The organism is Campylobacter sp. BCW_4341 (genome assembly GCF_001764255.1).
GTDB lineage: Bacteria > Campylobacterota > Campylobacteria > Campylobacterales > Campylobacteraceae > Campylobacter_D > Campylobacter_D jejuni.
In genome coordinates, this window is the sequence record NZ_MKAH01000045.1 from 1 (window position 1) to 114,498 (window position 114,498).

The 114,498-nt window shown below is 30.0% G+C and carries 127 protein-coding genes, 1 tRNA gene, 1 other RNA gene and 3 pseudogenes (1 of these 132 only partly in view); 44 read left to right on the forward strand and 88 right to left on the reverse strand.

Translation table 11 applies throughout. The features are described from left to right. Positions 1-652 (reverse strand): annotated as a pseudogene (locus AJN70_RS06560) (hypothetical protein); the annotation flags it as partial. 270 nt (positions 653-922) lie between these two features. After that, positions 923-2,299, reverse strand: coding sequence for a replicative DNA helicase (locus tag AJN70_RS06565; RefSeq protein ID WP_070284495.1), 1,377 nt, complete (start codon positions 2,297-2,299; stop codon positions 923-925). Positions 2,300-2,438: 139 nt separating this feature from the next. On the opposite strand from AJN70_RS06565, the gene AJN70_RS06570 reads away from it, so the two are divergent. After that, the gene (locus AJN70_RS06570; protein WP_002881020.1) at positions 2,439-3,368 is read left to right on the forward strand and encodes a DUF2860 family protein; all 930 of its coding nucleotides are present in this window, start codon (positions 2,439-2,441) and stop codon (positions 3,366-3,368) included. A gap of 49 nt (positions 3,369-3,417) precedes the next feature. Here the strand turns inward: AJN70_RS06570 and AJN70_RS06575 are convergent, their stop codons facing one another. Both AJN70_RS06575 and AJN70_RS06580 read right to left on the reverse strand, forming a co-directional pair. After that, positions 3,418-4,746: an MATE family efflux transporter gene (locus tag AJN70_RS06575; protein WP_070295618.1), complete on the reverse strand. Its 1,329-nt coding sequence runs from the start codon at positions 4,744-4,746 to the stop codon at positions 3,418-3,420. Between the two features lie 206 nt (positions 4,747-4,952). Continuing rightward, positions 4,953-5,888, reverse strand: coding sequence for an NAD(P)-binding domain-containing protein (locus AJN70_RS06580; RefSeq protein ID WP_070295619.1), 936 nt, complete (start codon positions 5,886-5,888; stop codon positions 4,953-4,955). A 70-nt stretch (positions 5,889-5,958) separates the two neighbouring features. Here AJN70_RS06580 and AJN70_RS06585 point away from each other — a divergent pair, with 70 nt between their 5' ends. Both AJN70_RS06585 and AJN70_RS06590 read left to right on the forward strand, forming a co-directional pair. Further along, positions 5,959-7,191, forward strand: a complete 1,233-nt coding sequence (locus tag AJN70_RS06585) for a glutamate-5-semialdehyde dehydrogenase (RefSeq protein ID WP_070295620.1) — start codon at positions 5,959-5,961, stop codon at positions 7,189-7,191. Further along, complete coding sequence (locus AJN70_RS06590) at positions 7,188-8,273, forward strand: FUSC family protein (RefSeq protein WP_060809780.1); 1,086 nt, start codon at positions 7,188-7,190, stop codon at positions 8,271-8,273. Before AJN70_RS06585 ends, AJN70_RS06590 begins: the two co-directional genes overlap by 4 nt. Here AJN70_RS06590 and AJN70_RS06595 read toward each other — a convergent pair. The 3 genes from AJN70_RS06595 to efp form a co-directional block, all read right to left on the reverse strand. Beyond that, positions 8,270-9,067 (reverse strand): amidohydrolase family protein, encoded by a 798-nt coding sequence (locus AJN70_RS06595; RefSeq protein ID WP_058000771.1) that lies wholly within the window; start codon positions 9,065-9,067, stop codon positions 8,270-8,272. The genes AJN70_RS06590 and AJN70_RS06595 overlap by 4 nt on opposite strands. A gap of 10 nt (positions 9,068-9,077) precedes the next feature. Beyond that, positions 9,078-10,370, reverse strand: a complete 1,293-nt coding sequence (locus AJN70_RS06600) for an SLC13 family permease (RefSeq protein ID WP_083262327.1) — start codon at positions 10,368-10,370, stop codon at positions 9,078-9,080. Between the two features lie 369 nt (positions 10,371-10,739). Beyond that, positions 10,740-11,309, reverse strand: a complete 570-nt coding sequence (gene efp / locus AJN70_RS06605; RefSeq protein ID WP_002855210.1) for an elongation factor P — start codon at positions 11,307-11,309, stop codon at positions 10,740-10,742. Between the two features lie 113 nt (positions 11,310-11,422). Here efp and rnpB point away from each other — a divergent pair. Further along, an RNA gene (rnpB, locus tag AJN70_RS06610) (RNase P RNA component class A) lies at positions 11,423-11,743 on the forward strand. On the opposite strand, the gene AJN70_RS06615 is transcribed toward rnpB, so the two are convergent. The 21 genes from AJN70_RS06615 to AJN70_RS06715 form a co-directional block, all read right to left on the reverse strand. After that, entirely contained in the window at positions 11,741-12,016 is a 276-nt protein-coding gene (locus AJN70_RS06615; protein WP_002776186.1) for a hypothetical protein, read from the reverse strand. The two genes, rnpB and AJN70_RS06615, sit on opposite strands and share 3 nt — an antisense overlap. Further along, positions 11,997-12,383 (reverse strand): flagellar export chaperone FliS, encoded by a 387-nt coding sequence (fliS, locus tag AJN70_RS06620; protein WP_002776169.1) that lies wholly within the window; start codon positions 12,381-12,383, stop codon positions 11,997-11,999. Before fliS ends, AJN70_RS06615 begins: the two co-directional genes overlap by 20 nt. Before the next feature lie 11 nt (positions 12,384-12,394). Continuing rightward, positions 12,395-14,323, reverse strand: a complete 1,929-nt coding sequence (gene fliD, locus AJN70_RS06625) for a flagellar filament capping protein FliD (protein WP_052861520.1) — start codon at positions 14,321-14,323, stop codon at positions 12,395-12,397. 2 nt (positions 14,324-14,325) lie between these two features. Further along, entirely contained in the window at positions 14,326-14,691 is a 366-nt protein-coding gene (locus tag AJN70_RS06630; protein ID WP_002776146.1) for a FlaG family protein, read from the reverse strand. 156 nt (positions 14,692-14,847) lie between these two features. Continuing rightward, entirely contained in the window at positions 14,848-16,650 is a 1,803-nt protein-coding gene (locus tag AJN70_RS06635; protein ID WP_070295622.1) for a menaquinone biosynthesis decarboxylase, read from the reverse strand. Beyond that, positions 16,647-17,570, reverse strand: a complete 924-nt coding sequence (gene hemC, locus AJN70_RS06640) for a hydroxymethylbilane synthase (protein WP_044261284.1) — start codon at positions 17,568-17,570, stop codon at positions 16,647-16,649. The genes AJN70_RS06635 and hemC overlap by 4 nt, the downstream gene beginning before the upstream one ends. Next, positions 17,567-17,956 carry an FxsA family membrane protein gene (fxsA, locus tag AJN70_RS06645; RefSeq protein WP_052797802.1) on the reverse strand — a complete coding sequence of 130 codons (390 nt, stop codon included), beginning with the start codon at positions 17,954-17,956 and terminating at the stop codon, positions 17,567-17,569. The genes hemC and fxsA overlap by 4 nt, the downstream gene beginning before the upstream one ends. Next, on the reverse strand, positions 17,953-19,662 hold the full coding sequence (locus AJN70_RS06650) for a proline--tRNA ligase (RefSeq protein WP_079460100.1): 1,710 nt from the start codon (positions 19,660-19,662) through the stop codon (positions 17,953-17,955). The genes fxsA and AJN70_RS06650 overlap by 4 nt, the downstream gene beginning before the upstream one ends. After that, positions 19,646-20,944, reverse strand: a complete 1,299-nt coding sequence (hemA, locus tag AJN70_RS06655) for a glutamyl-tRNA reductase (protein ID WP_053872533.1) — start codon at positions 20,942-20,944, stop codon at positions 19,646-19,648. Before hemA ends, AJN70_RS06650 begins: the two co-directional genes overlap by 17 nt. Further along, on the reverse strand, positions 20,944-21,837 hold the full coding sequence (locus AJN70_RS06660; protein ID WP_044779925.1) for a hexaprenyl-diphosphate synthase: 894 nt from the start codon (positions 21,835-21,837) through the stop codon (positions 20,944-20,946). The genes hemA and AJN70_RS06660 overlap by 1 nt, the downstream gene beginning before the upstream one ends. 13 nt (positions 21,838-21,850) lie before the next feature. Beyond that, positions 21,851-22,387 (reverse strand): hypothetical protein, encoded by a 537-nt coding sequence (locus AJN70_RS06665; RefSeq protein ID WP_002870948.1) that lies wholly within the window; start codon positions 22,385-22,387, stop codon positions 21,851-21,853. Between the two features lie 2 nt (positions 22,388-22,389). Further along, positions 22,390-22,653, reverse strand: a complete 264-nt coding sequence (locus AJN70_RS06670; RefSeq protein WP_070295623.1) for a DUF2018 family protein — start codon at positions 22,651-22,653, stop codon at positions 22,390-22,392. Positions 22,654-22,791: 138 nt separating this feature from the next. Next, positions 22,792-23,349 carry a 2-oxoacid:acceptor oxidoreductase family protein gene (locus tag AJN70_RS06675; protein ID WP_002870949.1) on the reverse strand — a complete coding sequence of 186 codons (558 nt, stop codon included), beginning with the start codon at positions 23,347-23,349 and terminating at the stop codon, positions 22,792-22,794. Beyond that, positions 23,346-24,191: a 2-oxoglutarate ferredoxin oxidoreductase subunit beta gene (locus AJN70_RS06680; protein ID WP_002854895.1), complete on the reverse strand. Its 846-nt coding sequence runs from the start codon at positions 24,189-24,191 to the stop codon at positions 23,346-23,348. Before AJN70_RS06680 ends, AJN70_RS06675 begins: the two co-directional genes overlap by 4 nt. Beyond that, the gene (locus AJN70_RS06685; protein ID WP_002921590.1) at positions 24,192-25,316 is read right to left on the reverse strand and encodes a 2-oxoglutarate synthase subunit alpha; all 1,125 of its coding nucleotides are present in this window, start codon (positions 25,314-25,316) and stop codon (positions 24,192-24,194) included. An 8-nt stretch (positions 25,317-25,324) separates the two neighbouring features. Beyond that, positions 25,325-25,636, reverse strand: a complete 312-nt coding sequence (locus AJN70_RS06690; protein ID WP_032599199.1) for a 4Fe-4S binding protein — start codon at positions 25,634-25,636, stop codon at positions 25,325-25,327. Positions 25,637-25,648: 12 nt separating this feature from the next. Beyond that, a complete protein-coding gene (gene sucD / locus AJN70_RS06695) occupies positions 25,649-26,518 on the reverse strand; it encodes a succinate--CoA ligase subunit alpha (protein ID WP_070295624.1) in 870 nt (289 codons plus the stop codon). 9 nt (positions 26,519-26,527) lie between these two features. Next, positions 26,528-27,691, reverse strand: a complete 1,164-nt coding sequence (gene sucC / locus AJN70_RS06700; RefSeq protein ID WP_002855069.1) for an ADP-forming succinate--CoA ligase subunit beta — start codon at positions 27,689-27,691, stop codon at positions 26,528-26,530. Then, a complete protein-coding gene (locus AJN70_RS06705) occupies positions 27,692-28,594 on the reverse strand; it encodes a malate dehydrogenase (RefSeq protein ID WP_053872536.1) in 903 nt (300 codons plus the stop codon). Next, positions 28,591-30,795, reverse strand: a complete 2,205-nt coding sequence (locus AJN70_RS06710) for an NADP-dependent isocitrate dehydrogenase (protein ID WP_053872537.1) — start codon at positions 30,793-30,795, stop codon at positions 28,591-28,593. Before AJN70_RS06710 ends, AJN70_RS06705 begins: the two co-directional genes overlap by 4 nt. A gap of 115 nt (positions 30,796-30,910) precedes the next feature. Then, entirely contained in the window at positions 30,911-33,481 is a 2,571-nt protein-coding gene (locus AJN70_RS06715; RefSeq protein ID WP_070295625.1) for a DUF3971 domain-containing protein, read from the reverse strand. Between AJN70_RS06715 and mltG the strand changes: the two genes are divergently transcribed. From mltG to AJN70_RS06740, 5 genes are all read left to right on the forward strand, one after another. Beyond that, complete coding sequence (gene mltG, locus AJN70_RS06720; protein ID WP_053872539.1) at positions 33,396-34,397, forward strand: endolytic transglycosylase MltG; 1,002 nt, start codon at positions 33,396-33,398, stop codon at positions 34,395-34,397. The two genes, AJN70_RS06715 and mltG, sit on opposite strands and share 86 nt — an antisense overlap. A gap of 79 nt (positions 34,398-34,476) precedes the next feature. After that, positions 34,477-34,908 (forward strand): flagellar basal body rod protein FlgB, encoded by a 432-nt coding sequence (gene flgB / locus AJN70_RS06725; RefSeq protein WP_070295626.1) that lies wholly within the window; start codon positions 34,477-34,479, stop codon positions 34,906-34,908. 9 nt (positions 34,909-34,917) lie between these two features. Continuing rightward, a complete protein-coding gene (flgC, locus tag AJN70_RS06730) occupies positions 34,918-35,412 on the forward strand; it encodes a flagellar basal body rod protein FlgC (protein WP_002855235.1) in 495 nt (164 codons plus the stop codon). Positions 35,413-35,418: 6 nt separating this feature from the next. Further along, a complete protein-coding gene (gene fliE / locus AJN70_RS06735; protein WP_002856884.1) occupies positions 35,419-35,715 on the forward strand; it encodes a flagellar hook-basal body complex protein FliE in 297 nt (98 codons plus the stop codon). Between the two features lie 6 nt (positions 35,716-35,721). Continuing rightward, complete coding sequence (locus AJN70_RS06740; protein ID WP_053872541.1) at positions 35,722-37,530, forward strand: peptidoglycan D,D-transpeptidase FtsI family protein; 1,809 nt, start codon at positions 35,722-35,724, stop codon at positions 37,528-37,530. Here AJN70_RS06740 and AJN70_RS06745 read toward each other — a convergent pair. The 11 genes and pseudogenes from AJN70_RS06745 to AJN70_RS06795 all read right to left on the reverse strand — a co-directional run bounded on the left by AJN70_RS06745 (position 37,527) and on the right by AJN70_RS06795 (position 47,124). Further along, a complete protein-coding gene (locus tag AJN70_RS06745; protein WP_053872542.1) occupies positions 37,527-39,296 on the reverse strand; it encodes a Na/Pi cotransporter family protein in 1,770 nt (589 codons plus the stop codon). The two genes, AJN70_RS06740 and AJN70_RS06745, sit on opposite strands and share 4 nt — an antisense overlap. 3 nt (positions 39,297-39,299) lie before the next feature. Further along, positions 39,300-39,734, reverse strand: a complete 435-nt coding sequence (locus AJN70_RS06750; protein WP_070295627.1) for a hypothetical protein — start codon at positions 39,732-39,734, stop codon at positions 39,300-39,302. Beyond that, positions 39,734-40,051 carry a rhodanese-like domain-containing protein gene (locus AJN70_RS06755; protein WP_002861250.1) on the reverse strand — a complete coding sequence of 106 codons (318 nt, stop codon included), beginning with the start codon at positions 40,049-40,051 and terminating at the stop codon, positions 39,734-39,736. Before AJN70_RS06755 ends, AJN70_RS06750 begins: the two co-directional genes overlap by 1 nt. Next, entirely contained in the window at positions 40,048-41,874 is a 1,827-nt protein-coding gene (gene htpG, locus AJN70_RS06760) for a molecular chaperone HtpG (RefSeq protein ID WP_070209768.1), read from the reverse strand. The genes AJN70_RS06755 and htpG overlap by 4 nt, the downstream gene beginning before the upstream one ends. Before the next feature lie 72 nt (positions 41,875-41,946). After that, positions 41,947-42,315 (reverse strand): fluoride efflux transporter CrcB, encoded by a 369-nt coding sequence (gene crcB, locus AJN70_RS06765; RefSeq protein ID WP_070209767.1) that lies wholly within the window; start codon positions 42,313-42,315, stop codon positions 41,947-41,949. After that, a complete protein-coding gene (locus AJN70_RS06770) occupies positions 42,309-43,001 on the reverse strand; it encodes a lysophospholipid acyltransferase family protein (RefSeq protein ID WP_070209766.1) in 693 nt (230 codons plus the stop codon). Before AJN70_RS06770 ends, crcB begins: the two co-directional genes overlap by 7 nt. Beyond that, positions 42,982-44,178, reverse strand: a complete 1,197-nt coding sequence (locus AJN70_RS06775) for an SH3 domain-containing protein (protein WP_044779934.1) — start codon at positions 44,176-44,178, stop codon at positions 42,982-42,984. Before AJN70_RS06775 ends, AJN70_RS06770 begins: the two co-directional genes overlap by 20 nt. Beyond that, positions 44,150-44,822 (reverse strand): annotated as a pseudogene (gene purQ / locus AJN70_RS06780) (phosphoribosylformylglycinamidine synthase I). The gene AJN70_RS06775 and the pseudogene purQ overlap by 29 nt, the downstream one beginning before the upstream one ends. Position 44,823: 1 nt before the next feature. Next, entirely contained in the window at positions 44,824-45,069 is a 246-nt protein-coding gene (purS, locus tag AJN70_RS06785; RefSeq protein ID WP_070209764.1) for a phosphoribosylformylglycinamidine synthase subunit PurS, read from the reverse strand. 8 nt (positions 45,070-45,077) lie between these two features. Continuing rightward, positions 45,078-45,788, reverse strand: coding sequence for a phosphoribosylaminoimidazolesuccinocarboxamide synthase (gene purC / locus AJN70_RS06790; RefSeq protein ID WP_002880951.1), 711 nt, complete (start codon positions 45,786-45,788; stop codon positions 45,078-45,080). 1 nt (position 45,789) lies between these two features. Next, entirely contained in the window at positions 45,790-47,124 is a 1,335-nt protein-coding gene (locus tag AJN70_RS06795) for a S41 family peptidase (protein WP_002856815.1), read from the reverse strand. A 117-nt stretch (positions 47,125-47,241) separates the two neighbouring features. Here AJN70_RS06795 and AJN70_RS06800 point away from each other — a divergent pair, with 117 nt between their 5' ends. Further along, positions 47,242-47,532, forward strand: a complete 291-nt coding sequence (locus AJN70_RS06800; RefSeq protein WP_002859054.1) for a metal-sensing transcriptional repressor — start codon at positions 47,242-47,244, stop codon at positions 47,530-47,532. A 111-nt stretch (positions 47,533-47,643) separates the two neighbouring features. Next, positions 47,644-50,217, forward strand: coding sequence for an ATP-dependent Clp protease ATP-binding subunit (locus tag AJN70_RS06805; RefSeq protein WP_002880950.1), 2,574 nt, complete (start codon positions 47,644-47,646; stop codon positions 50,215-50,217). A 28-nt stretch (positions 50,218-50,245) separates the two neighbouring features. Here the strand turns inward: AJN70_RS06805 and AJN70_RS06810 are convergent, their stop codons facing one another. From AJN70_RS06810 to alaS, 3 genes are read right to left on the reverse strand one after another with little or no spacing between them, the layout of a single operon-like run. Then, entirely contained in the window at positions 50,246-52,177 is a 1,932-nt protein-coding gene (locus AJN70_RS06810; protein ID WP_053872520.1) for a penicillin-binding protein 1A, read from the reverse strand. Beyond that, entirely contained in the window at positions 52,174-52,725 is a 552-nt protein-coding gene (maf, locus tag AJN70_RS06815) for a septum formation inhibitor Maf (protein ID WP_002881206.1), read from the reverse strand. The genes AJN70_RS06810 and maf overlap by 4 nt, the downstream gene beginning before the upstream one ends. Further along, the gene (gene alaS, locus AJN70_RS06820) at positions 52,725-55,253 is read right to left on the reverse strand and encodes an alanine--tRNA ligase (protein WP_070295628.1); all 2,529 of its coding nucleotides are present in this window, start codon (positions 55,251-55,253) and stop codon (positions 52,725-52,727) included. The genes maf and alaS overlap by 1 nt, the downstream gene beginning before the upstream one ends. A 114-nt stretch (positions 55,254-55,367) precedes the next feature. On the opposite strand from alaS, the gene AJN70_RS06825 reads away from it, so the two are divergent. From AJN70_RS06825 to hemH, 3 genes are read left to right on the forward strand one after another with little or no spacing between them, the layout of a single operon-like run. Beyond that, entirely contained in the window at positions 55,368-56,441 is a 1,074-nt protein-coding gene (locus tag AJN70_RS06825) for a DegT/DnrJ/EryC1/StrS family aminotransferase (protein ID WP_053872518.1), read from the forward strand. Between the two features lie 4 nt (positions 56,442-56,445). Continuing rightward, complete coding sequence (locus AJN70_RS06830) at positions 56,446-57,312, forward strand: Gfo/Idh/MocA family protein (RefSeq protein ID WP_070233408.1); 867 nt, start codon at positions 56,446-56,448, stop codon at positions 57,310-57,312. After that, positions 57,309-58,226, forward strand: a complete 918-nt coding sequence (hemH, locus tag AJN70_RS06835; RefSeq protein ID WP_002881223.1) for a ferrochelatase — start codon at positions 57,309-57,311, stop codon at positions 58,224-58,226. The genes AJN70_RS06830 and hemH overlap by 4 nt, the downstream gene beginning before the upstream one ends. 66 nt (positions 58,227-58,292) lie before the next feature. Here the strand turns inward: hemH and AJN70_RS06840 are convergent. The 22 genes and pseudogenes from AJN70_RS06840 to AJN70_RS06940 all read right to left on the reverse strand — a co-directional run bounded on the left by AJN70_RS06840 (position 58,293) and on the right by AJN70_RS06940 (position 74,925). After that, positions 58,293-58,884: pseudogene (locus tag AJN70_RS06840) on the reverse strand (hypothetical protein). 337 nt (positions 58,885-59,221) lie between these two features. Further along, entirely contained in the window at positions 59,222-60,220 is a 999-nt protein-coding gene (gene mnmH / locus AJN70_RS06845) for a tRNA 2-selenouridine(34) synthase MnmH (RefSeq protein ID WP_070295663.1), read from the reverse strand. Further along, a complete protein-coding gene (locus AJN70_RS06850; RefSeq protein WP_052949752.1) occupies positions 60,210-60,695 on the reverse strand; it encodes an HIT family protein in 486 nt (161 codons plus the stop codon). Before AJN70_RS06850 ends, mnmH begins: the two co-directional genes overlap by 11 nt. Before the next feature lie 9 nt (positions 60,696-60,704). Then, positions 60,705-61,481 (reverse strand): indole-3-glycerol phosphate synthase TrpC, encoded by a 777-nt coding sequence (trpC, locus tag AJN70_RS06855; RefSeq protein WP_070295629.1) that lies wholly within the window; start codon positions 61,479-61,481, stop codon positions 60,705-60,707. Continuing rightward, positions 61,478-62,755 carry a tetratricopeptide repeat protein gene (locus AJN70_RS06860; RefSeq protein ID WP_070295630.1) on the reverse strand — a complete coding sequence of 426 codons (1,278 nt, stop codon included), beginning with the start codon at positions 62,753-62,755 and terminating at the stop codon, positions 61,478-61,480. Before AJN70_RS06860 ends, trpC begins: the two co-directional genes overlap by 4 nt. Further along, positions 62,728-63,102 carry a YkgJ family cysteine cluster protein gene (locus tag AJN70_RS06865; RefSeq protein ID WP_002870978.1) on the reverse strand — a complete coding sequence of 125 codons (375 nt, stop codon included), beginning with the start codon at positions 63,100-63,102 and terminating at the stop codon, positions 62,728-62,730. The genes AJN70_RS06860 and AJN70_RS06865 overlap by 28 nt, the downstream gene beginning before the upstream one ends. Continuing rightward, the gene (locus AJN70_RS06870) at positions 63,092-63,784 is read right to left on the reverse strand and encodes a tRNA1(Val) (adenine(37)-N6)-methyltransferase (RefSeq protein WP_070295631.1); all 693 of its coding nucleotides are present in this window, start codon (positions 63,782-63,784) and stop codon (positions 63,092-63,094) included. The genes AJN70_RS06865 and AJN70_RS06870 overlap by 11 nt, the downstream gene beginning before the upstream one ends. Positions 63,785-63,787: 3 nt before the next feature. After that, positions 63,788-63,937, reverse strand: coding sequence for a hypothetical protein (locus AJN70_RS06875; protein ID WP_004306029.1), 150 nt, complete (start codon positions 63,935-63,937; stop codon positions 63,788-63,790). A gap of 117 nt (positions 63,938-64,054) precedes the next feature. Continuing rightward, complete coding sequence (locus AJN70_RS06880) at positions 64,055-65,785, reverse strand: hypothetical protein (protein WP_070295632.1); 1,731 nt, start codon at positions 65,783-65,785, stop codon at positions 64,055-64,057. Continuing rightward, complete coding sequence (locus AJN70_RS06885; RefSeq protein ID WP_002861686.1) at positions 65,785-66,276, reverse strand: hypothetical protein; 492 nt, start codon at positions 66,274-66,276, stop codon at positions 65,785-65,787. Before AJN70_RS06885 ends, AJN70_RS06880 begins: the two co-directional genes overlap by 1 nt. Further along, the gene (locus AJN70_RS09390) at positions 66,269-66,466 is read right to left on the reverse strand and encodes a hypothetical protein (RefSeq protein WP_083262328.1); all 198 of its coding nucleotides are present in this window, start codon (positions 66,464-66,466) and stop codon (positions 66,269-66,271) included. Before AJN70_RS09390 ends, AJN70_RS06885 begins: the two co-directional genes overlap by 8 nt. Next, positions 66,384-66,803: a hypothetical protein gene (locus AJN70_RS06890; protein ID WP_070295633.1), complete on the reverse strand. Its 420-nt coding sequence runs from the start codon at positions 66,801-66,803 to the stop codon at positions 66,384-66,386. Before AJN70_RS06890 ends, AJN70_RS09390 begins: the two co-directional genes overlap by 83 nt. 230 nt (positions 66,804-67,033) lie before the next feature. Beyond that, entirely contained in the window at positions 67,034-67,495 is a 462-nt protein-coding gene (locus tag AJN70_RS06895; RefSeq protein WP_070295634.1) for a DUF5675 family protein, read from the reverse strand. Positions 67,496-67,543: 48 nt separating this feature from the next. Continuing rightward, on the reverse strand, positions 67,544-68,824 hold the full coding sequence (locus AJN70_RS06900; protein WP_070292597.1) for a hypothetical protein: 1,281 nt from the start codon (positions 68,822-68,824) through the stop codon (positions 67,544-67,546). Next, a complete protein-coding gene (locus AJN70_RS06905) occupies positions 68,821-69,195 on the reverse strand; it encodes a DUF1353 domain-containing protein (protein ID WP_004306042.1) in 375 nt (124 codons plus the stop codon). Before AJN70_RS06905 ends, AJN70_RS06900 begins: the two co-directional genes overlap by 4 nt. Then, positions 69,188-69,571 (reverse strand): hypothetical protein, encoded by a 384-nt coding sequence (locus AJN70_RS06910; protein ID WP_070292598.1) that lies wholly within the window; start codon positions 69,569-69,571, stop codon positions 69,188-69,190. Before AJN70_RS06910 ends, AJN70_RS06905 begins: the two co-directional genes overlap by 8 nt. Next, positions 69,568-70,203: a DUF4376 domain-containing protein gene (locus AJN70_RS06915; protein ID WP_002789149.1), complete on the reverse strand. Its 636-nt coding sequence runs from the start codon at positions 70,201-70,203 to the stop codon at positions 69,568-69,570. Before AJN70_RS06915 ends, AJN70_RS06910 begins: the two co-directional genes overlap by 4 nt. 12 nt (positions 70,204-70,215) lie before the next feature. After that, positions 70,216-70,665 carry a hypothetical protein gene (locus AJN70_RS06920; RefSeq protein WP_002789150.1) on the reverse strand — a complete coding sequence of 150 codons (450 nt, stop codon included), beginning with the start codon at positions 70,663-70,665 and terminating at the stop codon, positions 70,216-70,218. 1 nt (position 70,666) lies between these two features. Continuing rightward, entirely contained in the window at positions 70,667-73,309 is a 2,643-nt protein-coding gene (locus AJN70_RS09880) for a hypothetical protein (protein ID WP_070277389.1), read from the reverse strand. A gap of 2 nt (positions 73,310-73,311) precedes the next feature. After that, on the reverse strand, positions 73,312-73,506 hold the full coding sequence (locus tag AJN70_RS06930) for a hypothetical protein (protein ID WP_002799287.1): 195 nt from the start codon (positions 73,504-73,506) through the stop codon (positions 73,312-73,314). Continuing rightward, positions 73,487-73,891, reverse strand: a complete 405-nt coding sequence (locus tag AJN70_RS06935) for a hypothetical protein (RefSeq protein WP_070252223.1) — start codon at positions 73,889-73,891, stop codon at positions 73,487-73,489. The genes AJN70_RS06930 and AJN70_RS06935 overlap by 20 nt, the downstream gene beginning before the upstream one ends. Beyond that, entirely contained in the window at positions 73,891-74,925 is a 1,035-nt protein-coding gene (locus tag AJN70_RS06940; protein WP_070295635.1) for a DUF5309 family protein, read from the reverse strand. Before AJN70_RS06940 ends, AJN70_RS06935 begins: the two co-directional genes overlap by 1 nt. Before the next feature lie 412 nt (positions 74,926-75,337). On the opposite strand from AJN70_RS06940, the gene AJN70_RS06945 reads away from it, so the two are divergent. Continuing rightward, a complete protein-coding gene (locus AJN70_RS06945; protein ID WP_070284442.1) occupies positions 75,338-75,547 on the forward strand; it encodes a hypothetical protein in 210 nt (69 codons plus the stop codon). Next, positions 75,537-75,887 (forward strand): hypothetical protein, encoded by a 351-nt coding sequence (locus tag AJN70_RS06950; protein WP_070284440.1) that lies wholly within the window; start codon positions 75,537-75,539, stop codon positions 75,885-75,887. The genes AJN70_RS06945 and AJN70_RS06950 overlap by 11 nt, the downstream gene beginning before the upstream one ends. A gap of 251 nt (positions 75,888-76,138) precedes the next feature. Here the strand turns inward: AJN70_RS06950 and AJN70_RS06955 are convergent, their stop codons facing one another. From AJN70_RS06955 to AJN70_RS07010, 12 genes are all read right to left on the reverse strand, one after another. Further along, on the reverse strand, positions 76,139-79,834 hold the full coding sequence (locus AJN70_RS06955) for a PBECR2 nuclease fold domain-containing protein (RefSeq protein WP_070295636.1): 3,696 nt from the start codon (positions 79,832-79,834) through the stop codon (positions 76,139-76,141). Continuing rightward, positions 79,834-80,925, reverse strand: coding sequence for a hypothetical protein (locus AJN70_RS06960; protein ID WP_002865494.1), 1,092 nt, complete (start codon positions 80,923-80,925; stop codon positions 79,834-79,836). The genes AJN70_RS06955 and AJN70_RS06960 overlap by 1 nt, the downstream gene beginning before the upstream one ends. Positions 80,926-81,184: 259 nt before the next feature. Then, positions 81,185-81,565 carry a hypothetical protein gene (locus AJN70_RS06965; RefSeq protein WP_070233398.1) on the reverse strand — a complete coding sequence of 127 codons (381 nt, stop codon included), beginning with the start codon at positions 81,563-81,565 and terminating at the stop codon, positions 81,185-81,187. Positions 81,566-81,575: 10 nt separating this feature from the next. Further along, on the reverse strand, positions 81,576-82,223 hold the full coding sequence (locus AJN70_RS06970) for a hypothetical protein (protein ID WP_070295637.1): 648 nt from the start codon (positions 82,221-82,223) through the stop codon (positions 81,576-81,578). Continuing rightward, positions 82,213-82,416: a hypothetical protein gene (locus tag AJN70_RS06975; RefSeq protein WP_000931940.1), complete on the reverse strand. Its 204-nt coding sequence runs from the start codon at positions 82,414-82,416 to the stop codon at positions 82,213-82,215. The genes AJN70_RS06970 and AJN70_RS06975 overlap by 11 nt, the downstream gene beginning before the upstream one ends. Beyond that, a complete protein-coding gene (locus tag AJN70_RS06980) occupies positions 82,409-83,947 on the reverse strand; it encodes a hypothetical protein (protein WP_070295638.1) in 1,539 nt (512 codons plus the stop codon). Before AJN70_RS06980 ends, AJN70_RS06975 begins: the two co-directional genes overlap by 8 nt. Beyond that, positions 83,928-84,200: a hypothetical protein gene (locus AJN70_RS06985; RefSeq protein ID WP_002781524.1), complete on the reverse strand. Its 273-nt coding sequence runs from the start codon at positions 84,198-84,200 to the stop codon at positions 83,928-83,930. Before AJN70_RS06985 ends, AJN70_RS06980 begins: the two co-directional genes overlap by 20 nt. Continuing rightward, a complete protein-coding gene (locus AJN70_RS06990; protein WP_070248396.1) occupies positions 84,190-85,482 on the reverse strand; it encodes a terminase in 1,293 nt (430 codons plus the stop codon). The genes AJN70_RS06985 and AJN70_RS06990 overlap by 11 nt, the downstream gene beginning before the upstream one ends. Continuing rightward, positions 85,479-85,865: a terminase small subunit gene (locus tag AJN70_RS06995; RefSeq protein WP_002826748.1), complete on the reverse strand. Its 387-nt coding sequence runs from the start codon at positions 85,863-85,865 to the stop codon at positions 85,479-85,481. Before AJN70_RS06995 ends, AJN70_RS06990 begins: the two co-directional genes overlap by 4 nt. Further along, positions 85,865-86,245, reverse strand: coding sequence for a hypothetical protein (locus tag AJN70_RS07000; protein WP_002871223.1), 381 nt, complete (start codon positions 86,243-86,245; stop codon positions 85,865-85,867). Before AJN70_RS07000 ends, AJN70_RS06995 begins: the two co-directional genes overlap by 1 nt. A 17-nt stretch (positions 86,246-86,262) precedes the next feature. Continuing rightward, positions 86,263-86,913, reverse strand: a complete 651-nt coding sequence (locus AJN70_RS07005) for a hypothetical protein (protein WP_070295639.1) — start codon at positions 86,911-86,913, stop codon at positions 86,263-86,265. A 10-nt stretch (positions 86,914-86,923) separates the two neighbouring features. After that, a complete protein-coding gene (locus AJN70_RS07010) occupies positions 86,924-87,925 on the reverse strand; it encodes a hypothetical protein (RefSeq protein WP_044778793.1) in 1,002 nt (333 codons plus the stop codon). A gap of 42 nt (positions 87,926-87,967) precedes the next feature. Between AJN70_RS07010 and AJN70_RS07015 the strand changes: the two genes are divergently transcribed. Together AJN70_RS07015 and AJN70_RS09645 are read left to right on the forward strand one after the other, a co-directional pair. Then, positions 87,968-88,333, forward strand: a complete 366-nt coding sequence (locus tag AJN70_RS07015) for a hypothetical protein (protein WP_070293542.1) — start codon at positions 87,968-87,970, stop codon at positions 88,331-88,333. A 136-nt stretch (positions 88,334-88,469) separates the two neighbouring features. Beyond that, positions 88,470-88,625, forward strand: a complete 156-nt coding sequence (locus tag AJN70_RS09645; protein WP_162842409.1) for a hypothetical protein — start codon at positions 88,470-88,472, stop codon at positions 88,623-88,625. Here the strand turns inward: AJN70_RS09645 and AJN70_RS07020 are convergent. After that, on the reverse strand, positions 88,622-88,822 hold the full coding sequence (locus tag AJN70_RS07020; protein ID WP_002819534.1) for a hypothetical protein: 201 nt from the start codon (positions 88,820-88,822) through the stop codon (positions 88,622-88,624). The two genes, AJN70_RS09645 and AJN70_RS07020, sit on opposite strands and share 4 nt — an antisense overlap. Further along, positions 88,819-89,052 (reverse strand): hypothetical protein, encoded by a 234-nt coding sequence (locus tag AJN70_RS07025; RefSeq protein ID WP_032599974.1) that lies wholly within the window; start codon positions 89,050-89,052, stop codon positions 88,819-88,821. The genes AJN70_RS07020 and AJN70_RS07025 overlap by 4 nt, the downstream gene beginning before the upstream one ends. A 110-nt stretch (positions 89,053-89,162) precedes the next feature. Here AJN70_RS07025 and AJN70_RS07030 point away from each other — a divergent pair, with 110 nt between their 5' ends. The 4 genes from AJN70_RS07030 (at position 89,163) to AJN70_RS07045 (ending at position 92,575) form a co-directional block, all read left to right on the forward strand. Further along, entirely contained in the window at positions 89,163-89,834 is a 672-nt protein-coding gene (locus tag AJN70_RS07030) for a LexA family transcriptional regulator (RefSeq protein ID WP_070284420.1), read from the forward strand. A gap of 30 nt (positions 89,835-89,864) precedes the next feature. Further along, a complete protein-coding gene (locus tag AJN70_RS07035; protein WP_070295640.1) occupies positions 89,865-90,653 on the forward strand; it encodes a HipA family kinase in 789 nt (262 codons plus the stop codon). Beyond that, a complete protein-coding gene (locus AJN70_RS07040) occupies positions 90,646-91,353 on the forward strand; it encodes a DUF3037 domain-containing protein (protein WP_186821013.1) in 708 nt (235 codons plus the stop codon). Before AJN70_RS07035 ends, AJN70_RS07040 begins: the two co-directional genes overlap by 8 nt. 166 nt (positions 91,354-91,519) lie before the next feature. Continuing rightward, positions 91,520-92,575: a ParA family protein gene (locus AJN70_RS07045; RefSeq protein ID WP_070295642.1), complete on the forward strand. Its 1,056-nt coding sequence runs from the start codon at positions 91,520-91,522 to the stop codon at positions 92,573-92,575. 79 nt (positions 92,576-92,654) lie between these two features. On the opposite strand, the gene AJN70_RS07050 is transcribed toward AJN70_RS07045, so the two are convergent. Further along, positions 92,655-93,389 carry a hypothetical protein gene (locus AJN70_RS07050; RefSeq protein WP_002881990.1) on the reverse strand — a complete coding sequence of 245 codons (735 nt, stop codon included), beginning with the start codon at positions 93,387-93,389 and terminating at the stop codon, positions 92,655-92,657. A 140-nt stretch (positions 93,390-93,529) separates the two neighbouring features. On the opposite strand from AJN70_RS07050, the gene AJN70_RS07055 reads away from it, so the two are divergent. Continuing rightward, positions 93,530-93,721, forward strand: a complete 192-nt coding sequence (locus AJN70_RS07055; protein WP_070284414.1) for a hypothetical protein — start codon at positions 93,530-93,532, stop codon at positions 93,719-93,721. Here AJN70_RS07055 and AJN70_RS09650 read toward each other — a convergent pair. Beyond that, positions 93,702-93,851, reverse strand: coding sequence for a hypothetical protein (locus AJN70_RS09650; RefSeq protein ID WP_002810114.1), 150 nt, complete (start codon positions 93,849-93,851; stop codon positions 93,702-93,704). The genes AJN70_RS07055 and AJN70_RS09650 overlap by 20 nt on opposite strands. A 50-nt stretch (positions 93,852-93,901) precedes the next feature. On the opposite strand from AJN70_RS09650, the gene AJN70_RS07060 reads away from it, so the two are divergent. The 5 genes from AJN70_RS07060 (at position 93,902) to AJN70_RS09660 (ending at position 95,729) form a co-directional block, all read left to right on the forward strand. Further along, positions 93,902-94,174, forward strand: a complete 273-nt coding sequence (locus AJN70_RS07060) for a hypothetical protein (protein ID WP_032593190.1) — start codon at positions 93,902-93,904, stop codon at positions 94,172-94,174. Between the two features lie 496 nt (positions 94,175-94,670). Continuing rightward, positions 94,671-94,841, forward strand: coding sequence for a hypothetical protein (locus AJN70_RS09655; protein WP_002871212.1), 171 nt, complete (start codon positions 94,671-94,673; stop codon positions 94,839-94,841). 224 nt (positions 94,842-95,065) lie between these two features. Then, positions 95,066-95,335, forward strand: a complete 270-nt coding sequence (locus AJN70_RS07065; protein WP_002783984.1) for a hypothetical protein — start codon at positions 95,066-95,068, stop codon at positions 95,333-95,335. Further along, on the forward strand, positions 95,326-95,580 hold the full coding sequence (locus AJN70_RS07070; RefSeq protein WP_070210045.1) for a hypothetical protein: 255 nt from the start codon (positions 95,326-95,328) through the stop codon (positions 95,578-95,580). Before AJN70_RS07065 ends, AJN70_RS07070 begins: the two co-directional genes overlap by 10 nt. Beyond that, positions 95,577-95,729, forward strand: coding sequence for a hypothetical protein (locus AJN70_RS09660; RefSeq protein ID WP_002871210.1), 153 nt, complete (start codon positions 95,577-95,579; stop codon positions 95,727-95,729). Before AJN70_RS07070 ends, AJN70_RS09660 begins: the two co-directional genes overlap by 4 nt. Here the strand turns inward: AJN70_RS09660 and AJN70_RS07075 are convergent. Next, complete coding sequence (locus AJN70_RS07075; protein WP_002810107.1) at positions 95,722-95,919, reverse strand: hypothetical protein; 198 nt, start codon at positions 95,917-95,919, stop codon at positions 95,722-95,724. The genes AJN70_RS09660 and AJN70_RS07075 overlap by 8 nt on opposite strands. Before the next feature lie 142 nt (positions 95,920-96,061). Between AJN70_RS07075 and AJN70_RS07080 the strand changes: the two genes are divergently transcribed. From AJN70_RS07080 to AJN70_RS07150, 16 genes are all read left to right on the forward strand, one after another. Further along, positions 96,062-96,244: a hypothetical protein gene (locus tag AJN70_RS07080; RefSeq protein ID WP_002795990.1), complete on the forward strand. Its 183-nt coding sequence runs from the start codon at positions 96,062-96,064 to the stop codon at positions 96,242-96,244. Then, positions 96,241-96,984, forward strand: coding sequence for a phage regulatory protein/antirepressor Ant (locus AJN70_RS07085; protein WP_070210181.1), 744 nt, complete (start codon positions 96,241-96,243; stop codon positions 96,982-96,984). Before AJN70_RS07080 ends, AJN70_RS07085 begins: the two co-directional genes overlap by 4 nt. Continuing rightward, positions 96,974-97,828, forward strand: coding sequence for a lambda-exonuclease family protein (locus tag AJN70_RS07090; RefSeq protein WP_070295643.1), 855 nt, complete (start codon positions 96,974-96,976; stop codon positions 97,826-97,828). Before AJN70_RS07085 ends, AJN70_RS07090 begins: the two co-directional genes overlap by 11 nt. 1 nt (position 97,829) lies before the next feature. After that, positions 97,830-98,564 carry a hypothetical protein gene (locus AJN70_RS07095; RefSeq protein ID WP_070295644.1) on the forward strand — a complete coding sequence of 245 codons (735 nt, stop codon included), beginning with the start codon at positions 97,830-97,832 and terminating at the stop codon, positions 98,562-98,564. Next, positions 98,564-99,259 carry a hypothetical protein gene (locus tag AJN70_RS07100; RefSeq protein WP_070295645.1) on the forward strand — a complete coding sequence of 232 codons (696 nt, stop codon included), beginning with the start codon at positions 98,564-98,566 and terminating at the stop codon, positions 99,257-99,259. The genes AJN70_RS07095 and AJN70_RS07100 overlap by 1 nt, the downstream gene beginning before the upstream one ends. Beyond that, a complete protein-coding gene (locus AJN70_RS07105) occupies positions 99,240-99,497 on the forward strand; it encodes a hypothetical protein (protein ID WP_070295646.1) in 258 nt (85 codons plus the stop codon). The genes AJN70_RS07100 and AJN70_RS07105 overlap by 20 nt, the downstream gene beginning before the upstream one ends. 1 nt (position 99,498) lies before the next feature. Further along, the gene (locus tag AJN70_RS07110; protein WP_059119414.1) at positions 99,499-100,251 is read left to right on the forward strand and encodes a DNA-methyltransferase; all 753 of its coding nucleotides are present in this window, start codon (positions 99,499-99,501) and stop codon (positions 100,249-100,251) included. Between the two features lie 35 nt (positions 100,252-100,286). Next, positions 100,287-100,580, forward strand: a complete 294-nt coding sequence (locus AJN70_RS07115) for a hypothetical protein (RefSeq protein WP_070240600.1) — start codon at positions 100,287-100,289, stop codon at positions 100,578-100,580. Between the two features lie 9 nt (positions 100,581-100,589). Next, entirely contained in the window at positions 100,590-100,823 is a 234-nt protein-coding gene (locus AJN70_RS07120; RefSeq protein WP_002782536.1) for a hypothetical protein, read from the forward strand. Beyond that, positions 100,820-101,197, forward strand: a complete 378-nt coding sequence (locus AJN70_RS07125; protein ID WP_044779916.1) for a hypothetical protein — start codon at positions 100,820-100,822, stop codon at positions 101,195-101,197. Before AJN70_RS07120 ends, AJN70_RS07125 begins: the two co-directional genes overlap by 4 nt. A gap of 97 nt (positions 101,198-101,294) precedes the next feature. Beyond that, positions 101,295-102,065 (forward strand): hypothetical protein, encoded by a 771-nt coding sequence (locus tag AJN70_RS07130; RefSeq protein ID WP_044779915.1) that lies wholly within the window; start codon positions 101,295-101,297, stop codon positions 102,063-102,065. Position 102,066: 1 nt separating this feature from the next. Next, positions 102,067-102,309 carry a helix-turn-helix domain-containing protein gene (locus tag AJN70_RS07135; RefSeq protein ID WP_044779914.1) on the forward strand — a complete coding sequence of 81 codons (243 nt, stop codon included), beginning with the start codon at positions 102,067-102,069 and terminating at the stop codon, positions 102,307-102,309. Between the two features lie 203 nt (positions 102,310-102,512). After that, a complete protein-coding gene (locus tag AJN70_RS09665; RefSeq protein ID WP_002880700.1) occupies positions 102,513-102,671 on the forward strand; it encodes a hypothetical protein in 159 nt (52 codons plus the stop codon). Positions 102,672-102,813: 142 nt separating this feature from the next. After that, a complete protein-coding gene (locus AJN70_RS07140; RefSeq protein ID WP_070233384.1) occupies positions 102,814-103,488 on the forward strand; it encodes an antirepressor in 675 nt (224 codons plus the stop codon). Position 103,489: 1 nt separating this feature from the next. Next, positions 103,490-104,032, forward strand: a complete 543-nt coding sequence (locus AJN70_RS07145) for a pentapeptide repeat-containing protein (protein WP_070295647.1) — start codon at positions 103,490-103,492, stop codon at positions 104,030-104,032. Further along, positions 104,025-104,195 carry a helix-turn-helix transcriptional regulator gene (locus AJN70_RS07150; RefSeq protein WP_002864902.1) on the forward strand — a complete coding sequence of 57 codons (171 nt, stop codon included), beginning with the start codon at positions 104,025-104,027 and terminating at the stop codon, positions 104,193-104,195. Before AJN70_RS07145 ends, AJN70_RS07150 begins: the two co-directional genes overlap by 8 nt. On the opposite strand, the gene AJN70_RS07155 is transcribed toward AJN70_RS07150, so the two are convergent. The 7 genes from AJN70_RS07155 to rpoB all read right to left on the reverse strand — a co-directional run. Next, positions 104,192-105,394, reverse strand: a complete 1,203-nt coding sequence (locus AJN70_RS07155) for a tyrosine-type recombinase/integrase (protein ID WP_070295648.1) — start codon at positions 105,392-105,394, stop codon at positions 104,192-104,194. The genes AJN70_RS07150 and AJN70_RS07155 overlap by 4 nt on opposite strands. Positions 105,395-105,576: 182 nt before the next feature. Beyond that, positions 105,577-105,653: transfer RNA gene (locus AJN70_RS07160), tRNA-Arg, on the reverse strand. Between the two features lie 28 nt (positions 105,654-105,681). Continuing rightward, the gene (gene fusA, locus AJN70_RS07165; RefSeq protein ID WP_053872511.1) at positions 105,682-107,757 is read right to left on the reverse strand and encodes an elongation factor G; all 2,076 of its coding nucleotides are present in this window, start codon (positions 107,755-107,757) and stop codon (positions 105,682-105,684) included. 12 nt (positions 107,758-107,769) lie between these two features. Continuing rightward, positions 107,770-108,240 (reverse strand): 30S ribosomal protein S7, encoded by a 471-nt coding sequence (gene rpsG, locus AJN70_RS07170; RefSeq protein ID WP_002779471.1) that lies wholly within the window; start codon positions 108,238-108,240, stop codon positions 107,770-107,772. Positions 108,241-108,309: 69 nt separating this feature from the next. Then, the gene (gene rpsL, locus AJN70_RS07175) at positions 108,310-108,696 is read right to left on the reverse strand and encodes a 30S ribosomal protein S12 (protein ID WP_002782934.1); all 387 of its coding nucleotides are present in this window, start codon (positions 108,694-108,696) and stop codon (positions 108,310-108,312) included. Between the two features lie 121 nt (positions 108,697-108,817). Next, positions 108,818-113,371: a DNA-directed RNA polymerase subunit beta' gene (gene rpoC / locus AJN70_RS07180; protein ID WP_070295649.1), complete on the reverse strand. Its 4,554-nt coding sequence runs from the start codon at positions 113,369-113,371 to the stop codon at positions 108,818-108,820. Beyond that, a protein-coding gene (gene rpoB, locus AJN70_RS07185) for a DNA-directed RNA polymerase subunit beta (RefSeq protein ID WP_072223748.1) crosses the window boundary here: on the reverse strand, positions 113,364-114,498 show its end. Its footprint extends 3,002 nt past the window's final position; 1,135 of the gene's 4,137 nt are visible here — the last part of the coding sequence; its start codon lies beyond the right edge, outside the window; its stop codon occupies positions 113,364-113,366. Before rpoB ends, rpoC begins: the two co-directional genes overlap by 8 nt.

The window sequence follows — 114,498 nt, forward strand, 5'->3', positions numbered from 1 at the left end:
TTATAACTCCAGTATTGTTAAAATTATTAATCGTGGATTTATTATTAGCACCGCCTTCGAAAAAAACTCCTTTATCGCTTGAAGCTATAGTTCCACTGTTATCAAACTGATCCACAGTGAGAATTCCTGAGTTTTTATTTCCCCAAACTCCCATATAAATTTGACCATTAACTTGACCTATATTTTCAAAGGTATTGACAGTGATGGTTCCTGTGAGGTTATCTTGGCTATTTTGTATGGCTACTTTACCATTGATGGTTCCATTATTGGTAAGATTTGCAAGAGTAAGAGTATTGCCATTGTTAGTAGAAGCATAAATAATATTACCCGTATTACCTATACTACCTAAAGTTCCACCTGATCGAATTATTATGGTATGTGGACCTGAATCGGAAATGTTGATTGTGCTAGTTTCTGAACTACTTACAGTTGTATTGATTCTAGCTTGAGGACTATACATACTGGCTGATCTAGCTTTAGTATTTTTATTTGCTTCATCATAAGTTTTTATTTCAGAATTTAATGTAGCATTAGCACAACTCGCTAAGAAAGAAATAGTAGCTAAAGATAAAACTATCTTTTTAGAATTTAAATGGGATTTTCCAATCCCCCCCCCCGTAGACACCTTACTTGAAATAATATTTTTACTCAAATATTTTTCTCCTTCCTTATTTAAAATGATTTATTTTGAAATTAATTTCATATTTTTTATTTTTTAATAATAATATAAAATATAAAAATAAAATAGTGGAATAATAAAATATTTAAACTTAAAGTATAATTAAATACTGATTATTATATAATTATAAAATTTCAATTTAAATTTTATTTTATATAAAAAAATTAATTTAATGAGAGTAAATTTGTATGAAATGTTGTAAATATTTTTGTGGTATTTTTAATTAATTTATATCAATTAAAGCTAGCCTGTAAATTCAGTAGCTTCATAGCCTATAGGTTTATCTACAAAACAAGATTTTTCTTTTAAAAATATAACCTCTATAGTTCCGACCGGTCCATTTCTATTTTTTCCAACAATAATTTCAGCATTTTCTTGCATAGGATTTGGTATAAAAAGCCTTTGATAAGCTTTGCCTTCAGCTTTAGCTTTATTCTCTCTTTCTTTTTCTTCTTGCTCCCTATAAACCTCATCGCGATATACAAATAAAATAGCATCCGCATCTTGCTCTATAGCTCCACTTTCTCGCAAATCACTCATCAAAGGACGCTTATTTGCTCTTTGCTCTAAACCACGATTAAGTTGTGAAAGTGCGATAATCGGCATATCAAGCTCCCTAGCCAAAAGCTTAAGTCCTCTTGAAATTTCACTCACTTGCAAATGCCTATCATTAAAATTTGAATTACTCATCATAAGCCCTATATAGTCAATCACACAAAGTCCTACACTTTCATCTTGAGATTTTAAACGCCTTAAAATAGCCCTTACATCAGCAATAGTTGCATAACCACTATCGTAAATATATAATTTCTTTTGACTATAATCATTACAAGCATCTCCTAAACGCTCCCATTCATCATCATTTAAATCCGCAGTTAAAATTCTTTGTAAAGGGATAGAAGTTTTTGAAGAAAGCATTCTTTGCATGATTTGAGTTGCGGGCATTTCAAGAGAAAACAAAGCCACACCTTTATTTTGTCTTAAAACTTTATCAATGAAATTTAAACAAAGGGTTGTTTTTCCCATACCTGGGCGCGCAGCGATTATTATAAGCTCACCTCCTTTAAAACCTTTTGTCATTTTATTTAAACCCTCAAAACCTGTATCAAGGCCTATGATATTTTTATTTTCTAAAGTTTTTTGCTTTTTAAATTCTTCAAAAAGTTCTGATATTACTATATTAACATCTTTAATATCTCTAAAATTTACACGATTTGTAATGCTAAAAATTTCTTTACCAATTTCATCTGCGATTTCACTTACGGCACGATTTTCATTAATACGAGCTGGTAAAAGATGTGCAAAACTCAAAAGTTGTCTTTTGATGGACTTTTCGCGAAGTTCATTTACATAAGCAGGCAAATCTATCATAGAAGGAGTGGCAAGAATTTCTGCTAAAATCTCTTCATCTATTTTTTTATGTTTTTTTAAAAAACTTATAGAAATAGGCTCTTTGTTGTTGCTACAAGCTATAATTGCTTTAAAAATATCTTCATGAGCTTTAAGACTAAAATCTTTCGGACTAATATCACCTGCTATACTAGCGTAAGCTTCTTCACTCATGATGCAACTGCTTAAAATAGCTCGCTCTAAATCCAAGTCATAATACTCTTGTTGCACTAAATTTCCTTATAAATATAAATAGTTTTAAAAATTTTATCCAAAAAAACTTAAAATTATAAACTTTAATTTTTTATAAATATTTAAAGTAATATTAGTTACAATTATAATCACAACATTTATTTTATTAGGAGAACACTTGAAAAAACATTTATTTTCATGTATTTTAGCTTCCATCTTAGCCCAGTCAGCTATGGCTGTAGATTTTCAAGAAGGTTTTAGTGGAAATTTAAGTATAGGTGTAGGTGCAAGAGATATTAAAAGCAATATTTCAACTTTAGCGGATAGCGATTACTTGGGTGGTTATGATGCTGATAATTCGGACTCTTCTTTTATTCCTTTTATCGGCGTAGAACTTTACTATGGCAACCTTATAGACAATGATAGAGTTTTTATTAAAAACTACAATGGAAGAGATATCAGCGGTATAGCTTTAGGTTACGAAAAAGCTTATTTAGAGCGTTTTAGCACTTCTTTTTCTGTAATCTCTTCTTTAAGGGAAAAAGCTTATGCAAATCCTTATCAAATAGGTAATAGAGAAGAAACTGATGTTGATAGATATGGTTTTAAAATCTCTCAACTTTACGAAAGTGATTTAGGAAAATTTACAGCTTCATATTTATTTAGCAAAAACAAATATGATAAAGACGCAGTTGAGTACAACTCTTTAAAAAGAGAGGGGTATTATCACGAGTTTGAATTAAATTACAATTATAGTTTGTTAAATTTAGGACTAAGCTATGATTATAATGATGCAGATGGAAAAGCTCAAAGTTACTCAAGATATGGTTTAAGCATGGGAGCAAATTTAGCTTTTGCCAATGACTATATCTTCACCCCAAATTTAAGTCTTAGCAAATATGAAGCAGTAGGAACAGATCCTATCTTCCACAAAAAACAAGACGGTAATATAGTTAAGCTTAATCTAAAAGTTGTTAAAAATCAATTTTTGGGCTATAACGGACTTTATGGTTTTGCAAATTATGGTATAGAAAAAAGAAATAGCGATATAGGATTTTATGATGAAACCTATCAAGTTGTTTTAACTGGAATAGGATATAAATTCTAAAAAATTATAAAAAAAGCTCCTTTGATAAAATTTAAAAAAGATCTATCCACTATAAAGATAGATCTTTAAAAATCCTTTTAAGAAAAATCCAAGCTAAAATCAAAACACAAAATTCAGCAAAAAATGGACTTAACCATACTCCATTTAAACCTATAAAATAAGATAAAAGCAAAAGAAAAAATAAAGGCATGAATAAATTTTGCATTAAGCTTAAAACCAAAGAAAAACTTGCTTTATTAAAAGCTGTCAAAAAAGAACCACTTAGGACATTAAACCATGCAAAAAGATAATTAAAAGCAAAAAGCATCAAAGCTGTATAAGCAAAAGTTTTAAATTCTTGATCATTTTCTTTTGCAAAAAGTGCTATCAAATTTTCTCCAAATATCAATATAGATACTATAGAAAATAAAGATAAAATTCCTCCCGCAAAAAATACCACTTTTATAATAGCTTTAATCCTTAAAAAATCTTTTTTAGCATAATTATAACTAAGTGCAGGTTGCATCGCATCCCCCATAGCAATAATAAGCATTATAATAAAACTATCAATATATAAAATAATGGAAAAAGCTGCCACGGCTTGAGTAGTAGAAATTTTTAACAAAACAAAATTTGCAAAAATACTATACAAAGAACCCGAAACATTGCCAAAAAACTCGCTACTTCCATTATAAAGAATATTTTTAAAAATTCTCAAATTTATATATAAACTTGAAAATTTAAGCTCTAAATTTTGAAATAAAAAAGGAATAATTCCAAAAATACCGCTTAAAACAATTCCTAAACAAGTTGCAAGAGCTACCGAAAACAAGCCCCAACCAAATACAACTATAAAAAGATAATCAAATACAATATTACTTAAAGCTATGATTATGTTCATAATCATACTATAGGTTGTTTTTCCACAAATTCTTAAATAATTATCCAAGGCAAAAGAAAGCATGGTAAAAGGCGCAAATAAAGCAAAAACAAACATACATTCTTTAGCCATAGTTTTAATCTCATCGCTAACATTTAGACAATCAATCAAAACAGGTCCTAAAAAATACTCCAAAATTCCAATAAAACAAGAGATTAGAAAAATAATCAATATACTAGAACTAAATATCTTTCTAGCTAAATTCTTCTTGCCTAAACCCAAATGCATAGAAATTTGCACTGCTGAACCTATAGCTATCATATCAGCCAAAGCAAAAGACATCATAATAAAGGGAATAATCAAGGCTAGTGCCGCTAAAGCATCACTTCCTAGATATTTTCCAACAAAAATTCCATCAACTATATAATAAAAAGAAATAAAGGCCATGCTTATGACATTTGGCACGGCACATTTTATAAAAAGCCTAAAAGGGCTTAAAGTGCTAAAAATATTTGACATACAAATCCTTTAAAAATATTAAAATAAAATATTTTTAAAGACGCTAGTAGAGTGCTTGAAGTCCTAAAATATAGAAATTTAAACGATAAGTTCTTATTGTTGTTTTTGTATTAGTTTTATTTTGCATTTTCATAGATTTAAATTAAAATAATAAGAATTATAAAATTTACTTATTAATAAGTCAAATTTAGCCCAAAGGCTAAATTTTAAAGCACGGAAAGAATTTTTACAGCGTCATTTAACCCTGTAACTATACTTGCTCCATTTTTAGTAGCAATATCTCCTGCTACAAAGATACCTTTAACATTGCTTTGTTTATTTTCATCCATTAAAGGCACGCCTTTATCATCAATATTAATCCCGCATTTTTGTAAAAAATCAAGTGGAGTAGAACCACCAATAGCATAAATGATTCTATCATAAATATCGCTTGTACCATCGGTAAAATTTACCTTAGCCTTGCCACTATCATCTTCTATCTCATTAATGTCAATTCCTAGTTTTAACTCTACTTTACCCGAATTTCCAGCTTCGTGAATATCTTTAAGATTTATATCATTTAATCTTGTAAATTCTTTTTTACGATAACAAAGGCTAACTTGATTTGAATTTGCCAAATCCACAGCGTATTCTGCTGCTGAATTTCCGCCACCTACAACAAGAATTTTTTCATTTCCCAAAACTGAATTGGCATTAAAATTAATGATTTTTGTTAAAGTCATAGGAAGTTTGTAATCAGGTTTATTAGGTTTACCCATTCTACCTATAGCAACAATAATGTTTTTACACTCATAAACACCTTTAGCTGTACTTACTAAAAAAACTCCATTTTCATTTTTAACGCTCTCAACTTCAGAACCAAATTCAACTTCTATATTGTGCTCTTTTAAAGCGTTTTGAAAAGTTTCTATAGTGCTTTCTTTGGTGCCATCTTCAAAAGGAACATGTCCGTGATTGGTTCCTTCGCATCCCTTATAAGCTTTATCTACTCTTTTGCCATCTTTATAAAATTGCATTAAAGTTTGACAAATGTTATTTGATTTTTCTAGTATCAAAACTTCTTTGTTTTTAAGCTTGGCTTCAACTGCACAGCCTATCCCTGTTGGACCTGCACCTACTACAATTAAATCTATTTTTTTCATTTATATTTACCTTTCAATTCTAAATTTTTTTGTATAATTTATCAAGTTTTTTGTAAATAAAGGATTAAAAATGCGAAATTTGCTTGAAAATATTAAGAAAAATTCTCAAAAACTACTTAACTTAACACCCAAAGATAAAGAAAAAATTATTCTAAAATTAGCTCAAATTTTAAGAGAAAATTTCAAAATTATCCTAGAAGCAAATAAAAAAGATATGGCAAATTTCACAAAAAGCGGAGCAATGAAAGATAGGCTTTTGCTAGATGAAAAACGTATTTTAGCTCTTTGCGAAGGCCTAGAAAAAATCGCTTACATCGAAGATCCTATAGGCAAAATTTCTAAAGGCTGGAAAAATTATGCGGGTTTGAGCATACAAAAGATGAGCATTCCTTTAGGACTCATTTGTGTTATTTATGAAGCAAGGCCTAGTCTTAGCGCTGAAATCGCAGCTTTAATGATAAAAAGTTCCAATACTTGTGTATTTAAAGGCGGAAGTGAAGCAAAATTTACAAATGAGGCTATATTTACTCTTGTTAATAAAGTACTTAAGGAATTTGATTTGCAAGATTGTTTTGCTATGTTTACCCAAAGAGATGAAATCTTGCAAATTCTAGCCTTTGATGATTTAATCGATGTGATCATACCTCGCGGAAGTTCAAATATGATACAAGAAATTGCAAACAATACCAAAATTCCTCTCATTAAGCAAAATAAAGGCTTGTGTCATGCTTTTGTAGATCAAAGTGCTAACTTAGATATGGCTTTAAAAATAATCCTTAATGCAAAGTGTCAAAGAGTAAGTGTTTGTAACGCTTTAGAAACGCTTTTAATCCATGAAAAAATTGCTAAAAATTTTATAAGTCTTTTAATACCTGAATTTGAAAAATTTAAGGTAAAAATTCACGCCCATGAAAATGCTTTGACTTATTTTAACAACTCAAATTTAGAAATTTTTAAAGCAAATGAAAATACCTTTGATACAGAATGGCTTGATTTTGCTTTAAGTGTAAAATTAGTAAAAGATTGCGATGAAGCTATAGAACATATCAATAAACACAGCTCCTTGCATTCTGAAACCATTATCTCAAATGATGCTTCAAATATCGCTAAATTTCAACGCCTTATAAACTCATCTTGTATTTATGCTAATGCTTCAACGCGTTTTAGCGATGGAGGAGAATTTGGCTTTGGTGGAGAAGTTGGAATTTCAACCAGCAAATTGCATGCAAGAGGTCCTATGGGGATTGAAGATATTTGCACTTATAAATATATAATCAATGGGGAAGGACAAATTCGAGAGTGAATAAAATAGAAATACTAAAGCAACACTTTAAAGAAATTGCTAAATTAAATTCAAGCGAACAAGTTTGGCAAATGCCTTTTTTTGCGGCTTTAGGCGTGGGTATAGTTTTAGGGCTTAGTGTATTTTTTGGAAAATTAAACTATGGACTCATTGCCATGATAGGAGCTTTGTCTTTTTTATATGTTCCAAACACTCCTTTATATCATAGAATGGCTGTTGTAATGTGCTGTTCTTTTGGCATAGTTTCTAGTTTTTTCTTAGGAATTTTAACTCATTTTTTGCCTGCAATTTTTGCCTTCATCCCTATAGGAATTATGGCCATGGGAAGTTCTATTTTAATTAGATACTATAACATTGGTGCACCTGGATATTTTTTCTTTGTATTTTCTTGTATTTTAGGAGCTTATTCTCCTTTTGAAGCTAAGGATTTTATCTTTTTAGTAGGTCTTGTTTTTCTTGGAGCAATGGTAGCTAATTTAATGGCTTTGTTATATTCTATCGTTGTGATTTATGGATTTAAAAATGCTTTACCTAGCGAAATTCCACCTAGAGAATACATAGGTTTTGATGCAGTTTTTGTGGATTCTTTGATCATGGGTTCTTTTGTGGCTTTTTCTATATTTATAGGAACTTTTTTAGAACTTGAAAGAAGTTATTGGATAGCCATTTCTTGCACAGCTATTATGCAAGGTGTAACTTTAAATTCTATATGGATTAAACAAATTCAACGCATCATAGGAACGGCCTTAGGAGTATGTTTTGCATGGTGGCTTTTATCTAAACAATTTCACGATATAGAGCTTATTTTACTTATGATGTCTTTGTTTTTTATAGGACAATTTTTAATCAATCGAAACTATGCTTTAGCTATGATTTTCTTTACTCCTTATGCTACTTATCTTTCAGAAGCAGCTAATTTTATGAGTGAAAATGCAGATAAATTAATACTCGCTCGTTTAATTGATGTTGTAATAGGAAGCATTTTAGGGCTTTTAGGTGGTTTTGTGATTTACAAACCTTATCTAAGAGTGCATTTTGAACGCATTGCAAAATACATCTTTAGGATAAAACAAAAAGCTTAAAAGCCAAATAAAGCACAAGCATTATCCCCTAAAATTTGCTCTTGTTCTTTTCTAGATACGACAACTTCATTAAAAGCCACTAGAGCCGATGAAAAATTAATTTTTGCTTCAAAATTTGTATGTGGCCAATCGCTTCCAAAAACAAAATTGCTAAGTGGAAAATGTTCTTTTAAAATTTCATATATTTTCTTTGCAAATTTTACAGCTTGTTCATTATTAGCATAGTCTATTTTTGCTCTATAAAAACCGCTAATTTTAAAAAATATTCTAGAGTTTTTTAAGCAAATTAAATCCTCTAAATTTGTTAAGTTTGCATTAGCTCTTGCTAAATGATCGATAACAATATTACAACCATAAGGAATTAAATTTTCAACAATATCAACAAGATTATTATCTAAATCTCTTTGAATTTCTATTTGCATTTTAAGCTTACTTAAATTTTCAAAAAATTGAGTCCAAACCATACTTTTAAAATTTGGCAATTCTTTGCCAATTAAATTTAATCTAACTCCACAAGCTTTTCTTTCTTTTAGTTTTTTAAGCTCATCAAATTTAATATTTTCATCAACCACAACTATAGCTTTTATATTTTCATCTTTTTCTATACTCTGAAGCAAAAATTCATTATCAATACCTAAAAAACTTGGCTGAACTAAAACCCCTTTATTAAAATCATAATGATCTAAATTTGCTTTATAATCTTTAAAACTAGCGTCATAATCAGGCTTATATCTTGCATTTGCAACCGTATTTAACTTTTTCAAAAATATATGTGCGTGAGTATCAATCTTCATTAAATTATCCTTATAAAATAAAACTCATTATAATAGTAGCTAAAATCGCCGCCATAAATCCTATTGGCACAGCTTTAATAAGTAAATCTTTAAATAATTTTTCCTTATATTTATCAGGACAAGATCCTAAAATTAAACTTCCTCCAGAAGAAAAAGGAGAAATAGCAGAAGCTTGGGCCCCTACGACAATACAAGAAAAAAGCAATGCCTCGCTTAATCCACTGCTTGCAGCGATGCTTGGAACTATAGGAAAAAGTGCTGGAGTAACCACACCCAAAGTACTTGAAAAAAGCGACATAAAAGCTGCAATAGCACACATTATTAACGGAATAAAAATCACATTGATCTCATTTTCTACAAGATCTGAAAATAATTTTATAGCTCCCGCTTCAACCGCTATACTAATTAACATCCCTACTCCACAAATCATTATCAAGGTTCCCCAAGGAATTAAAGCAACAACTTGTTTCTCATCGGCTAATTTTAAAAATAAAGCAATGGCAACAAAAATCATGGCTATCATAGCTATATCTATTTTTTTATTAAAATAACTAATTGTCTCATTATGCGGAAAAATAATATTTAGCACAGGAAAGATTAAAACAACAATAATCATCATAAACATGAGAATTAAAGTAGTTTTTTGTTTATAATCAAATGGATCAGGTTTTGAAATAACACTGGTTTGCATCTTATTTTTAAAAGCATTAAACACAAAAAAAGATAATACCACAATAGGTAAAATTATAGTAAAAGCAAAAATAATACTAGAATTTATAAAAGCTTCATTTGCTTCAATTCCTGAATTTTGCATCAATCCTCGAAAAATAATCCCACTTTGAGAAGTCATAAAATTTGCTCCTCCTAAAGCACCATAGTTTATGGCCATAGCTCCGGCAATTTTACTTAAACCGATTTTATCGCAAAGCAAAAAAGTAAGGGGTGCCATAAAAGCCAAAACCGTATAAAAACCCGCTCCTAAAGCAGCTATAATAGCACTAACCACAAAAATAACAAAAGGAAGTAAATAAGGATGATTAGCAAAACGATACATCAAATGTCCAGCTAATTTTTCAAGAGTTCCATTTACGGTTGCAAAATTATAAAACAATGAAACAGCAAAAATAACAAAAAATATAGAAATAGGCCAAAAAGCTATGATTTTTTTAGGAGCTAAATCCATAAAAAAGGCTCCTATAATATAAGCAAAAATCATAGCAAAAATTCCAACATTATGTCTAGTAATATAGCCTAAAATGATGGCTACTATAATACTAGAGATGATTAAAAAAACCATTATCATCCTTTAAAATATTATAGGGCTTATGATATCAAAAAATATATTTTTCAAAGCATAAAAACAAAATCTAAAATTTAAAAAATATCTATTTAGTAACAAATTTACTCATCTTATAAAATATTTTACAGAATATCTTGAATTATAACAAGCAAAAACCCTTTTTAGGCAAAAAAACAATACTATAATCCCATCTAAAAATATTTGAAAATAGAAAGAATATTCTCATAAGCTCATCTTTATAGTATGGAATTAAAACGCTACAGAAAAGTCAAGTTTAAAAATTTGAAAAATACCTTGAAGAATAAAATAAAGAAAATAAAAAATTATATAAATTTAAAAAGCTTTGGAATACTCCAAAAGCTTTTTTTTGTATTATTTGTTCGCTCTTTCTATATACTCACCACGCACAGTATCAACGCGTATAACTTCACCTTCTAACACATGAAAAGGAATTTGCACTACTGCGCCTGTTTCCAATGTAGCCGGTTTTTTATTTGATCCTTGAGTATCACCCTTAAAATTTGGAGCTGTTTCGATGATTTTGAGTTCAACAACTTGTGGAACTTCTACGCCGATAGCTTTACCATTATGGAAAAGCACATCTACCATCATACCATCAAGCATCCATTTTTTCGCCTCACCTACATCATCATCACTAATAGCTACTTGTTCATATGTTTGCGTATCCATAAATTGGCAATTTTCACCATCATCATAAAGATACTGCATAGTTTTATCTTCTAAATTTGGAGCTTCACATTTATCACCTGCATGGAAAGTTTTTTCAAGTACTTTACCATCAATAAAAGATTTGATTTTAATACGCACAAAAGCAGGACCTTTGCCTGGTTTTACATGCTGATACTCAACTATTTTAAAAGGAATTCCATCGATTTCTATTTTAAGTCCCTTTTTTAAATCACCCATTGAATAAGATGCCATAAATTTCCTTTGTTAAAAAATAAAAAACAATTTTATCAAATTTTGATTGATATCACAATAAAATTATTTTATTTGATGAAAAAATAAGTAAAATTACGTTAAAATCCAAATTTAAAGCATAGTAAATGCTCGCTTCTTTTTAGGAGAGGAAAGTCCGAGCTGCTAAAGACAAACATTCCATCTAACAGATGGCTAGGGTAACCTAAGGGATAGTGCAACAGAAAGAAAACTACCACGCAAGTGGAAAAGGTGAAACGGCGGGGTAAAAGCCCACCAGCGATTTTGGTAACAATTTCGGCTATGTAAACCCAATGTGCAGCAAGAAGGGATGGTTAGCGTCTTTGTTTTAACCCTTCGCTTGATTTTGTTTGCAAAAACAAAACTAGATAAATGAGCATTCAAGACAGAACTCGGCTTATCGCTATGCTTTTTTAAGATTTAAAATATGTCAACGCTTTTTGAAATTTTTGAATTTCAACAGCTTTTGTTTTTTTCTTTTGTTCAATCAGTATAACAGCTTCTTGCAAAAGAGCTTGAACTTGATAAAATACATCATTTGCATTTTCTTTTAAAAAATCTTCTGAAGGCGATTCTTTGGCTAAATTTTTAATAAAAGCTTTCATATCAAGTTCATCAAGTAAATTTTCAAGTTTATTAACATCTTCTTGGATTAATGCAAGTTTAAAATCACTGAGCCACTGTTTCATTGTTATGCACTTCTCTCCAAGCTTCTAGCAAACCTTTGGTTACATTTATAACTTCATTGATTCTATCTTCGTTATTTTCTAAATTTGCCAAAGATAAAAGTTGAATTTCTCTTGTATAAAGCCCGCTTAAATAATGTGCCACTTCTCCGCCTTTTTCATAGTTTAAAGTATTAATAAGCTCTATAAAAATAGCCGTGGTTCTTTTTACAAAATACACTCTTTGTTCTATATCTTCATTTCTTATGGCTACTTTAGCTCTTGCACAAAAACGCAAAATTCCCTCATAAAGCATTTCAATAAGTTTTTGCGGAGACTCTATCCCCACTTGATTTTGAGAATAAGCATTATAGGCTAAATTATTTTGCATCTTTTTTATCCTTAATTATTAGAATTGTTTGCCGCATTAATCATATTAGTTACAGTATTTAGCTGTTGATTGAGTTTATTTAAAATACTCTCATATTGCAACCATTGATTCGCCATTGTATCGTATCTTGTATCAATCATAGCCTGAGTTGAGTCTTTAGAGGTATTTAATGATTTAATATCATTTGTCAAACTCTCATCATATTTTGTAATTGAACCATCTTTTCCAGTCATCTCTTGCAACGTGGCTTTTAATTTTGAAAAAATACCTTTACCTTCTATAGGCTTAGAGGTTATATTTACATCAGACAAACCTAATTCCTTGAGAATGCTAGCATTTCCTTTGATTGAAAAATCCGAACTACCATCTCCACTAAAATTCAACCTAAACCCTGTAACATTGTTTTGATTATAGGATTCAACCTTAACTTTTAAGCCTTCAATACCTTTACTGTTTATATGATTAGCTAAATTTTGAAGCAATTCTTCCTCTGTTTTCCCTGTTAATTTAAAATTAGTACCATCAGAATTTTTAGATAAATCATATGTTTGATTATTAAAAACTATAGTAAAATCTCCTGGTTTAAATTCTAAACCATTAGTATTACCTCCATTGGAATTAAGATATTTACTTAAACTTCCTGTCTTAATTACCTCTCCTGTGTGATTAATGTCTTCGTATTTAGTAATATTTGAAAAAAAACTTTCAGTAGAGTCTGGATCTTCTTTAACTTTTTGTTCAAATTTAGAAGAATCAAAACTCAAAGTGCCTGCATCATTTAAACTTAAGCCAAAATCCTGCATAGAAAGCATAACCTTAGTGTTTACTTTATTACCATTTGCATCTTCAGTAGTTCCATCAACAACTTGAGAATCAAACAAATCAGCAAGAATGCTTGAGCGTATTGAATTTACTTCACTGATGCCTTGTAAAGTTCCTTTTGTTCCAGTTTCACTATTATAGTCAGTTGCAGCATTAAGATTGGTTACTAAATCATTATAAGCATCCACCAAATCTTGCATGGCTTTTGTCACACCTTCAAAATCTTGCTGTACATCAAAATTAATTTCACCTGTTTTATTTAAAGTTAAAGTCATTCCTACACCAAGATCGGTAACAGTATTACTTGATCTAAACATCTTAATACCATCAAGTGTGAATTCTGCATTTTGCGCAGTTTGGATATGCAAAGAAGCATCCTTAATACCATAACCTTTTTTATCCTTAGCTGGATCAATAGAACTCGTTGTATCTAATTCCCATCCAAGACTTTTGAATATTTTTTCTGCCTCTGAATCACTTTTATACTGACCCTGCGCATCTTTTTTTCCTGCATAGAAACTTATCGCACTGTCTTCGCCTGTTTCTTTACTGGTTAAAGTTAAGCGGTAAGGAGTGCCTTTCTCTCCTGTGTTTACAATCTTAGCGACAATCTCTCCTCCACTAGCTTCATTAATTTTATCAGCTAAATCTCTATAGGTTGTGTTTTTATCTACCGTAACAGTATATTCTTTGCCATTTGAAAAAAAAGTAAGATCGGCAGTTCCATTTAATTGTGCATTAACAAAACCACCATCATTTGCCAATCCTTGACTTTGATATACATCTTTTTGTGCAAGTTGAGTAACATTGATATTCATGCTTTGTAAAGCAACACCCGAATTAACTGTAAGACTTGCTGGAGGATTATCGCTAATACTTCCTACAACTTTTCTTTTCGCAAAAACCGTAGCATCGGCTAATGATGAAACAGCCGTCTGAAAACTTAGTAATTTAGTTTTGATTTCTGTTAAATCTTTTTGTTTGGTTGTATTTTCTTCAATTTTTTTAGTATAAGGATCAATACGAGCTTTTTGCTCTGCTTCTTTTAATTTATCTATAGTATCTTGAGTTAAAACCCCAGAACCAAATCCTAAACTAGATAGACTACCAAATGCCATTTTTAACTCTCCTTATCAAATATCATTCCTATCACATCCCTAAAATACTCAGCTAATCTCATAGCTTCTTCACTAGGAATTTGACGGATTTCCCTTCCAGTGCTTTTTTCAGTCACGCTAATATACATAGAACCGATTTTATCACTATAACCAAAACGAACATTGGTATCTAGAGAATCCATTTGCTCATTTAACTTTTTTGTAATATCAGCCAACTTTTCACTCACACCTCGTTGCTGTCCATCATCGCCTTCTTGGCCTTGACTTCTATCGGTTTGAATGTTTAAACTAGCCTGTGTCTCACTTGTTCTTTGGCTAATGTTTGCCAAAGCTGTATCCATTTGCCCATTTGCCTTCGATATTTCCATTTTAAAATCCTTTTTAAAATTTCCTATTGCTAGTTAAAAGCTTATATCGACAAATTTATAAATTTATGAACACCTATAAAGAAAATTTTATTTTTCAATAATAAAAAAATAATAAGCAAAAACTGTGCCAAAATTTTAAAATAAATCTCAATTATCTTAAAAAATTTCAAATTTATTAAAAAGATCTGGATTATTTTCTAAAATATTACGCAAGATCAAATCTTCTATGACGCTTTTAGTGCAATCTGTTTGCTTAGGCCAAGCTCTTAAATAACCCTCAGCTTCACCTTTAGCACTTGCATCTACTCCAAGTCTTTCTTCTTTGATAAAAATATCTCTTTTAGCATCTATATTATTTACCACACGCCAAACAAGCATATAAGAATTTTCAAGCTTATTTTCAGCATCTAAAAACACTAAAATCCTAAAATGTTTTTTAAATTCTAAAAGTTTGTCAAAACTTTGTTCGATTTTTTCTTTTTTATCAAGCAAAATACAAACTATAGGACTTTTACTTTCTTTATAAAATTGCTTTAAATTTAAAAGTTCTACCTTAGTTTTAAAAAGTTCTAGTAATTTTTCATCTTCTAAAATTTCAAGCTCTTCAACTTGTATTTCTTCGCAAGCATCAAGTCCTGCTTTACCCCCAAAACAAGAATTAGGTGAAGCATGATCTAATTGATCGCAAATTCCTTCTGAAATTAAAATTTTCTTTGTATTAAAACGATCTAACATATAAGGAATTAAAGCATCATAATCTTTCAAAGAAGGTGCATTTTTATCCACAAAAATTGCATGCTTAACAAAACTCATTTGCCCTACTCCCCAAAATGCATGCATAATTTGTTGCGCATGAGCGGGATATTTTGCATCGATTTTTGCTAAGATAAGATTATGAAAGACCCCATTTTCAGGCATATTATAATCAATTAAATCAGGTACTGAAGTTTGAAGCAAAGGTAAAAAAATTCTTTCAGTACCAAGTCCCATGATCTTATCTTCTAAAGGAGGCTTTCCTACAACCGTTGCTTGATAGATCGCATCTTTTTTAGCATAAATTTTTTCTACTTTCATCACAGGAAAAAGTTCAGCAGGAGTGTAAAAACCCGTATGATCTCCAAAAGGACCTTCGATTTTAAACTCTTCTAAATCCACATAACCTTCAATAACCACATCACTATCATAAGGTACAAAAATACCATTTTCACAAGGAGTAATTTTTGCAGGAGTTTTTTTAATAAAACCATAAAGTAAAAGTTCAAAAATTCCCTTAGGTAAAGGTGCTTGAGAACACCAAATATAAAGCGGATTGCCACCTATGGCTATACTTACAGGCATTTTTTTAAAACCAGCATTTTTGTATTCGTGATAAAAATTTGCCCCATCTTTATGAATTTGCCAATGTATTAAAAGTTCATTTTTATCACTCATTTGCAAACGATACATTCCAAGATTATTTTGAGTTTTATCTAAATTTTGTGTATAAACTTGCCCCATGGTAATAAATTTACCCGCATCATCTTCCCAAGTTTTTAGTATGGGAAGTTCTTCAAGTGAGTTTAAAATTTCATAATCATACAAGGCTTTATTTTTTTTCAGTCTTTTAGGAGGAATATTTTTAAAACTTAACAAATTCATAAAAAAATCCATTTTTGCTTTAAAACTCGTAGGAATATGAAGCTTGATGAGTTTTGAAATTTCTTCAGCCACCTCTTCATAATCACGTCCAAAAGCTAAATTTAAAGCCTTTTCATTGCAAAAAGTATTCATCAAAACAGGAAATTTATATTGTTTATTTAATTTTTTATCTATAGGATTTTTAAATAATAAAGCCTTCCCTTTTTCTCCTTTTTTAGCTTCTATATAGGCTAAATGAGCGATTTCAAGATCTACATCTACAGGTTCTTCAATTACCCTTAAAAGATCATTTTCTTTTAAAATTTGAATAAATTCTTTCATATCATACTCTCAGCTTTTTTTAAAAGTTCTTTAGCACCTTTAGCAATAAACTCCTTAGCCAAACTCTCTCCAAAACCTTTAAAATCATTCTTTTTAATCATTCTCTTATCTTTTAAAATTTCACTTCCATCGGGTAGTCCAAGTACCGCACGCACACAAATTTCATCTCCTAGGAGTTCTGCGTTAATACCTATAGGAACTTGACAACCTCCTTCTAAAGTAGCAATAAATTCTCTTTCAATGCTTGTTTCAATCAAAGCATTTTCATCATTTAAACATTTTAAAAGTTCTAAAATTTTTTCATCATTTATGCTTTCTATACCTAAAGCTCCTTGAGAAGCCGCAGGAATAAGCTCATCTTTGCTAAATTCATAAACAAAATTCACTTGCTTATCTAAGTTTAAGCGTTTAATTCCCGCCATTGCCAAAATAATCGCATCAAAATCATTATTTTTTAATTTCTCTATACGAGAATTGACATTACCACGCAAAGAAATAATCTCTAAATCAGGTCTTAATAATAAAAGCTGCATCTTGCGTCTAAGACTAGTGGTGCCGATTTTTGCACCTTTTGGCAAAGAAAGAAAATCTTTATAATTTTGACTTAGCATAGCATCATTGCTTTGCTCTCTTTTACTTACCGCTGCCAAAACTAAACCTTGAGGAAAAAAACTAGGCACATCTTTTAAACTATGCACTGCTAAATGTGCTTCTTTTCTTAACATACTTTCTTCAAGTTCTTTTGTAAAAAGTCCTTTACCACCAATTTTTGCCAAAGGAGAATCAAGCAAAACATCACCTTTTGTTTTAAAACCTTCTAAAAGCACTTCAATAGAATGAGTATTTTTTAAAATTTGGGCTACATGCTCACTTTGCCAAAGAGCTAATTGACTTTTTCTTGTTGCGATAATAAGCTTCATTTTCTATCCTCTATAATTTCAACATCAATAATTTCTTCATTAGAATTTTGATACTCTTGCTTAGTGTATTGATATTTTGATTTAGTTATTAATTTCAAAGCAATACCAAAGAAAAATACAAAAATTCCAAAAACACTTGTAATAATCCCTGGAAAAATAAGCAAAAACCCTGCGATAACAAAAGAAAATTGTGTTAACATATCCTTTAAGCCACCCATTTGAAATTCAAGCATATTTTTCCAAAAAATTCCCAATAAAACCGCACCAAAAATCATACTCAAAAGTATGAAAAATAAAAAATTACCAAAACCAAAAAACACTATAAAAAATATACTTGCAATAATTTCAAGTACAAATAAAGGACTTAAACTTAATTTATAATTCATAACACTTTCTTTTTAAGAATTTCCATAAGTTCATCAATTTTTATAAGTTCTTTTATCAAACCTTCTCTTTGGATAAGCTCTATTTCATTATTTTCTAATCCTTTACCAATAACTAACGCATAAGGAAAACCCATAAGTTCAAAATCATTCATTTTAACCCCAAAACGCTCATTTCTATCATCAAGCAAGACTTCTAATCCAAGATTAGTTAAATCCTCATAAAGCTTATTGGCAAATTCTAAAGCCTTTTCATCTTTGATATTGGAAACAATAATTTCAAGCACAAAAGGAGCTAAAGTTTTATTCCAAATACATCCTTTTTCATCATGGTTTGCTTCAATAGCTACAGCCAACAAGCGTGAAACACCTATGCCGTAACATCCCATATAAAAAGGCTGACTTTTGCCATTTTCATCTAAAAAATTTGCATTCATCGCTTTGGAATATTTTTGTCCGAGTTTAAAAATATGCCCTACTTCTATACCTTTGCTTTGTTTTAATTTTGCTCCACATTTAGCACAACAATCCCCTTCTTTAACTTCAATCAAATCTTTAAAACGATCTTTGTTTAAATTTACAACATCAATACCGATTAAATGATAATCTTTTTCATTCGCACCCATAATCATTTGTTTTTCGTTTTCAAGCTCAAAATCTATATAAAAATCTATATCTTTTAATCCTACAAAGCCTATAAAACCAGCTACTAAGCCAGCTTTTTCTAATTCATCTTCACTTGCATCGACTAATTCAAGAGCATTACAAGCATTTTGAGCCTTAACCTCTTGTAAATCATCACTTCCTCTTATAAAAAATACAACTAATTTGCTTTCATTCTCATAAATAGCTTTTTTTACTACTGCTTTAATTGTATAAAAAGCATTAATTTTAAAAAATTGTGCCAAAGAGTCTATGGTTTTTATATTTGGAGTGTGAAATTTACTTGCATAATTTGCCTCAGGACGCTCATCTTGGCAAGTCTTTTTAACTCTTTTTGCTGCTTCAACATTAGCCGCATAGTCACAATTTTCGCAAATTAAAATATCATCTTCCCCATTTTTTGCTAAAACCATAAATTCCTTAGAACCACTTCCACCAATAGCCCCACTATCAGCTTCAACTGCTCTAAAATCAAGCCCCATTCTTTGCAAAATTTGAGAATAAGTTTTATACATAAGCTCGAACTCACGCCCTAAATCCTCTTCATTGGCATGAAAACTATATCCATCTTTCATTAAAAATTCACGACATCTTAAAAGCCCAAATCTAGGCCTTGCTTCATCACGAAATTTAAGTCCAATTTGATATAAATGCAAAGGAAGTTGTTTATAGCTTGTGATTTTGTTTTTTACCAAAGAAAGCATAGCTTCTTCATGTGTTGGACCTAAAACAAATTCATTTTCTTTTCTGTCTTTAAAACGCAAAAGTTCTTTTCCAAAAACATTATAACGCCCACTTTCTTGCCACAAACTTGCAGGAGTGATAAAACTAAGATTTACTTCTTGTGCTCCAGCCTTATCCATTTCTTCTTTAACTATATTTTTAATCTTGTCTAAAACTCTTTTTCCCAAAGGCAAAAAATTATAAAGTCCGCTACCAATTTGTTCTACAAAACCCGCACGCGTTAAAAAAATATGGCTAGGTAAGCTCGCATCTTTTGGCGCTTCTTTTAAACTTGGTGCATAAAATTTAGTAAATCTCATCATTATTCTCCATATCAAATTCACATTTATATTGATTTAAACCTTCAAGATTATTTTGCAAATCAAAAACATAACGCATAGCATTAATCACTGTATCGCTTTGCATTTTACCTTGTAAATGTTTCAAATTCACAGTAGGCGTGTGTAAAAAAGCCTTAAAAACTTGATGAATCAACTTTCTAGCCTCTTCTTTGTCGGATTTTTTCAAGTATCCTTTTTTTAACGCAATTTCAAGTTGTTTATCTGCATATTCTTTAGCTTGCAAGCGTATAGCTTTGATAATAGGCATCAAAGCCAAATCGTTTAAATATCTAAAAAATTCACTTGTTTCACGACCTATTATCCCATAAGCCATACGAGCTTCTTGTTCTCTTAACGCTAAATTTTTTTGAACCACAATCTCAAGATCATCTACGGCAAAAACAGATATATTTTCATTTTCATTGATATCAATATCCCTTGGAACTGCAATATCAAAAAAATACCTTTTATAAGGAAGTTCTTCTATTAAAGCATTTGTAATAATAGCATTTGGTGCATTGGTAGCTGAGAAAAAAAACTCGTATTGATTTAAATATTTTTTTAAATTTTCTAAACTATCATATTCGCTTAAAACACCAAGTCTCTCGCACAAATCTTTGGCTTTTTGTAAATCACGATTTAAAATAATCACTTTAGCACCCGCAGCAATTAAATGTTTTGCTGCAAGTTCCCCCATCTCTCCAGCTCCAATAACAACAGCTTTTTTCTGTGTTAAATCTGCAAGTTCTTTTGCTTTTGCCACAGCAACACTGGACACAGAAATAGGATTTTTAGAAATTTGAGTTTCATTGCGTACCTTAGCAGCACATTTAAAAGCACTATGTACTGCTCGTGAAAGGTGCACTCCGCAAAAATTATTTTTTACGGCAAAAGCAAAGGCATCTTTTAACTGCCCCGCTATCTGAGTTTCTCCAACCACCAAACTATCCAAAGAACTTGCTACGGAAAAAAGATGATGGATTGCTCCACTATCTTCAAAAATATCAGCTTTTTCAAGTAAAATATCTTTATCCACATCACAAAGCAAAGCCAAAGATTTAACAATAAACTCCGCACAGGCCATTTTTACAAAAGCAACAATTTCAACACGATTGCAAGTACTTATAACCAAACATTCTTCAATATTTTCATGAGTGCTAATGATTTTTAAAAACTCACTTTTTTTAGCTTCATTGGAAAAGCTTAACTTTTCCCTTAAGGCAATATCTGTATTTTTATGAGTAAAAGATATACAATAATACATTAAAATTCCCTATCTATCATAGCTTTAATAATATCATTAAGCTTGTTATTATCATATTTTTCAATCGCTTTACTAGCCTTTTTTGCATAAGTTTTAGCTTCTAAAATAGCTTTTTCCAAAGCTTTTTGTTCTTCAAATTTAGTTTTTAGCCACTCTTTTTCATTTTCATTTAAATCTTTTTTAAATAAAGTCTGCAAATATATCCTATCTTGTTCTTGTAAATTTTCATAAAGATAAATATAAGGTAAGGTAGTCTTACCCTCTTTAAAATCATTCATAGCAGGTTTTCCAAGAATTTTTTCATCACTCTTAATATCTAAAATATCATCAATCATCTGAAAAGCGAGTCCTAAATTTTTTCCATATTCTGCAAAATCTTTTTCATATAATCCAGCCAAAATAGCTCCGCATCTCGCACTTGCTTCGATCAAAACAGCTGTTTTATTATAGATCATTTTCAAATAAGCTTCTTTATTGATATTAAATTTCTCTCCCAAATCAACATCCATAAGTTCGCCTATAGCAAGCTTTACAACAGCATCTGAAATAATACTTGCAAATCTAGTATCCATTTTGCTTAATTCATAAAAGGCTTTTGAATACAAAATATCGCCCAACATAAGAGCATTTTTTGTGCCAAATTCAGCATTAACAGATCTTGCTCCACGCCTTAATTCACTCTCATCGATAATATCATCATGCAACAAACTAGCAAGATGTATCAATTCTATAGCTGCGCAAATTTTAAAAGCAATCTCACTCTCATCTGCGATAGCTAATAATAATTTAGAGCGTAATTTCTTTCCTGATTTTACATTTGAAAGCATATTTAAAATAGGTTCATAGCCAAGTTCTTGTAAAAACTGTTTTATTAATTCATCTATTTTTTGCACTATCTTTTCCTTGTTAATTGCTATTATTATTTTCTTTGTTTGTTAATGGTTTTACCTGAGGTTCGTTAAAATTAATCATAGGAACAACCTGATTGTTTTGCGGTGGATTTTGTAAAGCTTTTTTTCTCGGATCTAAAAATTCTACCATTAAACGAGATTCCTTATCTTCTATATAAACTGTAAAAGTTGCCAAACCTTTATTATAAGCACTAAATTCTAAAATCAGTCTTGCTCTATCAATATGTGGATTGGTATAATCAGGTATTAAAGTTTGAGTTACCCAATCTAAATTTCTTCTTAAACTCATCACAAATTGACGCGGATATTTGCGAAATTTCGAATGTACGATGATATTAGTATTATCAAACAAAGTCCAATAAAAATCAAAATTTTGCACCTTATCTTCATAGCCTATTTCTTTAATCTGCACACTAGCTCTCTCATCTTTTTTAAGTATAAATTTATAAGTATAATCAAAAGTTGGTTCAGATGCTAAAACATTGCTAAAAATAAAAAAAATACAAATTAAACAAGGGCTTATTTTAAACAATTTTAGCCTTCGTGTCCTAAAATTTTTGCGCCTAATTCTATATAAATATCATTTTGCCTTTCTTCTATAAAATCACCATTTTCTAATATGAAATTTTTTACATCCATTTCTGTTAAACCTTGTTTTTCTAAAAGTTCTACCATGGCAATATGATCAGCAAAAAATTCCTCAAAAACTTTTTCTAAGACTCCTAAATTTCCATTTTGTATAATTTCTATAAATTTTTCTTTTGGAGTTTTATTAAACATTTCATCAAAAAAATCCATTAATTTTCCTTGAAAATATAAGTTTTTGATTATAAAATTTTAATCGTTAAAAGTAGCTAAATTAAAATAATTAAAATTTAAATTTTATTTGCAATATGTAAAATTTTAGAAGTTAAATTCCGCATGGTGCGGAATTTATTATGAATGTGGTTTTGCTTGAGTGGCGTATTTTACACCCAAATCAAAAGCTTTAGCATTTGCGTCACGAGTTTTTGCAGGAACCATATGAAGCATAGTTTCCTTTAAAACATCTAAATCTATACATTTGCTCATATAAGCAGCAATTGCAAGTGCTACAACTGATTGAGTAGCCACATTTCCTACCTCATCTTTAGCTATGGTAATAATAGGAATTTCAAAAATTTGCCATTTTTTATAATCTTCACTTTCAGGATGTACCAAATTTGGCTCTACAACTATGATGCCTCCTTCTTTTACACCGCCACGAAAACCTTTATAGCCCTTATCTGCAGTCGAAAGCATAAAGTCTATCTCCCCTTCTACAGCATAAGGAAATAAAATTTCTTTATCATCAATGATAATATCCACCTTAGTAGGGCCACCACGCACTTGTGAAGTATAAGTTGAAGCCTTAAAAGCTTGGCGACCTTCTTTAATGGCTGCTTCTGCTAAAATTTCTCCTGCGGTGATAACACCTTGTCCGCCTTCACCGCCAAATCTTAATTGATATTTCATTTTAAAGCTCCTAAATCCACCATTCTTTTTTCTTTGGCTGCACGACGTACTTCTTCATAAGCGTGGCAGTATTCTGGCTGAGAATTATCTTCATGTAAAATTCCTGTTGGAAATTTATCTTTTCTTTCTTCAAAATCCATGCTTTCAAATTTAGCTTTATCCACAACGCGATTTTTAATCCAATCAAGCATAGCTACAGCTTCGCCCATTTTGTTTTTTCTACCTAGATTGATATGACAATTTGAAAAAACATCTACAAAACTATAACCCTTATGCGCTAGAGCCTTATAAATTAAATTTTCAAGCTTATTAGCTTCGATCACATTACCCCTTGCCACAAAAGAAGCTCCTGCAGCTTTAGTTAATTCACACGCATCAAAATTAGGGTCAATATTTCCAAATTGAGCTGTTACTGTATAAAAACCTTTTGGAGTGGTTGGGCTTGTTTGTGAATTCGTAAGTCCATAGATAAAATTATTGATCACAATGTGGGTTAAATCAATATTTCTACGACAACCATGTATGGTATGATTTCCACCAATTGCCAAAGTATCCCCATCTCCACTTACTACAATAACATGTTTACTAGGATTGGCTAATTTAATACCTGTTGCATAGGCTATTGCCCTACCATGAGTTGTATGAACTGTATTGCAATTTACATAAGAACTCATTCTACCACTACAACCTATACCCGAAACAAGACAAACATCATCCATATTCCAACCAAGTTTTTCTATTGCACGGATAATACATTTTAAAACAACGCCATCACCACATCCCCAGCACCACTGAGTAGGCATTTTATCTACTCTTAGATATTCATCATAATTAAAAGCCATTTATATATTCTCCTTTACCTTAGCAATAATTTCACTTGGAGTGATAGGACGACCATTTGCACGGTGCAAGCTAATAAAATCGCGACGCGAAGTTACTCTTTCAATCTCTTCAAGATATTGTCCCATATTAAGCTCGCTTACCATTACTTTTTTAAATTTGCTTACAACTTCAGCGATTTTTTTCTCAGCCACTGGATAAAGAGTAATTGGACGGAAAAGTCCCACTTTAATCCCTTGCTCTCTTAATCTTTGTATAGCTTCTTTTGCTGAACGACTTACGCTTCCATAAGCAATGATTAAAAATTCAGCATCATTAAGCATATACTCTTCATAAGCACAAATATCTTCTTGATTGTTTTTTATTTTACCTATGAGTCTTTCCATATTTTTTTTCACTATAACTCCATCTTCAGTTGGAAAACCTATATCTCCATGATGAAGTCCTGTAACATGATAACGATAACCTGTAAAGAAAGGATTTAAAGTTGCAGGCTCATTTTCTCCTGCTGCATAAGGTTTATAATCCTTTTTGTCTCCTTCAAATTTTTTACGGTTATACACTTTAATATCTTTTAAATCAGGTAAAACCGCTTTACCATTCATGTGCCCTACAGTTTCATCCATAAGTAAAAATACTGGAGTCATATATTTTTCAGCTAAATTAAACGCTCTAATGGTTTCTGTATAAGCTTCTTCAAGACTTGCAGGAGCAATAGCAATGCTTGCAAAATCCCCATGAGTTGGTGCTTTAGCTTGAAACAAATCTCCTTGTGCTACACGAGTTGGAAGACCTGTCGAAGGACCACCTCTCATAACATTTACAATCACAAGTGGAATTTCAGCAATAAATGCAAGTCCTATTTGCTCCGCTTTTAAAGAAATTCCAGGACCGCTACTTGCAGTCATGGATTTTACTCCACTCATTGCCGCACCAATAGCCACACTAATACCTGAAATTTCATCTTCCATTTGTATAAAAGTTCCATCATTTGCAGGAAGCATATGACTTAGCTCGTGAGCTATCTCACTACTAGGGGTAATAGGATAGCCTCCAAAAAATTTACATCCACAATCAATCGCAGCTTTGGCGATTAAAACATTACCTGTTGCTATAACTTCTCTCATTATTTTTCCTATGCTAATTTTTTGTATTTGTTATTTTTTACGGCTACAGCTCTATCTTTAGACTCAGCAGTAAGTTTGGCAAATTTAAATTCATCTCTTTTTGCCACCATAATAGCAAAATCAGGGCAATGTGTCTCACACTCGGTACAGCCTATACAGGATTCAGGGTGTACCACCTCTATCATTTGTCCTAAAACCGCATGCACATCATCGCGCATAGCTAAAACCCCAGCGGGGCAATAGCTAACACAAATATTGCATGCTTTGCATCTATGCTCATCTACCCAAACAGGGGTATCTTTTGGAGCTGTCATACTCATGTTTTTCCTTTATCAACCTAATATTTTTTGAATTTCTTCACCAATTAAAGCCGGAGAATCCACCACATGAATTCCGCAACTTTTCAAAGCTTCTTTTTTAGCTGCAGCACTTTCATCAGCACTTCCTACTATGGCACCTGCATGCCCCATTCTTTTACCTTTTGGAGCAGTTGCACCTGCAATGAATGCTACCACAGGTTTGCTAATATTTTCTTTAATAAATTTAGCCGCTTCCACTTCCAAACTACCACCAATTTCACCTATCATTACAATAGCTTTAGTTTCATCATCTTTTTGGAATTCACTTAAAAGTTCTTTATAAGCAAGACCTATGATAGGATCACCACCAATTCCTACTGCAGTAGAAATTCCATAACCACCTTGAACTACCTGATTAGCAGCTTCATAAGTTAAAGTTCCACTTTTTGAAATAAGCCCCACGCAACCTTTTTTAAAAATAAAACCTGGCATAATACCTAATTTGCATTCTTCAGAAGTGATAATACCTGGACAATTTGGTCCAATGATTTTCATACCCTTTTTATTGGCATATTGCTTAGCAAACATCATATCTTTTACAGGCGTATGCTCGGTGATTACAACTGCAAGCTTAATACCCGCATCAGCTGCTTCAATCACGCTATCACCCACAGCAAAAGCAGGTACAAAGATCAAGCTCACATCAGCCTTTGTTGCTTTAACCACATCTACAACGGTATCAAAAACTGGTTTACCTAAATGAGTTTGTCCGCCTTTATGAGGGGTGACACCTCCAACTATATTTGTACCATAAGCCATGCATTGCTCAGCGTGAAAAGTTGCTTCTTTACCTGTAAAACCTTGAACTATTACTTTTGTATTTTTATTAACCAATATACTCATTTTCTATCCTTATCCTACTAAACTTTTTACAAGCTCTGCACCGTTTTTAAGATTGGTTGCTGCTTTGATATTTTTAAGATTTGAATTATCTAAAATTGTCTTTGCTTCTGCTGCGTTAGTGCCATCAAGACGCACTACAATTGGAATATTTACCTCAACATTCTTAGTAGCTTCTAAAATTCCATTTGCTATCCTATCACAACGAACAATACCACCAAAGATATTGATAAATATAACTTTTACATTCTTATCTCTTAAAATGATTTCAAAAGCCTTTGCAACAGTTTCAGGAGAAGCTCCCCCGCCTACATCTAAGAAATTTGCAGGTTTTGCACCACTATAATTAATAATATCCATAGTTGCCATTGCTAGACCCGCACCATTTACCATACAAGCTACATCTCCATCTAATTTCACATAGCTTAAGCCAAATTCAGCCGCTTCTCTTTCAGCAGGATTTTCTTCAGTAATATCTCTAAGTTCAGCAATTTCAGGATGACGATAAAGCGCACTATCATCAAAACTGCATTTTGCATCAAGGGCATAAAAATCCCCTTCTGCAGTTTTAATTAAAGGATTGATTTCAAGCATATTCATATCTTTATCCATGTAAAGCTTATAAAGTTTAGCTATCATAGAAATAAGTTTTTTGCCTTCATCTTTATCAAGTCCTAAAACTCTCGCTACTTCAAGTCCATGAAACATTTTAAAACCAATTTGTGGATCAATGCCTACTTTTGCAATTTTTTCAGGACTTTCTTTGGCTACTTTTTCTATATCCATCCCTCCTTCACTTGAAGCGATAATGGTAATTTGCTCTGCCATTCTATTAAATAAAATAGCCAAATAATACTCTTTTACTATATTAGCGCCACTTTCTATATAAAGTTTTTGCACGAGCTTACCTTCAGGTCCTGTTTGATGAGTTACTAAATTCATTCCTAAAATTTTACTTGCATAATCTTTTACCTCATCTAAATTTTTAGCGATTTTAACACCACCACCAAGACCACGGCCTCCTGCATGAATTTGAGCTTTAACCGCCCAAACACTACCGCCTAATTCTTTAGCATTAGCCACAGCTTCATCTACGCTAAATGCAACTTTTCCCTTTAAGGTAGGGATACCATTATCCGCAAAAATTGCTTTTGCTTGATACTCATGTATGTTCATTTATTCTCCTTTATATTGATATTTGATTAAAGATTTTTCCAATTTGTCTTTTTCTTGTGAACTAAGATCTAATCTCATGATTTCAATCACACCTTCAAGTCCTAATCTTGCCATAACTCCCAAGGCTTTGTTTTGCACTCCAAATTCTCCATGTAAAATCACACTCATGGGTAAAAACTCGCCACTTCTTATGGACTCAAGCATTCTTATGCAAGCACTAGCAGGGGCTAAATAAGCTGAAGTTTTAAGATGTTTGATTACTTTAGCTCCACCTGTTTTAACTTCATTTTCCAAATCATCAAATTCTTCTTCATTTAAAAATTCACTTATATTTTTATTTTTAACACTTGCGTAAGATTTTACCAAAACCATATCATCATTATGAAAACCAATAAGTCTTGTATCCACGCTTGACATTTTGACATTAAGTTTTTTGGCAAGCTCATACTTAAATCTTGCATTGTCTAAAACTCCCGCCATGGCTATAATTTTCTTTGATGAAAAAATTCCGCTTTCATAAAGAGTATTAAGTAGAAAATCCACAGGATTAGTTAAAATAATAAAAAGCGGATCTTCTGTAAAATCTTTAATTTTTTTAGCGCAATCAAGCATAATGTTTGTATTCAACTGAAGCAATTCTTCTCTACTTTGCCCATCTTTTCTAGCAAAACCTGCACTAAAAAGCACTATATCTGAATTTTTGGTATGAGTATAATCTTTAGTGCAAAGTAAATCTATATTTAAATTTAAAGCAGCTATGCTTTGAGTAAGTTCTAGTTCTTTTGCATAAAGTAAATCCTCATTGATATCTACTAAAACAATTTCATTTGCTATTTCTCTTAAAATCAAAGCATAAGCTACGCTTGAGCCCACATTACCAGCCCCTATAACAGTAATTTTCATCTTTGTCCTATTTTTTCTAAAATAGCGTTAAAAGTTGCACTTGGACGCATGATTTTATTTGCTTTTTCATCATCAAATTTATAATATCCACCCAAATCCACTTTCACACCTTGTGCATCATTAAATTCGGCTCTGATTTTTTCTTCATTAGAAGAAAGCTCTAGGGCAATATCTTTAAAAAAGCTTTGAAGCTCCATATCACTTGCTTGTCTTGCTAAATGATTTGCAAAATACATTGCTAAGTAAAAATGACTTGTTCTATTGTCATCTTCTTTAACTTTTCTTGATGGAGCTTTATTATTTTCAAGCCATTCGCCTATAGCCTCATCAAGACATTCTGCTAAAACCTTAGCTTTATGATTACTACACTTATTTGCATAAAATTCCAAACTTGCTTGCAAAGCCAAAAATTCACCCAAACTATCCCAACGCAGATGATTTTCTTCGACTAATTGTTCTACTTGTTTAGGTGCTGAACCCCCTGCTCCTGTTTCAAACATAGCTCCACCCTTTAACATAGGCACAACAGAAAGCATTTTTGCACTTGTTCCAAGCTCTAAAATAGGAAAAAGATCGGTTAAATAATCCCTTAAAACATTACCCGTGATAGAAATAACATCTTTACCTTCTCGGATTAACTCTAAACTTCTTAAACAAGCTTCTTTTGGAGCTAAAATGGCTATATTTCTACCCTTTTCTTTTAAACGATTTTGTACCAAAGTTATCATGATTTTATTGCTAGCTCTTTTGCTATCTAACCAAAAAATAGCTTCGGCTCCACTAAGTTCTGATCTTTCTATACCTAAATCAATCCAATTTAGCACCGCATCAAATTTAGCCTGATTGACTCTATAAATATCACCTTTTCTAACCTTATGCTCTAATAAAACTTTACCGTTAGAAACTATTTTAAAAGTTCCTTCTTCTTTAGCCACAAAGGTTTTATCGTGCGAGCCATATTCTTGAGCCTTTTTAGCCATTAAACCTACATTAGATACACTGCCAAGTTTTGAAGGATTTAAAGTACCATTTTTATGCAAATCTTCAATAACCGCCTCATAAATAGTTGCGTAAGTTTGATCAGGAATTACGGCATTTGTGTCCTTTTCCTTACCTTCCTTATCCCACAATCTTGCGCCATTTTTAAGCATTGCAGGCATAGAAGCATCAACGATAACATCGCTTGGAACATGAAGATTTGTGATGCCTTTATCTGAATTTACCATAGAAATATCTGCAGATTTAGCTAAAATTTCATTGTATTTTTTTAAAATTTCATCTTTTTTGCTTGAATTTTCGATCTTACTTAAAAGCTCACTTAAACCATTATTTGGATTAATACCTAATTTTTCAAATTCATCTTGAAATTCGATAAATAATTCTTTAAAAAATACTTTTACCGCATAGCCAAAAAGTATAGGATCACTTACTTTCATCATTGTAGCTTTTAAATGCAAAGAAAAAAGCACATCATCATCTTTGCTTGCTTTAATTTCTTTTGCATAAAATTCCTGAAGTTTTTGCACATCCATAAAAGTAGCGTCTAAAATTTCATTTTTTTCAAGTTTTAAGCCCTCTTTTAAAATTTCATTTTTACCATCAACGCTTGTAAATTCTATATTAGCCACACAATCTTGATCGATTAAAACCGCTTTTTCATTAGAGAAAAAATCCCCTTCTTTCATGTAAGAAACACGAGTTTTTGAGTTTGGATTAAACTCAACCACACGATAAGGATTGTTTTTTGCATAGTCTTTTACCGCTTTTGTTGAACGACGATCTGAATTTCCTTGTCTTAATACAGGATTAACCGCTGAACCTAAAACTTTTTGATATTTTGTTTTAATTTGCAATTCTTCATCATTTTTTGGCTCATCTGGGTAATTTGGTAACATGTAACCCTTATCTTGCAATTCTTTAATCGCCGCCTTAAGCTGAGGAATAGAAGCTGAAATATTTGGGGTTTTAATAAGATTTGCATCCGATCTTTTGACAAGCTCGCCTAAAAGCTCTAAAGCATCTTCACATCTTTGCTCCTCTTTTAAATACTCACTAAAAGTAGCTAAAATCCTTCCAGATAAAGAAATATCCGAGGTTTTTACTCCTATATACGCCCTACTTAAAAAAGCTTTCACTATAGGCAAAAACGAATAAGTCGCAAGAGCTGGGGACTCATCTGTTAAGGTATAAGTAATTTGCATTTTTAGTCCTTTAAAAACTTATTTTTATTTTCATTTTTAAGTATATTACAAATAAAAAAAAATGCAAGAGTAAGTTTAAAGTTTGTTTTAGTTTTCAAACAAACTTTAAATATTTTTAATTAAGTAAATTAGCAGGAAGTTGTATGATATTTTTAATAAGATTAAAAGGGGTTTTTAGGGTATCTGTTAAAATTTCGGTATGAAATTTAGGGTCATCTATACTTCCATCTATTTTTAAGTTTGTGCTAATTTCTTGATTTTTACCTAAAATTACATAATTTAAAATTGGAACCTTGGATATAGCTTCTGAAGCTGATTTTAAAGTTTTAAGCTCTAAACTAAAATCCACTGTATTTAATCTTAAATTTGCTGATCCTAAACCATATATATCTACACTATCGCCGTTTAAATTAATAGCTGAAACTCTTAAAAGATCTTTTTTTCTATTAAAAATAATCTTTCCATCATGTAGGCTTAAACCTTTTTGATTAAAAGTTGGAGATTTAAACATCAATAAACTTGGTACAGTATCAATAAAGGAAATAAGCTGATTTACACCTTTTAAATCCTTCACATAAGTGTTTTTAAAATCGATCTGTCCGTCAAAATACTCCAATCCACTTCCTTTTATACTTAAGTTAAACACTCCATCTTGAACAGCTTGTTTTTGTAAAAACTCATTTAAATAATTATCATCAATATTGCTAACGTTTAAATTTAAATCATTAGAAGAATAATAAAGATCAAATTTTGCATTTCCTCTAGAACCTTTAAGATCCAAAGCATTGCCTTTTAAATCAGCCTCTACCCTATCAAAAGCCAAAGTTTTATTAGAATCTGGCAAAATTAAAGCTACATTTGCTCCACCAAAACTAATATTTTGGGTATTAGTAGAAATATCAAATGTTGAATTTGAAGAGTTGGAATCTTTTCTATAAATATAACTTAAATTTTTCAAATGAATTTCTTTATTATCAGAACTTATTTTAGCACTTGCTGTATCACTTTGAGTATGAATTTCCATAACGCCTTTATTTTTTACAATATCAAAGCTATCATTTTCATAAGGAGTTTGACCGTTGATAAGTAAATTATTTTTAAAATAAGCATCATTAACGCTTGCATTAAAATCTTCGAAATTTAAAGTTTTATAATAAACATTTTTAGCATCGATAAACCCAAACTTTTTAAGCAATGGAGAAAATGAAAATAAAATCTTAGGATTACTAAGATTAGCCTCAAGTCCATCTTTAAAATTTAAAATCAAATTCCACTGAGGAATGCTAATGTTAACATTTTGCGAATAATCTAATTTTACTTCTACATTTTGATTTTTTAAATCTAAAAGCTTCCCATTGTCAAAATAAAGCCTTGAAATCCGAGTATTGAAATTTCCTTGCTGTTTTTGTAAGTCAAATTTAGCATTAAAATCAGCCTCTAAAAAGCCATTTTTAACACTAGCATTTTCTATATTTAAATTATTTTGATTTAATTTGACAAATGCTTTTGCAATATTAAAATCAGCCAAAGAAATACTAGCATTCTCTAAAGCTAAAATACCACTATAAAAAATTTTACCCTTATCATGAAAATCAATTTTAAGCTCTAAATCACTTTTAATTTTTCCGCTTTTTTGATAAAAAGGTAATGAAAAATGATAATCTTCCAAAGCTTTAGCAAGTTTTTCGTCAAATTTTAGATTATTAGACTTAATGCGCAAATAAATCCCAGCTTTTTTTTCATCAAACAAATCATATAGATAAACCTTACTAGAACTTAAATCAGCACCATTATAGAAAGCTTTATTAAAGACAAAATCAAGCTTTTGTTTGTTTAAATTTAAATCGAGTTTTGGAATTTCAATAGCATTCATTTTATCATCCAAGCGAACTTTGACATTATTAACATAACCTGATGCACTAATATTGTCTAAATAATAATTATTTTTAGTAAAATCTATAAAGCCCTGCAAATAATCTAAATGATAAAATTCTCCCTTAGCCCTATATGCCATCCAAAGATTTAAACTCTGTGGAAGTTCTATTCTTTTATTAACTCTTTTAAAAATTTCCGTAATATTTCTAATGTTTAAATCTTCTATTTTATAAGCTAAATTTTTATCTTTATAAGAGATACTTGCGTTAAAGTCAAGCAATTCTCCACTTGCTCTACCTTGAAAATAATAAAACTCGCTCTTAGTATTGATACTTAAATTTCCATCAATATTTAAATCATAATCTTTTAATAAAAGTTTTTTAATATCAGCTATAAGTTCTTTATTTTGACGCTGTAATGTTAATTTTAAAAACAATAAATCATTATCTATAAAAAATTCATTATCTTTAAATAAAATACGCACATGATTATCTTTTATATTTAAATTTTGTATATCAATCTCTTCAACAAAAGTATATAGATATTTTAAATTTTTTGTTATTTTTAAAATCTCTGTTGAAGCATTATCAGAAGAGTGAGTTTGTGATGAAATTTCGGAATTTTGAGTCTCATTTATAGTGATATTTTTTGCTCGTACAATTAATTTTTTATCTAATTTAATATATAATTGTTCTAATTTTAAAAAATCAAATTGGATACTAGAGATGACAATCCCATTTTTAAGCACTATAAACAAAGCTAATATAAGCACAACAAAAAATACAACAATATATAAAATTTTCTTTTTCATACGCAACTTCTTTTTGATATTTATTTTGGGGATTTTTTATTATCTAACTCAGCCTTTAAAAAGCAATTCTGTGGTATTTATTCCCCAAGGTTCAATTTCTCAAATTATAACATATTTAAAGCAAAATAAATATCAGATGAGTAGTATTGATAAATATATTTTATTTTTTTTAGGACACCCTCAATCAGGCTGGATCAACATAGGTACAAAAGATTTAAATAGAGCTGAATTTCTACATAAACTCACTATTGCTAAAGCAGCACTTCAAACCATTACTCTTATCCCAGGGGAAACAAGTGTAATCTTTTTAGAACAAGCAGCCAAACAACTTGAACTTGATAAAGATATACTTTTAAAAGAATTTCAAGCTCAAGCTCCTTATGATGAAGGAGTTTTTTTACCAGAAACTTATAAAATTCCAAAAGGCATTACGGAAAATCTACTCATTCAAATGCTTTTAAACCATGCTGAAATTTCCAATAAAAAAACTTCTGAGAAAATTTTTGGGGATTATAATCCAAAAAAATGGCACCAATATATCATCATCGCTTCTGTAATACAAAAAGAAGCTGCTAACGAAAATGAAATGCCTATAGTTGCAAGCGTAATTTACAATCGACTTAAAAAAGGTATGAAGCTTCAAATGGATGGAACTTTAAATTATGGAATTTACTCCCATGTAAAAGTTACCCCACAAAGAATAAGACAAGATAATAGTTCTTATAATACCTATAAATTTACAGGATTGCCTAAAGAAGCGGTTTGTAATGTTTCTTTAGCTGCTATTCGCGCAGCTATTTTTCCTTTAAAGACAGATTATTTATATTTTGTGCGTGATAAAAATACTGGAGTTCATATTTTTAGCACAAATATAGATGATCACAATAAAGCCATAAATTTACAAAAAGGAAAATAATTTTGATATTTTTATACAAAATAGTTAAATTGGAACAGTATTTGCTTGCTAATATTAAAAATTATAAAAAGGATAAAAAATGATCAACCCATTTAAATCAAAAGAACTAGTTACTAGTGCTTTAGCGGGTAGAAATCTAAGAAATCAACTCATCAATGCCAATCTTGCAAATGTTGATACTCCTTTTTATAAAGCAAGAGATATTGAATTTGAAACAGCTTTGGTAAGTCGTGCAAATGAAATTTTTAAAAAAAATGATAATAAAGAATTGCAATTAGCTGTAACTGAAGAAGGACATCAAAAACCTTGGAAATTTCCAGATCCTAGTAAATCTACTATTTACTTAAGAGACGGACATTTAGCAAGAAATGATGCAAATACTGTTGATCTAGATGTGGAAACCACAGAAATGAGTAAAAATACAGTTATGATAACAGCTCTTGATGGAGTTTTAAGAAGACAAAGCAATATCTTTAGTTCTATACTTGATGCAAGCTCTAAATTAAGTTAAAGGTAAATTATGGCATACTTAAGTGATTTTGATATTAGTGGTTATGGTTTAAGTGCTCAACGTTTTAGAATGAATGTTATTAGCTCTAATATAGCTAATGCAAACACTACAAGAACAGCTGAGGGTGGGCCTTATAGAAGACGCGAAGTGATCTTTAAAGCAACAGATTTTGATAAGCTTTTAAATGAGCAAATTAACAAAGATAATAATTTTTTAAAATATGAAAATCCTTTAAATGATCCAAGTTCGCCAGAAGAAGCTAAACCTGCTATTCAAAGTGTTGTAGTGGATAAAGTGGTCAGAGATGACAAAGATTTTCGCATGAAGTATGATCCAAGCCATCCTGATGCAAATGCTGAAGGTTATGTAGCGTATCCAAATGTAAATCCTGTTATTGAAATGGCAGATTTGATTGAAGCTACAAGAGCTTATCAAGCGAATGTAAGTGCTTTTACAAGTGCAAAAACTATAGCTCAAAGTGCGATTGATTTATTAAGAGGATAATAAAAAATGAACAATATTAATGATTTAAGATTAAATAATAATATTTCAAATACCAACAAAAGTCAAAATTCCACAGGAATTGGTGATGAATTTGCCAAGATGCTTAAAAATGAAATCGATGATTTAAATAAAGCACAAGAAAGTGGAGAAGCTGCAATGACAGACATTGCCACAGGACAAGTAAAAGATCTGCATCAAGCAGCTATAGCTATCACTAAAGCTGAAAGCAGTATGAAATTTATGCTAGAAGTAAGAAATAAAGCGATCAGTGCTTATAAAGAAATCACAAGAACTCAAATTTAAACCCTAATGCAAGAATATAAAAAAAATAGGGTTTCAAAAGTTGCCTTTGCCTACTGCATGGCACTTTTGTTTATGATTATTTTTATCAGCTCTACTTTTTTTCTTACATCAAAACGTCATATACCTAACACTGAAAAAGATCAATACGCTCTTGCTCTAAGAGGATCGATTATAACTAAAGATAATTTTACTATCACAAGTTCTAAACAAATTTATCGCGCTGAAATTGATCTTAGAAGTATTAACAAAGATAAATTTGATCTATTTTTAAAGCTTTTTCAAATTTATAGTGGGATAAGTAACGATCAAGTAGCAGATATTAAAAAAAGAATGCAAAATCAAAAAAAACGTTCTTATAATTTTGTTCTTTTACAAAACTTAGATTCCAAGCAAGCAAGCTACCTTAAAGACCTTGCTAAAAAACTTTATATACAAGGCTTTTTCAAAGCTTTTACAAATAATTCTGGAAGAGTTGAAACAAGAGGATTAAATATCATCGAACATGAAGAAGATAGAATTTACATGTCAAAAGATTCTTTTACTCCTATTATCGGTTATACTAAAATGATATTAGATCCAGAAAGTGGAATTTTAAAAAATATAGGAGTTAAAGGTTTAGAAAAATACTACGATGAATGTCTAAGTCCTGTTCAAAATGAAAAAATTCAAGGACTTAAAGATATAGGTGGAAATATTATTTTAAATCTAAATTCACTACAACAAAAAAAGATCAATGGTTGTGATTTATATTTAAATCTTTCTTTGAAACTACAAAAAAGCATAGAAAAAGCCATAGATCAAAGAAATGAGGATTTAAAAGCCAATGAAATCATCGTTGGGGTAATGGAAAGCAAAACAGGAAGAATTTTAGCTTTAGCAAGCTCAAGGCGCTATGACCCGCAAAATCGTGGAAAAGATCTATCAGTTCTTAATGCAAGTGCTATAGAATACGGCTATGAAGCAGGTTCTGTTATAAAACCTTTTATCTTTACAACAGCCTTAAGACTTGGTAAAATAAAAATGGATGAAGTAATTAATACTTATGGCGGTTCTTATAAGCTAGGACGTTTCACCATCAAAGACGATCACAAAATGGACAAAATGACTATGGAGGAAGTTATAAGATATTCTTCAAATATAGGCATGATACAAATTGCTAAAAGACTTAACAATATAGAAATCGTATCAGGACTTAAAATATTTAAATTTGGCGAAAAAAGTGGTATTGACCTACCCTATGAACAAAAAGGAGAAATTCCAAATCCTAAGCGCTTAAGAGATATAGAAAAATCTGTTTTAAGTTATGGTTATGGACTTAAAACAACCTTTATACAACTCCTTGCAGCTTATAATGTTTTCAACAATGATGGGTTTTATATCACACCGCGTTTAGCTGAAAAATTCTATCAAAATGGACGCTTTACAAATCTTGATAATGATGTAAAAAAAGAAAAAATTCTTTCTAGCGAAGCCACTAAAACGATGCAAAATGTTCTTATAAATGTTATAGAAAAAGGAACAGGAAAAAAGGCAATTACACAAGGTATTATTGCAGGAGGTAAAACAGGAACGGCAAGAATAGCCGAAAGACAAGGTTACACCTCAAATCGCTACAATGCATCCTTTTTTGGTTTTGCAAATGATTTAAATCACGCCTATACCATAGGAGTTCTCGTAAGACATCCTACTAAACCCTATAGTTATTATGCTGCACAAAGTGCTTTGCCTATGTTTAAAGATGTTGTTGATATTTTAATCAATGAAGAATTTCTAACGCCTATACAAGACAATAACCAAACTAACACAAACAACTAGTTTGATATATCTTTAGAAAATATCACCTCAACAGCACCTATAAGTTCTTCAGCAATCTTAGCAGCAAAAGTTGTATCATTAAGTATTGAAATTCCTTCAGCTGTTGTGATTTTTCTTACTGAAATAAGATGTTCAACATTGCTCAAGGTTAAAGTATCGATTTCTTTTAAAATTTCTTTTCCTTTTTGAAGATTTTTAATAATCAAATAAAGCTTTTCACGATCTTCAACCACTCTAAGCTCTTCGATACTTCTTAAAAGCTCTCCTAAATTCGATCTAATTTTATTATACTCTAAAGCCAAAAATTCATTAGAAGAACTAGAATATTTCTTAATATTTGCTTGGATAATTTTTAAATTTTTAGTTGTTTCGACTAAATTTTTAGCTGCCATCTTAAAGGTAAAAATTTTATGATTCTTTGTTTCATCGTTAATATAAACTTGTGCTTTAGTTGAAAAATCAATAATAGCTTCAAAAAGAACCTTTATCCTAGTTTGATACAAATAGTCCAAATCCACATTTTTACTAAACCACCTTTTATTTTCTAAAATTTCTTTAAAACTTTTATCACTTTGTATATCTTTACGACTAAAACCTATAGCATGAGCAACAATTGCATAGGTATTGTTATAAAGATGCTCGCTTTCTTTCCTTAAAGCTTCGATGGCTGTGTCACTAAACTTAACCAAACTACTATCAAGATATAAAGGCTTGTCTTTATTCTTATCTTTAGGAGCTTTTACTATCTTATTTAAAAAAAGAACAATTTGAGGAGTAAAGAATGAAAAAAGCACAACACCAATTAAATTAAACAAAGTGTGAAATAATGCTACTTTCAAAGCTATATCTTCTATGTTTAATATAATGGATAAAAAATTAAGAAAATGTATAAAATAAGGAAAAATAAGCACTATTAAAAAAGCTATACCAAAATTAAAAATACAATTTGCAAACGCTAATTTCTTTCCTTCAATATTGGTACTTAAAGAAGCTAAAACAGCCGTTACAACCCCTCCAACACTAGTACCTAAATTTGCCGCTAAGGAATTTTCCAAACTGATTTGTCCAGCAAGTAAAGCAGCAACAATAATAGCCATTGTAGCTGTGCTTGATTGTATAACTCCTGTAAGCAAAGCACCTAATCCTAAAAAAACAAAAACTCCTTTAAAACCAGCAAAATCAAAGCGAGAAAGATCAATTATATGTTTAAAATTTTCAAAACCACTTTTAATATAATCCACACCCAAAAAGAAAAATCCTATACCAATAAAAATATTACCCAAACCCTTTAATACACTATCTTTTTGAAAGAAAAATAATACTCCAATAATCAAAAGTGGGATAGCTAACATTGAAATTTTAATATTTGTCAAACCAACAATCAGCCAAGAACTTGCCGTATTTCCTAAATTTGCTCCAAAAATAATCCCTATGCCCGCACCTAAAGAAATAAGCCCTGCACTCAAAAAAGAAATCGTAATAATAGAAACTAAAGTTGAAGATTGCATAATTAAAGTACTTAAAGTACCAAAAAGTATACTTTTTATCTTTGTATCAGTTGACTTTGCTAAAATTTTTTCAAGCAAACCACCACTAAAAGCTTTAAAACCTATACCTAAATTAGTCATTCCAATAAGAAGTATTGCCACTCCTGCTAAAAGATTGGCAAGCTCGTCATAACGAATTAAAATAAAAATCAGAACTAAAGCAAAAATGCTCCATGAAATAAATTTAAAATATTTTAAAGAATTTCTTTCCTCTTGCAATACCTAACCTTTTAATTTTTCAAATTCATTCATCAGAAATTCCCTCAAATTTTCAGCTTCTTCTTCGCCTTTTTCTAGATACTCAAGCAATAAATTTTCTAATTCTTTTAAAAAAGAAAAAAGTTCATTTTGCCAAATACTATCGTTTTTATTACTCAAATTCATGGCTTGTATGAAAGTCAGCTCCCTGCTTAAATCCCCAATTTTTTCTAAAAATTCATCTTTTTGATAAGAAATTTTTAATGCTAAATTAGTATTTTGGATATTTTCTTTAAATTCTCTGATTTTTTCATCGATTAAATCACAAAATTTCGGATAAATATCCATTTTAATAGGCTCTAAAAGAGTTCGCTCATCTATATTTAAAGTAAGCTTTTTAACAGCAAAATAAAGAGCTAAAAAAGACAAAGCTGCTATGAGTAAATAAATTCCTAGCATTAATAACCCTTAAGGGCTAGCATGCCACCATCTAAATTAATGCTTTCAAGTCCCAATTTTTCGGCTATAAATTCAGCTGCAACCATGCTTCTATGACCACTACGACAAATAAAAGCAAGTTTTTTATTTTCATCTCTTTTACTTTGAAATTCATCTAAAAATTTAGCATTTAAAAGCCCTTTATTATCATATAAAGCCACACATTGCGCATTAGGTAAAATACCTTCTTCCCATTCTAAAGGAGTGCGCACATCAAAAATTTGATATGCGTTTAAATCTTGCTTTGTCCAAAGACTTGCAGGGATATTTTCTATCATGAAAAAGCCTTGTTGATGATTTTTGTAAGGCTTGCATTAAATTCAGCAGGATTATCCACGCCCATACCTTCGCTTAGTTTTGCCATATTTAAAACTAGGGTTGCTATATCTGCGCTAAAGGTTTCGTTGTTTTTAAGACCTGTAAAAATAGCGTGTTTTGGATTGATTTCTAAAATAGGTTTGAAATTTTGCTCTTGACCCATTTGTTTTAAGAGTTGCTGCATAGCAAAATCAGGTTTATTTTTATCATAAACTATACAACTTGGGCTATCTTTTAAACGACTGGTTAGTCTTACATCTTCAACTTGATCTTTTAGAAGTTCTTTAAATTTAGCTACAAGTGGAGCAAAAGTATTTTTTTCCTCATCGCTTAGTTCATTTTTATCTTCTACTTGATTGATGGCTACAAATTTCAAACCTTCAAATTCTAGCATAGGAGTTACTAAAGAATCAATCTCATCGTCCATGAGTAAAACTTCTATATTTTTTTGTTTATACTCTTCAAGTAAAGGAGAAGTTCTTAATAAACTTTCATTATTTCCTGCTATATAAAAAATTTCCTTTTGTTCGCCTTGAAGGTCATTTTTATACTCCTCTAAAGAGCGTAAATTTTCACCTTTAGTGCTTTTATAAAGCATGAGTTTTAAAAGACTATCTTTTTCTCCGCCAAAACCATAAAGTCCTTCTTTTAATACTTTACCAAAGGTTTTAAAGAAAGATAAGTATTTTTCTTTATCATTGTTTTTTAGTTTTTCAAGTTCACCTAAAATCTTTTTAACGCTAGCTTCTTTAACACCTTTTAAAATTTGATTTTCTTGCAAAATTTCACGGCTTACATTAAGTGGTAAATCTTCTACATCGATAATCCCACGCACAAAACGCAAATAAGTTGGTAAAAGTTCTTTATCGTCATCGCTGATAAATACGCGTTTTACATAAAGTTTTAAGCCACTTTGATAATCCACACGGAATAAATCAAAAGGTGCATTTTGTGGTATAAAAAATAAAGAATTGTATTCTAATTTTCCTTCACTTTTAGTGTGAAGATAAAGTAAAGGTTTGTTTGAATCATGAAAATTTTGCTCATAAAATCTTTCATAATCTTCTGCTTTAAGGCTTGATTTTTGCATTCTCCATAAAGCATTGGCTTTATTGATTTGAGAAATTTTAAGTTCAGTTTTCCCTTCTTCTTCGCCTTCTTTAGCAGGAGTAAATTCTTCTTTTTCCATGAAAATTGGAAATTGAATATGATTAGAATATTTTTCTATAATGCTTTCGATTTTATAAGTATTAGCAAACTCATCATCTTTTAAGTATAAAGTAATGCTTGTACCTTGTTCTTCTTTGCTTGCGTCATCAATCTCATAACCATTTGCATCAGAACTCCAAAGATAAGCTTTATCATCTAAAGCTTTTTTACTTAAAACTTCGATTTTACTAGCCACCATAAAAGCAGAATAAAAACCTACTCCAAATTGTCCTATGAGTTGAGAATCTTTTTTAGCATCACCGCTCAAATTTTCTAAAAAGCTTTTAGTACCGCTTTTTGCTATGGTTCCAAGGTTGTTGATAAGATCATCTTTATCCATACCTATACCATTATCACTAATGCTTAAAGTTTTTTTATCTTTGTCAATTTTGATTTCAATTTTAGGTTCGAATTTTAAGCTTTTATATTTATCATCACTTACGCTCAAAAAATTAAGCTTATCTAAAGCGTCGCTTGCGTTTGAAATAAGTTCTCTTAAAAAAATTTCTTTATTAGAATATAAAGAGTGTATCATAAGCTGTAAAAGCTGATTTACTTCGGTTTGAAATTGCATTTTAATCTCCTTTGTAATTTTTTAAAGTGGTATTTTAGCAAAAAATACAAATTCTAAAGTAAATTTAAAGATTTATTTGAAAATTATAAAACCAAGCCATGCGGCAAATAAGCAAAGAAAGACATTTAAGATAATATTTAACGCAAAATGAAGATAATTTCCACTTTGCAAAAGAAGTAAATTTTGATAAGAAAAAGTAGAAAAAGTTGTAAAAGCTCCTAAAAAACCTGTACTTATAAAGCTTTTAAGTAAAGGAGATAAACCTTTATTTTGTACATAAGAAAACAAAAGTCCTATGATAAAAGAACCCAAAACATTAACAAAAAGAGTTCCAAGGTTGATAGAATAAGGAAAAAATTTATTCACTAAATTAATAGAAAGCATTCTTAATATTGCTCCTATAAATCCCCCAAAACCAACAACTAAAAGGGTATTTAGCAAAGCTTAGCTCTTTCTTGATCGAGTAATTCTTGCATTTTTTTTCTAGTGTTTTCAAGCCATTTGTCATTATTTGTATCGACTAAATCCATGCAAATGATTTTAAGCACTCCACTGCTTGCACTAAAACTTTTTGTGTCTAAAATTTTTGCAGAATCCACAATTAAAATAGGCTGAACTTTAAGATTTAATTTTTCACTTAAAATTTTTGCTCCACTTTGAAATTTAAGCATTTTTTCATTTTTAGATCTAGTTCCTTCTGGAAAAATAGCCAAAACCCTATCTTCGCTAATTCTTTCTTTTGCTTCTTTTAAAACTCGTACCAAATCACGCGGATTTTTTCTATCTATACAAAGAAGTTTTGGTTTTTTCATAGCAACTTTGAAAATAGGAATTTCTCCTAATTCTTTTTTGGCAATCCAGCATAAATTTTTAGGATATAATTCTTCTAAAGCGATAATATCTAAAGCACTTTGATGATTCATTAAAATCATCTGAGCTTGTGGATTAAAAGTACCAATGATTTCTTGTTTATAAGAGATGGTATATCTTTGAAATTTAGCCCAAATTTTGCGGATTTTCCAAAGTGTGTTTTGAGATTTTGTAAAGTAAAAACAAAAAACCACCAAAGCAACACTTAAAACAAAAAAAATCCAAAAATAAAGAGCTTTAATTTTTTTGTAAATCATCTTTATTAACCCAACCTATTTTTCCATCAGAAAACAGTACTTTAATATAATTTTGTCTTTTGCCCAAAACTTCTACTTTTTCATCTGCATTTGCCGTATAAAAATAAGTTGAAGGCTCTGTAGGTAAAATTTTAGCCCTAGAACCAGCCTTGATAATTGCATTTTGAGTATTGGTATCTACAAGAAAACTAAGCGCAAAACAAACAACTGCCAAAGCCAGAATAATGTAATTTTTTCTCCATACAAATAAAGCTCCAAATAAAACCGCTAAAAACCATAAGGTATATTGTTTATAAATATTTAAGTCTTTATTTACAGGATTTAAATCACTCTGAGTGCTGATCTCATCGTCACTAATTTTTAGTTTTAAATTTATATTTTCAAGCTTTTTACTGTCCTTATTGAAATACGAAAATTCAAAATTTGTTTTACTTAATGGCAAAATAGCATAATAAAAAGCACTAGAAGCATTAAAATCCCCTTTTAAATTTTCAATGCCTTGCTTTTGAATTCCTTCTATAAAAAAGCTTTTAAGATTTGTATTGGTTGCGTTTAGTTCTACCATCATAATGATATTAGCATCATCAAAATAACTCGCTTTAACTTTTTTAATTTCCAAAGAACTTGCCACAAGGTGTGAAAAATCTTTATTGGATAAAGTATTTTCAAATTTGATAGGATTAAGATTGATATCAGCCTCTTGAAAAGCTTCATTATTTCTAAGAAGTTTGATAGAAATTTTACTCAAACTAGCATTTGAATTTTTAGCTTCAAACCATAAAGTTGTTTTATATTCGTTATTGATAAATTCCCATTTTGCATCTGGATTTAAAAAAGATAAATTAGTTTTTTCTACGCTTATGTTAAAATCAAATTTTGTATTTTCCGTAGTGCGAGCATAGATCGTAATAGGAAAAACTTCTCCAACATATACCCTACTTGGATATTCATCATTTGTAAGAACCAAACTCCCTTTAGCTATAAAAGGATCATCTACATTGCTTTCAAAGTCATTATTTTCATCGCTTGGCGGAATATTTTGATAAATTTTTTGTTCTTCTTGGGGTAATTTTTGTAATTCTTTTTGCATATTTTCATCTTGACCGCTAAATACAGAAATTTCACCTCTGCCGAACAATACAACAACACTAAAAACTAAAGTTAATAAAATTTTCAAAATAAAAAGCCTTTAAGCATTTTCAAACCTAGATCATTACCTAGAACTTTTTCACAAGCACGCTCAGGATGTGGCATGAGTCCAAAGATTTTTTTGTTTTCATCACAAATTCCTGCGATATCAAATACAGAACCATTTGGATTTGACTCGTATTTTAGAGTAATAAGATTTTTATCTTGCAATTCTTTTAAAGTAGCCTCATCAGCGTAATAATTTCCCTCTCCATGGGCAATTGGCAAATTAATAATTTCATCTTTTTTGAAATTTTTCAAAAAGGCATTATCATTAGAAACTACTCTTAAATTTTGGTTTTTTGAGATAAAGCTAAGATTGTTGTTATGCTTCATTGCACCTTTTAAAAGACCGCTTTCAAGTAAAATTTGAAAACCATTGCAAATACCTAAGATATATCCTCCCTTTTTTGCATGATTAAAAACACCTTGCATAACAGGAGCAAGTTTTGCAATAGCTGCACATCTTAGATAATCTCCATAAGAAAATCCGCCTGGCAAAACAACTAAATCTGCATCAAATTCTTTTTCTTCATGCCAAACAATCTGCGTTTTTACTCCAAGTTTTTCAAAGGCATAAGCTGTATCAAATTCACAATTTGTCCCTGGAAATCTAATAATAGCAACTTTCATTTTACTCTTTCTCAATTATAAGCTCATAATCTTCAATGACGCTATTTACCAACAACTCTTCACACATTTTTTTGACTTGTTCTTTGGCTAATTTTTCATCTTTCTCATCAAGAGAAATTTTGATTTGTTTTGCTATTTTTACTTCTTTTATGCTATTAAAATTTAAAGAATGCAAAGCTTTTTCCACCGCTTTGCCCTGTGGATCTAAAACCCCATTTTTTAAAGAAATATTTACAATAACTTCCATATTTTTCCTTAATTTAATATTCTTTTTAAAACTTCTTCATAAGCCATTTTTACATTACCTAGATCTTGACGAAATCTATCTTTGTCTAATTTTTCATTACTAAATTTATCCCAAAATCTACAACTATCAGGACTTATTTCATCAGCTAAAACAAGCTCATTATCTTTAGTTAAACCCAGTTCGATTTTAAAGTCAATCAGCCTTAAATTCTTATTGTCAAAAAATGGAGTTAAAATAGAGTTAATCTTTCTAGCTATATTTTTAATTTCACTAATTTGAGCTTCATTTTGCACTAAATTTAAAATCAAACAATGCTCATCATTGATAAAAGGATCGCCTAAGGCATCATCTTTAAGACAAAATTCCACCAAAGCAAAAGGTAGTACAGTGCCATCTTTAATGCCCAGTCTTTTTGTAAGAGAACCTGTTGCAACATTGCGTACTATAACTTCAATAGGAACAATTTTACATTTTTTAACCACTTGTTCTGTATCGCTTATAGTTTCTACCAAATGGGTTTTAATCCCATTTTTTTCAAGCAAATGAAAAATTTCAGTACTGATTTTACAGTTTAATGCGCCTTTTCCACTTTCATTGCCTCTTTTTTCTGCATTAAAAGCAGTTAAATCATCTTTAAACTCACTAATTAGTAAATTTTCATCATCAGTTTTGAAAAGTTTTTTACCTTTTCCTTCGTAGAGCATTTCTTTTTTTGTCATTTTATTGTCCTTGTTTGATATTTAAAATTTTAATAGTATCAATAGCTGATTTTAACTGTGCGTCATCATTGATTTGTTTTTGACTGATTAGATTTTTATTGTCTTTATTTTCTTGTTTATCTTCTTTTTTATTTTTATCTATTTTTTCAAGCTCACTTTCTAAATGTTGTTTTAAGTCGCTTTCTTTTATAGAAAAACCATCTTCTTGAGTATTTACTTTACCTGGAAAAACTTCAATATCAGGTTTTACACCCACTGCTTGAATAGTACGGCCGCTTGGAAGATAATATCTTGCAATAGTAAGCCTTAAAGCTTCAGTTTTATTAATAGGTATGATTTGTTGAACACTACCTTTTCCAAAAGTATTTTCACCCACAATAACACCGCGTTTAAGATCTTGTAAAGCTCCACTTACGATTTCACTTGCACTAGCACTTCCACCATTTACAAGCACAACCAAAGAAGCATTAGAAATTTTGTTTTTAGGATCGGCTTTATATTCTTGATTTTCACTTGCGATGCGTCCTTTTTGAGAAACAATAACACCTTTATCTACAAATAAATTTACAAGTCCTATGGCTTGATTTAAAAGTCCACCAGGATTATTTCTAAGATCTAAAATAACCCCTTTAACATTAGGATATTTTTTAAGTTCTTTACTTGCCACATCTACAACATTTTTATCAAAATTTGTAACTCTAAGATAAAGAATGTTTTCATTTTCTATCATTTTTGCATAAACACTTTCTATCTTAATAATTTCTCTTGTAAGTGTAACATCAAAAGGTTTTGTTGCACCTTTTCTAAAGATGGTTAAAGTGATTTGAGTTTTTGGCTTACCACGCATTTTATCCACAGCATCATTGAGATTAATTCCCAAAGTGGCCTCATCATTAATTTTTAAAATAATATCTCCTGATTTTATCCCTGCTTTATCTGCTGGTGTTCCTTCTATAGGAGAAACAACTGTTAAAGCACCATCTTTCATACCTACGGTTATACCAAGGCCACCAAATTCACCATTGGTTTGAATTTTCATATCATTAAAATCTTTTTCATTTAAAAAAGAAGAATGCGCATCAAGATTGCTTAAAAGCCCTGATAAAGATTTATCCACCAAATCGCTGATATTTTGATCATCCACATAATATTGCTCTACTATGGCAAGAGTTTTTGTAAGCTTATCTAAAGCTTCTAGGCGTTTTTGAACCTGCTCTTCTTTTTGATCAACTTTAGCTTGTAAATGACTCGTTAAAAATAGACATAAAATAAAAGTAGTGGCAAAGCCTGCAAGACCTGCAAAAAATCGTTTTGTTTTCAAAATAAGCTCCATTATTGAGTTTTAGTTTAAAGAGTAAATTTTAATAAAAATTACTTAAAACTTCGTAAATAAATTTAAATTCTTAAAAATATGTTAAAATAGACTAAAAATTCCAAAAAGAAAGTTAATACAATGTGCCAAGAAAAACATACTCATACACATTCTCAAAAACATCTTAAAGCAGTTTGCAATCGTCTAAGTAGAACCATAGGGCATTTAAGTGCTATTAAAAGAATGGTTGAAAATGACAAAGACTGTAGTGAAATTTTAATCCAGCTTGCTGCCGTAAAAGCCGAAGTTAACAATACCGCAAAAGTAGTTTTAAAAGAACATTTAGCTCATTGTATGGTACATGCTATAGAAGAAAATGATATTCAAAGCATAGAAGAATTAAACAAGGCTATAGATATGTTTATGAAATAATCTAAAATTAGTCATTTGTCCTATTATTTAAAAAATTTTACTCAATTAACTTGACATTATATGACTAAAGTTATATAATGTCAAGTATATAAACTAAATAAAGGATAAAACATGGCAAATATACAAGATTTTTTAACTGATAATATGCTTTCAAACCTTGAAAGTGCAGCATCTTTAGCTATACATTCTAAAAATACCGAAGTCGTATCTTTGCACCTTTTATGGGCTTTAAGCGTAGATAGTACAAGTATTTTAAATCAAATTTTAAATAAATTAAATATTTCTAAAGAAGCCTTAGAGCTTGAAATTAAAAGCAGAATTTCAAAACTTGCAACGAGTTCAAATGTAAGCCGTGAAAATATACGCTTTTCCAATGAACTTATAAATTCATTAGAAAATGCTAAAGGATTGATGAGTGCTAATGGAGATAGTTATTTAAGTGTGGATACTTGGCTTATAAGTGAAAGTCAAAAAAGTCCTATTAAAGAAATTTTAGCGCAATTTTTAGATTTAAGAGAATTTCAAAAAGAGCTTGAAAGTCTAAGGGCAGGACGCAAAATCGATAGCAAAACAAGCGATGAAACCTTAGATAGCTTAAATAAATTTGGTATAGATTTAACCTTAAAAGCAAGTGAGGGTAAACTTGATCCTGTTATAGGTAGAGAAGAAGAAATCGAACGCTTGATGCAAATTTTAATACGTAAAACCAAAAATAACCCTATACTTTTAGGTGAACCAGGTGTAGGAAAAACAGCTATAGTAGAAGCTTTAGCGCAAAGAATTATCAAAAAAGATGTTCCAAAATCTTTACAAAATAAAAAAGTCATCGCTCTTGATATGAGTGCTTTAATTGCAGGCGCAAAATACAGAGGAGAATTTGAAGATAGATTAAAAGCTGTGGTTAATGAAGTGATAAAAAGTGAAAATATCATTCTTTTTATCGATGAAATTCACACTATAGTAGGTGCTGGAGCGAGTGAAGGCAGTATGGATGCGGCAAATATTTTAAAACCCGCTCTTGCAAGAGGTGAACTCCATACCATAGGCGCAACTACTTTAAAAGAATATCGTAAATATTTTGAAAAAGATGCAGCCTTGCAGCGCCGTTTTCAGCCTGTAAATGTAGGTGAGCCAAGTGTTAATGAGGCTTTGGCTATGTTAAGGGGTATAAAAGAAAAGCTTGAAATTCATCATAATGTAACTATAAATGATAGTGCTTTAGTAACTGCAGCTAAACTTTCAAAGCGTTATATAGCAGATCGTTTTTTACCTGATAAAGCCATTGATTTAATCGATGAAGCTGCAGCTGAACTGAAAATGCAAATTGAAAGTGAACCAAGTTCTTTAAGAAAAGTACGCAAAGATATAGAAACTTTAGAAGTTGAAAATGAAGCTTTAAAAATGGAAAATGATGAGAAAAATCAAAAAAGACTCGATGAAATCACAAAAGAACTAGCTAATTTAAAAGAAAAACAAAATGCCCTAAATTCACAGTTTGAAAATGAAAAAAGTGTTTTTGATGATATAAGCACTAAGAAAAAAGAAATTGATCTACTTAAAAATGAAGCTTCTTTAGCTAAAGCTAGAGGTGAATTTCAAAAAGCAGCCGAGCTAGAGTATGGAAAAATTCCAAGTCTTGAAAAAGAAGTAGAAATTTTAGAAGATAAATGGAAAAAAATGAGCGAAAATGGAGTTTTACTTAAAAATCAAGTAGACGAGGATTTGGTTGCTGGAATTTTAAGCAAATGGACAGGTATTAGCGTGCAAAAAATGCTAACCTCTGAAAAACAAAAATTCTTAGAAGTGGAAAAACATTTAAAAGAAAGTGTCATAGGACAAGATAAGGCCTTAAGTGCTTTAGCTAGAGCCATTAAACGCAACAAAGCAGGACTTAATGCGGACAATAAACCTATAGGAAGCTTTTTATTTTTAGGGCCAACAGGGGTAGGAAAAACACAATCAGCTAAAGCTTTGGCGAAATTTTTATTTGATGATGAAAAAGCAATGATTCGCTTTGATATGAGTGAATTTATGGAAAAACATAGTGTTTCAAGACTCTTAGGTGCGCCTCCAGGATACATAGGGCATGAAGAAGGTGGAGAGCTTACTGAAGCTGTACGAAGAAAACCTTATAGCGTGCTTTTGTTTGATGAAGTTGAAAAAGCACATAAAGATGTATTTAATGTGCTTTTAGGGATTTTAGATGATGGTAGAGCAACCGATAGCAAAGGTGTAACAGTGGATTTTAAAAATACCATTATCATTTTAACTTCTAATATCGCCTCAAGTGCCATTATGAATTTAAGTGGAAAAGAACAAGAAGATGCGGTAAAAAATGAGTTAAAAAATTTCTTTAAACCTGAGTTTTTAAACCGCTTGGATGATATTATCACCTTTAATCCACTTGGAAAAGATGAAGCTTATGAAATAGTCAAGCTTTTATTTAAAGATTTACAAATGAGCTTAGAAAACAAGGGGATAAAAGCAAGTTTAAGCGAAAATGCAGCCCTTTTAATCGCTAAAGATGGTTTTGATCCTGATTTTGGTGCTAGACCTTTAAGAAGAGCTATTTATGATCTTATAGAAGATAAATTAAGCGATATGATACTTGCTGATGAACTTCATGAAAATGATAGCATTATCATTGATGCAAAAGATGATGAAATAATCATCAAAAAAGCTTAATCATTTTGAAAGTAGAAAGGAACTACTTTCAAAATATAATCTCACTTTCATTAAATTTCATATTTGCTTTTGGTAATGGTGATTTGGTGGTATAATAAGCACTTTCTCCTTTATAATTTCCACGATAAACTCCATTAGGAATGCTAAATTTTCTAGTTGTATCAGGGAATTTTTCTATATATTGAGTTAAAAATTCTCTAAACACAGGAGCAGCCGTTCTAGCGCCACCTTCTGTATAACGCATAGGCTTGTTGTTATCATTTCCATACCAAATGATTGCTTCTATTTCAGGCGTAAGTCCACAAAACCAAGCATCAACACTTTTATTCGTTGTTCCTGTTTTTCCTGCTATTTCTATATCTTTTACTCTTGCATTACGCCCTGTGCCTTTTTCAACAACATTTCTCATCATATCTAAAACCAGAAAACTTTGCGCTTCATCGCTGACTTTACGCTTATTTGAGTTAAATTCCATGATGGTTTTACCGGTTTTATCCTGAACTTGTCTGATAATTTGAGGATCTTTAATCGTTCCATAGTTCCCAAACATGGTATAAAATTTCGAATACTCCAAAGGAGAAATACCAAAACTTCCCAATACGATTGATAAATTAGGCGGTATATCTTTAAATCCAAATTCCATTAGTTTAGAGTAAAGAACATCAAGCCCCATATCAAGTGCGAGATTAATGGTAGCTAAATTTCTTGATCTTGTTAAAGCTTCTTTTAAGGTAATTAAACCTAAAAATTTACCCCCTTCATTTTTAGGTTTCCAATCCTCATTATTACCCGCTCCACCTTCAAAAATTCTAGAAATATCAGCAATTTCACTCATAGGTGAATATCCTAAATTAATCGCCACTTGATACACAAAAGGTTTAAAAGAGCTTCCAGGTTGACGCATACTTTGAGTAGCACGGTTATAATTACTTTTTTCATAATCAATCCCACCTACCAAAGCTAAAACATCGCCACTTTGATGATTTACCACAACCATAGCTCCATTTAAAGTGCTTAAATTTGCATTTTTATCACGTTTTACTATCTCATCATAACCAAATTTCAAAGCATTTTGCGCCATATTTTGAACATCTAAGTCTATATTTAAAATGATTTTATATCCACCTGTTTTTAAGTCTTTGATATTAGGACTTAATTGTTTAATCACTTCATCTACGACATAAGGAGCAGCATTTTGAGTAAGCGTATCATCATAAACTTGCGGAATTTCTTTAATGGCTGTATCATAATCTGCTTTTGAAATCCAACCTAGATTATACATTCTTGAAATAACATTATTTGCTCTTGAGATGGAAAGATCTAAATGCTTTGTAGGATCATAACTGCTAGGTGCTTTTGGCATACCTACTAACATAGCAATCTCTTTAAGGCTTAATTCATTTAAATTTTTATGAAAATACCCCAAAGCTGCGGTTTTTACTCCATAATACCCATGTCCAAAAAAGATAAAATTTAAATACCTTTCTAAAATTTGCTCTTTAGTTAAAATGGTTTCCATTTTATAAGCAAGCAAAGCTTCGCGAATTTTACGCGTAATAGTTCTTTCAGGGGTTAATTCCGTGTTTTTAATAAATTGCTGGGTAAGAGTGGAAGCTCCTTCCATGGTTTTTCCACCGCTTTTTATGATTTTTACAGCAGCTCTAAAAATGGCATCGATATTAACTCCATTATGTTCAAAAAAGCTTGTATCTTCTATAGCAACCAAAGCTTCTATAAGGCGTGGAGGAAGCTCTTCATAAGGAGCGTAAAAACGATGCTGTTCAAAAATATTAGCCACAAGCTTGCCATTTCTATCGTAAATTTGTGTTGTAAGAGGAGGTTTGTATTCTTTAAAAGTATAACCCTCAGTATCAGCACTTGTGAAAAGATAAGCCACATAAATAAATCCAGCTATAAACAAAAGAGTAAAAAATGAAAAAATATATTTTAATATTTTCATAAATAAGCCTTTAAAGTTTGGATATCAAGCCCTAAAGCAGTGCTTAGATTTCCTACTTGTTGGGTGATGAAATTTTGATGAAAACCCTCACACATAATGCAACCCGCCTTGCCTTTATAAAGATCATTTTCTACATAATCTTTTAAAGCATTTTCATCAAAATTTTTAAAATAAAGCGTAGTTTTTGAAAGAGAAAAAACTCTTTTTTCAGGTTTTACAAGCAAAAAAGCCGATAAAATACTTGCATACTTGCCATTTTGCAAGGCAAGCATTTCATAGGCTTCTTTTTTATCCTTTGCTTTGGTAAGAATTTTTTCATCTATACAAACTATACTATCTGCAAAAAGTAAATTTTGGTTTTGAAAATCTTTGCCTAAAGCACTTAAAAATTGTTTTTCTTTTTCAAGAACTATTTTTTGAACATATAAAAAAGGTGAAATATTTTTATTTAAATTTTCATCATAATCAAAACTAACTTGCCTAAAATCAATCTTTGCGGTTTTAAGCAAGTTAACCCTTGAAATGGAACTTGAAGCAAGAATTAACATTAAAGTGCTTTTTCTATCGTTTCTAAGCTTTGTTTTAAAGCTTCATCAATTTTGTTTAAATCTTTTCCACCTGCAGTAGCAAAATCATCTCTTCCGCCACCATTTCCACCTAAAATTTGCGCCGCTTCTTTAACTAAAGCTCCTGCTTTTAAAGGCGCATCTTTAACACCAGCTGCTAAAGTGATTTTTTCATCTTTTACTTGGATAAGTAAAATCACCACTTTAGCAAATTTGTTTTTAAAATCATCAATCATAGCTTTAATATCGCCATTATCTATACGCTTTACGCAAATTTCAACACCTTGGATATTTTTAGAATCAAGCTCGGTTTTACTTGAGTTTTTAAGCTCATTTTTTAAACTTAAAATTTCATTTTTAAGTTTCTTAATCCCGCTTAAAATATCATTATTTTTAAGCTCATTTTTTGCTTTAGAAAGTTCTTCAAGTTGATTTTTTACAAATTCTAAAGCCGCTTTAGAAACCACAGCTTCAATGCGTCTAACTCCAGCACTCACACCACTTTCTTTAACTATGTAAAAACTTCCTATTTGAGCAGTATTTTTAACATGAGTTCCTCCGCAAAGTTCCTTGCTTTCACCTAGAGTTAAAACACGCACATTGCCTTGATATTTTTCATTAAACAATGCTATGGCACCGCTTTTTTTAGCTTTTTCTAAAGGCATATTTTCTAATATAGCTTCACTTGAGTTTATAATCATTTCATTCACTCTTTTTTCAATGCTTTCTAGCTCTTCTTTGCTTAAAGCTTTATGATGAGTAAAATCAAATCTTAGTTTATTGCTTTCAACCAAAGATCCTGCTTGGCTTACATGAGAACCTAAAATTTCTCTTAAAGCATGGTGCAAAAGATGAGTAGCTGAGTGGTGGCGTGCGATTTGCTCTCTTTTTTCTGTATCGATTTTTGCATGAACCGTATCGCCAACTTTTAGTTCTTCACCTGCTTTTACAAAGCTAAGATTGAGATTAAAAAACTTTTGCGTATCTAAAACTTCACACTTAGCTATAAACCCACTATCAGCACTTTGCCCCCCACTTGTCGCATAAAAAGGTGTGTTTTCAAGCATCACCCAACCCGTATCTTTAAGGGTAGAAACTTCTTTAAAATCTTCATCTAAAAGGGCTAAAATTTTACTTTCGCATTCTGCTTTTTCATAACCTATGAAATGATTTTCTCCAAATTTTTCAAGCAAGTTTTTAAAATCTCCGCTTGCAGTTTTATCTCCACTTCCTTTCCAAGAAGCCTTAGCGCGTGCTTTTTGCTCATTCATTAAAAGTTCAAATTTTTCTTCATCAACTTTGAGGTTTTTTTCCCTTAGCATATCAGCCGTTAAATCAAGCGGAAAACCATAAGTATCATAAAGCTTAAAGGCTACTTCTCCGCTAAAAATTTCTTTGGTGTTTTTAAGCTCTTCATTAAAAATTTCAATCCCATTGTCTATAGTGCTTAAAAATCTTTCTTCTTCAAGGCGAATTTGTTCTTTTATAAAGTCTTTTTTCTCATTAAGATAGGTATAATGTCCACCCATTAAATCGCATACAACATCAACTAGTTTATACATAAAAGCTTGTTTAAAACCTAGCAAATATCCATGCCTTAAAGCACGACGCAAAATACGACGCAAAACATAGCCTCTGCCTTCTTTGTCAAAACTTACCCCTTGCGCAAGTAAAAATACACTTGATCTTATATGATCGGCTATTACTCTAAAACTTGCTCCACTTTCATAAACATAAGTTTTATTACAAAGTTTTGAAATTTCATTGATGATTGGCATAAAAAGCGAGCTATCAAAATTACTAAATTTACCTTCTTTAATCGCTGTTACCCTTTCAAGCCCCATTCCTGTATCAATACTTGGCTTTGGCAGTGAGCTAAGCACTCCATCAGCGCTTCTTTCGTATTGCATAAAAACAAGATTCCAGATTTCTAAAAATCTATCTCCATCTCCACCCATATAATCTTCGCTTGAGTTAAAATGCTCTTGTCCTTGGTCATAAAAAATCTCACTACAAGGACCACAAGGACCAGTATCGCCCATTTGCCAGAAATTATCTTTATCACCAAATTTGTAAATTCTTTCTTTTTGAATGTGTTTTTGCCATAGATTAAAAGCTTCATCATCGTTTTCATGCACGGTTACATAAAGTCTATCTTTAGGTAGTTTTAAAACTTCAGTTACAAATTCCCAAGCATAAGCTATGGCTTGTTCTTTAAAATAATCTCCAAAGCTAAAATTTCCAAGCATTTCAAAAAAAGTATGATGGCGTGCGGTATATCCTACATTATCTAAGTCATTGTGTTTTCCACCCGCTCTTATACAAGTTTGACAGCTTGTTTTGCGTGGAGGGTTTGGGCGTGGAAATTCTCCTGTAAATATACTTTTAAAAGGCACCATACCCGCATTAGTAAAAAGTAAAGTTGCATCATCAGGAACTAAAGGACTTGACGGGGTTATCTCATGTCCTTTTGATGCAAAAAAATCCAAATAAGCTTTTCTAATATCCATGAATTTTCCTAAAGAAATTTTTATAAAAACATATCATACCAAAATTACTTTAAATTAAGTAAAACTAAAATACAATAAACATTTTTATTTAATTTTATTTCTCTAAGGTTTTTTATGAATTTTATCAATCTTCAAGCCCAATATCTCGCATACAAAGATGAAATCAATACTGAAATTGAAAGCGTTTTATCAAGCTCTTCTTTCATAGGCGGTGTAAAGCTTAACGAATTTGAGCAAAATTTATCTCATTTTTTAGGTGTTAAACACGCTATAGGTTGCTCAAGTGGAACCAGTGCTTTATATCTTGCCTTAAGAGCTTTAGATATTGGCAAAGATGATGAAGTTATAGTGCCTAGTTTTACTTTCATAGCAACAGCTGAAGTTGTGGCCTTAACAGGTGCAAAACCTGTTTTTGTAGATATAAATCTATCAAATTACAATCTTGATTTTGAAGCAGTGCAAAAAGCAATAACCCCAAAAACTAAAGCTGTTATAGCAGTGAGTATGTTTGGACAAATGAGTGATTTAAGGGCTTTAGAAGAAATTTTAAAAGATAAAAATATCACTTTGATCGAAGATGGTGCACAAAGTTTTGGCGCAAGTTTCAAAGGAGAAAAATCCTGCTCTATAGCTAAAATTTCATGCACAAGCTTTTTTCCCTCAAAACCTTTGGGAGCTTATGGCGATGGTGGGGCTATTTTTTGCCATGATGATGAAGTTGCTAAAAAAATAAGAATTTTACTCAATCACGGACAAACTCAGCGTTATAAACATGAATTTATAGGTATAAATGGACGCCTTGATACTTTACAAGCGGCGATTTTAAATGTTAAGTTAAAATACCTAGAAAAAGAATTAGACAAAAGACAAAAATTAGCACAAACTTATAATGCAAATTTAAAAAACTGCCAAATTCCGCAAATTGATCCAAATGCTTTTAGCGCTTATGCACAATACAGCGTTTTAGTTGAAGATAGATCTAGTGTATTGCAAAAATTTGAAAAAGCTAATATACCTTATGCTATACACTATCCAACCCCTTTGCATAAACAACCTTGCTTTAGTAAGTTTTCAAATTTAGAACTTAAAAATTCAGAATATGCAAGCAAACACATCTTATCTTTGCCTTTTTCACCTTTTTTAAGCGAAGAAGAACAAGAACAAGTTATTTATATTTTTAAAGATTAACTCCATGAAAATAGGTATCATAGGCCTTGGAAAAATGGGGCAAAACCACTTAAATGAACTTAGCAAAAATTCTCATTTTAAGCTTAATGCACTTTTTGATCTTTGCAAAAATCCAAATCTAAATATTTTTGATGATATTTTTTATGATGATTTGAATAAATTTTTAAATCAAAATAATGATATTATCATCATAGCAACACCTACAAATTCACATTTAGCAATAGCAAAAAAAGTTTTTAAACAATGCAAATGCGTTTTAATCGAAAAGCCTTTAGCTCTAAATTTAAAAGAAATAGACGAAATTTCAAATTTAGCTAAAGAATACAGCATAAAAGTAGGCGTAGGTTTTTGCGAAAGATTTAATCCTGCAGTTTTAGCCCTAAAAAAAGAGCTTGAAAATGAAGAAATTATCAGCATTAACATACAAAGATTTTCACCCTACCCGCAAAGAATCAGCGATGTAGGGATTTTGCAAGATTTGGCTGTACATGATCTTGATTTGCTTTGTTTTTTAAGCAAGCAAGAAATAACAAAAACCAATTTGCTTAAAAAATACACTCAAGATCAAACAAGAGAAAGTGAAAGCATTATTCTATGTGGGCTTGAAAAATGTATTGCTAGCATACATCAAAGTTGGAATAGCACACAAAAACTAAGAAAAATTCATCTTATTACTAAAAATCATTTTTATGAAGCCAATTTAAATGATTTTTCTTTATTAAAAGATGGAAATTTTATAGAACTTACTCAACAAAGTCCACTTTTTTCAGAACACGAAGCTTTGTTAAAACTTATCGATAATCAACCCAATCATCTAGCCAGCACGAGCGATGCTTACAAAGTTCAAGAAATTTTAGAAAGGTTTGCGTGAAATTAGTTTTATTTTTAAATATGGGCGGAGCTACGAATTTACAAGATTGTGAAGTTTTTTTAAAAAATATGTTTAATGATCCTTATATTTTAGGAATCAAAAATCGATTTTTAAGAAAATTTGTAGCATGGATCATAACAAAGGCTCGCGTTAAAGCCATGCAAGAAAACTATAAAAAAATGGGCGGAAAATCCCCTTTAAACGAACTTACTCAAAGCCTGTGTGACAAGCTTAATTTAAAACAAGATGAATTTAAATTTGATTTTGTAAATCTTTATGTGCCTCCTTTTGCCACAGAAATTTTGCAAAAATACACTTTAAATGAAAGTGATGAAATCATTCTTTTTCCACTTTATCCGCACCATTCTTGCACCACAGTAACTTCATCTTTAGAAGTTCTGCAAAATGAAATTTCAAAGCAAAAAATTCAAGCAAAAGTAAAAACTATAGATATTTTTTACAAAAATGAACTTTATAATGAGATGATAATTTCGCACATTTTGGCTAAAAAAAATAAATTTGATGCCAAAATTTTGATTTTTTCAGCGCATTCTTTACCACAAAGCATTATTGATAAGGGTGATTTATACGAAAAGCATGTAAATAATCATGTAGAAATTTTAAAAGAAAAATTAAAAGATCATTTTGATGAATTTATTTTAGCTTATCAGTCCAAACTAGGCCCTGTAAAATGGCTTGAACCAAATACAAGCGATATTTTGGCAAATTTAAACGATAAAGCTTTGATTTATCCTATTTCTTTTTGTATAGATTGTTCTGAAACGATTTTTGAACTAGGTATGGAGTATAAACATTTAGCAAAATGTGATTATGATTTAATAAGTTGTCCTAATGATAGTGATGAATTTATGGAATTTATTTTAAAATATTTATCTGATCTTAACCAAGAATGAATTTGAGACCCTTGTCTATCATTTTTTTAAAGAATAACAAGGACTTTTTGGTAAAAATTTAGCTGACTAAGCCAAAGTATAAGCTTTTTCTCCGCTCAAACTCACATCTAAGCCTTTTTGTTCTACTTCTTCTTTCGCTCTTAAGTCTACAAAATAAGAAATAATCTTAAGAATAATAAAGCTTATGAGAGCTGAAAAAACATACAAATCATAATAGCAAGAAATTGCTCTTTTAAAAGCTCTAAACTTCCACTGATAAAAAATCTCGCCAAGCGCATTTTAAGCAATCACATTAGGATTTACTTTAGCACTTGCAAAAAGCCCTGTAGCAATTCCTCTCAAACACCTCCGATTCCGTGTAAAGAAAAAGCATCTAAAGAATCAATCCTATTTGAGTTTGTATTTAATAAAACTCAAACCAAAACAACAAAATACAGAAAGACAAAGCTCCTATAACAAGAGAAGCATAAAATCTACATAACCGCAACTACAAGCCCACTAAGTCCACCTAAAATAGTCAGTTTTTATGGATGAGCCACTCAAGCACTACCCATTGTAAAGCAATGACACTAAAAACAATAAAGCAATTCATTATGGTATTGAATGTATTTTTACTTCTTACCATACCCAAATAAAACATTGCTAAAGCTGGAGTCATAAGCAAAACTAGCAGAGTACACAATACAATAAAACTTGAATTTACCGCATTCGCTTACCTACCCTTTCTTACAAAATATAATTACAAGATAATTATATTTAAAATGATTTAAAAAATATAAATTTAAGAAATATTTTATATATTTTTTTATAAAAGTTTATTTTTTTATTTTAAATTACTATAAATAGGGATTTAAAAAATATTTTACTTCTCTATGATTCAAATTTACTAGCATTAAAATACAAATTTGGGCCAAGCTAAAAAACAACAAAGATAAAAAAGGATTATTGTAAGATGATGAAGAAAAAATTTGATTATTTAATAAAATTATCTAATATTAAAAAAGTAATTGCGCTTTAAAATGATCTAAAAGCTCTTCTTTAGCTTTTAAAATATCATCGGTATTTAACTCAAAATCAATCTTGTCTGGTTTTTTATAAGTTTTATCATAATATTCCAAAAGTATAATAATAAGCTTTTGCCATTCTTTTTTCTCATAACTTTGAAGCAATTCTTGGCGTAAATTTAAGCTGATATAAGGGCTGATTTTTTGCACACATTGTTGAAATTTTAAAGGAGTCATTTTTTCTTGATAAATTTTTTGTATTCTTTTAACGCGATTTTCCAAAGAACAAAAACAATAAATTTTAAAAGCCTTTTGCATTTTTTCATAAAATTTCAAAGGTAAGATGATATCCCCTATTTTGCGACTTTCACTTTCTATGAAAGCAAAATTTTCTAAATTTTGCATATTGTGAAAAAGTTCTGCTTCAAAAGCTTTTTGCGTAGGTTGTTTTCCTAAAATATCACCAAAAGATGAGCCTAAATGATTTGCCATTTTTTCTAAATTTATAGCTTGTGGGAGTTGTTCTAAAAGCTCTGTTTTTCCACAGCCTGTATTGCCGCAAAGAGCAAAAAAATCAAAATTTATTTCATTTTCAAAATAACGCGTTACAAAAGTTCTATAAGCTTTAAAGCCACCTTTTAAACGCACCACTCTAAAACCAAGCTCACTTAAAATCACTGCGATAGACTTTGAACGCAAACTCCCACGAGAACAATAAATCCCCACCTTTTCTCCTATACGAAAATTTTGAGTGATTTCTAATATATGTTTAGCGGTATTTTGACAAATATAACTCGCACCCCTAGCCTTGGCTAAAGCTTGATTTTTCTTATAAATCGTTCCTATTTCTTGATATTCTTCATCATTGAGTGCATAAAAATTTAAAGCTCCTATCAAATGAGAATGCAAAAATTCTCTAGGGCTTCTTGCATCGATTAAAAGAGAGAAATTTTCTTTTTGAAATTCTGTAAATTCAACTTCACTGAGCATTTTTAAAAGCCAAAACAAGTTTTTGATAAACTTGCTCGATATTAGTGCCACAAACCCTAGTTTCTCCTATGGTTGTGATAAAATTTGTATCTCCTGCCCAACGTGGCACTAGATGATAATGACAATGAAAAGCTATGCCAGCTCCTGCATCTTTGCTTAAATTCATACCGATATTCACCCCATTTGCACGAATTTGCTCTTTTAAAATTTTTACCCCCAAACGCACAAAATGGCTCATTTCTTGCCAAATTTCATCGCTTAAATTTTCTATATGCTCTTCATGTACATAAGGAATCACCATAAAATGCCCCGCAGAATAAGGATAGCGGTTCATCACTCCAAAACAATGCTTTGCTCTAAAAATCACACCTAATTCTTTATCACTTTTGATCTTATTAGTACAATCACAAAATGGACAAACAGTTTTTTCTTTTTCAAAATACTCACTCCGCCATGGTGCATACAAATATTGCATTTTCCCTCCTTAAAGCAAAGCTTTTAAAGCCTTTCCTTCATCTTCCTCACGCATAAAATATTCGCCGATTAAAAAAGCGTCAACACCTAAATTTTGTAAATGATCTAAAAATTTTTTATTTTCTAAACCACTTTCTGCGATGATGATTTTTGAATTTGGGATCTGTGGGATAAGTTTTTCACACAAACTCATATCCATAGTAAAATCCTCTAAATTACGATGATTAATACCGATAATATCCGCTCCAGCAAAAATTGCCTTACTCAAATCCTCTTTATCATGAATTTCGACCAAAGCCTCAAGACCTAAATGTCTTGCAAACTCAAGCAGTTTTTTAAGCTCTTTCATGCTTAGCATTTTAGCGATTAATAATACAAAATCCGCCCCATAAACCAAAGCTTCTAAAATTTGATACTCATCAAAGATAAAATCTTTTCTAAGTAAAGGAATTTGCGTATAACGGCGTATAAGACTTAAGTATTCTAAAGAACCTTTAAAAAAATGTGGCTCAGTCAAAACAGAAATCGCCGCAGCTTTGTTATTCTCATAATTTAAAGCAATACTTAAAGGATTAAAGTCTTCTCTAATGACTCCCTTGCTGGGACTTGCTTTTTTTACTTCTGCTATGATTTTAACTTCTTTTTCTACTCTTTTTAAAGCCTTAATCACATCTTTTGGAAAGAAAGGATTTGAAGCTAAAGAACGCCCTAACATATCATAAGGAAGTTTTAGTTTGCGTTCTTTTAAATCTTCTTTTGTTTTTTCAAAAATTTTATCCAATATCATGGTTTTATACACGCCTTTATCGCTTTTATATGAGCTTTGCTCTCATCAGAATTTGCGAATTCTTTATCATCTAATGTTTGTTTTAAAATTTCCCATGCTTGCTTACAATCACCTAGTTTATAATACCCCCAAGCTAAAGAATCTAAATAATACAAATTCTGTGGATCTTTTTCTAAGGCAAGTTTCACAAGCTCTATGCCTTTTTTAACATCTAAATCGTAATCTATGAGCAAATATCCATAGTAGTTTAAATACAAAGCATTGCTATTTTTATCGATAGCCTGTTCGAATTTTTCTTTTACAGAATCAATAACTTTTGGAGTGATTTTTTTAGCTTCATTTGCAGCTTCAAATTCAAAAACTGCCGCTCGTAGAAGATATTCTTTATTTTTTGTTTTGTGATAAAGAGCTAAACTCATTTTTTTAGCATCATCAAAGCGTTTTAAATTCTGATACAAAGCGAGTTTAATATCATCATCTAAATCATACTGCAAAGAAATTTTTAAAGCTTCTTCTGTTTTGCTTTGAGAATTTAAAAGCTCAACCAAAGCCAATGCAAAACTTTTATTTTTGGTAAGTTGATAAAGCTCTTTATATATACTTTTTAAAGCTTCGATATTTTTTTCATCAAAATAAATTTTAGCAAGCAAAACGCAAGTTTTGAGAGTGCAACCATTGGTTTTTCTTGAAAATTCTAAAACATTTTTAATATTTAAAGTATCATTTAAAATCGCATAAATTCCTATGAGTTTAAATAAAATTTCTTCATTTTGCACTTGATTGTAAGCAGATCTATAGTACTTTGTGGCGTTTTTTAAATCATTTTTTTTAACCAAAATATCACCATAAAGCTCTAAATTTCTAGGATCGTTATCTTTTTTTGTTAAAAGCTCTTTCATAAGTTTTTGAGCATTATTGATATCATTTGAATTTAAAGCATAAAGAGCACTAAGTCGCTTAAGATTGTCATTTTGATTTAAATAAGGCTTTGCTAGATTATTTAACTCTGCTTGCCTGTCAAGACTGTTTGCTAAAGTAAGCAAAAATGCATTTTCTAAAAAATGAGTATTATTGTAATCTTGATAAAGACTTAAAAATTCATCTCTGGCTTTTTTGTATTGTTTATAATACTCATAATTATAAGCCTTCATAACCCTTAAATCAAAATCATTGCTTTTATATTTTGTATAATCAGGATAAACAACATTGATTTTTAAACTTCCACAAGCTGCCAAAAAAAAGGCTGCTAAGACAAATAACAAATACCTATACATTCTTTTTCTAATTCCTTTTGATGTGTTTTAAAATATTCCCAAAATGGAAAAGTTCTGCATTGTTTTGGACGAAAATCGTAGATACTGCAATTTCTTTTTTGAGTATCAAAAAAAATGCAAGCAAAGCCATCTTCAAATTCGACTTCCTTAAAACTCATTTTAAAACCCACTTTTCTCAAGTATTTTTCAGCAAATTCTTTGCTTTCTAAATTTAAATGCTTTCTTAATGCTTCTAATTCTTCCTTGTTTACAAAAATATTACCACTTTCTCCAGTACAACACTTTCCACCGCATTTCTCACAAGCATTTTCATCAAAAGCATAAGAAAAATTTTTATCAAATATCATAACTTTTTAACCTAAATTTTAAGTGAATTTCTTGCATTTGTTTGCTTAAAATTTCATTTTCATATACAAAAAAAGGAGGTAAAATCTCACAAGGAGATTTTGAACCTTTTTTTACCTGTATCAAAACAAGTCTTGCTTTTTTGTTTTGATGTGTATGTACAAAGCAAAGCTTTGTTATTTTCATTTTCATATCTTTTAAAATAAAACAAATTTCATCTAAAGCTAAAGCTTCATAGCAAAAATACAAAGCACCATTTGACTTAAGCATAGAATTTGCTTTGGTTAAAAAGCTGTGCAAGGGTAAAAATTCTTGAAATTTACTTATAGCTTTATGCCGATCTTCACTCTTGTAAGCTCCTTGTCTATAAAATGGAGGATTGCAAACTATGAAGTCAAATTTTTTTATGCTTTGAAATTGATTGAAATCATCATGAAAAATATCGCCTTGTATTTGGTTGGATTTTAAATTTTTTTCAATCAATTTTATATTTTCTTTTTGAATATCAATCAAAGATAAACTTAAATTTGCAATATTTTTTTTAAGTAAAATACCTATGATACCACAGCCTGCACCTACATCAAAAACAGCGCCTTTAATTCCTTGTTTTAAAATAAAATCGGCTAAAATTAAAGAATCACTATTGTAACGATATCCTTGTGATAATTGCGCTAGCGTAACCATATTTTAATGAGTTGGAATTTTAATGCGTTTTGGAGGTTGTTCTTTAAATATATTTTGTTCTTTTGTTATATTATTATCTTCTTTAAAATTTACTGGGCTTTGTGCTACCAAAAAAGAAATTACAAAAGTTATAAAAAAAGCAATTTTTATCATAATAACACCTCATAAAATGGTGTCCACGGCGAACACCTAACAATAACTATAAAATACCATAAAATATAAATTTTAAATATTTAAAATTTACTTTGGCTACATAAATGGCTACAAAAATTAAAATATAAAAATAGGTTTTTCTTTCTTTTCTATTTTTTCATTTAATATATCTGCAGTTTCAAAATTATACCATAAAGTTGGATTAATTGCATCTTTTGCTAATTCCAAAGCTTCACTCCCATTTCCGCCTTCATTGTTGTCTAAATCGCTACCTTTTTGCTCATTCATCATTTTAGGAGTATCTGCTGTAATGCTTTGAACAACATCATAAATTTTACTCGCACCGCTTAGCAAATTTCCAACAACATTTAAAGTTGATTCAAAAGTTGTCATTTCTTGTGCTACTTGTGCTGTATTTTTTGCAAAATCTGCAGCTAAATTCCAACTATTAGAGCTCCAATCACCTAAAAAATTAACCAAACCCCAAACAGCATTAAGAATTGAAAATAATTTATTTCCAGTAAGTGAACCCACAGTTAAACCTAAGCTAATTCCTAGTGTGATACCCGCAGCTACACCTTCGCTAACCCCTATCAATGTTCCTAGCCATGCACCTTGTCCACCTATCCACCAAGTAGCTACAGCCAAAACGATAGTAACAATAGGTGCCAAAAAGCTTAAAATTCCTTTATTTGATTTTTCATATACATAAAGATAATAAAAACTATCCCATAATGCAAACCATCTATCTCTACGCCCATAAGGCAAATTTGAACTTTTTCTATATAGTGGATATACGCTTGACGTAACACTTGTATCTTTTTTTCCAAAGCTTTTATTACTTGGATATGAATAAGCTATATAAGGTTCTTCATAACAAACTAAATTAAAACTATTATAAAAACATAAAGGAGTTGCATATTTGCATTTATAATTTTCTTTTATTGAGTTAAACACTTCAAAAAAAGATATCTTTTTGCTTGTTAAAGTATAATATATTTTACTCGGATCACTCTCTCTAGTTTTTTGTGCTTTCTCATATACATTATAGGTTATTTCTACTTTTTCGATTCTAAATATATTTTTATTTAATTCTTTAAAATCATTATAAAATTTTTCAACATCAATGCATAATTTTTTATAAGGTTTTCCAAAAGTTGGTTTAAATTCAACATTTTCTACTTTAATTTCTGGTATTTTAATATCATCAATACTAGGATATATCCATTCATTATTTTTTTGGATGGTTTGAGAAAAAATAACCACTTCTATATCATTTATAAGCATGTCATAATTTATATTTTCCAATGCCTTATTTAATATATCTTTGAAATTTATTTTTTCATCAATATAAAAAAATCCTTTTCCATTATATTTCCAAGCTTTTTCTTTTTCAAATAAAAGAGCTAAATTATTTGGAAAACCATAATAATACTGCATACCCCCTAAATTATAATTAGTTCTTATTTCGCAAATATCATGATATATTCCATTTTCACTACTAGGATCTCCTTGATAAGGTTTGTATGGATCTTGCCCTACGAAAAATTGGTTAAGTCCTAAATCATTATAGTTTTCCTTATTATAAGGTGCAGTGCTAGAACTTTTAATGTTATATTTTTTCACTATATACGAATTTTTAAATAGCGGATGGTTTATATTTTGAATTTGACTTCTACCTTTTCTTACAAGTTGTTTATGTAAAAGCTCAACATATTTATTTACCCCTATCATAGCATAGGTAAACCATTGTTTATATACTTCTTGTGTATCCAATTCTCCTATGTTTGATGGATAAGCAGGCTTAAGAGTATAATTTCTCATAAGCCTTTTTTCATCTATAAGCATTATGAAGACTTTTCTATATTTTCTATCTTTTCTTTAACAAGCTTCATAATTTCTTGTGGTATATCAAGACCACCGGTACAATATCCAAATTGAACACTCTGTGTAACTTTTGCAGCTTCTATTCTTAAATTATCATCTATCTGTGAAGTTTGTCTAGCTATTAATGCAGGTTTTGCTTTTTCTGTTTCTGTTTGAGCTCTTAAAAGTAAAGCTTTTTCAGCGTTAAGCTCGTTTTCATCGCCTTGTAAAATCATGGATAAAGCTGTATTTTGACTTTGAGCCACTATGGTTTGTCCAACACTTACCAACGCTTGTGCCAAGCTTTGAAATTGTTGGTCATTTCTTATAACATTATCGTTTCCAAATTGTTCTAAAAGCTTTTTAAATTCTCCAAATGGAGATTTTTCTGCTAAACTCATTTCTAAAATTTGCGGATAAATTTCTTTAAATGCTTCAAGTCTTTTGTTGTAATCAACATTTGTATTACTCATTATTTAGCTCCTTTATTTTGCTTATCTGAATTTCACACTGTTTGTATTTGTAAAAAAGCATAGAATAAGCATTTAAAATATCTAGTTCATTTTTTGCTATTGGCTTTTCAAGGGAGCTTAGTGTTAATAACTCTTGCGGAATTCTTACTTTTTGAATTTCTATTTTGGTTACTACTTGTTGAGTTTGCATCCCACAACCTATCAACGACATCGTTAAAAAGCTTGGTAATATTATTTTCATTGCTTTTATAAATGTATTCTTTAACATATTCTATCCTTTCTTTAACTTCGTTTTTTTGATTGTTTGCTTCATTGATTGCTTTTAATTCTGCTTTATGAATTTGCGTAAGTTCTTTTAGCCTTGCTTCGTTGTTTTTATTAATCTCTAAAGCTAAGGCTAAATCATTTTGACTTTTTTCTAATTTTGCCTTTGTACTATCAAGTCTTAGATAAAAATATCCTGCTAAGATTGCCATTAAAGCTAAGGCGATATAAAGCTTTGCATTTCCAAATAAAAGATTTATCATATTTTGTTTTAGAAGTTTAAGTAAGGTTTTTGTATAATACCCCTAAGGGTTAGCCGTAGGTCTGACCCCCTATGGCTAAATTCCACCCGCGAAAGGTGGTGATATAAATGTCATACCAGAAGTTTATAATTATAATTATACTACTTTGTGTAATTATAGTCAAGGCTTATTAGCCTTGCCCCGCAAAAGCGGGGTGTAAACTTTAACCTACTTAAACTTTTATCTCCTTTCTATGCTAACTCATTTGTTATTTCTAATTTAATGTCTTCAAGATTTTTACCATACACCAAATCATAAAATTCTTTGCAAGCTTGTCTGCTTTGTCCTATGCTTTCGTTATTGTTATCTTTGGTAAGTCCTAGTAAGATACAACCTTTTGTGTCTTTGTCAGTGTTTCCCCAGTGTATTAAAATTGCACGGCTTGATAGAACTTCATCATTATAAACATTTATCATTGTATCATCATCTTTTTTTGTAATACTTCTTAAAGTATTTTCAAATCGTGAAGGACTATGTCTTTTTAAATTATAATTTCCTTCAGGTATTCTTAAATCTTTACCACTTTCTAAACCCTCTTTATCTTCTTCCAAAGAAAAACATTCAAAAAGAATTTCTTCTTCATCACTTAAAACCTTAAATTTACCAATAACACAAGTTTTACCTATGTATCTTCTATTAATTGTTATTTTCATTATAATTCCTTTCTTTTTATTTTTTGTATTTTATTTTTAGATTTAAACTCATTTTTCTTCTTCAAATTCAAATAAAAAAGCATTATCACCATAGGTAGTTTTATCAATTTCTTTTTTTATTCCTATAAAGCTTCTCTCGACTATAATTTCATTTTGAACTCTAAGGGCTTTTTGCATTTTTATATTTGAAAGATTGACATTTCCATAATATCCAGCTTGCCTATAAAAAAGACTCATAGGAATTTCATTTGTAAAAAGCTCTATACTTACACTATTTTTTATATTAGAAGCCCAAAGACAGCATTCATTTGCATTGCCATCATATTTTTTTAAAGCATTGGTAATATTATGCCAAGCAGGATCATTATAAATTCCGCTCGTTTTGATATTTCCTTCTATTTGATTTTTACTTGGTTTTGAAAGAACGCTAACTTCAGTATAATTTTTAGATTTTAAACCCATTCCATCTTTAGTGATTAAAAAACTGCCTTCATTAAGTCCTTTTATAATTTGCGTAGTGCTTGCTAAAGAATTTTCAAAACCAAAACGCAAATCACTTAAACATCCGCCATATTGACCACTATTTAAATTTGTATCAAAACTAATAATAATCAACTCTTGTGCTGTAATATTTTCATTTCCAAGCAAATTAATCCAACTTGTGTATTTATCATCACTTGCCACACAAAGCCAAAGTTGTTTTACATTTTCATTATAAGTTATAATTAAATCATTAACATTAGCTTTTGTTTTTGGAGTGGGAATAGAATTAGATACTTTTATTCCATTAATGCCTAAATTTAATTTCATATCTTCGAGCATCTCTTCTATAATAGGTTTAATTTCTTCTTTTGTTGGTGTTTGAGCCTTTAAACTTTCTAAAAATTCATCTTGACTTTTTCCTGTGTTTTCTTCATTTTCAAGCCAAAGTTCATAAGCACTTTTACCATCAGCTCCTTTAGCTCCATCTTGCCCTTTTAAATTTTCAAGCTGTTCTTCTGTAAAATCTTCATAAGTAAAAGGATCTCCTTTATCACCTTTTAAACTTTCTTGATTTTCTAAAACAACTTTTAATACAACTTCTTTTAAACTCTCTTCATTGATATTTGCATTGATTCCAAGCTCTTCTAGCAAGGCTTCTAGTTTTTCTTTTAGCTCGTTTTCTTTTATGTAATCATTTGATATATTTTCAATAGTTTCGTTAATTAATTTTTTAACATCTTCTAAACTCAAATTACCATTTTTATAACTTAAAACTAATTCTTGTAAACTACTTATAATTTGATTTAAACTTTCATTTTGAGTATTTATAACCTGTTCTAAACTCATCTTATCCCCTTTATTAAACATTTGATCTGATGAAATAAATTACAAGAGCAATAAAAAACAAAAATCTTAAATTTATTTATTTCTAAAGCTTGCATTGCTTCTTTTAAAACAAGATCAGCTAACCTATAATCATCTCTTGATTTTGCATTTATACACAAATAGTCATGGACAACACAAGCGCTAAAATACTCACTTTTAAAAGGTGGAAACAAAGACCAAAAAAGGCGTGGAATACTCGCTCCATCAGTTTTAAAACCTTGTGGTACAATGCCTTTGTAATTTGGTAAAATAAACTCATAATCTTGTATCACTTCAAATCTGTCCTTATCGTATGGCTTTACACAAACCCTTTTTAATTCTGTTTTAGTCATTGTTTTCCCTTTTTTTAAAAATACTTCTTAATTCATCATTTCTTATTTGAGTAAGCTTAACAAGCCTTTCATCCATTCGCATAAGATCTGTTTCTATAGCTTCTAGCTTGTCATTGGTTTTTGAGCAATGTGTTTCTATAAATTTAACCAAACTATCGCTACTTGCTCTGGATACTGCAATTTGTTCTCTAATAAGGACATTAGTATTTTTGGTTTCACTTATAAGTTCTTTTGTTCTTTCCCCAGCTTCTTTATGTAAAGTTTTATATAAATGCCATGCAATCCCAGCTAAGACAAAAACCATCAATCCTAATAATGCAGATCCACTTAAAGAACCGAGTATAGCACCTTCTTTTATTATATTTTCAGTACTCATTTTTCACTCTCCCATGCAATTAAATTTAATTCTTCTAAAGATGTGGCATTTTTCACTTTATTTCTTAGTTCATCATTTTTAAAAATAATACTTTCAGTATATTTAGCGATACCAACCCCAAATTCTAAAAATTCTTCTTTGTTAAATGTAATGATTTTATTATCTTTATCAATCCAAGCAATATTTTCCAAAGGAGTATTATTGAGATTTGCTAACATTATCTCGCTAACTTTTCCGCTAATATTAATTTTTGCTTCCGTATCAATTTGAAATATAGTATTTTTAAAAGGCATAAACAAAAGCTTTTCTTCTTTTATAGCTTTTAGTTCTTCTAATTTTAATTCTTTTAACTCTTCTAATGCTTTTTCTTTAATCTCATAAGAAATAATATAAAGATTATTTTCTTCATCATAAGTTTGAATTTGGCGAAGTTCTTCAATTTTTTCATTAAAACTTGGGATTTCTTCTTCTTTAACTTTAGCAAAACCAAGCTCTTTTAAAAGCTTATCATCGCAAGCACTTAAAAAATAAGTATCTTGTGCATCAATTTCACCTTCTTCGTTTTGTATTTTTACATCTTTTAAAAAAATATCATCATATTTTAAACTTTTATTTTTTAAATCATAAAACATATTCACCCTTTCTTAATTCCAGTATAATGTTAAATTTGCTCTTGGGTTTAATCTATCCCCATCATTTAAGTTCCAACCAGCACTTGCATTTGCACTACCGCTTTGCCAAGAACTTAGCATTATTTGTAAATTATCAATATTTCCAAAATTGAATTTTTTCTCTACTTTGATTTTTGCATTGGCAGTGTAATATTTACTTAAAGCATGCAATTCTACACTAGAGTTAAAATTGTTCCATGTGATATGCAAAGTATTTGCAGAAGTTTTATTAGACATATTTCCAGTCGTCCAAACTTCTCCTAACATAACCACTTCTTTATTATTAATATTTGATGGCAATACCACTGCTTGTTTATAAATCATGTCTAGCTTTAACATATAATTATAATTTGCAACCGAGCCTCCTAAAGATGGAGGTAAATTTAGTGCTATACCATTATTAGAAAGAAGGAGACAATTCATTTTAAGTCCTTACTAATCTTACATTATTCGAAGCTATGCAAAAATAAGCAAAAGTTTCAGTGCCACTAAATCCACTTTGAGCTATTCTAAAATTAAAAGGGGCATTAAAAGCTACTACATTTTGACAATTATTTATGGTTATTGTTCCGCTTTTTCCTACTCCTCCAAAATTAGCTATTCCTATGCTTGTTCCTGCATTTGCTGTTAAAATAAAATGTTGAGCTTGTCTTAAATCTAGATTTATACTGCCAGTTGTGCCAAGATTTTTAATTCCACCACCATAATCTACATACCATTTTCTAGTTAAGTGATTATCATTTGTTGGATTGGTTGGAGAAGTTAATGCCTGATTAAAAGTATTTGTGCCATTAAATATATTATCTCCATTTAAATTTGCTTTTGTATTTAAAGCGGTATCTACATAGATTTTATTTGTTAAATGGTTATCATTAGTTGGATTTACTTTTACTAAAATAGGATTAGCAAAAGTTTTATTTCCATTTATCTCTTCATCACCATTTAAACTTACTTTTGTATCTATAAGTGCTTCTAAAGTTTTAATAGTTATATCTAATACTTTTTGTGTAATTAGCTTTTTATCTTTTTCATTTTGCTCTAACTCATTGTTTTTGTCCTCTAAGTTTTGATTAGCTTCTTCAAGTTCTTTTTCAATTTCCTCTTTTTTGTTAATTAATTCACCAGCAATCTCTTGTTCAAGCTCAGCAATTTGATTTTCAAGTTCTTCTTTTCTCTCTTCAAGTTCGCTTGTATCAGCAGGTGGTTCTTGACTTAAAGCCTCATCGATTTGATTTTTAATTTCCTTTAATTCCTCATTTTTTTGCTTTAATTCATCATTATTGTTTAAAGCTTCTTCAATTTGCTTTTTTATCTCTTCAAGCTCTTGTTCTTTATCTTTTATACCTTGCTCTATATTTGCAATTTCATCTTTAATTCCATCATCTTTACCATCATCTTTCTCATTAAGCAAAGAAAGAAGATATTCAACATTAGCCTTAACACCACTTATATCATAGATTCTTGCTTGATTGTCAATCTCATCTATGCACTCACCTTTTTTAGTTTCAAGCTCATTAAGTCCTTGTTCTTTTGTTTGGATTATTTCATTAAGGCTTTGATCTTTTGTTTCATTTATTTTATTGAGTCCGTTTTCTTTTGCGCTCACAAGCTCATTTAAAAAATCTTGCTTATTCTCGTTTAAACTATGCAATTTTTCATTAAAAATAATACTAAACTCATTTTTCTTTGCTTGATAATTCGCATTAAAAATATGATTTAAGTTGTCAATCATAACTTTAGAAGTATCTACAAGAGTAGTAAATTCTTTCTTTTGAGTTTCAAAAACCTCTGTGACTTCATTTCTTTCATCACTTAAACCTTTGAGCATTTCTTCCATTTGTTTTATTGTTTCTTCAGCTAAAACTTTTAATTCTGTTTCATAAATTAACTTATCATTACCTAGTTCTTTTTTAGCAACTTCAGCTAACCTACCTAAATCTTCATTAGCTATCAAAGCTCTTTGATTAAACCTATCATAACTTTGCTCAAAATGTATTTTATACCCTTCACATTTTGCTGTAAGTTCATCAAATTTAACTAAAGCTTCATTTTTTACTTCATTTAAATTTTTTAATATTTCATTTTGTTTATCATTTAAAGAAGAGTAGATACTTTCAGACTGTGATTTTAAATCTCGTTCTAAATTTTCTATTTTACTTTTAAAATCTTTTATAATTTGGGAATAAGATGTTATATCATTTTCAAATTCTTTATATAAAGCTATAACTTCTCTTAAATCTTCTATATTTTGCTTGCTTTCTAAAAGTAGTTCATATGCACTAGCTATTTCTTTATATTTAACTCCAATATCAAATTTAATTTCTTCTAGCTTTTTAACACTATCTATCATTTCTTGATTTAATCTTTGGTTTTCAAAGAATATAGTGTTAATTTTATTTTTTATAATTTCGCTTGCTTCACTTACTACTAATTTTGCTTCATTTGCTAAATCTTTTACTTCTTTTTTAATACTTATTAATTCAGGTTTTATTTCTTTTAATTCATCAACATTTAAATGTAAGCTATCTACAATTTCTAAAGCATGATTAAGTTCACTTAAAATTTCATCTTTAATTTTTGTGTTCAAATCAAAATATTCTTTTACAAAATCTTTATTTTGTTTAATTTCATTAATATAATTATCTAAATTAAATTTTATTTCTTCATATTTCTGTATATCTTTTTTTAAATTCTCAAACTCTTCTGTATTATTTTCTAAAAAATCTTTAATGTTTTGTATTTCTTGTTTATTTAAAGAAAAATCTTCATACGCTTCTTTAATATAATCAAATTTTGCATTTACATTGTTGTATTTTTCACTTATATTTGAATATTTTTTATTAATATCATCATATTTGCTTAAAATATCATCATTTTTATCTACAATATCATTTTTAAATTTTAAACATTCATTTTTTAAAGATTCGCAAGCTTGTTTTAAGCCTACAACTTCATCAAGTCTTGTATTGTCTATTGCTTCTGAAATGCTGTTTATTCTAGCTAAAACTTGATTTATGATTTCAAGTTTTTCTCTACCTGTTTTTAATTCGTTTAAACTTGTTCCCATTTTTAACCTTCGTAATAATCACTGTCTTTAATTCTCTTTTCACAAAAGAAAAGCAGATCATCCATGGCTAAAAGCCATTTTTTATCATCTAAATAAGCTATAAAATCAGCACTATTTATACTTTGCACATAGTCTTTATAACTCAAAGCTCTATTAAATTTTTTTGTGAAATTACAATTACAACCATGTTCTTTCATCATCAAGCTCCTTGCCATCATTAGCTATATACTCATAAATTATCTTGTCGCATAATGCCAGAAAGTCTTTTTCTTCGCATCTTGTAATCAAATAACAAACATAATTAATCACAGCAAAACTAAGTGTTTCATCTATCATTAAATGTTCTTTTTCATTATCAAAATCAGGCTCATCAGGAATAATCAAAAAATGATTATTTCTAACTTGCCTAAAAACTTTTTCGCCTTGTTCTACATTTTTTAAAAGAACGCTAGGAACACATTTTGATAAAATATAATAAAATGCTTCCATAAAATAGGCTTTTAAAACTTCATCATCTTCTATCATTTTGTAAGAATTTTTAACTTTAGCGATAACGAGTTTTTTAGCCATAATACAAAGCATTACACACCTTTTGCTGCTTTTAAAACCGCTTTAGCCTTTGCATTATTTCCGCTAGTTAATCCCACTCCTATAGCAAAAGCATCAGCATTTCTTACTTCTAAAGTGCTTTGCGTATAAAATCTTTTTGCTTTTGCAGTAATATCAGTTGGAACATCTTCAATCATAGTAGGAATATAAAGCCCATGTTTCATATACTCAAAATCCCCAGCAATTAAAACATCACCCAAACCATATTTAGGGCTTAATAATCTATGCATATGGAAATTTACCGTTCCAAAATCTGTTTCAAGGCTCACTACTTGTCCTGCTAGTTTTGTTTCATTGCCTAAAATTCTTGTAGCGAATTTATTGATAGCTCCTTTTAAGTCAGCTCCTAAAAAGACATCTTTAGGCGTCACTCCGCTATTCCAAATGGTTTGCAAAATTTGATTAAGTTTATCTTCTGTTAGTTCTGTTGCAGTTCCACTCCAATCTCCTGTTTCATCAAAAGCTAATACATTTCCACGCTTTCCATCAGAAAAGCTATCTTTTCCTTTAGCGATATAATGAAAAAGTCCAGCCATTTCTCCACTTATTGCTTCTTGTGCTTGAACATAATCTTTGAAAACTGATTTTTTTACATCACTATCTCTACCTAGACCAAATAAAGCATATTCCATATCCATTTTATGTTCTTTGGTTTTTTTGCCGATTTGATACTCCATTTCATTGCCACCATATTGATTTGCTTTTAATAAAGCTTTTGATACCATGGCTTCGGTAATGAATATTTGAGTAGCATTTGTAGTTTTTTGAGCTGTGTTTTTTGTTTCACCTACAAATTTACTTAACTCTAAATTTGCATTCTTTTTTGGTTCTTCAAAAGTATCAGTAATCCAACTATGAGTTAAAGGATTTGTAACCTTTGAAGTACCTATTTTATTTAAAATTGGTGTTTCAGTAGCTCCGATTTTAATAATCGTTTCGTATATTGATTGTTTTAATTTAACATTTTCTGTTGCGGGTGCTGTATGCCCCATTGAAGGTAAAGCCATTTTTGAATTCTCCTTAGTTTAGTTTTAAGGATTTTTCCAAAAATAGCTATTTCAAATATAGTGTGTTTTGAAATGAAATTAAATTTTTAAGTATTTTTTGTATATAATTTTATGGTTTTAAGGATATCTCTTTGAAGACTTTGTAAAAAGTTTGAAAGGAGGTTAAGATGAACGAAGTTATTATAATCTTAATGCTTTTAGTAGTCCTTATCGTAGCGATAAAGAGCTAGATAAGAACTAATCTTTTAATATAGTTAATGATATTTTAAAGAAACCCTGCTTAGTTTGTCCTTAAAACACTAAAAGTCTTCAAAAAAAGCAGGGTGAAGACTTCAAATATTTACACTTTTATAAAATAAGTATAAATTAACTATAAAAAAGGTATAATTTAACCATAAAAAAAGGAATTAAAATGAGTAGTATATTAAATGCCTACAATGAAACAAAAATACTTCAAGAGAAAAATCCAAACAATGCTGTTGTTATTTCTTATTTAAACTATAAAGGGTATTATCCAAAAATACAAAATACAGATTTATTGATAATACAAGGTGTATTAAAAGCTATACAACAAAACAATACAAAATTTGAAGATAATGTAAAACTTAAATATGAAAAATGAAATAGTTAAAGATAATAAAGAACTTGAAACTTTTGAAAAAGTAGGCAAAGTTATGGCTGAAATAGAAGTCAGCAAGCAAAAGGCTACTTTAGCTCAAATTGAAGCCACTAGAGAAGATAATCAAAGACAATATGATTTTGCTGTTAATAAACTGACTAAAGAAAATAAAAAATGGCACAAATCTATGAATATAGCATGTACTGCGGTTTTTATTCTTCTGATAGCTAGTCTTTATCTTGTTTTATTTACTGAAAAAATAGACATAGGATTAGGTTTGCTTAGTACAACACTAGCAAGCGTTTTTGGATATTTAGCAGGTGTTGGTTCATCTAAAAACTAACTTAATTTTGTTTTTAACTTTGCTTGTTAGAATTTTAATTAAGAGTTTAAAGGCAGAATCTCGCTCTTTGTAATTGTGAAAGATGTATATAAACTTTATTATAATTCTAATTCCAATTATCTTTTATGTTTTAAAAAATAATTACATGAATTTATGCTATAATTAATAATCGCCATTGACACTACTCACGCTTAAAGTGTCAGTATTAAGCCTAGCTTTAGTGCGTATCGGCTAAGCTAGGGGCGATAATATTAATAAAAATTATATGCGGTTATAATCCACTTTTTATCTTTACCTTTATAATCAAGTGCTACCATAACTCTACTATTCTTAACTTCAATAAAAGCTCTATTATTACCTTTTTTTACATTTCCATTATTTATAATATTTTCTATTTCTTTTATAAAATTTAAAGCTTTATTTTTTGCTTCTATTTTATTTAACCCTTGTTTAATGAAATCTTCTTCTCTTCGATTGACAATATGACTTAATCCAAAGTTTCCATCTCCCCAAACCAAATCAATATCCCCTAAATCTTTTCTATGAAAAGCACCTGCTACCTGTCCTTGTTTTTCAATGAGTAGTTTTTGTAAAGCACCTTTTCCATCGTGATAATATTCTGCATAATTTTTTCCAAATTCTTTTAAAGGCTGTATGTTTAATTCTTGTTCGATTTTAGAGCGCATTAGATCAGGTATATCAGCTTTTTTGCCTTTATGTGTCTTTTTTTTAGCATTGAGTATAAATTCTCTAGTAATAACATCTAAATTACCCATAACATCAAGATTATAATCTTTATTCTCTTTTAGAAAATTATCATATCTTTTTAGAATATCTTCACTAGCCTTTTTATCATTTTGTATTTTCTCATCAAGCCTTTGTTTTACGCTTTTTTTATTCTTTTTCTTTACTTCTTTAGCCTTAATGTTCTCTTTTATATCATCCATTAAGTTTTTTTTAGGCTTAGCTTGGGTAGAATTTTCGTTAGAGAACGACACTTGCTTTGTCTCTGAAGATGCCCTAGATGTCGGTAAGGCTCTCGCATTATTATAATACACTACTTCAGCATTTTTCATTTTATTTTTTATATTATTTTGTTTCTTTGGCGAATTGCTAATTATAGTCAAATGCGTTTCATAGTCTTTGCCTATACTTGTAAAATAAGTCTGATTATCTATATTTTTAATAAAAATAAAATCATCTTTATCTTTTAAGATTGCCTGTGGGCTTTCTAAAGTTTCTTTGATATGTGGTATGTATTTAATTCTATCTTTTTCAATCAGCTTTAGTAAACTTCCTTTTGTAAGTTTTATTTCTCTATCTTTTAAAGCTATCTTTGCTTCTTTTGGTATATTAGGGATATATTCATCATCGATATTTTTAAGATTGAAAGTTTTCATCCATTCATTTCTAACATCTTTATTTATAGTATACTCTTTGCCATTTTTGCCTATAAATCTTAAAGAATTGTCTTTAGGATCAGCTTTATCCATGAAGAAGTTGTCGCCTTTGATAACACCTTCTTTAATTAGTGCATCTTTTAATATTTTATTTTGTTCTTTATCTACTTTAATATAATTATCCAAAGCATCTTTAAAAATTCTACTTTGTTCTTGATCTGCTATTTTTATGTTTTTAAGATTAGATATAACTTCTTTATTGGTTTTAGCAAGTTTTAGAGCATCTAGTATTTGATTTCTTAATGCTTGTTCTTTAGCACTTTTTAAAAAAGGAGCTAAAGCGTGTAATCTAGCAAAAATACCACTTATTAATATTCTATCAAAAACACCCTGTATTGTTGTAGCCATTGAAGAGTTTGTCTTTTTACCACTACTTGCTAAAGCTGTCATTATCAAATCTCTATTATTGTTATATATCAAAGCGTATGTATTAATAACACCTTTAACATCTTTTATTTTTTTACTTGAAAAATTGACATCTTCTAAATCTTTTGCTAAGGATTTAAAATCATACCCCACACCTTCAATCCTATGTTTTTCTAACAAAGCATTCATAGCATGAGTTTCATTAGCCAATCTTTCTTGTTCATTCATTCCTTTAAAAGCATTTTCTAAATTCTTATCTTCATTTATATTTCTAAGCCCTTTAACCAATCTATCGGTAAGCCCTTCTTTTGTTTCTTGTGACTTCATCATGCCTAAATAACTTTCTTTAAAATTTTCCTTTAAAGCAAAATTTTTATTTGCATTATTTAGGATTTCTTTTGCTAATACCTTATCACTAGCATTTCTTATCAACGCATCATCTAAAATTTCTTTTACTATTCCATAAGCTTGTTTTGTATTGTATGTTTTATTTCCTGTGTTTAATTGCTTATTTATAGCTGTTCTTAATCCAAAGATTTGCTCCGCACTTACTTCTTTCCCTTTTATTTCATCTAAATAGCTTTGTATGTTATTTTTTACATCTTGCTCTAAAAAATTATTATTTTTAAAATTTTCAAGCTTTACTAAATCTTCACTAGTTAATACTATTTTTCCATTATTAAGCTCATTTAATTTACTTATAGCACTGCCATACTCTTGATTTATTCTATTCTCATAAGCGTGATTATCTTTTTGCCAAGCCTTATAACCAAACTCACCATTTAAACCTGTTTTGTTTTTAAATACTTCATCTTGCCCTTTAATCATATTTAAAAAAGAAATACTAGCATCCTTATCAGCCTTTAAAACATCATCTAAAAAACTTCCTATTTCTGGATAAGCTTGAGCCGCTTTTAATAATACTTCTCTTCTTTGTGTAGTTGGCATTCCTTGTAAACTATTAGAAATATTTTTTAAAATAGCACTTGTTCTTTTAGCGCTATCTTGTATAAATTGTGGATTATTTTTATTAAGTCCTTGCTCGACAATGTTTTTTAATATTTCTATTGTAGGCTTTCCATTTTCTAGGTAAGTTGGATTTTCTTTTGCTATAAGTTCATCTATTTGTTTTTTATTCTCTACATTTTTTGTAAGATTATTAAAAATTGTTTCTGCATTTTGTAAGCCACCATCTGTAAATTTTCCTATCATAGGTATATCTGTCTTGCTTATTTTATCTATAAATCTATTGCCTAAATTACCACCTTTTACTGCCATGCCATCTATCATATCTTTACCGGCTTGTGCTCCTGTTTTTGCCATATTATAGGTATTTTTTAAAGCTCTTGCTCCTTTAGCAACTCCTGTAAAAGCTGCGTCTCCTATCAAAGAAAGTCCAGCATTTTCACCCATAAGCATAAGAGCTTCTTTTAAATTCATATCTTGATTTGTATCTTTTGTATTTCCGTAGTAATCATATCCTGCCCCTAAAGATGCACCTAATGCACCCCCTGCAACCATACCAACTCCGCCACCTAGCATTGTGCCGCCAATGGCACCTGCTGTTCCTAAAGCCATACTAGCACCATTATCTCTTAATCCACGATATAAATCACCCATTGTGCTACCTTGCACTTTAGAATAATTTCCGTTATTATCTTGCACCCAATAAGATCCATCATCATCTTGCAATAATCTTCCACGCCCTGATTTTTGCAACTCATCGCCTAAATCTCTCATAAACTGATTACTTTTTCTTGCTACTTCATTATCATCAGCAAAAATAGGTTTAGAGGCATTAAATTTAGATTGCTTGTCTAAAATATAATTACTTAAATCATCAGCATTCATGGATGGATTTTTATTATAATCATATAAATCCCTTTTATATTCACTAATATTGCCCATAGGATTTGTTAAATTTTGGTCTTTGAAATTATATTTTTCATATTCTTTAGCATATTTATCTTTATTTTTATAAAAATCATTTATTACTTCATTTTTTAAATTTGATAAATATTCACTTGTATTTTGATTTTCACTTTGACTTGCTCCATCTTGCAAAAATGAAATAATGTTATTTTCTTGTGGTTTTTCTAATAAAAATTCTCTTATATTCATTATATTAATCCTTGTTTTTTTAATTCTTCTACGCTAACTTGCATTTTTCTACCTGCTTGATTAACTAATATTACATTACCATTAGCATCAGGCTCTGATATTTGAGCATTAATTCCATTAAAACTAACGCTATGTAATTTTGGTGTATTTTGATTAGTTGTTGAATTATCTATAATTACTGCATTTTTACTAGGTTTATTTGAGATTTCATCTTTAATGTAATAAGACTCAAGATCCTTTGCCAATCCCTCTCTAAAATATTTTAAATCTTTTTGTCTTTGCTCTTCATAAAGATTATTGATGTATGGATTTTTTAAATTAGAAATCTTTGCCATTTGCTCATCATAATAAGCATTAATCTTAGCTTCACTAGTGGCTATATAATCCCTTATTGCTTTTTCATATTCTTTAGCATTTATAGTTTGAGCTTTCCAAGCTGAAGGCTCTTTGTAAATTTCATCATGCCTTGTTCTATTATAGTTTGTGTCTCTTCTAACCTTTTCATTATAAATACTATCGCTTATAAATTTAAATAAGCTATCTTGAGCATCATTTATATTATCTCCACCAAAAAGTCCTTTTATGTTTTGCCATGTTCCACCAAAAAGACCTTGCCCATCATAATAAGAATCACCACCACCTTTTTTTATGGTATTAAATCTTTCTTGTATTGCTCTCATCTCAGGATTTGACTTTGTATAGCTTGGTAGATTAAGTATTGCTTGGCCTGCTAAAATTTCATCTTTTTGCTGTCTTGCATTTATTGCTTGCTGTCTTAAAGCATTTTGCATGGCATATTGTCTAGCTCTTTGATTATAATTCATTTGCCATTGCTGATCTGCTATATTTGCTCTTTCCTTTTGATAATCAAAGTTTCTCTCATTTTGCAAAAGCTGATTATTTTGCATAGCCTGATTAAATTCCATTTGTTGCTTTCTTAAATCTTGCTCTTGCTGAAACTCATTAGCTTTAACTTTATCATCAAAACTTTTGCTCATGATGTCATATAAGACGCCACCGACTTTTCCTGCGTTTTGTATAACGCCTGTATCAGGATTAAATACTACTCTTTGTGGGTTATAAAATGCCATTTTGTTTCCTTTATTCTTTCTTTTAAAATAAAGGATTTAAGGAAGTTTGTGTATAATTTTAAAAGGGTGCAACGCCAAAGGGTCGCCACCCTTTAGCGTTAATTTACCGCCCAGTTGGGAGGTGATTAAATTGCTAACCAAAATTATAGTTATAATTATACTACTTTGTATAATTATAGTCAAGGTTTATTAATACTTGATTTCCCCTTTTTAAAGGGGAGCTATAATTTCCCTTTGGCTTCCTTAAATCCAAATCTATTTAATTACTCCAAACGTTTTGAAGTTTATTTTCCATATTCTTTCTTCTATTTAATTCTTCATTAGCTAGATACTTATTGAAGTTATAAGCATCTTTTTGTAGCTCATAATTCTTTTGTGCCATCTTTTGCTGATTATAAGCACCATATAAAGCACCAGCACCACCTAAAACATTTCCTAATCTATCAAAATTAGTTACTTTATTTGCATCAGAACTTTTAAATAACCAATCTCCAAAATTACTAAAAGAATTTTTTAATCCATTTAAAAAACCACTACTACTACTTGCTAAATTTGGAGTAAAATTGCTTGTTTTTATCAAAGTATCTGCAAAGCTAGAGCCTAATCCTGTGCCACCTTTTAAAGCTGTTATAAAATCCATGATTTCTCCTTTATACCAAACTTAATAATTCTTTGCCTAGATCTATCTCGCTAACTTCGCCTTTTTTTAACTTATCGTTAAAATCACTAGTTCTTACATTATTATTTGCGCTTGATAAATCTTCAGCTTTTTTGGCATTATTTGATTTTCCGACCAAATTAAGCAAGGTTTTCCAGCTGTCAATATTACCTTCGCCTAAACCATTTAATTTTGTGGCAAGTTCTGCCATAGCCTTTAAATCCGCATCAGGATAGGCTTTTCTTAACTCGCTTTCTACTTGTGCGTATTTAGCGATTAGCGCATCTTGCTCTTCTTTGTCTTTTTGCTTTTTATCAAGCTCTTCAAGCCTTTTTAATTTCTCATCAAGTCCATCAAGTCCTAATTCTTTTAAATACTGCTCTCTTTGTAATTCTTGTTCGCTTGGCTCTTTTTTTGGATTTTTTAAAGCTTCAAGCTCACTCATTAAAGCATTTAATTTGTTGTCATTTTCACTTTTATAAGCTTCAAACATCGCCTTATAATCAGGCTCGTTCTCATTGTCAACTTGCGTAGGTTCATTATCTGCTACTTGCGTAGGTTCATCGCCATTATTAGCAACATCTCCTTTATCATCATCTGTTATGACATTTATTAAATCTTTTAAAGCATCATTTTCCATCTTCTTCATCCTTTATTTTATTGATTATTATGTCTAAAAAAGCCATAGTATCTAAAGCTTTTAACCTTAACTCTTTTTCATCGTTATTTTTTGCTATATAAAAACATTCACTATATTTTGCTTTGATAAAATCTATTAATTTCTTTCCTCCTTTAGTTTTAGATATATCGCTTTTAATTTCAATATTAAGCATTAGCTTCTCCTTGCATTTGCGGATTAATATCTTCATTATTTTCAAAAGCAAATAAACTATTTACATTCTTTACACCTAAAATTGGTAATAATTCTTTAGTAAGTTCTTTGCTAGCATTTATAATCCCATAAGCAGAATTTGCATCGCCTATGCTCATATACATTTGATATAATTGTGAAAAAACTTGCATACTAGCTTGAATTCCTGCACGTCTAATTTCTTTATTCATGGCACCTGTGCCGGTTTGAATTTTAAATCTAAAACTAGGTATATCCTCTCTTTGAAAACCATTAAAAAAACTATCTTCTCCATACTTAAAAACAAGCATTGCAAATCTATCAAATAAAGGCTCTATAAAAGTTTCGTTATACTGTCTTATATAGTCAGCACTTCTTCTTCCGCCTTCTTGTGCTTTTATGCTAATTTCTGTTGCTGTTTCATTTTGTGCAGTTTGAGCTCCATTGTTTTGTGGACTAACTCCTGTAACTTCTGTGAGTTCGCTTTCTAAAAGCTGTAAATTCATTCCTGCACTATTTACATTTGGTGGTGGTAATATCTGCACTCCTTTTGGATCGTCTGTATATATTGGTTTTCCTAAGGTTTCTATATCTTCTCTGCTTACTCCCATTGATTTTGGCATCATTATTTTAGGCATGATATGAGTTCTTACTGCATCTATTAAAAGATTTCTAGTTATATTAATTTCATCTTGCAAAGGCATAGCAGAAGCCATTATAGGCTCGCCATAAGCACTTACATAGTTTTCGTTATCTATCTTTTTAAGTTGTGGTAGCATTGAACCCCAGACAAAAGGCTGTCCATCTTGTAAAGTAACTTCATTTCTAAGTAAATTATTTTCAAATAAGGTAGAAACCGCCCACTCATCATCGTTTTTTCTTTCATAAATATCATAAAGCTTTACTTTTTTATACTCATCATCTTCATCAAAAAGCTTTTCAATTTCATTTTTTTTATAAAAACCTAGCTTTTGTCTTTCATGGATTTGATTATAGGTTAGGTAAATTTCATTGACTATATATCCTACATCCTCGCTATTTAACGCATTTGGATCAAAGAATATACTATCAATATCTACTCTTTCAATGCGTGGCATTCCTTTATGCCAAGTAACCTTGGCTATACTTGTTCCCACAAGTAAAACATCTAAGAAAAGCGGTTGAAAAATCTTAAACATATTGATTTTACCACTATAAAAATCAATTGCATTCTGCCATAGCTCTATAATCGTATCATCGCTATTAATGTAAGTTTCAATATCTGCCATTCTCTCACTATTAAAATATACATCATTTAAGCTAGTGATTAAATACTTTACCTTAGCGTTTATTTTTGGTATGTAAATACTTGATTTATTTCTTTTTCTCAATTTTTGCATTACCTTATTTTCAAGCAAATAAGCATCTTGCAACTCTTTAAAGTGTGGTTTGTAATTTTCATATCCACTTTTACTTTCGCTAATGAGTTGTGTTAAAAACGACACTCTCTCATCATTAGTTCTTTTTGTTTTCATTCATAATTCTCCATATTGTTGTTTTGCTTAAATTTGTTATTTTTAAAATATCTTTTTCATTCACTCCTTTTTCAAATAAAAACTCCGCAAATTCTCTTTTAAATTTCTTTTTAGAAATATTATTAAACCCTGATACAAGCTCTAAAAATTCATTTGCAAGACTTGACTTTATAGCCTCATCGCTTAAATTTGAAAGCTTTTTTATTTTGTTTACATCAATTGCATCATAGATCATTAAAAACTCACCAGCCATCATAACTCCAATCTTCATTAGTATTGTTTCTGCTGTATAGTTTTTCAAAAAAAGTTAATGCCACCGCATCGCTAACATCAGGACTTTTGCCATAATTCTTTTTTAAATACTCTTTTGAAACTATCTTTAAAAGCCCCTTGTCGCTATATTCATACTCAATCATTCTCATATCTTTTTTTAATTCTTCATCTTTAAAAAGCTCCATGTGTTTTAAGTTTTTAGCAAATGTAAAATACATTTGTGCTCTTTTATTTAAGTATTCATTACTGGTTGCAGAATTTGCAGAATTTGCCTCAAATACAGGCAAACCATAATTTAACAAGACATCGTATACGCCAACGCCAAGACCGCAAGTATCTATAAAAATACCTTTTGGTTTATCTTCGCTTTGATTGTATTCAGCTAGTATTTTGTTTGCTAATTCTATAGTTCCAAGTTGTGAGTATTTTTTAATCTCATCAATTACAAAACCTTTTCTTTTTGCAAGAACACTCTTATCATCTCCATATCTTGCTACATCAAGCCCCCAAATATTCTCGCCTTGCATTTTTTCAATGCTAAAAGAGTTCTTGCTCATCGCATTTTCAATTTCACTTAGAGAAAATAATTCAGCACTCGAGCTATCTATAAACTCACCATAAATTTCTTGCTTGACAACTTCACTACCTTCTCCGCCTACTTCTTCAATTAATTCTTTAATTTGCTCTTCTTTTAAAAATGGATTATCATAGCTTGAGAATTGAAAATGTTTCCAATTTTTATCGCTGAGTTCTTTTCTACATAGCTCGTAAAATAGATTTTTTCCTTTAGGAACTCCACCGATAATTGCTCTTGATTTAGGGTTATCAAGCAACATAGGGCGTATGGCGTTATACCAAAGATACTCTCCTTTACTACCTTTTAAAATAATTCCTGCTTCGTTTAAGATAACAAGGTCATATCCAAAACCTTCGATATTTTCACTTCTTTCAGCACTTCTCATATGAAGCACTGCTCCATTAATAATTAGTTTCTTGTCTTGCACACTCCATGAGTAAAAATCTTTTGGTAAGTTTTTTAACTCAGGTGTAAAATATAACTCGTAATAATTTTGTAAATTTGCTTGTATGGTATCCACCCATAAAACATTTTGTCCTAAAAGCAAGTTTTCGATAACAAACTTAGCACTTCCCCTTGTAAAACCAAGTCTTCTGCCCTTTGCTACAGTTATAAAGCGTGGATTTTTATCATCAAAAACTTTAAGTTGTGCAGGAGTGTAAGAAAAGTCAAGCTTTAATTTCATTTGATTTCACTTCTTATAATTTCTATTTTTTGAACATTATCGCTAACTACTTCTTGTTTATCCACGTAGCCATGTTGATTTTTTAGCAAGAACATACTAACGCTAGGAGTATAAGTGCCGATTAAGGAATGGTTTAAAATATCCATTTCACATTTTTGCTTAGCTTGAGATACAATTTCTCCGAAATCCTTATCCTTCTCCCACTCGCCTAAGGTTTGCATTGTAATTCCTAAATACACAGCTAATCCCACTTTTGTTTTAGGTGCAAAAATAATACTCTCCTTAGTTTCTTTTAAGACAACTCTTTCATTAAAATAACTCTCTATTTTTGAAACAAGCTCTTCTTTTGTCATACTTTTGCCATTTGTCATCATTCTAGCCATCAAGCCACCCCTTCTTTAAAATTAAATTCTTTGATTTCTAAGTTTAAAAAAGATTTTTTAAAACTAATAATCTCATAATCGCCTTTTAAAACATTCTTATCGTTTTCAAATAACGCATCTAACACGCATTTTACGATATTGTCCCCATCGCCATGCCTTTTGCTGTTAAATCCTATTTTTAAAGAAAACTCATATTTTTTTTGCTTATCAAAGGCTTGAAAACAGCTAATATTATTTTGTCTTCTAAACTCCATTTGCAAGAGTTTTTTAAAATCTAAATATTTAAGATAATCTTTACATGCAAATTTAGATCTTTGCGTGGTTCTTTTATAAGGAACTGGGTTGCTTTTTAAATCAATTTTTAAAATATACTTTTCCATTTCAGACTTTCTTAAATTTAGCTTATATTTTTAAAAGCCATTTTGACTTTTACTTTCTTTTGAAATTCTTCTTGATTCTCCTTAAAAAATTTTTTCTGCACCTTCTTAAAGTTATTATATTCTTCTTCATGGCTTAAAGATGTATATCCTTTTATCTTATAAGAAGTATTTATATATATATCTTTTCCTATGCGCTCTTGATTTTTAAATATAAAATCTATTAAAGCGTGTTTAAATTCGTTATTTTTTAGCATTTCTCCATCTTCGTAGGTTAATTCTCCAAAATTATTTAGACAAACCAACATATTAATTGATTTTGCTAATCGTTTAAAAAGGTTGCCCTGTCCATCATAACAAACATATGAGTATTTAAAATCACTTTCAAGCAATCTAAAAAATGGACTATTTTTATATTTATTTTTTAACCATTCTAAAAATATTTCCTTATCTTCAAAACGCTTTTTAAACTCGATTTGAGCCCTTTTGCAAACTCTTCTTAATTTCTCATAGGTTGTCCCTACGATATTCTCTCTTTCTAAAGTTTCGAAATAAAAATCTAAGAAAGCATGAATATCTTTTGCATCTTGCAAATATCTACCTACTATATCAGTTGCTTGAGCCTTATTAATTTCCAATAAGTCCATTAAAATTTGTATTTTTTCTTGCATTTTCTACTCCTTAAAAGCATCCTAAGAGCTTGTTTTTGTTCTCATCTTTCATTCCGTAATACTCCATCAAGCTATCAACCACACTAGGATTGGCTTCTTTTTTTCTGTTAAAACGCTGATTTTTTCTTGCTTCATTTTCTTTAGCATATTTAAGCCATGTATAAAGACTTCCTGCCACACTTGACATTCTTTTTCCATTTCTTTTCCATTCCCTAGCATCCCAATAGCCTATAAAATCATTAGCCAACTCTTCACCAAAGTTTGTGCCATTTTTCTCATTAAAAGCTATTATTTGTCTCATGAGTTCATTTGCATTTGGGACTTTAAACTCTTTTTTTGCCATTTTCTCTAACTCCTTTTTGCTAAAATCAATAAAGCTCGTCACAAAAGAGGCGTTTTGATTAGAAACGCGTTCTTTCTTTTCTTGATTATTTTTTAAATTTTCTAAATTCTCTTTTTTTATAAATTTATTATTATTAATATTTATATTATTTATAAATTTATTATCGCGTGCGTGCGTGCGTGTTTCTATATAATGCAAATTCTCTTTTTTTTCGTTTTCAGTAGTTAATTTTCTGTCGATTGATGAAGTGTTATTTTTAAGAGTTTTGCTTAGCTTTTCATCACTGTTTTTAAGCAAAGATAAAGATTTGTTAAAATGTTTTTTAACTTGATAATTTTCATCTTTTAAAATCCACTCATAAAAATTTAAAGAGCCATTTCTAACCTTTTTAATTTCCAAAAGTCTTAGTTCAATTAATTCTTTTTTAGCAATTCTTAGTCTATTTAAACTAATTCTTTGATTATTTTTAACTTTTATAAACTCTCTTAGATAGATCTCACTTACAATCGTTTTTTCACTAAGCTTTGCTAATTGAATATACAATGCTAAAGCATCAACACTAAGACCACCATAAGCTATAGTGTTTGATAATTTTAAATAGCCTTTTCTCTCTCTTAGGCTTTTACGCCCCAAAGCTACATCAAAACTTGCTATAAAACTTGGTATCACCAACTCTCCTTTATGTTATAATTTAAATTAAAAAGGTTTTTTATGTTTAATTCTTTCTTATCCGAAATGCTAAAAACCGCCACTTTAGAAAATTTGTTATATTTTTTAATAGGTGTTTTATTTGGTTTAAGTATGCGTCCTTTGTTTTTATATTTAACTAAAAAACAAAAACTAAAAAGAGTTTGTATTAAAGATATGAAGCTAGAAAACGATTTGACAAAAAGACTATATCCTAACTTAGGATATAAATTAGTTACAAAAAAAACTCCTTTTGAAATGGTTTTTAAAAAAGATAAATTTAAATACATTATTTGTCCTCACTACCGTGATAAAAAATGCGTTTTAGATAATGATAAATGCAAGATATTAAAATCCCAGCCGAAATACCAGCCACTAGAAACAGTCTAAAATGCAACATCATCAAAGTAAAAATAAATAATCCTATAATCTCAATCAATCTTTCAAGCATTTCATTCCTTAATCCGTTTTAAAAAGTCCTTTGCTATAATTTTTTTGCACCAAATCAAGAAAAGGACTTATCAAAATGGATGAAAAGCAAAATCAAAAATCTACAGAAGCTAGAGTTTCAAAGTTAGAAGAACAAATCAAAGAGTTAGAAAACAGGATAAAACAGCTAGAACAAGCTGTACAACCACAACACTACTCTTTGGAAACTCCAAATTACTTAGGAGAAATCTAAGTCTTAATAAGACTTAGATTTTTATCATTCTCAAGCAAAGCACCAGCAAGCTCCATTTTATACATAGTTCCCATATATGCAAAGAGTAAATCTTCTACTTTTTCATATTTTCTTTTTTTCATAAGCTTAAGCATTATCTCATAGGTTTCATCGCTAATATCAATTTCAATCCTAACCCTTTTCATTGCCTTTTTCATTCTCTATCCTTTCTTTTTCTCCCACGCTTAGGTATGTTTATAATTTCATTCATTGTTTTACTCAAAATTTCAGAATCTCCCCATGCTTCTAATGGAATATTAAATTCATCTTTTAATTTTAATGCGGTTTTTATATCAACCTTCCTATTGCCGTTAAGTTTTGCATACCAAGAGCTATTGGCTCCTCCAAATTTCAAAGTTATTTTTTTAATTAAATCTATTCTTTTCATAAATATAATTCTACAAAATGGATAATTAAAATTTTCTTAAAATAATCCGATTTGTAGAATTATAAATTATACAATATGTATAATTATTTTGGAATATAAGGTTATAAAATATGAATGGAGAGAATTTAAAGAAACTCTTAAAAAAGCATAATTTAACACAAAATGAGCTAGCAGAGAAATTAACCGCATATGGGTATAGAAATGGACATGGAATTAAAACCGCTGCAATTTCAAAATATGCATTAGGACAAAGAAAAATGACTGCAGAATTTATCGAAGCGGTTATGAAAGTTCTTGGAGAAACTGATGCAAATGTTTTAATATCAGATGAGCCAATTGAAGTACAAAGAATTAGAATTACTGGCTCTGTAAGTTGCGGCTTGCCAATTAATGATGTTTATGAGTGTCAAGATGAATTTACTTATATACCATTATCACAAAATAAATCAAATTTAAAAGCAGCTAGAGCGAATGGCGATAGCATGTTTCCTATAATTGAAGATGGAGACATTATTATATATGATACAGACAGTTCAAAACCAAGACATGGAGATCTTGTTGTTTATACCTATAATAATGAAATTGCTTGCAAGATTTTTGTAGAAAAGAAAGATGTTGGAGTTATTGAATTTAAACCAGTTAACCAAAGTGATAGTTTTAAAACGACTACTTTTAGGATTGATATCGATGATATCGATGATTTGAAAATCTATAAAGTTGTAAAAATTCAAAAGACACCAAATAACGCAAAATCTAATTTAAAATTGGTAAATGAAAATTGAAACCTTTAAAAATTTTATAGAAGTGGTGGGATGAGAGTAAAATTAAATATTTTTGAGATATCTAATATTATAAGGGTTACTGATTATGGAACTAGTTGTCCTTTAGAAGTAAGTATTAAGGATAATTCTAAATTTATATTAAAAACTAAATATAACAGTGTTTGCGGAACTGGAAAAAGCTTATTTGCTGAACTTTTTTCTTATTTATATTTGCAAGAATTAAATTTTAAAGATATCCCCGGTATAGCTTTATTAAATATAGATGATGATTTTATAAAATTAGCAGATAACAAATTAAAAAATGGAACTCAAAGAGACAAAGAAGCATTAGAAAATATCAAAAATTCAAAAGGTTTAAATTTAGGAATTTCATATATATTTAATGCAAGTAAAATTTATCCAAAAGAATTAACAAATAAATTTAAAAATTATACTTGCTTGTATGATGGAATTTTAATGAATAGCGATAGAGAATTTAAAAATCCAAATATTTTAATCAATGATTTAAAAAAGATTTTTTTGATTGATTTTGGTTTAGCTTTTGATATATTAAAGGCATTAAATATTATTTTAGATGATGAGATTAACTCTAATCAGTATTTTGATAAAAATACTTTCGATAAAAATTATTTATTGCTTGACCACTTAAAACATATCAAAATAAATAAAAAGAAATTAAATTGTCAAGAAATTTTAGATATAATAAACGCTATACCATTAGAATGGCTAAGCTTGACTTCAGCACAAAAACAAGCTTTAAGCAATATGATATATAAAAGACAAGGACAAAAAGCGGTATATAGTCATGAAAATGTTTAAATATAAAATGATAAAATATTTTCCTTACTCAGCCAGTGAAGAATTTATAAATATAGGTTTTTGGCTTTGGGATGAGAATGGAAATAAAATACAACATTATATTAGCGATACACATTTAAAAATCTTATCTAAATGTCATTTTCTAAATACCAATTTTATTAAAAATAGTATTGAAAGATTAAAATTAGAAACAAATGAAAAATATTGGTATGGTAATCATTTTAGGTTTAGCGAATTTGATACTATATTGCATGATACTTTAGAAAGTACAAAAAATTTTTTATATTATGAAAAAATAGGAGAAAAATTTAAAAATTTTGAATCAAAAGAAAGAAATATAAGATACGAGGAAATAAAAAATAATGCTATTAATTTAATAGATACTGATTTTAAAAATGATTTAGAACTAATATCTGAGCGTGGAGAATATAACTTTCATATTATAAATAAGCATTCTAAAAATGAAATATTTTCAAGACTTGGAAATATAGCAAACATAGATGATATAAAAGAAGCTTTTGCAAAAACTTTAGAATATGATATGCTTTTATATTTCTTACAATGTGAACAATTTACGCTTGGTAAAAAAACTCAAAAGGGTAGGGAAAATTTAGAAAAAGTGCATTTTAACTTTGAACCTTTTTATGATGAAGAAAACCAAAGCAGAACTTTAAAAGAAATGATTAAAGCAACAAGTTAAACAAAATGAAAAAACTATAATCTTACCACTGCTAGCAACTCTAGCTTTTGCTGATTATACATATTACAAGCGAAGATTGAAAGTTTATACAATTATACAGAATTTATAGTTTATATTATTTAAAATAATATATAATTTATTATAAAAATATTGGAGAACTGAATTGATGGCAAAATCAATATGTTTTTTTAACCACAAAGGTGGAGTTAGCAAAACAACAACAACTTATAATATAGGTTGGGCTTTATCAAAATTGGGTAAAAAGATTTTGATGGTGGATTTAGATCCGCAATGTAATTTAACAGGACTTGTTTTATCAAGCAAAGCCTTAGATGATGACTTTATGGCTAGTTTTTATCAGAGTAGACAATTTATAACATTCGAGCCTATTATTGAAAAAATTATATCTGGAGCTAATAGTTATGATTTAGCCAATGATGGTAAAATTTTTCCAGTAAATGATAATTTATTTTTATTAGCTGGTAGTTTAAATCTTTCTCAATTAGATAGTCAAATAACAACGGCATTGAAAATAACCGCAGGTATTCCGATATTGGGCAATATCATAACATGCTTTTTTGAAGTTTTAAACAAAATAGCAATAAATAATGAAATAGATTATGTATTGCTAGATTTAAGCCCTAGTATTAGTGGTCTAAATCAAATTGCTCTTATGGGTAGTAGATATTTTATAGTTCCTACAAGTCCGGATTATTTTTGCCTACAAGCAATACATTCATTAAGTAAAACTATTAAATTATGGCATAAAGAAATAAAAGATTTTAAACAAGCTACAGGTGTAAAAGGTATATCCAATAATCCTTTATTCATAGGAGCAATCCAACAAAGATACAGACTTAGAAATGAGGCTCCTACAAAGGCGTTTGAAAAATGGATTAGCGCTATAAGAGAAGCTATTAATACTACACTCGTAACAGAATTGTCAGATATTAATTGTGTAATCGAAAAGGAAAAATTTGAAAATGGAATAAAAAATGAATTTCCAAATTTATCCCCATATGATTTAGCACAGATTCCAGATTTTAATACTTTAATAGCAATAAGTCAAAGAAGTAAAAAACCAGTATTTTTACTAGATGATAAAGATTTAGATGAGGCCAATCAGTTTGGCGCAGCTAAACAAACAAGTAAAGAAAAAATACAAGATTTTCATAACACATTTATGAAACTTGGAAGAACGATAATCAATATAACTTCATAACCAAGATTTTTTCTTGGTTATTTTTTATAGTCTTACTCTCAATACCCCATAAACCTTTTATATCCATCGCAAATAGTTTTTAATCTTCTTCTCGTTCTTTATAGAAATAATTATAAAATTTGTAGCTATCTTTATTAAACCAAAGAGTTTCTTCATTCTCTATTATCGATTTCATCTTATCGCTAAATCCCATTTCGTTTTTTATTTGTTTTTCAATTCCAGAAAAATAAAAATCAATTGTTTTATGTGATGGTTCAAACTTAAAAGAATTTTTCAATTTATCTAATTCATTTTGTAACGTTGGCTGTGATTCTAAAATTTTAAGTTGAAATTTTACATATTCAGCATATTTTTTTAATTTAAAATAATCTTCTATAATTGCTTTTTCTTTCGCTCCATCCATAAAATCAAGTAGCTCATCTTCGATATATTTAATTCTCTCTTTTAATTTTTCTATATATTCTTCACAATTGTCTATGCTATTAGATAAATATCTTAAATCTCTATCTAAAATTTTTCTGTCAACTCCTTTTGCATAAACATATAGAAAAAATATAAAATAAACAAAAAACCAAACTTCATTTTTTAAAAAACTCATAGATATAAAAACGCAAATAAAATACATTACTACACAGAATAGGAGCCATTTAAATTGAAATAAATTAGGAACTTTTAGATAAACATCTTTAATATTTTTTAAATTTTCAATTTTTATTTCACTGATTTTTTTAAAAAGTTCATATTTACTCATTCTATCATCTAGATAATCATCAAATGCTTCTTCTAGTTTATCTTCATATGTTTGATTTTTCAAAAAATATACCCTTTATTTTAATTCATATAACAAATTATACCACAAATATTTTTTAAAAATTATCCAAATTGTATAAATTTTAAGTTTGTTTTAATTATCCATTTTGTAGAATTATTTCAACAAAACAAAAAGGAGAAAAAATGCTAGAGATTAAATTAGATTTAAGACCTGATTTTAAAAAAATGCTAGAAATAGCTTTTGAAAGAAATTATTCAAAAAGTTACGCTTCTTTGGAAGAGTTTTTAGCTGATGTTCTTGATAATGCAGTTAAAAACATAGTCACCAAAGAAGCGTTTGAAAACAAAGGATTTGTTATTTCTCTAAAAGATTAGGAGTTTCATTTAAAACTTGAAAATCTTTGTCATTTAGTCTTTTTTCAAGGGTTGCGACTTTACTTTCTAGTTCGCTAACTCTTAAAAGAAGATTATTAAGTTGAGCTTTTAAGCTTTGTATTTCGTCCATTACATCACCTTCCTAGAGTGAAAGTGATTATAACTAAAAAAGGATAAAAAATGAGTTTCACAGATTTTTATTTTGATAGAGAAGAAAAAAGAATTTCTAGCCAAACAAAAGAATTAATTGCAAATGAGTTTGAAAGCAAAGAGAATTTAGAAAATATATTTGCAAACTTGCAAGATTTTAAAAACTCTTTAGAAATAAGCTTAGAAGATGATGAAGAAATATCTATATCTTTACAAGCTTATGGAGATGAATTTATGAGAAATGCTTATGAACTTTTAGAGAGAGTTAGAAAATTCGAAAAACAATGCAAAAAGCTTTTTTAAAAGTTTAACAAGTCCTTTAAAAAAGGGCTTTCTTAAGCTTTTGACCGCTTGAAAATTAAGCTTAATTGCTAATGTTCTTTTCTTTGCTTTACTCTTACCCACGAAGTGGGACGGGGGCTTTAGCAAAGCGGTTTTAAACGAATTTATTTCGGATAAAACAATAGCAATAACATAGCGGAAGGGTTAGCAAGTTATCCATAAACTTGGCTCGTTATTATTGTTTATAGTGCTATTTTTAAGGTTTTCTTGCACTTTAAAAACGACAGAAAATCAAGAGTTTAAGAAAAAGAAAGTATAATTATAAAGTTTAAGTTGCTAACTTGTCTCGGTGTTGAGAAAGGAGGCTAAAATGATTGAAAAATTAATAACTATTTTAATTCTAATTTTACAATTAGTTTTAGAGCTATTAAGACTTTACAATTAAATAGCCACACTTTTATAAAACACAGACAAATTCTAACCAAATCCGCTTAGCATAAACTTAAACGATTATACAATGCCGAGACTTGCGGATTTACTCGGCTTTATCAAAAATAAAAATAAATTTGATAAAATAACATTGTTTAAGTGGCTAATTTCTCTTGGTGGGAAAGGAGCTATTTTTAATGATAGAAAAGATTTTAAATATTATTTTCTTGCTATTAAAAATAGTAAAAGAGCTGATTGAAATAATCAACCAGCAATAACCTTAACACTAAAATTATAGAATAGCCTTGCTTAGCCTATACTTAAACAATACTCACGCCAAGAGAGCAAGGCTCTTGGCTTTTCTTAAACTCCTTTAATGCTTAAATGGGGCAACTTTACTACTTGAGAATTTGCCTTTTTGTTTTATTTCCCTTCTAAAGAACTCAGTTGTCCCTTTTAAGCATTAATCTAAAAGGAGAAAAAATGAAAGCTTATCACACAAAAGAACAAGTCATCATAAAACTAAGTAAAGATGAGTACAGAAAAGAAATGAAGCTAAATAAGTCTTTAAAAGATGAAAATAAATCTTTAAAAACTGAAATTTCTAATCTTGAAAATGAAAAAATAGAACTTTTAAAAGAGTTAAAAGACCAAATAGAAGCAAATATGAAAAATATAAAAGAAATTAGCTCTTTGCAAAATAAAATTTATGAGCTTCTTTATGCAAAAGAAAGGTCGAAACTATGTTCTTAAATAGTAAAAAGAATAAAAAAATAAGATATTTAGAAAAAGAAATTCAAAGGCTAAAAGGTGTAATAGCATTAAAAGATACTGCTATAAATGAAATTTCATTGAAACTCGAAGAAGAAATTGAAATCAATGTAAAACTTAGTAATTTTCGTATAAAAATACTTGATGCTTTAGGGCTTATAGGCGTTTTTAAAAATGATGATAAAGCTATTAAAGAAGTAAAAAGATTAAAGGAGAAAGAATTATGAAAAAACAAACAAAACCGCTAAGTATAAGAATTCCATTAGAATTAAAAGAAGAGTTGCAAAAAATAGCAGATAAAGAATACCGCCCTTTAGCAACTCAAATAGTTAAAATTTTAAGCGATTATGTTAAGAATAAAAATAAAACTAATTAGGGTAATCACCTTTTTGCCATAATGAATTTTCGCTTTCATAGGCATTAATATAATCTTCAATGATTTTTCTTATTTGTAAAGCCATAGGGCGATACTCAAGTTCGCATATATAGGCGAGTTTGTTTTTTGTTACAGTATCAAGCCTTATCGATATTATTTCTGATTTATTGGTTTTTTGTTTCTCTTCCAATGTTTTCCTTTTTGTAATTTATTGTAATTTTACAAAAAAAACTTTTTTTTGTAAAGCATACATTGTATTACTTGACAATACAAAAATAATTTTATATAATTTTGTAATTCTTAAGAATACAAAAAATTACAAAAGGATACCAATGAGTCAAGAAGAAAAGTTTTTAGAATGTTTAGCAAAAGCGACTAAAGGAAAAAAGGATTTAAGCAATTTTGAAGTATTGGAATTTGCTTTCAGTATATTTTGTTGCCTTGATAATTATATTCAAAATAACAAGGCTAGAGATAAAAAAATTTTAAAATTATTAAAAGGAGATGAAAAATGAATTTAGAGCTGTTTAGAAAAGATGAAAACAAAGAAATAAGCTTAACTTCTTTAGAGATAGCAGAGCTTACAGGAAAAGAACACAGAAATGTTACAAGAGATATAGAAACTTACTTAGAAAAAGTGGTTGAAGGGGGTGTCTTCAAATTTGAGCATACCTACCAAAACCCACAAAATAAGCAGTTTTACAAGTATTATCGCTTACCAAAAAGAGAAGTGCTAATTTTAGTGAGTGGATATAGTGTAGAACTAAGAGCAAAGATAATTGATAGATTAGAATACTTAGAAAATGAGCTTAAAAAACAAAGTTATAAACCGCTTTCATTAAAAGAAAGTTTGCAAATGCAATTAGAACTTTTAGAGAGAAATGAAAAGCTTCAAATAGAAAATCAAAGCCTAAAAAACGAAGCCGAACAAAACGCACCACTTATTCACTTTGCAAATCGTATAAAAGATACTAATGATGCTATTTTAATAAGAGATTTCGCAAAAATACTTTATGAAAAAAATAAAATTGAAATCGGAGAAAAAAGACTTTTTGCTTTTTTAAGGGATAATGGCTTTTTAATGAGTGATAATAAGCCTTATCAAAAATGCATAGAACAAGGGCTTTTTAAAGTAAGTGAAACAACTATCAGCACAATAAATGGAGATAGATTAGTAAGCACAACGAAAATCACAGGCAAAGGACAAATTAAAATCGCAAATTTATTATTAGAAGGAATTAATCATGCAGTATAAAATAATCGACTTAGAACAAGGTAGCCATGAATGGTTAAATTTTAGAAAAGGAAAAATAGGTGCATCGATGGTAGCATCTTGCGTAGGTATCAAAGGTGCTTTTAATTCCAAAGAAGAAGCAAGAGATATCATCTTGGGACTTAAAGAAGTCTATCAAAACGAAGCTATGAAAAAAGGCAATAATTATGAAGCTTTGATTAGAGCTAGAGTTGAGTTTTTACATTCTGTGAGTATCACTCCTATAGTTTTACAAAGTTTAGAAAATGAAATGTTTATTGCAAGTTTAGATGGCATCGATAAAAACGGCGTTATTTATGAGTTTAAATATTCGCAAGATGAGTATGATTTTATCAAAAGAAATAAAAAGCCAAGCGATAAATACTACGCCCAAGTTCAATTTCAACTCTATATCAGTGGTAAAGAAAAATGCATTTTTGTAGCCATGAATAAAGAAGAAGAGATTGTAGAGTGCGAAGTTTTAAAAGATGAAGCTTATCAAAAATGGTTAGTTAAAAATATAAAGCAATTTATATTAGATTATATCATAGATCAAAAAAGTGAATATAAAGAGCTTAAAGATACTAAAGCAAAAAATCTAACGATTGAAATCATAAGGCTTGAAAACACGATTAAACCTATTAAAGAAAAGCTAGAAAGTCTTAAAAAAGAACTCATAGCCTTAGCAAATGGAGAAAAAGCAAGATGTTTAGATATTACAATTTATCCGCAAAGTAGAACTACAATTGATTATAAGGGCTTTTTAGAGCAAAAAAATATTACTGTGCCTAAAGAGTTTTATAAAGAAAGTACTTCAATGTGTTTAAAAATCAAAAAAGGAGCATAAAATGAGTAATGAAGTTGTATTAAAAGAAGAAAATAAATTAGAAATAAATTTTAATCCTTATGAGTTGGCTTTGGTAAAAGGTGATTTATCAAAGCTTAGTGATGTAGAACGAGCGAGTTATGTTAAAAATCTTTGTGAAAGTTTAGGCTTAAACATGCTTACAAAGCCTTTTGAATACATAGTATTAAATGGCAAACTTACTTTATACGCAAACAAATCAGCAACAGATCAACTAAGACAAATAAGAAAAGTAAGTATTACAAAAACAGAAGTGGCACAAGTTGGCGATATCTATATGGTTACAGCCTACGCAGCAACACCAGATGGAAGAACTGATTGCGATACAGGTGCTTTAAATATTAAAAATTTAGGTGGCGATAATTTAGCGAACGCAATAATGAAAACTATCACAAAAGCAAAAAGGCGTGTAACCTTAAGTATTTGCGGACTTGGAATGCTTGATGAGAGTGAATTAGAAACGATAAAAGAAAAGCGATTTTTAAATCCAAATGAAGATTTAAAAGTTTGGGGTAGTGATGAAAAAGCTATAGAAAATAAAGCAAAAGAATTAAAAGCTTTAGGTGCTGAACTTAGAAAATTTATGAGTGATAATGGTTTAAACACCCAAGAGCAAAACAATTTTATAAAAAAACATTCTTTATTTACAAGTGAAAAAATACAAGAAGTTCTAAGTAATAAAGATGAATTTTTAACACAATTAAAAGGAGAATTATAATGCTACCAGCATTTAAGGCAAGTTTTGAAGTGGCAAATTATGCGCCAAGCGTAGAGTATTTAAGTGAAGGTGGGATTTATAGCGGAGTTTTCCGCAAAGCCTTTTTATATGATAAATTGGCAAGTGATGGAAGCAATAATACTTTTATTTGTTTTGAATTTTTAACCAGAAAAGAGCAAAAACTAGCTATTTTTAATCTTTTTGTAGCTAAAAATAACGATTTTAGCTATATCAATAAAAATGGAGAAAAAGAAAATTATTTAGGATTTAGACAATTAAACGCTATTATGAAATTCTTTGGAATTGATGAACTTGATTTTAGCGAAAAGGGAAATGAGAATGTTTTTGGAGTGCAGACTGAAGTTATTTATCTAAATTCTTTAGTTAATAAACTTTTAGTTTTAGGTTTTGGAACAGAAGAATATTTAAGTAAAAATGGAGAGCTTGCTAACAAAATCTTTCTTGATAGAATTTTTAATGAAAAAATGCAAAACATGGATGAGTTTCAAAATAATAAAAAGCCTTTATCTATAAAATCTTTTAAAGCAAGGCATAAATCTTTAAATAACGACAATAATAAATCATTTATTCCAAAAGAAAATCAGAGTTACAATCCTTATGGAAATGAAGTAAAAAACAATAACAATGAAAAATATATCGAAATAGGAGATGATGATGAAAGTTTGCCGTTCTAATTATCTTGAAATTGTAAAAATCATACCATTTAGTGAAAGAAGAACTTGTTTTTGCGAATTTGCTAAACAAAATGAAATAAAAATCGAAAAAATAAATTATAAAAATCACATAAGCAAAAAAGAACTCAGAAAGGCTTACAAAATTTACAAAAGTAAGTCAAGCGGAAGAAATTTCTTTCATGAAAAAAAGCTTATTGTTAAAGCTTTTGAAGATGTTGAAAAATTTTTAAGGAGTTAGAATGAAACCAAATTTATATAACGACCATTTTCAAAATTTTAAAAGATATAATATACCAAAAGCACAGCTTGTAATAGCTGATATTCCTTATAATTTAGGCAACAATGCTTATGCTTCATCTCCTGAATGGTATATAAATGGGGATAATAAAAATGGAGAAAGCAAAAAAGCAAACAAAGCATTTTTTGACACAGATAATGATTTTAGAGTTAGCGAATTTATGCACTTTTGCTCTAAAATGCTTATAAAAGAACCTAAAGAATGCGGTAAAAGTCCTTGCATGATTGTTTTTTGCTCTTTTGAGCAACAAGCAATGTTAATTGAAGTAGCTAAAAAATATGGCTTTAATCATTATATAAATTTGGTTTTTAGAAAACAAAGCTCATCTCAAGTTTTAAAAGCAAATATGAAAATAGTTGGAAATTGTGAATATGCTTTAATCTTATATCGTGAAAAACTTCCAAAATTTAACAATGATGGAAAGATGATTTATAACTGCATGGATTGGCAAAAAGATGAAGGCATTCCTAAAGTGCATCCCACACAAAAGCCTGTTAAATTACTAGAAAGATTAATCACTATTTTTACAGATGCAGGTGATGTTGTTATAGATCCATGTGCTGGAAGCGGAAGTACTCTTTTAGCAGCTTGTAATTTAAACCGCAAAGCTTATGGCTTTGAGATTAAAAAAGACTTTTTTAAAAGTGCTAATGAAATTATGTTTAAACATATAGAAAGAAGTCTATTTGCTTAAGTAAAATTTTGATAAAATAAAATAAAGGAGAATTAATGCAAAATTTCAAAGCTTTTAAGCTTATTTCAAAACGTATTATAAAAACACTTTTAAATGATTTTCCAAATCAAAGCATACTTTTTTCAGATGACTTTAACAAAGATTGTAAAGAATATAAAATAGACTTTAGCTCTTGTATTCATTTTCTAAAAGAATGCAAAGTTTTAAAATACGACAAAGAAAACAATAGCGATTTTTCAGGAGTTTTAATCAGTCCTAAAGCTTATTTATACTTTTCTAAAAATGATTTTAATGATATTGATGATCTGATTGAATTTTGTATGAGATAAAGGATTAAAATGCAAGAAGAAACAATTACTTACGCAAGAGGTCGTTTAACTGAGCTTAAAGATAAAAAAGATGAGCTTCAAAGACTTATCAAAGATAGTAAAAATCTAGCAATTAAAAATATACAAAATGATGATTTAAAAGGTGCTAGACTTTATATTGATAAACTAGAGCTTTATTTTGATGAACTTTTAAAGACAAATACGGATTTAAATTTGCTTTGCAATAAATGGGGATTTAAATGAGTGAAAATATTGAGCTTTTTGAAAGCTATACGGCAAAAACTTTGGGAGAACTTTATAGTACCTTTCCTATTCCAAGCGATTTTAACTTTTTTGATTTTATCCCAAAACTAGAATATGAAGAGTTTTTAACACATCAATTAAACGCTTATCATACGATAAATTACCTAAAAAATAATCATTTTTTGGATTTTGAGAGTATGGATTTAGAAAGCGGAAAAGTTAAAAAAGCTATTTTAAAACCGAAAGCCTTAGAGCTTTTAAAACAAGATGGCTTAGGGGTTCAACTTAAAAAAGCTTTAAGTACAGGAAGAGATGAGCTTATAAGAAGTATTGTAAATAGGGCTTTAGAAATGAGCCTTAAATTTATGTTTTAAATAAAGGAGAATTAATGGAAAACTTAGAAAAATATAGAAAAGAAATATTTAAAGATGAAACTTTAGCAGGTGATGAAGGAATTGTAAAGGAGGTATTATGGGAGATGCAATTGAAAATGTAAATATAAGATTTACCATACAAAAAGATAATCCAATAGATATTAAAACTTTATCTAACGCACTATTGGCATTAAACAATTCTATAGATGAGTATATTTATATAACTCAAGGAACTAGCGGTATTAAAACAACTTTAAAATCAGTAGAAAAAGGAAGTGATGTTTTTAATCTTGTTGTATGTGGTGCTCTTATGTTTGGAGAATTGCTACCAAATATAAATGCTTATTTTGAATTCTTTAACAATATTAAAAATATAGGTAAAAAAAGTGTAGAAGAGATTAAAGAAGATAAAACATTAACTAAGAGTAATCTTGACAACTTAGAAAGCATTTTAGCCTTAGCAGAGCAAAAAGATTTAAATCTTAGTATTACTTTTAATGATTATAAAGATTGCATTATTATTAATCAAGAAAACAAAGACGCTTATAAACAAGGCATAGCCACAGCAAAACAAATCAAAAACTATGAAGACAAAGAACAAAAACACTTCCAAAATGTTTTAATAAGAATGAAAGAAGTTAAAGATAGCGAACGCATAGTAAAAGATAAGGCTATATGTGATGATATTGTTCCAAATAAAGCAATAAGCACTGAAATAGTAGATAAAGAAGCAAAAGATCTTATCAATAAAAATCCATTCGATAATTACTACTTAGTAGATTTATCAGTGCATAAAATAGATGGCTTAGTTAAGCTTTATCGTATTACAGCATTACATAGTATTATACCAAAAGATATAAAGGAGTAATATGACAGAAGAGAAAGAAAACATCGTTAAAAAGGTTTGCAAAGAGTTAAATATCACGCAAAAGGAGTTAAGCGAGATTTTGGGGGTGCATCTTACTACTATTCAAAAATGGGTAGCTAATGATAATGATTTGCCTTTACAAGCTAAAAAATCTTTAAATTTAGTATTAGAAAATCATCATTTAAAAACAAGACTTAAAATGCTTGATGAGTTTGTAAGACTATTTAAAGAGCTTCAAAAATAAGCATTTAAAGGTGTAAAGAAATTCTTTATACCTTTAAAATACAGAAAATTTATGTATTTATTTTTAAAAAATATATATATTTTCTATAAAATATATTGACTTTTATATAATATTTATGTATAATTACTCTAAGAATACAGAATAATTCTGTAATGTTCTTTTAAAGTAAGAGTGTTTTAAGTTAGTTTTGTTAAAATTTGACTATGTTAGAGTTACTTAAGAACATAGGACTTGGCTTATTTGTCAATGGTAATTATGCTTTACTTAGTGGCAACATCACACTAAATAACATTTATATAGTGTTTGGCAGTGTGGCACTTATGGCACTTAGTATTTATGCAGATAGAAAGGAGAAAAAATGAGCGGTGAATATATAATCAGCGGATTTTTAACTATTTGTCTTATTATTGCTTCTTATGAGGCTTACAAAGCTTATAAAAAGGTAAAAAAACAACACTAAACTTACAAACACTCTTGCTTTTAAATTAAAAAGCAGGAGTAATTATGCAAACTTTAACCCAAAAAACAATTTTTTTAAATACAGAAGTTGCAATATCTTATGAAACTTCAAAACAAAACATAAATAGCACTAAAAACTATCACGCCGATGAACTCATAGAAAATATACACTATTTCTATGATTATGAGCAAACCAAAGGCGGAAGGCAAAGAGTAATCAAATGGACCTTAGAAGGTGTTTATATGCTAGGCTTTTTTATAAAAAGTCCTAAGGCTAAAGAATACCGCAAAAAAGTAGCTAAGCTTTTAAGAGAGCAAACACAGGCTAGATTTAAAACCCTAAGCGATGAAAATCTAAGGCTTAATTCTTTAAATCATCATCAAAAGATAGGTTATAAATCACAGCTTAAACAACAAAAGGAGAAATATGAAAACAAAATTAAAGCCTTACAATACGACTTAGAACACAAGAATGAACTAAGCTTTAAAAGAAAGCTTAGCAAGGAAGAATTACTAGAGCTTAGAAAAATACTAGCTAAGGATTATAATATGCTTTGCTTTAAAGAGTGGGAATTTGAATTTTTGGCTGAAAAAATAGCATTAGAAAGTACAAAAATGACAACTTGGGATGCTGTTGTTAAGAAGCTAAAACAAACTCTTGATTATTGGCAAAATTATGATGAATACGAAGAAAAATGGAAAAAAATATTAAGGAGATGAGATGGGAATTTTAAAAAGACTTGATGAAACTATCATTATCAAAGATGATAGAAAAAATGAAAAAGAATTAGTTGAGTATTGCATTTTAGAAGGTATTTCTTTAAATGATGCAAACTTAGAAAATCTAAATTTAAGTGGTTTGGATTTTGATAATGTATTTATAAATGGTGCTAGTTTTAAAAACGCTAATTTAAATGATATTTCAAGCAAGAATGCATCTTTTATAGATTGCGATTTTAGTGGAGCAAGTTTTAATTTTTGTAATTTTCTAAGAACAGAATTTGAAAATTGTATATTTGAAAATGTAGATCTTAGGGACTGTATAGGAGATATGAAAAATATCTTTAGTGTTGTCGTTGATACCTATGTTATGACTTTTACAAAAACTATGATGAATTTAGGTTGTGATACTAAAACAATAAAAGAATGGCGTAATTTAAGCGTTGATGATTTAGAAGATGAAGAACAGAAATGGCTTTGGAGTTATTACAAGGATACTATTTTTGAAATTATAGATAAAAGATTAGGAGTTGAAAATGGTTAAAAAATATTTTAGAGAAAAAGAATTGAGCGAATATTTAGGAGTTAGTATAACATCATTATTTAAGTTAAGACAAGATGGTAAAATACCTTACATTCGCATAGGAAAATCCATAAGATATGAAATAAAAGAAATAGAAAAATGGCTTAAAGCTAAGAGACATTAAAAGCAAAACTCACAAAGAGAGTTTAAGTAATTTCCATACCATTGCATAAGTTTTGCTCTTAAATCAATTGCCTTGGCTCTGTTGTAAGCCCTTTCTATTTCATTGCCGCTTATATGATGTAATATCATTTCTGCTATATCTTTACTAATACCTTGCTGAATTAACTCATTGCTTTTATTAGTATAAACACTTCTAAAAGTAGAACGATATCCATGTATAGTGTGCTCTAAATTATAAAATTTAAAAAATCTTACAGCAAAATTCTCGCTAATAGTTCCATTATTATTAGCGAAAATATACTTTTTATCTCCATTTAAAATTCTTTGCATATCTAGTATCTTTAAAGCATATTTATTTAAAGGGATAATATTATCACCATTAGATCTTACTTTCATTTCATCTGCTTTTATAATCCAAAGATTGTTTTCAAAGTCAATATCACTCCATTTAGCAAATCGAATATTTTTACTTCTTTGTGCTGTTAACAGCGTAAAATAAATTGCATTAATTATAGTTGTATTTGTCCGTGGATGATTTTTATATTCTTTCATACATTCTAACATATTTTTTATTTCTTGTTCTTCTACTATAGCTTTAAAATGTTTAACTTTATTATGATTTGCTTCATTGTAAAATTTCTTTAAATCTTTCAATTGAAGTATTATATCTGTTTTTAAATCGCCTCTTTGTCTACTAATCTCAAATATCCTACATAGCAAAGATATATTTTTCTTTATTGTTTCGTATATTCCTTTTTTCTGCATTAAATCATAAATAGGTAGAAAATCATCTTTTTTCAATTCATTTATATCTTTTTGTCCCAAAGTGGGAACAATATATTTTTTAAAAATTGACTGTTCTTTTTTGATTGTAGCTGAATTTAATTTTTTAGATTTTATATCAACATAAAGAAAATTTGCTTTTTCAAGTGTCATAACCTTATCATTTTTGCCGATAAATTTTCCATCATACATTGATTTTAAGAGCTCTTTTGCCTTTTCTCTTGCATTTGTAACATTTAAAACACCTTTTTGGCATTCCCCTATTGTTATAAAATTTTTAAATTTTGAAGCTCTTAAATAAAAAACTTTTTTACCCGTTGGATTAACTCGGACATATAATTCTTTTGGTTCTCCTACGCTAATCATATACCTTTTATCTTTTATTTCTAAATTATCTATATCTTTTTGAGTTAGCATTAAAAAAACCTTTTTTTAGTATTTTTGTAGCCAGAATTAGCTTTTTTACTTTGGCTACATAAATGGCTACAGAATTATAAGAAAAAATAGAAAAAATTTCAATCATAATGAAAAATTTTAATGTAGAAAAGTTGTTAAAATAGTGTATTTTGTGTCTTAATATTACTTAATGAATTACTACTTGGTGTCCACGGCGAGATTCGAACTCACGGCCTCAAAATTAGGAATTTTGCGCTCTATCCTGCTGAGCTACGAGGACAGAAAGCGGGAAAAATCCCGCTAAAAATTTAACCGTTTCTTTTTTTGATGATTTCATCCGCAACATTTTTAGGAACTTCATCATAGTGATCAAATTCCATAGAATAAGTCGCACGACCTTGAGTTTGACTTCTAAGATCAGTTGAATAACCAAACATTTCAGCCAAAGGACAAAATGCTGTGATGATTTTATTTCCACCACGCTCATCCATGCTATTTACTTGACCACGACGTTTGTTAAGATCGCCAATAACATCACCCATGTAATCTTCAGGAGTTTCTACTTCGACTTTCATCATAGGCTCTAAGATCACAGCGCCTGCTTTTCTAGCACCTTCTTTAAAGCCCATAGAAGCAGCAAGTTTAAACGCCATCTCAGATGAATCCACTTCGTGATAACTTCCATCATAAACAGTTACTTTAACATCTTCTACAGGATAACCTGCTAAAACACCATTTTGTAATGCTTCTTGAACACCTTTATCAACTGCAGGAATGTATTCTTTTGGAATCACCCCACCTTTGATATCATTAACAAATTCATATCCACTACCTGGCTCAAGTGGTTCAAGGCGTAAGAATACATGTCCATACTGACCACGACCACCTGATTGTTTAGCGTATTTGTATTCTTGTTCAACAGCTTTTCTAATAGTTTCACGATAAGCAACTTGTGGTTGACCTACTTCAGCTTCAACTTTAAATTCACGAAGCATTCTATCAACGATAATTTCAAGGTGTAACTCACCCATACCTGAAATAATAGTTTGACCACTTTCTTCATCTGTAGAAACTCTAAAACTTGGATCTTCTTGTGCTAATTTATTTAAAGCAATAGACATTTTTTCTTGATCAGCTTTAGTTTTTGGCTCAACTGCAACAGAAATAACTGGATCTGGAAAATCCATTCTTTCAAGGATTACCTTATCTTTTTCACTTGCAAGAGTATCCCCTGTTAAAGTATCTTTAAGTCCTACAACAGCACCAATTTCTCCTGCGTAAAGCACTTTAATCTCTTCTCTTTTGTTAGAGTGCATTTTTAACAAACGACCAATTCTTTCTTTTTTATCTTTAGTTGAGTTATAAGCATAAGAACCGCTTTCTAAACAACCGCGATAAACACGCACGAAAGTAAGTTGTCCTACAAATGGATCTGTCATGATTTTAAATGCAAGTCCTGCAAACTCGCCATCATCGGTTGATTTTACAGAAACTTCTGTGCCATCTTCATATTCACCCTTGATATTTGCCACTTCATCAGGAGCTGGTAAATAAGCCACAACAGCATCAAGTAAAGGCTGAACCCCTTTATTTTTAAACGCTGTACCGCAAAGCATAGGAACGATAGAAAGACTTAAACATCCTGCTTTAATCCCTGTTTTAATCTCTTCAAGGCTTAATTCTTCTCCGCCTAAATATTTTTCCATCAACTCATCTGAAGTTTCAGAAACTGCTTCTATCATTTTTGTACGATATTCTTCTGCCTTTTCTTTAAGTTCAGCTGGAATTTCTTTTTCTACATAATCAGTTGGCTTAGTATCATCTTCCCAAACTAAAGCTTTCATAGTTACAAGATCGATTACGCCTTTAAAATTATCCTCAGCACCAATTGGAATTTGAAGTGGAACTGGATTAGCTTTTAAACGGTTGCGAATTTGATCTTCTACATTGTAAAAATTTGCACCGATTCTATCCATTTTGTTTACAAATACTATTCTTGGAACACCGTATTTATTTGCTTGTCTCCAAACTGTTTCACTTTGAGGTTGCACCCCACCCACTGAACAAAATACCGCAACAGCACCATCAAGAACACGCATAGATCTTTCAACTTCAATTGTAAAATCAACGTGGCCTGGAGTGTCAATAAGGTTGATTTGATGGTCTTTCCAAAAACAAGTTGTAGCCGCAGAAGTGATAGTAATCCCACGCTCTTTCTCTTGTTCCATCCAGTCCATAGTTGCAGCACCATCATGAACTTCACCGATTTTATGACTCATGCCTGTAAAGAAAAGAATTCTTTCAGATGTAGTCGTTTTACCCGCATCGATGTGAGCAGCAATACCGATATTTCTAACTTTTTTTAAAGGAGTACTTCTTGACATACACACTCCTTCTTACCAACGATAGTGAGCAAATGCTTTATTTGCTTCAGCCATTTTATAAGTATCTTCTTTCTTCTTAAATGAAGCACCTTTGCTATTAGCAGCATCTAAAAGCTCAGCTGCAAGTTTATCAATCATAGTTCTTTCACTTCTTTTTCTTGCAAAAGAAATAATCCAACGAATCGCCAAAGCTTGTTGTCTAGCAGGGCGAACTTCTACTGGAACTTGATAGGTTGCACCACCTACACGACGAGATTTCACTTCTAATAAAGGCTTGATATTTTCAATCGCATCATTAAAAATATCAATACCTTTTTTCTCGCCACCTTTTTTATCAATAGCTTCTAAAGCACCATACATAATTGTTGTAGCTGTGCTTTTTTTACCATCATACATTAAAGAATTAATAAATTTTGTGATTACTTTATTACCATAAATCGGATCAGGCAAGACTTCTCTTACCGGAGCTTTTCTTCTTCTCATTATTTTTCCTTCAAATTTTAAATTTTACTCAAACAAAATCAAATCTAACGGATTTGTCTGTATGAATGATTATTTTGCAGCGCCTGCTTTAGGGCGTTTAGCACCATATTTAGAACGAGAAACTGTTCTTTTTGCAACACCTGCTGTATCAAGAGCACCACGAACGATGTGATATTTAACCCCTGGTAAGTCTTTTACCCTACCGCCACGCACTAAAACAATGCTGTGTTCTTGCAAGTTATGACCTTCACCGCCGATATAGCTGATCACTTCAAAGCCACTAGTAAGTCTTACTTTGGCAACTTTTCTTAACGCTGAGTTTGGTTTTTTAGGTGTTGTAGTATAAACCCTAGTGCAAACTCCCCTTCTTTGTGGACAATTTTTAAGCGCTGGAGATTTAGATTTTTCTAAAACTTTTTTGCGCTCTTTTCTAACCAATTGATTTATGGTAGGCACAATAATTCCTTTCTTTAAAAATGTAATAAACCTTGGATGATATCTAATTTTTGCTTATAATTTAGTTAAAAAATATTTAAATGAGGAAATATAGCCCTAAAAAAGGGCTATTGATAAAAAGTTATTCTTGTTCTTTAAGTTTTAAATTTTGTTCACCACAAAGCCCTGTTCCAACAGGTATCATTCTACCTAGAATAACATTTTCTTTTAAATCTTCTAAGTAGTCAAATTTACCCGCTATACTTGCTTCGGTTAGAACTTTAGTAGTTTCTTGGAATGAAGCTGCAGAAATCACACTATCACTTCCAATCGCTGCTCTTGTTACACCTAAAAGCACAGGCTCAGCAATAGCAGGTTCTCCACCCATTCTAATGATTCTTTCGTTTTCTTCACGGAATTTACGTCTTGAAACCAAATCACCCTCGATAAATTTCGTATGTCCACTATCTACAACTTTTACTTGTCTTAGCATTTGAGAAACGATAACTTCTATATGTTTATCAGAAATCACAACACCTTGTCCGCGATAAACTTGTTGAATTTCAGAAATCAAATAATAATGCAAGGCTTTTTCACCTAAAATTTTAAGCACATCATGACTTGAAACAACTCCATCTGTAAGTTTTTCACCTGCATGGATAAACTCGCCATCTCTTACTTGAATGTGTTTTGATTTATCTATTAAATACTCAGCACTTGTACCATCTTCTGCTTGGATAATAATTCTTTCTTTAGAACGCAAAGGTTTATCAAAACGAACAACACCATCAATTTCTGCAATCACAGCCGCATTTTTTGGTTTTCTTGCTTCAAAAAGTTCAGAAACTCTTGGAAGACCTCCTGTAATATCTTTTGATTTAGCTGCAGCTTTTGGAGTTTTTGCTAAAATATCTGCTTGAGCGATTTTATCACCATCATGAACAAAAATAACGGTTTTTGGTTCAAGCTGATAACGCACAGCCTTATCACCTTTTCCTGCAATTACCAAAGTTGGTCTAACTCCGCTTGGCAAATACTCATTAATCACTAAAGAACGCTTACCTGTAGCTTCATCAATTTGCTCATCAGCACTATAACCTGCTTCAATATCCTCAAAGCTTATAACACCATCAATTTCTGCAATGATAGTATTATTATAAGCATCCCATTCTGCAATCACTTTTCTTTCTTTTTTAGGAGCACTTGCAATGATGGTATTTGCATCATCGATTTTTTCACTATCATTAAATTCTATCTTAGATTCTCTTGGGATATAGTGTCTTTTTGCTTCTCTATCATTTTCATCAGCAATCACCACAAAGAATCCTTTTTCTTTAACAATATCGCCTTTTTTAACATTTTTTACTCTATCTAAACCATCGCCTTTAAGGATATAAAATTTAAGCGTTCCCTTTTCTCCTGCTTTGATATTTTGTACCACGGGCTCGCCATCTTCTACTAAAATTTCACTCGCAAAAGGAATACGATTAGGAACGTTCCAACCCTCTTTAATCACTTCCACGATACTTTCATTTTCTTCTACTTGCATACCACTTTGATATGGCAAATAAAGTTTTCCATCTATACTACCACTTACGCCTGCTAATTCATTTGGTTTAGCAAGATCGTATTTTCTTAGTATGTATTTTACTTCTTGTTTTTTATCTTTAATAGAAACAATCACATCTTCATGAATATTTTCTATATTAATCACACCTTTAAATGGAGTTTTGATTTTTGGCTCCACAAGTAAAATCGCCGCATTTCTACGATTTGCTACGATATTTTTACCTTCTTTATTTTTATAAGTTTTAAGATTATAAAATCTTATAAAACCTTCTTTTTGTGCGCTTACTTGTCTATCTTGTAAATCCGTACTTGCAGTCCCCCCGCTGTGGAAAGTTCTTAGAGTTAGCTGCGTCCCTGGCTCGCCGATAGATTGAGCGGAAATAATTCCTACTGCTTCACCTGGTTTTACTAATTTACCTTCGCCAAGATTGATACCATAACATTTTGCACAAATTCCTTTTTTAGCTTTGCAAGTAATAGGAGTGCGGATATTGACACTTTTTATACCGCTTTCTCCAAGAATTTTTGCTTTTTCCTCATCCATTAAAGTACCTTCTGCAAAAAGCACAGAATTTGTAATAGGATCGATCACATCTTCAGCTAAAACCCTGCCTAAAATTCTTTCTTCTAAAGTTTCTATAATAGAACTATCTGCGGTAATTTCATTGATTTCAACACCTTCATGCGTTCCACAATCTTCAATAGTAATTTTTACATTTTGTGCAACATCGATAAGTTTTCTTGTCAAATAACCCGCATTTGCTGTTTTAAGAGCGGTATCTGCAAGACCTTTTCTAGCACCGTGAGTTGAAATAAAGTATTCAAGAACATTTAGCCCTTCACGGAAATTCGAAATAATAGGAGTTTCGATAATAGAACCATCAGGTTTAGTCATAAGTCCTCTCATCGCAGCAAGCTGAGAAATTTGAGCCGCACTACCCCTAGCACCAGAATCTGCCATCATATAAATAGAGTTAAAACCTTCTTTATCTTTTTCTACAAGCTTCATCATCTCTTTTGAAAGGACATTATTTGTACTTTTCCAAATATCAATGATTTTATTGTATCTTTCCCCTGAAGTAATCAAACCAAGATTATAAGAATTTTGAATTTCTCTTACTTGTTTTTTTGCTTCATCGATAGCTTTTTGCTTGTCATTAGGAACAATAATATCTGCAATCGAAATTGAAATACCTGCTTTAGTTGCATACTCAAAACCTAAATTTTTAAGTCTATCCAAGAAACTTGCTGTAATCTCTAAACCACCTTGTTTATAAACATAATCCACAAGCGCGGCAATGTCTTTTTTCTTTAAGACTTTATTCCAACTATTTTCAGGCACAAAATCAGGTAAAATGGATTTAATAATCAATCTTCCTGCTGTAGTGGTAATCTTTCTACCATCTACCATAGTTTGTATACTCGCATGAATATCCAAACACTTGCTTTCAAGCGCCATCATCACTTCATCAATACCTGTACAAATTTTATGCGAACCTTTAGCACCAGCTTTTTCTAGTGAAAGATAATAAATCCCTAAAACCATATCTTGAGATGGAACGGTTACAGACTTACCGCTTGCCGGCAAAAGAATATTCATTGATGAAAGCATAAGCACTTTGCATTCTGCAATGGCCTCTTGAGAAAGCGGTACATGCACTGCCATTTGATCCCCGTCAAAGTCCGCGTTAAATGCTGCACAAACCAAAGGATGAAGTTGTATAGCCTTACCTTCCACTAAAACAGGATGAAAAGCTTGGATAGAAAGTTTATGCAAAGTAGGCGCACGGTTTAACATAACAGGATGCCCTTTTACCACCTCTTCTAAACATTCCCAAACTTCATTAGTTTTGTTTTCTATCATTTTTTTAGCTTGTTTTACTGTGGTTGCATAACCTTTTTCTTCAAGCTTAGCTAAAAGATGTGGCTTAAAAAGCTCTAAAGCCATTTTTTTAGGTAAACCGCATTGATCCATTCTAAGTTTTGGACCTACAACAATAACGCTACGACCTGAAAAATCAACCCTCTTACCTAGTAGGTTTTGTCTAAAACGTCCTTGTTTGCCTTTAATAATTTCACTTAAAGATTTTAATGGGCGTTTATTTGCTCCTTTTACAGCATTAGCACGACGACCGTTGTCAAAAAGTGCATCAACAGCCTCTTGGAGCATTCTTTTTTCATTTCTTATAATGATTTCAGGTGCATCAAGTTCCATAAGTTTTTTAAGACGTGTATTTCTATTAATAACACGACGATATAAGTCATTCACATCAGAAACTGCAAATTTCCCACCATCTAAAGCCACTAAAGGACGCAAATCTGGCGGTAAAACTGGAAGATTTGTAATCATCATCCATTCAGGACGATTTGGTACGGCTTCATCGCTATCGGTATTGGCGTTTAAATTTGAATTTAAGAAATTTTCTACAACTTTTAAGCGTTTAATGATGGTTTTTTTCTTAGCCTCTGAATTTGTAGCCGCCATTTCTTCTTTAAGCTGATTTAAAAGCGCTACAAGATCTAAATTTGCAAGTAAATCACGAACAACTTCTCCACCCATTCTTGCTTTAAAGCCACTATTTTCATAGCGTTGCATTAAATTTTGATATTGCTCCTCGTTTAAAACATCGCAATATTCCACTTTTTTAGTACTTTCATTATCATAGAAAGCATCTCCTGGGTTTTCAACGATATAAGCTTCATAATAAAGCACGCGCTCAAGATCTTTCATCTTAACACCCAAAAGCGTCCCTATACGGCTTGGAAGAGAATTAACATACCAAATATGAGCCACAGGAGTTACAAGCTCAATATGCCCCATTCTAGAACGACGCACTTTTGAATTTGCTACTTCAACACCACATTTTTCACACTTAACGCCTTTAAAACGCATTTTTTTGTATTTACCACAAAGACACTCATAATCTCTTATAGGTCCAAAAATCTTTGCACAAAAAAGCCCATCTCTTTCAGGCTTTAAGGTTCTATAATTGATAGTTTCTGGTTTTTTTACTTCTCCATAAGACCATGATTTGATTTTTTCAGGACTTGCAAGTCTTAGTTGAAACGCTTCAAAATCTCTAGGTCTTGCATCTTCTTTGATTTCTATTACTTTAAATTTACTCATTATCTTCATCCTTATCAAAAATCTCAACATCTAAAGCAAGAGATTTAAGCTCATTGGTTAATACAAAAAATGTTTCAGGAATTCCTGTTGCTGGAACATTTTCACCTTTTGTCAATGCTTTATAAGCACTAAATCTACCTTCTACATCATCTGATTTTATGGTTAACATTTCTCTTAAAGTATGAGCCGCTCCATAAGCTTCAAGTGCCCAAACTTCCATTTCTCCAAATCTTTGTCCCCCAAAGAGTGCTTTACCACCCACAGGTTGTTGGGTAACTAAGCTGTAAGGTCCTGTACTTCTTGCGTGAACTTTCTCATCAACTAAGTGGTGGAGTTTTAGCATATACATACATCCTACATGAACACGCTCTGCGATTTTCTCACCCGTGCGTCCATCATAAAGTTCTGTTTTGCCGTCCATATCTATCTTGGCCATTTCAAAAAGCTTGCTAAATTCTTCTATATTTACACCTTCAAAAACAGGAGTAGCAAATTTAACTCCTTTACTCCAGTCTCTAGCATAGTTTAAAAGCTCTTCATTGCTTAAGCTTTTAATAAATTCTTTTTCGCTTGCAAGTCTTGGAATAGAACAAATTTCAAGCATTTTTGCTCTTAATTCTTTAAGAAAATCTTTTTGCTTTCTGTCAAAAATTTCTTGAATCTGATCTCCGAGTCTAAGTCCAATTAAACCCAAATGGCTTTCTAAAATTTGGCCTATATTCATACGACTTGGAACGCCAAGTGGATTAAGCGCAATATCCACGCTTTTGCCATTTGGTAAATAAGGCATATCCACTTCAGGAACTATAGTTGAAACTATACCTTTGTTTCCGTGGCGTCCTGCCATTTTATCACCGACTTTAAGCTTTCTCTTTGTAGCAATATAAACTTTAACAAGCTTAATTACCCCACTTGGTAAAATATCATCTTTTTCTAAAATTTCAAGCTTTTCATCGTGTTCTGCTTTTAATTTTTTCTTCTCATTTTGGAAATGATTTTTTAAATCATCGTATTCTTTTTGAATCTCTTTAGAATAAGCTTTAATCAAAGTTGTTAAAGTAAAACGATTGATTTTTTCAAGTTCGCTAATATCTGCAGTTTGTCCTTTTTTATAATTTTTATCTCCA

What these genes read in the sequence shown, in the direction of transcription:
- AJN70_RS06805 (WP_002880950.1), top strand. Translation starts at nt 47,644, where the DNA reads ATGGCAAATATACAAGATTTTTTAACTGATAATATGCTTTCAAACCTT.
- AJN70_RS07015 (WP_070293542.1), top strand. Translation starts at nt 87,968, where the DNA reads ATGTTTAATTCTTTCTTATCCGAAATGCTAAAAACCGCCACTTTAGAA.
- AJN70_RS06630 (WP_002776146.1), bottom strand. Translation starts at nt 14,691, where the DNA reads ATGGAAATATCGAAGGCAAATGGGCAAATGGATACAGCTTTGGCAAAC.
- AJN70_RS06680 (WP_002854895.1), bottom strand. Translation starts at nt 24,191, where the DNA reads ATGGCTTTTAATTATGATGAATATCTAAGAGTAGATAAAATGCCTACT.
- AJN70_RS06825 (WP_053872518.1), top strand. Translation starts at nt 55,368, where the DNA reads ATGAATTTTATCAATCTTCAAGCCCAATATCTCGCATACAAAGATGAA.
- AJN70_RS06585 (WP_070295620.1), top strand. Translation starts at nt 5,959, where the DNA reads ATGCGAAATTTGCTTGAAAATATTAAGAAAAATTCTCAAAAACTACTT.
- AJN70_RS06900 (WP_070292597.1), bottom strand. Translation starts at nt 68,824, where the DNA reads ATGAGTTTAGAACAGGTTATAAATACTCAAAATGAAAGTTTAAATCAA.
- AJN70_RS07090 (WP_070295643.1), top strand. Translation starts at nt 96,974, where the DNA reads ATGCAGTATAAAATAATCGACTTAGAACAAGGTAGCCATGAATGGTTA.
- AJN70_RS07085 (WP_070210181.1), top strand. Translation starts at nt 96,241, where the DNA reads ATGAATTTAGAGCTGTTTAGAAAAGATGAAAACAAAGAAATAAGCTTA.
- AJN70_RS07100 (WP_070295645.1), top strand. Translation starts at nt 98,564, where the DNA reads ATGCTACCAGCATTTAAGGCAAGTTTTGAAGTGGCAAATTATGCGCCA.
- AJN70_RS07065 (WP_002783984.1), top strand. Translation starts at nt 95,066, where the DNA reads ATGAAAGCTTATCACACAAAAGAACAAGTCATCATAAAACTAAGTAAA.
- alaS (WP_070295628.1), bottom strand. Translation starts at nt 55,253, where the DNA reads ATGGATATTAGAAAAGCTTATTTGGATTTTTTTGCATCAAAAGGACAT.
- AJN70_RS06945 (WP_070284442.1), top strand. Translation starts at nt 75,338, where the DNA reads ATGAGTAGTATATTAAATGCCTACAATGAAACAAAAATACTTCAAGAG.
- sucD (WP_070295624.1), bottom strand. Translation starts at nt 26,518, where the DNA reads ATGAGTATATTGGTTAATAAAAATACAAAAGTAATAGTTCAAGGTTTT.
- AJN70_RS07000 (WP_002871223.1), bottom strand. Translation starts at nt 86,245, where the DNA reads ATGGAAAAGTATATTTTAAAAATTGATTTAAAAAGCAACCCAGTTCCT.
- AJN70_RS06635 (WP_070295622.1), bottom strand. Translation starts at nt 16,650, where the DNA reads ATGAAAGAATTTATTCAAATTTTAAAAGAAAATGATCTTTTAAGGGTA.
- AJN70_RS06990 (WP_070248396.1), bottom strand. Translation starts at nt 85,482, where the DNA reads ATGAAATTAAAGCTTGACTTTTCTTACACTCCTGCACAACTTAAAGTT.
- AJN70_RS06880 (WP_070295632.1), bottom strand. Translation starts at nt 65,785, where the DNA reads ATGCTTATAGATGAAAAAAGGCTTATGAGAAATTATACTCTTAAGCCT.
- rpoC (WP_070295649.1), bottom strand. Translation starts at nt 113,371, where the DNA reads ATGAGTAAATTTAAAGTAATAGAAATCAAAGAAGATGCAAGACCTAGA.
- AJN70_RS06995 (WP_002826748.1), bottom strand. Translation starts at nt 85,865, where the DNA reads ATGGCTAGAATGATGACAAATGGCAAAAGTATGACAAAAGAAGAGCTT.
- AJN70_RS09650 (WP_002810114.1), bottom strand. Translation starts at nt 93,851, where the DNA reads ATGGACGAAATACAAAGCTTAAAAGCTCAACTTAATAATCTTCTTTTA.
- AJN70_RS06830 (WP_070233408.1), top strand. Translation starts at nt 56,446, where the DNA reads ATGAAAATAGGTATCATAGGCCTTGGAAAAATGGGGCAAAACCACTTA.
- AJN70_RS07095 (WP_070295644.1), top strand. Translation starts at nt 97,830, where the DNA reads ATGAGTAATGAAGTTGTATTAAAAGAAGAAAATAAATTAGAAATAAAT.
- AJN70_RS06810 (WP_053872520.1), bottom strand. Translation starts at nt 52,177, where the DNA reads ATGAAAATATTAAAATATATTTTTTCATTTTTTACTCTTTTGTTTATA.
- AJN70_RS06690 (WP_032599199.1), bottom strand. Translation starts at nt 25,636, where the DNA reads ATGAGTATGACAGCTCCAAAAGATACCCCTGTTTGGGTAGATGAGCAT.
- sucC (WP_002855069.1), bottom strand. Translation starts at nt 27,691, where the DNA reads ATGAACATACATGAGTATCAAGCAAAAGCAATTTTTGCGGATAATGGT.
- AJN70_RS07045 (WP_070295642.1), top strand. Translation starts at nt 91,520, where the DNA reads ATGGCAAAATCAATATGTTTTTTTAACCACAAAGGTGGAGTTAGCAAA.
- fliS (WP_002776169.1), bottom strand. Translation starts at nt 12,383, where the DNA reads ATGCAAAATAATTTAGCCTATAATGCTTATTCTCAAAATCAAGTGGGG.
- AJN70_RS07130 (WP_044779915.1), top strand. Translation starts at nt 101,295, where the DNA reads ATGGGAGATGCAATTGAAAATGTAAATATAAGATTTACCATACAAAAA.
- AJN70_RS06910 (WP_070292598.1), bottom strand. Translation starts at nt 69,571, where the DNA reads ATGAGTACTGAAAATATAATAAAAGAAGGTGCTATACTCGGTTCTTTA.
- AJN70_RS06755 (WP_002861250.1), bottom strand. Translation starts at nt 40,051, where the DNA reads ATGATAGAAAATATCCCTGCAAGTCTTTGGACAAAGCAAGATTTAAAC.
- AJN70_RS06870 (WP_070295631.1), bottom strand. Translation starts at nt 63,784, where the DNA reads ATGGTTACGCTAGCGCAATTATCACAAGGATATCGTTACAATAGTGAT.
- flgB (WP_070295626.1), top strand. Translation starts at nt 34,477, where the DNA reads ATGATCAACCCATTTAAATCAAAAGAACTAGTTACTAGTGCTTTAGCG.
- AJN70_RS06595 (WP_058000771.1), bottom strand. Translation starts at nt 9,067, where the DNA reads ATGAAGATTGATACTCACGCACATATATTTTTGAAAAAGTTAAATACG.
- AJN70_RS07120 (WP_002782536.1), top strand. Translation starts at nt 100,590, where the DNA reads ATGCAAGAAGAAACAATTACTTACGCAAGAGGTCGTTTAACTGAGCTT.
- AJN70_RS07030 (WP_070284420.1), top strand. Translation starts at nt 89,163, where the DNA reads ATGAATGGAGAGAATTTAAAGAAACTCTTAAAAAAGCATAATTTAACA.
- AJN70_RS07035 (WP_070295640.1), top strand. Translation starts at nt 89,865, where the DNA reads ATGAGAGTAAAATTAAATATTTTTGAGATATCTAATATTATAAGGGTT.
- fusA (WP_053872511.1), bottom strand. Translation starts at nt 107,757, where the DNA reads ATGTCAAGAAGTACTCCTTTAAAAAAAGTTAGAAATATCGGTATTGCT.
- AJN70_RS07020 (WP_002819534.1), bottom strand. Translation starts at nt 88,822, where the DNA reads ATGAAAAAGGCAATGAAAAGGGTTAGGATTGAAATTGATATTAGCGAT.
- AJN70_RS06580 (WP_070295619.1), bottom strand. Translation starts at nt 5,888, where the DNA reads ATGAAAAAAATAGATTTAATTGTAGTAGGTGCAGGTCCAACAGGGATA.
- AJN70_RS06715 (WP_070295625.1), bottom strand. Translation starts at nt 33,481, where the DNA reads ATGAAAAAGAAAATTTTATATATTGTTGTATTTTTTGTTGTGCTTATA.
- AJN70_RS06915 (WP_002789149.1), bottom strand. Translation starts at nt 70,203, where the DNA reads ATGTTTTATGATTTAAAAAATAAAAGTTTAAAATATGATGATATTTTT.
- AJN70_RS06800 (WP_002859054.1), top strand. Translation starts at nt 47,242, where the DNA reads ATGTGCCAAGAAAAACATACTCATACACATTCTCAAAAACATCTTAAA.
- AJN70_RS06980 (WP_070295638.1), bottom strand. Translation starts at nt 83,947, where the DNA reads ATGAAAACAAAAAGAACTAATGATGAGAGAGTGTCGTTTTTAACACAA.
- AJN70_RS07080 (WP_002795990.1), top strand. Translation starts at nt 96,062, where the DNA reads ATGAGTCAAGAAGAAAAGTTTTTAGAATGTTTAGCAAAAGCGACTAAA.
- AJN70_RS07145 (WP_070295647.1), top strand. Translation starts at nt 103,490, where the DNA reads ATGGGAATTTTAAAAAGACTTGATGAAACTATCATTATCAAAGATGAT.
- mltG (WP_053872539.1), top strand. Translation starts at nt 33,396, where the DNA reads ATGACAATCCCATTTTTAAGCACTATAAACAAAGCTAATATAAGCACA.
- AJN70_RS06860 (WP_070295630.1), bottom strand. Translation starts at nt 62,755, where the DNA reads ATGTATAGGTATTTGTTATTTGTCTTAGCAGCCTTTTTTTTGGCAGCT.
- AJN70_RS06970 (WP_070295637.1), bottom strand. Translation starts at nt 82,223, where the DNA reads ATGGAAAATGATGCTTTAAAAGATTTAATAAATGTCATAACAGATGAT.
- mnmH (WP_070295663.1), bottom strand. Translation starts at nt 60,220, where the DNA reads ATGCTCAGTGAAGTTGAATTTACAGAATTTCAAAAAGAAAATTTCTCT.
- fxsA (WP_052797802.1), bottom strand. Translation starts at nt 17,956, where the DNA reads ATGAATTATAAATTAAGTTTAAGTCCTTTATTTGTACTTGAAATTATT.
- AJN70_RS06740 (WP_053872541.1), top strand. Translation starts at nt 35,722, where the DNA reads ATGCAAGAATATAAAAAAAATAGGGTTTCAAAAGTTGCCTTTGCCTAC.
- AJN70_RS06940 (WP_070295635.1), bottom strand. Translation starts at nt 74,925, where the DNA reads ATGGCTTTACCTTCAATGGGGCATACAGCACCCGCAACAGAAAATGTT.
- flgC (WP_002855235.1), top strand. Translation starts at nt 34,918, where the DNA reads ATGGCATACTTAAGTGATTTTGATATTAGTGGTTATGGTTTAAGTGCT.
- AJN70_RS06650 (WP_079460100.1), bottom strand. Translation starts at nt 19,662, where the DNA reads ATGATGAGATTTACTAAATTTTATGCACCAAGTTTAAAAGAAGCGCCA.
- AJN70_RS09665 (WP_002880700.1), top strand. Translation starts at nt 102,513, where the DNA reads ATGTTAGAGTTACTTAAGAACATAGGACTTGGCTTATTTGTCAATGGT.
- rpsG (WP_002779471.1), bottom strand. Translation starts at nt 108,240, where the DNA reads ATGAGAAGAAGAAAAGCTCCGGTAAGAGAAGTCTTGCCTGATCCGATT.
- AJN70_RS06920 (WP_002789150.1), bottom strand. Translation starts at nt 70,665, where the DNA reads ATGAATTGTCTCCTTCTTTCTAATAATGGTATAGCACTAAATTTACCT.
- AJN70_RS07105 (WP_070295646.1), top strand. Translation starts at nt 99,240, where the DNA reads ATGAAAGTTTGCCGTTCTAATTATCTTGAAATTGTAAAAATCATACCA.
- AJN70_RS06615 (WP_002776186.1), bottom strand. Translation starts at nt 12,016, where the DNA reads ATGAAACAGTGGCTCAGTGATTTTAAACTTGCATTAATCCAAGAAGAT.
- AJN70_RS06975 (WP_000931940.1), bottom strand. Translation starts at nt 82,416, where the DNA reads ATGCTTAATATTGAAATTAAAAGCGATATATCTAAAACTAAAGGAGGA.
- maf (WP_002881206.1), bottom strand. Translation starts at nt 52,725, where the DNA reads ATGTTAATTCTTGCTTCAAGTTCCATTTCAAGGGTTAACTTGCTTAAA.
- AJN70_RS06705 (WP_053872536.1), bottom strand. Translation starts at nt 28,594, where the DNA reads ATGAAAATTACTGTTATAGGGGCTGGTAATGTGGGCTCAAGCGTAGCT.
- AJN70_RS06955 (WP_070295636.1), bottom strand. Translation starts at nt 79,834, where the DNA reads ATGAATATAAGAGAATTTTTATTAGAAAAACCACAAGAAAATAACATT.
- AJN70_RS09390 (WP_083262328.1), bottom strand. Translation starts at nt 66,466, where the DNA reads ATGCAAACTCAACAAGTAGTAACCAAAATAGAAATTCAAAAAGTAAGA.
- AJN70_RS06575 (WP_070295618.1), bottom strand. Translation starts at nt 4,746, where the DNA reads ATGTCAAATATTTTTAGCACTTTAAGCCCTTTTAGGCTTTTTATAAAA.
- purC (WP_002880951.1), bottom strand. Translation starts at nt 45,788, where the DNA reads ATGACAAAAAAAGAAATGCTCTACGAAGGAAAAGGTAAAAAACTTTTC.
- AJN70_RS07155 (WP_070295648.1), bottom strand. Translation starts at nt 105,394, where the DNA reads ATGCTAACTCAAAAAGATATAGATAATTTAGAAATAAAAGATAAAAGG.
- AJN70_RS06885 (WP_002861686.1), bottom strand. Translation starts at nt 66,276, where the DNA reads ATGAGTAATACAAATGTTGATTACAACAAAAGACTTGAAGCATTTAAA.
- AJN70_RS06890 (WP_070295633.1), bottom strand. Translation starts at nt 66,803, where the DNA reads ATGATAAATCTTTTATTTGGAAATGCAAAGCTTTATATCGCCTTAGCT.
- AJN70_RS06685 (WP_002921590.1), bottom strand. Translation starts at nt 25,316, where the DNA reads ATGAGAGAAGTTATAGCAACAGGTAATGTTTTAATCGCCAAAGCTGCG.
- AJN70_RS06670 (WP_070295623.1), bottom strand. Translation starts at nt 22,653, where the DNA reads ATGGATTTTTTTGATGAAATGTTTAATAAAACTCCAAAAGAAAAATTT.
- htpG (WP_070209768.1), bottom strand. Translation starts at nt 41,874, where the DNA reads ATGCAATTTCAAACCGAAGTAAATCAGCTTTTACAGCTTATGATACAC.
- AJN70_RS07140 (WP_070233384.1), top strand. Translation starts at nt 102,814, where the DNA reads ATGCAAACTTTAACCCAAAAAACAATTTTTTTAAATACAGAAGTTGCA.
- AJN70_RS07040 (WP_186821013.1), top strand. Translation starts at nt 90,646, where the DNA reads ATGTTTAAATATAAAATGATAAAATATTTTCCTTACTCAGCCAGTGAA.
- AJN70_RS06985 (WP_002781524.1), bottom strand. Translation starts at nt 84,200, where the DNA reads ATGGCTGGTGAGTTTTTAATGATCTATGATGCAATTGATGTAAACAAA.
- AJN70_RS07070 (WP_070210045.1), top strand. Translation starts at nt 95,326, where the DNA reads ATGTTCTTAAATAGTAAAAAGAATAAAAAAATAAGATATTTAGAAAAA.
- trpC (WP_070295629.1), bottom strand. Translation starts at nt 61,481, where the DNA reads ATGATATTGGATAAAATTTTTGAAAAAACAAAAGAAGATTTAAAAGAA.
- AJN70_RS09645 (WP_162842409.1), top strand. Translation starts at nt 88,470, where the DNA reads ATGGATGAAAAGCAAAATCAAAAATCTACAGAAGCTAGAGTTTCAAAG.
- AJN70_RS09660 (WP_002871210.1), top strand. Translation starts at nt 95,577, where the DNA reads ATGAAAAAACAAACAAAACCGCTAAGTATAAGAATTCCATTAGAATTA.
- AJN70_RS06770 (WP_070209766.1), bottom strand. Translation starts at nt 43,001, where the DNA reads ATGATTTACAAAAAAATTAAAGCTCTTTATTTTTGGATTTTTTTTGTT.
- AJN70_RS06865 (WP_002870978.1), bottom strand. Translation starts at nt 63,102, where the DNA reads ATGATATTTGATAAAAATTTTTCTTATGCTTTTGATGAAAATGCTTGT.
- AJN70_RS06935 (WP_070252223.1), bottom strand. Translation starts at nt 73,891, where the DNA reads ATGCTTTGTATTATGGCTAAAAAACTCGTTATCGCTAAAGTTAAAAAT.
- AJN70_RS07150 (WP_002864902.1), top strand. Translation starts at nt 104,025, where the DNA reads ATGGTTAAAAAATATTTTAGAGAAAAAGAATTGAGCGAATATTTAGGA.
- purS (WP_070209764.1), bottom strand. Translation starts at nt 45,069, where the DNA reads ATGGAAGTTATTGTAAATATTTCTTTAAAAAATGGGGTTTTAGATCCA.
- AJN70_RS06965 (WP_070233398.1), bottom strand. Translation starts at nt 81,565, where the DNA reads ATGGATTTTATAACAGCTTTAAAAGGTGGCACAGGATTAGGCTCTAGC.
- AJN70_RS06750 (WP_070295627.1), bottom strand. Translation starts at nt 39,734, where the DNA reads ATGCTAGGAATTTATTTACTCATAGCAGCTTTGTCTTTTTTAGCTCTT.
- AJN70_RS07025 (WP_032599974.1), bottom strand. Translation starts at nt 89,052, where the DNA reads ATGAAAAGAATAGATTTAATTAAAAAAATAACTTTGAAATTTGGAGGA.
- efp (WP_002855210.1), bottom strand. Translation starts at nt 11,309, where the DNA reads ATGGCATCTTATTCAATGGGTGATTTAAAAAAGGGACTTAAAATAGAA.
- AJN70_RS07055 (WP_070284414.1), top strand. Translation starts at nt 93,530, where the DNA reads ATGCTAGAGATTAAATTAGATTTAAGACCTGATTTTAAAAAAATGCTA.
- AJN70_RS06930 (WP_002799287.1), bottom strand. Translation starts at nt 73,506, where the DNA reads ATGAAAGAACATGGTTGTAATTGTAATTTCACAAAAAAATTTAATAGA.
- AJN70_RS06600 (WP_083262327.1), bottom strand. Translation starts at nt 10,370, where the DNA reads ATGATAATGGTTTTTTTAATCATCTCTAGTATTATAGTAGCCATCATT.
- AJN70_RS06675 (WP_002870949.1), bottom strand. Translation starts at nt 23,349, where the DNA reads ATGAAATATCAATTAAGATTTGGCGGTGAAGGCGGACAAGGTGTTATC.
- AJN70_RS07115 (WP_070240600.1), top strand. Translation starts at nt 100,287, where the DNA reads ATGCAAAATTTCAAAGCTTTTAAGCTTATTTCAAAACGTATTATAAAA.
- AJN70_RS07110 (WP_059119414.1), top strand. Translation starts at nt 99,499, where the DNA reads ATGAAACCAAATTTATATAACGACCATTTTCAAAATTTTAAAAGATAT.
- AJN70_RS07060 (WP_032593190.1), top strand. Translation starts at nt 93,902, where the DNA reads ATGAGTTTCACAGATTTTTATTTTGATAGAGAAGAAAAAAGAATTTCT.
- AJN70_RS09880 (WP_070277389.1), bottom strand. Translation starts at nt 73,309, where the DNA reads ATGGGAACAAGTTTAAACGAATTAAAAACAGGTAGAGAAAAACTTGAA.
- AJN70_RS06905 (WP_004306042.1), bottom strand. Translation starts at nt 69,195, where the DNA reads ATGACTAAAACAGAATTAAAAAGGGTTTGTGTAAAGCCATACGATAAG.
- AJN70_RS07125 (WP_044779916.1), top strand. Translation starts at nt 100,820, where the DNA reads ATGAGTGAAAATATTGAGCTTTTTGAAAGCTATACGGCAAAAACTTTG.
- AJN70_RS06710 (WP_053872537.1), bottom strand. Translation starts at nt 30,795, where the DNA reads ATGCAAATTACTTATACCTTAACAGATGAGTCCCCAGCTCTTGCGACT.
- AJN70_RS06950 (WP_070284440.1), top strand. Translation starts at nt 75,537, where the DNA reads ATGAAAAATGAAATAGTTAAAGATAATAAAGAACTTGAAACTTTTGAA.
- AJN70_RS07135 (WP_044779914.1), top strand. Translation starts at nt 102,067, where the DNA reads ATGACAGAAGAGAAAGAAAACATCGTTAAAAAGGTTTGCAAAGAGTTA.
- fliD (WP_052861520.1), bottom strand. Translation starts at nt 14,323, where the DNA reads ATGGCATTTGGTAGTCTATCTAGTTTAGGATTTGGTTCTGGGGTTTTA.
- hemC (WP_044261284.1), bottom strand. Translation starts at nt 17,570, where the DNA reads ATGAAGCTTATTATCGCAACAAGAAAAAGTCAATTAGCTCTTTGGCAA.
- AJN70_RS07005 (WP_070295639.1), bottom strand. Translation starts at nt 86,913, where the DNA reads ATGCAAGAAAAAATACAAATTTTAATGGACTTATTGGAAATTAATAAG.
- AJN70_RS09655 (WP_002871212.1), top strand. Translation starts at nt 94,671, where the DNA reads ATGCCGAGACTTGCGGATTTACTCGGCTTTATCAAAAATAAAAATAAA.
- AJN70_RS06895 (WP_070295634.1), bottom strand. Translation starts at nt 67,495, where the DNA reads ATGAAAATAACAATTAATAGAAGATACATAGGTAAAACTTGTGTTATT.
- AJN70_RS06960 (WP_002865494.1), bottom strand. Translation starts at nt 80,925, where the DNA reads ATGGCATTTTATAACCCACAAAGAGTAGTATTTAATCCTGATACAGGC.
- AJN70_RS06875 (WP_004306029.1), bottom strand. Translation starts at nt 63,937, where the DNA reads ATGATAAAAATTGCTTTTTTTATAACTTTTGTAATTTCTTTTTTGGTA.
- AJN70_RS06850 (WP_052949752.1), bottom strand. Translation starts at nt 60,695, where the DNA reads ATGCAATATTTGTATGCACCATGGCGGAGTGAGTATTTTGAAAAAGAA.
- fliE (WP_002856884.1), top strand. Translation starts at nt 35,419, where the DNA reads ATGAACAATATTAATGATTTAAGATTAAATAATAATATTTCAAATACC.
- hemA (WP_053872533.1), bottom strand. Translation starts at nt 20,944, where the DNA reads ATGTATTATTGTATATCTTTTACTCATAAAAATACAGATATTGCCTTA.